Raw genomic sequence first — 115,343 nt, 5'->3', positions numbered from 1 at the left:
CGCAGATGCCGCAAATCCTTGCAAGAAACGAGCCGCTATGAACAATCCAATATTGGGTGCAAAGGCACAAAGGACTGAGGCGGCCAAATAAACGATCAGTGCAACGACTAACGGTTTCTTTCGTCCATGAACATCACTCATCGGACCCAGCACTAACTGCCCCAATCCGATTCCGACTAATGTCGCCGTTAAACTCACTTGTACCAAGGAAGGCGTTGTCCCGAAAGCATTAACGATTGTCGGAAATGACGGCAAATACATATCAATGGTTAAAGGGCCCATTGCTGCAAGCGTCCCTAAAAGCAATGCCAGCTTTAAGCGCTTAGCTCCTGTTAATGATTTCATACATATTTTCAACCTTTCTAAGCTTAAAGACAGCAATTTCGGTATCTATCTGTGTAAACATAAGTGTCTACTTTATCACCAAAGTGTTTAAAATAAAAGATTTAAGCTTCTCCAATACGTGCATTCAGTTTAAGGGAATCAAAAAAGCAACCACCTAGCCAAAGCTTAGGTAGTTGCTCTATTCATGTCTTCATGATTAATGCGGCAGGTACGCCAATTGATAAAAGAACAGAACCGCGAACACGTAGACAAGAGGATGGACCGCACGCCATTTCCCCGTAACGACCTTCAAGATTGGATACGAGATGAATCCTAACGCGATACCTGTTGCAATGCTTGAAGTGAGCGGCATGCTCAAGATGATTAAAAATGCAGGGAAAGCTTCATCAATTTCTTCCCATTTGATTTTGGCAATAGCTCCCATCATTAAGCTGCCGACAATGATTAAGGCAGGTGCTGTAATGGAAGACAGGCCTGAAACCGCACTAACGAGCGGTCCGAAAAACGCTGCTACGATAAATAGAATTGCGACAGTCACCGTCGTCAGCCCCGTTCGTCCTCCTGCTGCTACGCCTGCTGATGATTCAATATATGCACTTGTAGGAGTTGTACCAAACATGGAGCCAGCAGTAGCGGCAACAGAGTCTGCAAGTAGAGCTTGGCGCGCCCGCGGCATTTTATTGTCCTTCATTAACCCGGCCTGCTGTGCAACACCGATCATCGTTCCAGTCGTATCGAAGATCGTCACCATGAGGAACGAAAAGACAACAGGAAACAGCATGTGCTGCCATACATCCGCGAAAGCTGTTAACGGATTGGAGACGATGATCCCTTCTGGAAGCGATGGCATTTGAACGAAACCTTGGTCAAAGGATAGATGCCCTGTGAAAAAGGCGACGACTGCCGTAATGATCATACCGAAGAACAATGCTCCATGCACTCTCAACGCCATGAAAATAAGCGTAACAGTAAGACCAAACAAGGCAAACAGCACTTTCGGTGAATGAAGATCCCCTAATGCAACGAGATTCGAAGGATGGGATACGATCATCCCCGCCTGTCTCATCCCGATAAAAGCGATAAACAGGCCAATCCCCGCTGTAATGCCATGTTTCAAGTTATCAGGAATGGCTTCAATCAACACTTTACGGAAAGAAGTTAACGACAAAATAACAAAAATGAGACCAGCAACGAAAACAGCTGCGAACGCTGTTTCATAAGTTATACCATTTGTTCCAACGACCGAATAGGCGAAATACGCATTCATGCCCATTCCCGGTGCAATCGCAATCGGATAATTAGCTGCAAGCGCCATCCATAGGGTCCCGATCACAGTAGCAATTATCGTAGCCGTAAACACCTGATCGAATGGCACACCCGCATCTTTCAAAATGATTGGATTGACAATCACGATATAGACCATCGTAAAAAAGGTCGTAAACCCTGCAAGGACTTCTGTTCTTACAGTAGTATTGTTTTCTTGTAATTTAAACACTAAAAAACCCCTCCAAAACACGAACGATATTTTATCCCTTACATATATTATTCGTTTTTCAGGCGTTTTACAAGTGTTTTTTTTTGAGACGTTGAAGATGCTTATACGGAACTGTTGTTAAAGCAAACCAATTAAACCGAAAATCCACAACGGCCAGTTTAGCCTTTTCCAATGAAATATTAAAAAAATAATTCAATTGTCCAAGCTCTTCCTTCTAAACTGCATATTTTAAGGTATTAAGTTTAAGGAGGTGACTATCGTGGTTCAAATAATTGATTACCAAGCAGTACAACCCATTCGTAGGGTTAATCTTAATAGACCAATTACGATTCCTCGTTCACCATTAAGGGTTTCATTGGCAAATATTCGAATAAGGATACCTAGTGGAGCAACTAGAAATCGTGTAGAGTTAATTGCGACAGTAGGAGTGCATGGGGTTACAGGCACATCCCAAATTTTGTTCAGGATCTTCCGCGACGGAAGAGAAATCTTCAATACCCAAGTAGGAGTAGAATCTGATCCTGAATCAGAAGTAAACTATGTAGAAACATTCCAAGCAATAGATTTTAATGTTGGACAAGGTACCCATGTATATCAAGTAACCGCTCAAAATCTGACTAGTGGAACAGAAGCTGCTGTTGTTGGCCCCATTTCCTTTAGCGGCTTAGCAATTGCTCTATAATAATGGGTGAATCTTTGCTAAGGTGTGCTTGACCTAATAAATAGGAAAAGCACACCTTTCTTTTACGAACTTATGATTTTCTTTCAAACACCCACATTTTTGATACAACTCGATAACCTAATTTCAGATATAAATGATGCCCAATCTGACCAAGTAATACCCCTTTTTTATAAGACATGGTCCATATAATTAGGTTTACTCATACATTAAGACTGGAGGTGAAAAAAGAGTGAATCAAAATTCCATAGAGACTCCTATGAGTGAAGATGTATTAAATGATATGTTGAAAGCGATTGATGGGGAGTTCACTGCTATAGCATGCTATGAAGTATTGGCGAACCAGGCCCCAAACGACGAAATCAAAAGACGTATTCTTGAGATCAGAAATGACGAAATCAGACACTACGAAATGTTTTGGTATCTTTATATTTCTTTAACAGGAAAGCAACCTTCCCCTCAAATTACAAAAGAATGTCCTTCCGATTATCGAAGTGGTGTACTTGCCGCATTCACTGATGAGCAAGAAGCCGTCGACTTCTATCACCGTATCGCAAGGAACACCGATAATCCTGCCGTTAGGGACGCTTTTACACGCGCCTCAGCCGACGAACAAAATCATGCCGTTTGGTATTTACATTTTATAAATCAGTAACTTAGTAGTAAATAGCCGACGTTTATGTCGGCTCTTGCTACTACATTTTTTGTCCAAGTCTCCAATTACTCACTTACTAACATAATTCTTTCTTATATACAAAGCTTACTTTGTCATAATTCATTTTTTCTTCATAAAAGCGGTGAGCATCGGTTCTCTGTAATCCTGAGGACAGGGCGACACTTTCATAGCCATTCTCTTCAGCCCAACCATGTACATAAGAAAGAAGCTTCTCACCATATCCATTGGAACGCTTGTTATTATCAGTGACTAAATCACAAACCCAAACAAAACGCCCATAATAAAGAGTGATCATCGGTTTATACCCAGTTACCGCAACGATTTCTCCTTGATCATATAAGGCAAATAAACGATACATGTCCTTTTCCTTGGCCTCCGCCACCAGGTCAAGATACGCTTTTTCATCAAGATGAGTTCGTAGTTGCTTCATTACCGGAAAAGCTTCAAGAATTTCCTTTTTGGAATGGAGTTCTTTAATCGTTAATGTATCCATTGCAATCTCCCTTTTAATTTTTCAACAGTCTTAATGCACGTGGTTATTTGAAGCAAAAACAGCACCGAATCCACGTCCTATCTCATGCAGCAAGACACAGATCGGTGCAATTAAAATATAGAAGATAGTAACCAGTAACATGTATCTACCTCCTTCATAAGCAAAATCGTACTAACATCTAATTAACAATACTTATTTGGTTCTCTCAGCCAACTCCAAAATAATTCCCTCTGGACCACGAACGTAGCATAATTTATAACTTTCTTCATATTGCTGTATCTCACTAAAGATTTCCGTACCCTTCTTTTTCAATTTGGCAACAACATCTTCAATACCTTCAACAGAAAATGCAATATGTCGGATACCTAGTGTATTTGCAAAAGTTTGCTGAACACCTTTTTCATCTGGCGGAGAATAAAATTTGATGAGCTCTATCCATGTCTGACTGTCTGGCGTTCCCAATCCTACACACGCTACTTTCGCGTCAGTAAGCCCAGCTGTATATCCCATCAACTCTCCTTCCATTTCCCATTCCCCTTTCACCTGAAGTCCAAAATCGAGAAAAAACTCTTTAGCGGCAGAGAGATCATCTACGATTACACCGACATGATCTATTTTTTGGATTTTCAAATTTCATACCTCCTATGTGCCTGTTATTTTGCAAAATCCTGTATCGCGATAAAAAGCCCAATCAAAATCACGAAAATCAGCATACCTAAACTGATTACGCCTAGACCCATTCCCAACCAAGACCCGATCATTAAGGATGATAGAAGAACTGTTAGAAAGGCCAACAGGCATATTAGTAATGACCTATCATTAGTTTGTTTTAGACTTTTGGAAGTAATAAAAACTAATAAATTTATAACAACTCCTAAGCCGATTGGTATAAAAATATCCATCTCCATTACCCCTTACCCAAATGATTTTTAACTAACCTGTTCCTTTAGTTGAACAAAAAAAGGGCTGTCAAAGCAGCTCACTGATCTTCAAGTAAAGCACCCGTTTGTTTAATAAGAATTATAAAATTGTACTAAGTATAAGCACGTTTTTTTAAGCATTTGATGATAGTTTAATTAAAATAAAATGTACCAATGATTGTCTTGCCATCTTGTAAGTACAAAGGAGTAGATTTTCGAGATGAGATAGCAGCTAACTCACTTGGCGAAGATATACTTTTGATTTGATAAATATATCCTACAACTCCATTTTCACCTTCGGCCAACAATAAATCTGGTTCTTCACGCATTAAGTTTTCCATGTTAGGACCATATGTTTGTCCATTTTCATTTACTGGATAGCCATCTTTTAAAATACTTTCTCTGGATGGTATAACTAAATCTAAGGCATCCATCTCTAATTCACTGCTATTATTTCCTTCTGCCTTTGGTAATGTTTCTTGTTGTGAACAACCAACTAACAAAAGTAACGAAATTAATGCTAAGACAAATAAATTCTTTCTCATTTTCTCCCCCCTCGTATAATTAGAAAACTTTTTCTTTCACTAAACTGCCATTGTTAGTTCAAGAAGAACTGATCCCCCCAGCTGCTCACCGATCTTCAAGTAAAACACCCGTTAGTGAAAAAAGACTTACTTAACTTCAATTACAAAGACATAACTCGAACTTCCCTTTTCCCACCGTGCGGAAACACTATAAATATAAACACCTTTTTCTTTTGGTACTAATAATACATTGTCATTTAATGGGACATTTTCCACTTCATCGTTACTAAACCATATAGATGCGTCCAACGTATTTTCTAGTGGTCTACGTTTAAATTCAATATTTAATTTAGCTCCAGGTGATACAGCAACAGGTTTAAGTTCGTGATGATTAATAATATCTGGTGGGGAAATCATATCAACACATTGCTTGTTAATAAGCCCACCCCAACAATAAGAACCTTGTGCCACTTCTACTGTATTATTTTCAATAGTTATATTTGGTTTAGGTGGTTTAAGGTTAAATACAAAATAAACCCCAGCTACGACCACAACTACTGCTAATAAAGAAATTAAGATCTTTTTCATATACTCCCCCTCATTGTTTCTAAAGACAACCTATTCCACTAAACTGCTCCGTTAGTTGAAGAAGGTGACTAGATTTATACGGAAATCTCCCCAAGAATCCAACCTTTTAAAAACTCTTCCAACGATGATGCAATCACCCTTCGGCTTTCATCTTCATGGTTCCATACATAAATATCATCATTTTGAGCCCTTCCATTTTCAATTGAATACCCAAACAAATCACCATTACCTGCATCGGAGAAAAATAAAAAAGTATCTAATGACCTCATAGAGACATCCTGTTCGTGAATAGTAGCCCCAAAAAACAAATTTTCTTTGACCATCTGTTCTGTTGACCAAATAAAAGAACTTCCGTAGTTACCAAATACGCCATTTGTCTCTTTGTATAAATCAGCCAATTTTTTAGGTAGGTCAATATCTAAATCCCTTTTAATCAATAATATATCCGCTTCAGTTGCGGGTGCTTTAAACTGACACTCTTTTGAAATACTTATTAAATAATCTTTCCACATAATTGGTGCTTACCACCTTTTAAAAAGTAACTGTTTGTTTTCTTCAACTACACTGCCTCGTTAGTTGAAGAAGAACATTATTTCGCAATCTTTAATTTATATTAGCACAGATCTACCATCTTCCGTCTAATTTTCTCCTTTCAATTTCCAATTAACAAACGTATTAACAATGGGATTAATATAGGCACATAGATTTATGCGATGTTGCTAATTCCTCTGCCAAATGTGGTACCAGTTCGTCAATATTAAGCATCTAAATGTTAATGCAACAACTCAAATAGGGACACCAATTCATATGAGAATTGCGTCCCTGAACACTGTACTTTTTTATTATATTTTCCATCGATCGAACCCGTTACAGAAAATCCGAGCGTTGTTTGACGTGAATTTACTTAGTGCTCTCTTTGAATCCGCAATGTTTGTTTAGTTGTTGAGTTGATATATTTCTTTCGCGTTTCACGCTTATTACATTTATCTTATCCGGCGTATCGATTAGTGTTATTCGAAATAAGTCGTACGGGGGCGAATGTGCCTGTTCAAAGGTTACTACTTCTATTGTTAATTCGTGTTTTCGGTCTCCATCAATCCTTTTTATATCAATAATTCTTTCACACATAAATAACTTTTCAGTAACTTCTAAAATGATTGGATCGAACTTAACCAGCAAAGTTTCCTCCAATAGCTTCTCTCTTGTAAGTTCATCTTGTGAAAAGACTTTAGTTGTTATTAAAAACAATAATGTAGTACTTAATAATAAAATTGAAGGTCTTCTCATGGAATCACCGTCCGCTGTTTTCTTACGGAATAGCTTTCCCATTACTCACTAAACTATCCTGCTCGTTAGACCAGTCCCGATAACATATGTGAGGACTCACCTCCCCGATTCAACGTCTATCCTATGAGTTGTATTTCCACAAGCAACCATTACACCAACTGCTAAAGTAAACAGTACTAATAAACAACCAAGATGTTCTCTTTCTGAACAATCTGAGGACAGCACTCTAAAATTCTTGTATAATGAGTGCATCAATGAATAGGGGGAATTATCATGCAATTATTATTTTGGAGGCCATTTTCAACATCTCCGCCACCACCGTTTACTCCAGCATTGAAAATAAAATAAGAATCTACAAAGTATAAGTTACTTCGTAGGTTCGAAGGAGTAGACGATGACAACTAAAATTCAGTTCTTACTATCAATGATCATCTTCGGTACAATTGGTGTATTTGTAAGATACATTGATTTATCTTCGAGTGAAATCGCGTTAGTGCGCGGGCTCATTGGCAGCCTATTTTTAACGACAGTCATGTTGATCATGAAGAAGAAAATTTCATGGGCAATCGTTAAAGTAAATGCTGTAGTAATCGTACTGTCGAGTATTGCTTTAGGTGGAAATTGGATTTTCTTTTTTGAAGCAATCAAGCGCACAACCCTATCCAACGCTACATTGAGCTACTATTTCGCACCGGTTATTGTCCTGATGCTAGCACCACTTATACTCAAGGAAAAACTATCTGCTAAGAAGATCATCTGCATCGGTGTTGCCATGCTAGGAATGCTCTTCATTGTGGGGAACGGCCGTGTAAGTACATCTGGATTGGATGATTTAATCGGGATTGGTTTCGGATTACTGGCAGCTGTATTCTACGCTTCCTTAATGCTACTGAACAAATTCATCAAGAACATGGATGGGTTAGCTACTACCGTACTCCAACTCGGAACCGCGACAATCCTTCTACTGCCGTATGTTTTCTTCACGGAGGGCTTCGGAATTATGGACGTATCAAGTGCTTCCATTCCATTCATTTTAATCTTAGGAATTGGTCATACCGGGATTGGATTCTTGTTATTCTTCTCTGGTATGCAGAAGTTAAAAGGACAAAGCATCGCTGCATTAAGCTATGCAGATCCAATCACGTCATTAATAGTTTCGATTATGATCTTGCAAGAGCAAACGACATTTGTTCAATTACTTGGCGGTGCGTTGCTCTTAGGGTCAACATTTGTTAGTGAACATCAATCAAAGAAGTTTCCGGTAAGATTAAGAAAAGCCGCGTAACTGACTAAGGGGAAGGGGAAGGGGGGACAGCCTTTAACCCGATGTAGGATTGCTTTATCGGATTCACGATGATTTTTCAAAAGCCGATTCCCGACGAAATGGCGGAGTCATTGGTTGAATCCATTACTCGAAGACTGACCAACTTCTTTGCTATGAGTGAAATTGAATTGGACCTAAAAGTAGAGTTGGCATACTGATATAATGAGCGGGACCGTCCATCTTGGTTACTTGGAGAACAACCAAGTTATCAAATATTTTATTAGCAATTTAAAAACGCTCAGGTTGAGCGTTTTTTTAATTTACCAACCCTCTTCAACTAAACCAGCACCCGCTAGTTGAATAAGGAATAGTAGTTTAATGGTATTGAAACCAAACAAACCATCCTTTCTCCTTACTTTTAGCTAAAAATATCTGACCCTGTGCTAAATCAGCTCCAGGTGCTTTGGGGAAATCTAAACGTACAAGCCATGACTTTTCAGCAATTTCTTTGCCACAAAAGGCTCACCGATCTTCAAGTAAAGCACCCGTTAGTAAAAAATGTGCATTATAGTCGTTATTTTTCTTCTTTTGTACTTTTAGATTTGATTAGCGAATAAATATTTTTGACATGAAGTACAAGCAACCCTATCATAAGCAACCAAACAATATGTACTTTGTAACCAAGATCGACCAGCATATCTTCACGATATTTAAAGGTAAAGTAGCAAATAAATATAAATAATAGCAGGTCCCAGACTACGGTCACTATTTCTTTTAGTTCTTTTTTGTCATTCAGTAATCCAGTTAAGATAAGCCTCACGATTAGAAAGGCTGCGAGTGCACTTGGATAATTTGACATATCTACATGAAAACCACGAAAAGCATCCATTGATAACCTCCTTTATTTTGATGTCCGACTTTTTTGAAATCATTTAATAAAGTGCCGTCTAAGCAGCTCTGATCCTTGAGTAAAGCACCCGTTCGTTGAAGAAACAGCAATATCGCCTGAAGAAGATCTATACAATTATCGCGATAGTTAACTGAGAAGCAGGTTTCCATAATTGATGGAAAACAAGATAGAAAGGAAAATGCCAAATAGACAGCAAATAATACCCGTTACAGCTATTCTTTTTCCATTTTTTTTAAAATGATTTATTTGCCTTACCCCTATGACACCATAAATTAGACCAATAATGCCAAGTATGAAGCCTACTGCCATAAAAGAAGTAACAATTGAAAGAGCCCCAAAGATTATTGATATCGCGCCTTTGCTATTAGCTTTACTATGACTAGCGTTTGAAACTTCAAGTTTACTCATTTTTCCCGCCTCCTTTTTAACTAAATGGACCGATTGTGAACAAGATTAACAACACACTTAAACTAACCTGCTGCGTTAGTTGAAGAAGAAAAAGATCCGTCTAAGCAGCTCAACGTTCTTCAAATAAAGCCCCCGTTAATTGAAAATTCATTTATCTTTTTTTACCAATATACATTATGTGTTCAGCCATACTAAGTAGATCTTCATGTTCACATACCTGCTCTGCCAAATCTAACCAAGCATTTATAACATCTGGTTTCTGTTTGAGTAATTCTGGTTCACGAAGATATAAGAAACTTTCACTATTTAGCAAATGAAGTTTTTCAAGATTAAATTGTTCGAAAAACGGAAGTACATTTTTAGGAGATACATAAAAGTTATCTGAAAACCCTTTTCCCGCAAAGTCATTACCGTCCACAATTTTATTTAGCTCTAACTTTCTTTCACTGTTTAAGATGAATTCTGGGTTACAAATAAGATAATCCCAAACAAACGAATAAGAAGAAATAAATGCTACGAAAATCATTCCATTTGGCTTTAGTTTTTTTAGACATTCTCTTATAGTTTTAGCTCTATCTTCCTCGCTTTTTAGATGATACATTGGCCCCATACATAAAATGTAATCGAATTGACTGTCTCCAATAGTAGATAAATCACGTGCATCTACTTGAAATCCTTTAAGAGCAAGACCTTGTTCATTTGCCTTATTCAATGCAAATTCCACATTTTTTTCCGATAGATCAGCTAACGTTACATCGCAACCAAGTTCAGCAAGGTATAATGAATATTTTCCGGGCCCACCACCAAGATCCAACACTTTGTCTTCTGGCTTTATATAACGGTTCATATAGCGTTTGGTAAGTTCAAACTCTACTTTGTGGCGTTCAAGTCGTTCCCATTCATAATCTACTGTTTCATCATAAAACTTTCTCACAATTTCTATACTTCCCAAACTTACCCCCCCTCATTTTCTTTAATCTCTTGTTCGACTAACCTGCCTCGTTAGTTACAATATTTATTGCAGAATTAAAGGTGGGAGTCCACCTTCTGTTGTGAAATAAGCAAAAAGTGTAAATGCCAAAATAAGAATCGCAATAGCTATAACAATCCTTGATAAAACGGGTTTGAATTGTTGTTTTAACGATTTAATACCAATGAATAAACTTAATAAACTTATGCTAAAACAAACAATTGCAGCAAATATATTATTCATTCTTGGCAAAATAGCTCCCAAGAATAAGATAAAGAATAATATTTGTAGACTAATTCCAACCAGCAATTTATTTTGCACCTATACCATCCGCTCCATTCCCTCTACGCCTTTATTCAACTAATGCTTGTTGCATTAACCTGCCTCGTTAGTTCAATAAAAAGTAAAACAAAATTGTTGCCACAAAACTCGGAATTGCAATTAGAGCTGAACTAAAACTAACATTATTTCTTTGATTTCTATCTTTGACTGATTCAGTTGCTAAATTAGCCCTCATTCTATCTCCACTTACCAATACCCCCGAGGAAATGAGTGATATTACAATAAACAACAATCCAATTACACCTGTAATAGTAGTAACCATTTCAATATCCCATATCACAATAGACGCTAAGACACCCACCAGAGCTAGAAGAATTCCAAGTAATAAATATTTCATTTTATCTCTCCTAATTTTCAATACAACTGTGTATGAAAAAAGTTACAGTTATTAAACTAAACTGCTTCGTTAGTGAAAATACTCCATATGACTATACTTCTATTAAGTTGGCAATAATCCCTTTAATATTACTCTCTTAGGGGGAATGGAATTGTTATTGTCAAAAGCATGGTCTTTGTTTGAAGCTGATAAACGGATAGAGGGTTTTTCACCACAAACGTTGAAAGCCTATCAGTTACAGTCTACGCTATTAGTGGGTCATTTTAAGGATGTAGAGATGGACTTGCTGGATACGAATCAACTGAAGGAATATCTTGCCGTATCGGGTAAGCATTTAAAACCAGCCAGTCTTGCACATCGAATCCGCTTTCTTAAATCTTTTTTTCGTTGGTCTCATGAAGAAGGCTACCTAAGTAAGAATCCAACTTCCAAGATTAAAGAGCCCAAAGTCGGTAAGAGGATACCCAAGCATTTAACCGAACGAGAGATTGAACACCTTCGTGAATCCTGTCATACCCCAATAGAAAAAGCGATTTTTGAATTCATGTTTTCTACCGGTTGTCGAATTGGAGAAATAGTTGCGTTAGAAAAGAACAATATTAATTGGTCCAATCAATCCGCGATCGTTAGAGGAAAGGGGGATAAGGAAAGGGAAGTTTATTTCAATACACGTTGCGATATATGGCTAAAACGATATCTTGAAAGCCGGAATGACAATAATCCTGCCATCTTTGTGACAGCAAGGCAGCCACATAAAATGAGTGTCGCCCAAATGCGATACATCATCAAGCGAATTTCAAATCGTGCCGAAATCAACAAAGAGATTCATCCACACCAACTTAGACACAGCTATGCAACTCATTTATTGAATAATGGAGCTCCTATTGAAGTCATACAAAGTCTTTTGGGGCATGAGAAAAGTGAAACCACAAGGATCTACGCTCAATTAAGCGGAAGGCTAAGGAAAGAGTATTATCAGAAGTACTTTTAAATGTAAGGAGCCACGTCTTAACAGACATGGCTCTACTTGACTAAAGCACTCGTTAGCTCAAAACTCCTTGAACTTTAAAACAAAGTTCATTCTATCTTTATAATCTATTTAAAGCATTTGATATTTCCTCTATAATTTCCTTGTGAACGTAAAAATCCCAAATAATAAAGGTAGCAAGAAATAAAATAAATAATACAACATACAATTTTACGTTTTTTCTAGGTCTCAAAGGTTTAAAAAATAATACAAAAAAGACTGATATAAAAAGCGGGAGTATAAGGATAGTAAGCAGCCACATGTCATATGCTTTGTTAATTGCTATCATTACTTTTAATGCTGGAAGGACAGTGTCTTGCACACTATACATTTCTTTTTTTACAAAACCCTCTTCAATCGTTAACACCATCGATTTTTCATCCAAGTAGTAATTATAACCAGTCAAATTGAAGTTGATTTTCATGGTTAAAAGTAGAAGTATTATTACCAAAGAAAAATAAATTAAGAACGGTAAAACCCTTTTATCAATCTTAGAAATAGCTACCCCCCCTTAATATTTACTTAGATTTGAAATAAACAGGAATCCATTTCTGGTGCTTAGTTTCAGAGCTTGCCCTTTCAGATTTTGTTTTTGAAAATAGATATCCAGGCCAAGAAACCAAAGCCACTAATATAGAAAAAATGATCATAAGTAATTCCACTATTCTTGAACCTTCTTAAATTTTTCTCCAAATAGTATCTTCCTTTAAATATACTAATCCGATTTACTTCTATAAACTTCTTGTTCAAAAATTTAGATATATTAACTTATTCATCACAGTTGCAAAAAAACCTTCTTCTTCAACTAAACTGCTTCGTTAGTTCAATAAGGAAAAATGCTTTACTCCTTCTTGAAGTAAGCACCCGTTTGCAAAAAAAAAGTGCATTATAGTTGTTGCTTTTCTTCTTTTGTACTTTTAGATTTGATTAGCGAATAAATATCTTTGACATGAAGTACAAGCAACCCTATCATAAGCAACCCAAACAAAATGTACTTTGTAACCAAAATCGTCCAGCATATATTCACGATATTTAAACGTAAAGTAGCAATTAAATATAAATAATAGCAGGTCCCAGACTACGGTTACTATTTCTTTTAGTTCTTTTTTGTCATTCAGTAATCCAGTTAAGATTAGCCTCACTTATTAGAAAGACTGCGAGTGCACTTGAATAATTTGACATATCTACATGAAAACCACGAAAAGCATCCATTGAAAACCTCCTTTATTTTGATGTCCAACTTTTTTGAAATCATTTAATAAAGTGCCGTCTAATCAGCTCTGATCCTTGAGTAAAGCGCACGTTAGTTGAAGAAGGAAAAATCTTATACACTTCCCATTACTGAATAAATAAATAATAATGCCAAAGCAGTTCCCAGCACATATTTGGAAACCTGTTTAAGTCTAGCACTTTCATATGTCTTGGTTAACAAGTAAAAAAATCCGACTACCCAGATACCATCTAAAAAAAATTTAGAAATTATATTTCTAAACATATTGAAATAGAAAAATGAGTCCATTAATATTCCTCCCATACCTAATAATAATTTATCGCATTTAACTGAGCTACTTGTTGAAGTAAGCACTCGTTAGTTTAAGTACAATGTTTCACAAATTGATATCTATCCTAAGATTTCAATACAACAAAAACGCTCTAGAACCAAAGCTTTTTTAGTTACCTTTTAAATCCACCTTCTGAATGAATAATCTGACCTGTAATCCAATCTGCTTCATCGCTCACTAGAAATTTAATGGTTTTTGCAACATCTCTCGGTTTCCCGATTCTACCGAAAGGAAACATCGGTTCTAATTCTTTTTTTATCTCTTCTGTCATCCAACCTGTATCAGTTGGACCTGGATTTAATGCATTAACCGTTATTCCTAAAGGGGCTAGTTCAGCTGACAACGTAATCGTTAAAGCATCAACTGCTCCTTTTGTTGTTGCATATGCTAATTCGCCAGGCATGGGTCCTTGAAACTGACCTGAAGTAATATTGACTATTCTTCCACCTGATTTCTTATCAAACTTTTGAGCAAATCTACTACTTAGTAGTGTCGTTGCACGCACATTTACCATGTAATGTTTATCTAATTCTTCGGCAGTTAAATTAGAAAAATCGTTGTTAGTTGAGTATGCTGCGTTATTAATCAAGATATCAGGATTACCGAGTTGTTCAGAAACTCTATTTATAAGTTGTTCAGGTGCATCAAGTTGAGTTAAATCCAATTCCATACATGATGCCTTAATACCTTTTCTTATTAATTCTTCTTTTAATTTAACGGGTTCATCTAATTCAATGCTCCAAGGCATTTTTTTATCATATTCCGTCCAATAAGTAAAAAATATATGATAACCCGATTCAGCTAACTCCCTACAAATAGCAGCTCCAATCCCTTTCAGACGGCTTACACCCGTGATAATCGCAATTTTTCCTTTTAATTGGTCCATTATCATCCCTCCCATACTTAATATTATTTCACGACAATTAACACCAAATTACTTATTTAATAAACCAGCATCATTCCCAAAAATCACAAACCACAACTTTGAAGCAGACTAACTAGTAATGCTGGTAAAATGCATTATTGCCACCAAAATTATGTCGGTGTGGTAAATAATCCCCCATCATTATAAAACCACCAATAACTGTCCTCTTCATTCTTTCGCCCCCATCTCTCTTTATTTCCAAGCGTTTTAGTTTTCCCTTGTTCAACTAACCTCTTTAGATGAATAAGTGAAAGAAAAAATCTCTAGTCTGAAATAGGCTAGAGATTTTCTTTTTTTCTATTTCCAAATTTACTTTTCGCAAACTTCCCAACATTCCATGCTCCTCATGAAACTAAGCCAACCCCTAAAACACCAAGACTTTTTGCTTCTTTAGAAGTAAAAGTATATTGTAAGCCCTCTGCTAAATTCGGTGTAGTGTGCCCAGACTTTATTAAGTCATTTACCTTGTCGGGTGGCATCAAAACACCTTCGACAAATTGAAAACCTTTAGAAATAAGTTCTCGACTTTCTGCATCTGATATTAGTTTGCCGTTTTCTAACCAAGCCATATTTCCACCTCTTTTCGAGCAGTTATTTATTGATATCTAGTTTCGTGCTGTTTTAACAAGTCCGTTCCCTTTTTCACTTAATAATGCGCAAGCAATCCTTTTTTCATAGCAATTCGTTCACAATAAATGAAAAATAGAAGGCCTAATGTAAGATACACTATCGCGTTAAATCCGAGAATTAAATAGTCCGCTACTGTAAACTGACTTAATGTGTAACCGTGAATCATCACTTGGCGGACAAGATCTACACCTTTCACAAACGGAAGAAATGCGAAAAACGGTGCAACGTTTAAGGTTACAAACGTTAGAGCGGCCAATATAAATTGCAATATTTGTAAAAAGGCTCCTACTTGCTTGACGATAATGGAGATTCCCGCAATCATGAACCCTACACCAAACATGCTAATGAGCGTTAAGATAAGGATGGGCATAATGGAAATGACGTCTATATTTAACCATTGATTCGTTGTCGCCATTGATAAGTAGAGCAACCCGACAATAATTAAAAAATAGATTGCTGTTGTTGCGATGAGTCGTGTCGCCAAAATTCGCCAGACGCCCATTGGAGACATGTAAAGTTGTTCGAGTGTTCCGCGCATTGCTTCGTTCGTTATCGTCCACCCGACACTGTTCATCACCATCATCGCTAAAAACCAAAAAATATAGTTGACGATGGCATATTGGATGTTTGCCTCTTGCGTACTCGGGTCGCCAATCAACTGAATGCCCATAAACATTCCTAAAAAAATAAAGTAAAACGTAAAAACCATAGCAATTGTATTTGGCAAATAACGTTTCAACTCGATATATTCTTTCCGAACATTTGCCTTCAGGAGGTTAGCCCAATACATACTCTTTTTCCCCCTTCACGATTTTCATAAATATTTGTTCGAAATTTATCGTATCGCGGTCAATCGATTCGACCGAAGTTCCTCCCATTTTGAGCACGTCAAATAACTCGTAAATTTCATCGCTTTTCGTCAGTTGAACTTCGATGATATGCTGCATGGAATCTGTAATATAGTTATAGTCCGGGAATTTTTGTAGCAACAATTTTTGTTGATGCTCACTCAAAGCGTCCCCGAGTGTTATTGAATAGGCACGAACTTCAAAGAGCTTCATCAAATTCTCCACTTTATCATCCACAATGACTTTTCCGTCATTAATGATCACCGTTCGATCACATAATTCTTGAATGACGTTCATGTCGTGCGAGCTAATGATAATTGTTCGGTTGTATTCATCGACAATCGTTCTTAACAATTCGCGCACTTCATACCCTGTTTCCACGTCCAATCCAAGAGTTGGTTCATCCAATAAGATGACATCACTATCCGCAAGCATTGCGACGGCAATCGCAAGTTTTTGCTGCATTCCACGTGAAAGCCGATTGACGAGTTCATTTTCCTTCTCTTTTAAATGAAAGCTTGTTAACAAGACTTCGATTTGCTGAGCAACATCTTTTCGTGAAGCACCGCGGTTCCCAGCAAAATATTCAAGATTTTCCCTAACCGTCAATCGCCAGTACAGATTCCGATTCCCTTCCAACACTGCACTAATATGCCGCAATGCCCCGAGGCGTTTCTCGCGATTGTCCATACCGTTAATTGTAATTGTTCCAGCATCAGGAATGAGTAAACCGCAAATCATTTTAATTGTCGTCGTCTTCCCAGCACCGTTAGGCCCTAGTAACCCGACAATTTCGCCTTTATTCACTCTAAAAGAGATGTCATTAACCGCTTGAATGTATTCCTTCGACTTCCGCTTTTTATAGGATTTCATTAAATTTCTAGCCTCAATAATTGGTTCCATGACAAGCATCCTTTCTACTAAAAAATTCCTACTCTACTCAACTTCTACATGACTATATTATTTCCCTGCTTTTAAAGACTCATTCCACTAAATATTGTAATAATTATTTTTGAACAAGAAAATAGAGCCGTCTAAGCAGCTCCGATCTTCAAGTAAAGCACCTGTTAGTTTAATTACCCTTCCTTCTTGAATGACACAATAATTAAGATAATGCCAACTAGGAAAAATAGCCCTGTAAAAAGGTTTTCGTACAATGGTAATTTCTGCGGAATAGTATCCCACGTTCCAGTATTTATTTTTGCTGACCAATAAACATATGCAGTTAAGCGTTCAATCGTAAAAATTAGCCCACTAGTTAAAATGAATAACGACCCTAAAATTAAACTTGTTTTTTTATCCAAAAAATAACCCCCTATGTTTAATAAAGTGTTTTGATACGATTCAAAAAACTCCTGCGCCTTCTTCAACTAAACTGCCACGTTAGTTGGACAGGAAATTAGAACTGTCTAAGCTCAAAAATCTTCAAGTAAAGCAACCGTTAGCTTATTGAATGTTTATTTGCATAACACTCCAATAATACAGAAGGCTCGACTGAAAATAATTCCCTTACATCTTTTAGATGGTTAGTTGATACATAATTAGATACTACTTTTAATGCGAATGAATACCCCGCGAAAACAGGTATTCCTTTTTTCCTGCTCCCAAAACATAAAGATCCCTTTAGGGTATCGTCTGTTGATTTAAGATGATCCTTACATTCTTTCCAATACCTTGTCTCCAACTCAGTTGGAAGGTTATCCTTCCACCATCTCTTATCTGGATACAAAGAGAGAGCAAAATACTCTGCTGTTCCCTCCATTTTATACCACTGTTCTAATGTAAATGTAGAAAGGGATAAATGATAGATAGGGTTCTCTGAACTTGCGTGATGACATTCGTGGGCTAGTAGATATTGAAGAAAATCAATATCTGGTCGAGGAGGTATCGCGATAATTACGTTGCCTGGACCATTCGTAAAAGCGTTGGTCCAGAGGGATTGAGGCTGTTCTTGAAAATATGGTAACAGCAGGGCAGGTACTACTGTAATACGCATCTCCTTAAAGGGCAGATATTGGCTCACATTTTGAAAAGTTTTATGGACAATCCTTTCTATTTCGTCAGAATTCCATTCAATGCTTTTAATTTCAGTTTCGGATAGCTCCTTAAATTTGAATAACTGAAAACGTTGAACCAACTGTTCCCATTCGGTAATCCAAGTATTTTCGGAAACTAATTCACTAAACTCTTCCTTTAAATACTCTTCTAGCGAATTACGGTTTAATAAGAGTTTGGCCGGAGTTATTTGTTTAACATGGACCACATTTATCCCCCCTATTTTTACTCAATCTAAGTTATTGAGTACGACCTCATTATAAATTTACCAACTATTGATAATACGGTTCAACACGCGATATGTTTCAAAAATGATGAAATAATCTATCTTTATTTACAGCTGGCATTATTAACAATGATTCACATCACGTTAACACTGAATTAATAGAGTTGCTTTAGAATAATACATGATCGCTCACCAAATGGAGGTGCTATGCGAACAGAAGCGAGAATAGTAACTACATCTAAGAAAGAGGTAATTGTATGAAATTAAAATTAGCAGGTTTGATCGCCATTGTTTTTGCTGTATTTTTTAGTACGGGCCTCATTAATTCCTCGGTTCTCGGAAAGACAAATGAGAATAAAAAGCTGCAGTTCAACTCAGATGGCAAGTAAAAATTGTACAGTTTAACGATATTCAGGATGACGAGGATATCGATTCCCGAACGATAGAATTAATGAATACGGTACTTGATAAGGAGAAACCGGATTTAGCTATTTTAAATGGTGACATGTTGAATGCAGACATGGAAACAGCGGAAGAAGTGAGACAAGCCATTCATAACATTGCACAACCAATGGAAGAGAGAGGCATCCACTGGGCAGTTACGTTCGGCAACCACGATGAAGATCACACACCAAAGACCGGCATGACTGAAGAAGATATGCTGGAAGTTTACATGTCCTATAAGCACAATGTAAACAAACCGGGCCCTAAAGGTATTACTGGAACCGGAAACACAAACTTGGCCATTAATAACTCTAAAAATACAGAGCCGGCATTTAACATTTGGCTATTTGACAGCGGCAGATATGCGCCAGAAGAAATCGCAGGACAAGATTTTAAAGGATACCAAACATGGGATTGGCTCCGCCACGATCAAGTGCAGTGGTATTATGAAACTTCAAAGAAACTGGAGCAAACAACTGGACATAAAGTTCCTTCATTGGCATTCATGCATATTCCTCTCCCGGAATTTGAATATATGTGGTATGCAAGTCCATCTGAACGAACAGAAGAAAGCCATCTGAACGCTGTGGAAAAACATAGTATCACAGGTGAAAAGAATGAATGTGTATGTTCGGGTCCTTTTAACAGCGGAATGTTTGCTGCTATGTTAGAAAGAGGCGATGTGAAAGGCGTCTTTTCTGGTCATGACCATATTAATACATATGTTGGTGACTATTATGGGATCCAATTAGGCTACGCAGGAAACGCTGGATTTGGCACCTATGGCCTTGGCGGAGAGGAAGACAACAGGCTCCGTGGTGCACGGATATTTAACCTAGATGAAAATGAGAAAGATATACTCGTTGACACAAAAATGCTTTTTGCTAAGGATTATGGAATACAATAAGCTAACTCATCAAATGTTAACTAAACAATAATCTAAAAGCCACCCTTCAAAGTTGGGTGGCTTCAGTCAATTTATTCACTTGGCATATATCCGATTACTTCATTGGTGTTGGGGTCTACAATAATTGAAGGTGTTCCCGTAACAACATTGTCTATATCCTCAAAAGAGACGACCAACACTTCTTTCCCGTCATAATTTTCATCTAACAATACATATTTATCATCAGCAATTGTTTCCGCCACTCTAGCGTTTCGCCAATCATCCTCCGCTTGGCTATTCTACCCTTTTTCATTAATAAATTCCCAAGCTGCCGCTCTAACATTTCCATAATCATCTTTGTCATTTGTTTGTTCCACGACCTGCTTATTTGAACAACCAATGGCTAACAAAAGGAAAAATAATGTGGGGAGCAAATAAATATATTTCAATTTCATTATAGGTTAACCTTGCTTTCCAGTAAGAATGAACTCAAGTCTTTCAAGCTTTTCCGCAACTTCCGGGTGAATTTGATTCTCCCCTTTAATGATCAAATCACTTGTCTCAATTTCTTTGAACAAGTTATGAATCAATTTTAATTGGTTCATTTGCTCGGCTGACGGTCGATTAGTAATCATTCGGTTCAGCAAGTCACTTGCCTCATCTAAAGAAACACTCAACTCCGGATTCAACTCCCCAACCACCTCAAGCAATCCATTAGCCTTATTAATATCAACTAGTATCGGCTCAATGATCTTCCATCTCTCCTGAGAATCCTGAATAGTATCCTCACCAGCTTCTAAAACTCTTAAGGTCTTTGTTGTAAAAGCCATTTCCATTATCCTGTATGCATCCTCGAAAAAGGCATAGGACGCCGGCTCGTTATACTGATTATTTGTATTTTCTTTCTTGTAAAAGGTTTCTTTCTGATACCCATCTTCATTTTTGTCATATGTGAATTTCTGTACCGTTCTATCAGAGTGTTGCGCCTTAATTATCACAATCCCTGGTTTCTTATCAAATCTAGCCGTACTGAAATCTATTGATCCTAACTGAACATATTCATCAAAAAGCGGATAGGTTTTCTCTCCGTCTTTCACGATTAACAACCAGTTCTGCCCATCGTCCCAAGCAAAGAGTCCATTCTCCATTTTCCCTGCATTCACATACAATTCGATTACTTCATCTTCGCCATCCCCGTCCATGTCCAAGGCCGTTTGCTTATAAAGCGTTTGGGGGTACTTTTCTATATCTTTCGCTTGAATCATCGAATAATCATAGTTCACTTGTTGATTCATCGCTAGCTCGAGCGCTTCCCTTTCCTCTTCTACAGTAGTTAAAAGAGCTTCTTTTTCTAATGAAAGTTGCTCGATTTGCTTTATTAGTTCGTTAATCTCTTCGGTCTGATCTGCGTTTGAGTTCGATTTCTCCGTGCAACCGGCAAGTATACCTACTAAGCAGACGCTTCCTAGTAAAAGCTTCCTCATTCCCTATCCCCCTATATAATCATTTTCCAAAAACTATCGAGTTGAGCCTGAAAACTCGATCTGCTTACTATGTAACTTCTTCACCCACTCACTATTATTCCAAATATTCGGGTCGTCAATTGTTAGATTTTCTCCACGCACCATGAAATCATAACTATCTTTTCCACCCGCATACCAATCAACAATAACTAACTTGCCGTTTATATTACGTACAAGAAATTCAACGCCTTCACCATAACCGCCTGTAAATTTATGAATGTGCACAGGCAAGTGTAAATAGAGAAATCCTCCATCCGCATCATCCGTAAATTCCACTTCCCAAGCGTCGTCAATCGCAATATCTTTCACCTTACTATCAAGATGGCCATACAAATTATATTGGGATCGTACTCTCTCTTGTGTGTACTGTTTAAGGTTTTCGTTTTCGATATATGCATCTAAGTCAATATCTGAGCCGTTCCAGATTGCTCTATAATAGTCATAGTCATTCAGCACGCTCACACACAATTCATAAGCCGTTTCAGAATCCTGAACGGATAGTTCCCCTTCATTCTTAACTATATATTTTGGGGGATTTTGTACTACATCCTCTTTCGTGCTCGGCATAGTTTCTATAATACTTTTTTTACCTGTTAACAATTCAAATACAACTTCAGAAGATTTTTCAGACAATGATCCATAATTCGATTGTCCTTCAATTATAAGTTCTAACCTGTTACTATTTTGGTTTACCCAAACATTATGTTTGATTGAATTCCACGAGAAACGATAGTCTGGCGGCATTATATCCACTTTTACATTCTCTTGCCAGTCGGCATTTCCAAGTGCCTTAATAAGCGCCTCAACTTCAGTGGTATCAATGATCTCATTTACTGTTTCATAATTATCGTCATGGTTTCTTTGTTCAACAATTATGGTGTTACCATCCCACGAATTGCTATAAACTCGTTATTTCGTTGAATCATTTTTGATGTCTCCACTTTCTGCATCCGTACTACACCCAGCTAATACAAGTCCAGCTATCGTAATAAGAATAAACAATCTCTTCATAACATTGACTCACCTCATTTGAATAGACGCAATTAGTTGGAGAAAGTTACAAATCTTTCATATATAATCTTTAATAGTTTCTTCGTAAAAAGGCAATAAACCGCAGCCCATCATAAAATGGACTGCGGTTTATTCAAATCTTGGTTGTTTCATGTTTCCAGTATTGATCCCTCAAACTCGTTTTCAATATTTTACCGGATGGGTTCCGCGGGAGTTCCGTCAAGAAACTGACCGATTTCGGTTTTTTATAACCCGCCATTTTCCCTTCGCAAAATTCGATGACATCCTGCTCTGTCAACGTCTTTCCTTCACGCGGAACGACAATCGCTTCTACCGCTTCTCCCCATACAGGATGGGGAACTCCGATGACTGCGACATCCATTATATCCGGGTGTGTGTATAGCACTTCTTCGATATCACGTGGATAAATATTGACTCCTCCACTGATGAGCATGTCCTTTTTCCGATCAACAATATAATAGAAACCTTCTTCGTCTTGCATCGCCATATCCCCGACCGAGAAATACCCTTCATATGAGGAAGCTTTCGTATCGTCCGGATTTTTATAGTATTCATCGAGCAAATAAGGACCTTTAAAATAGAGTTCGCCGATTTCTCCTTGCTTCACACGCTGTTTATTTTCATCCAAAATAATGCAGTCAACTAATGGAAACGGAAGACCCACACTTCGTTCTTTGTTTTCAATATCTTTCGGTTTGATGTTTAGCGTAATAGCGGATTCCGTGGATCCATAAAATTCATGCAGCTCTACCCTGGGGAAGAATGCCAAAATATCCTCTTTCGATTTCGTTGCGAGCGGTGATCCTGCCGAAATGAGGACTCGTATGGAACTGAGGTCATATTTCATCCGTACGTCTTCTTTTACATTAGTAATGAAACTGTACATCGTCGGTGCGAGAAATGCATTTGTTATGCGGTTTTCCTCGATATCCGCAAGAACTTGCTCTGCATTGAATGTTTCATGGATGACAACTGTCCCGCCGACAATCAGCTGCATCACGAGGAAAATCCATGGCGCTGCATGATAGATCGGCCCGGCGCATAGATGGACATCCGATTCATCAATCTTGTATTCAATTGCAGCCGCCATCCCTGTCAACATCCTCGATCGTTGGGAGATGACAACCCCTTTCGGTTTCCCGGTCGTGCCGGATGTATATCCCATGTAGAACGTGTCCAACTCATTTACCTCTGCCACCGGTTCTTCTTCAGACCCTGACAATAGAAATGATTCATAATCTAACCTTTCCGCTTGAGAGGTACCTCCGACGACCAAAATGGTGTCAAGTTCTGCCACTGATTGGATGGAGTCCAACTCTTTTTCATATTCGGATGACAAAATGAGTCCTCGACTATCGGAATTTTGAAGGATATACTCAATCTCCCGACCGACCAGACGATAGTTCATCGGAACGATGACCACTCCTATTTTGGAAAGTCCAACAATTATATCAACATAAGCGGCATTGTTTTTCATCAATACAGCGACTTTATCCCCTTTTTCATAGCCACGTGCTTTGAAAGCATTCGCCAGACGATTCGCCCTTTCATTCAATTGCTTGTATGAGAATGTCTTCCCCTGGAAAATCACAGCTGTTTTGTCCTTTAACTTCGATGCGTTTTGCCTTATCATATTTCCCATTGTCAACATTGCAATCACTCCCTGTTTGATACGATCTATTCCATATTATCAAACTATTAAAGGGATTGGGAGAATTATAATAAGACAAGCGGTTGCCAAGCTACTTTAACTTAGCCGTCCAGTTCACCATGAAAATGCCGATAAATATACAAACGCCACCAACGATTACGTTCCATGCAATCATTTCATCCAGTAGTAACCAACCCGTGAGAACGCCGAAAAATGGGGCTAGAAACAAGAATGCACTTGTCTTGCCGGGGTCGCCTTTCTGTAAAAGGTAAAACCAGACGGCAAATTGTACAATGGAAGCCATGAATGCTAACCATAATAAAATGGCAATTGATATGGGGGTAATTTGAAACGAAGGGTCCTCCAATAGGAAACTGCCAACAAACAGGATCAGACCACCAAACAACATCTGATAAGCGGTTAACACCCATGTATTGATAGGAGCGCCCCACTTTTTGATCAGTAGCGTTCCGACAGCCCAGGAAATGGCCGATAGAAAGCCATAAAGTGTTCCAATTTGAACGTCCACCTGTGCCCCGAGTGTAATACATACGCCAACGAAACCCAAAATGACACCAATCCATTGCCACCGACTATACTTCATTTTCACGAAAAGCGTTCCAAATATAACAACTAAGAGTGGGTTCGTAAATGTTAAGATGGATGATTGGCCCGCAGTTATCGTGCGTAAACTGACGAAGATACATCCCATGACACCCGCCGTTTGAAAAGCTCCAATTAGCGCTATTTTCAGCCAATCCGAAACCTGTTTCGGATGAGCGAACTTTAAACACTGTACAATAATCGCCATAATGACTCCTGCTATGAGGAAACGCAGTGCAACCAACATAATCGGTGTAGCGTAAACCAATCCAATCTTCCCGATTGTAAAAGCAGACCCCATTAATGATGTTGTCAATACGACTAAAAAGCCCAATAGCCACTTGTTCATAATGGTATTCTCCTTCGAAAATACTTCCTATTATTGAAAATTTATAAGTTTCGTACAGTGAGTATAACATGTACAGGTAAGAAGTAGATGAGATTGTCTGTTATTTTATTACAAGGCGAGCCTCATTAAGGTCAATAGAATTGATAAAAACTGTATGGACGTTACAATATAAACATTGGCCTTAATAAGCTATTTGACATGATTCAGGAGGAAGAATAACAATGTCCTATTTATATTTAGCACTTTCTATATCGCTGGAGCTTATTGGCACTTCTCTGTTAAAAGCCTCTGAGGGATTTACAAAACTTTTCCCGACAATTGGTGTCATTATAGCTTTCATTAGCTGCTTTTTCTTTTTATCATTGTCCCTGAAGACAATTCCTTTAAATACTGCCTATGCCATTTGGTCAGGAATTGGAATTGTTGCTACGGTGATTATTTCAGTTAGTATTTGGAAAGAGAAAATCAACCTGGCTAGTATTGTAGGAATAACACTTATACTTGTCGGGGTAATAATCTTGAATTTATTCGGACCGGGGCACAACGAATCGAGTAGTGGCGATAAAACTACTGAATCTTCGGTAGGTATAAGTGATAGTACGAATAACTGAGAAACGAAAAATAAACCGCAACCCAAAATGGACTGCGGTTTATCATGCATTGCAATGAAAAATTAATGATTGTTCTTTTGCCTGTTGTGAAAAGCTATAGAAAAAGTGCTAATAAACAACACTTGAAAAGAGATCCCGATAATCAGTAGGACTGACGTAAAGGCTTCAATTGTACTGCCCGAAGTCGTCCACGATGAAGCACCAGCTGGCCTTGAAAACGATATCGCGATTTTATCCCCGTTAGCCCCCAATATTAAAAACAAAATACCTAACAATAAAAAACCAATGGGGAACCCAAATAATTTAACATATTTATTCTCCATATCTTTCCCACTCCTCTCAGTTATAGTTCGTTTTAATATTTTTCCTCTCTCTTTCTAACTCCGTACCCCACGAGAACACCGAACAATAGTATAATCAAAAAATCGCCATCATAATTTTTGGTAAAGAAACCGATGACTAACCAAGCGGACAGTATTCCAGCAATTAATATAAGCAATGTTTTAGACATTTATTTGCACTCCTTCTGTAGTGAGATATTAGAGTTTACAGCTACTGATAGTTCGCTATGTAGTTTCCTTCTTCAAATATTTCTTTCGGACTTTTGGAAGTCCATTCTTCTACCGTCATTTCTGGATGTAAACTCAAGTATGATCTAATCATTTTGTATCCTTCACTATATCCATAATAATTTGGGAGACCATTAGAGCTGCCTTGTATCATTTCATCAATAATCTCAGGGGTAGCAACACTGTCAAGGTATGGTTCAATCTTGCTCCAATGTTCTTTGTTAAACCTTTCGTCATTCACAAGATAACTACTATTTAAATTCGGGTACACTACTGTTTCAAACATCACGGCTTGTCCTTCCAATATTAAATAATCTAATCCTGTCAAATAAGCATTTTCGTTATAATGTTTTCCGACCCAAACACTATGATGATATTCATGCGCCATACCTGCTTTATACAAAAGATCAGGCTTGCTGTGAAAGACAATAATGTTCCCTGTTTCGACAATCGTCAACATTTCAGATGGGGTTCTTTTATTTTCAGGAAACACACATACTGTTGTTTTCTTATCTGATGGGAGGATGTCTGAGGATTTCACAAGCGATTCCTCAAATACCTCATTTAAATAATCTTTATTGATCAATCCAATTTGATTCTTCAAAGTATCAAGTTCACCTTCTCTCGGAACCCATTTAAGCAGAGTAGCAGAATCTGCAAAGTCCGAGTTCTCCAAGCATGCTTCATATACAGGTTGTACAACTTCTTGTTGATACAATTTATAGAGTGATTCATCTGGATTGTCTTCTACAGCTTCAAAATAATTTTCATATAACAAGTAGGAATGAAAGATAGTAAATTCTTGCCCTGTATTAGGGTTAGTAAACGAATAAGTAATCTCTTGCTGTTTATCTTCCAACTTAATATCTTCGTTGGGCTGCTCATTTTTCTCACAGGCCGATAAAGTAAAAATTATAAGTATACAAATGGAAGCTAAAACTTTATTTGCGATATTAATGATTTTCATCCCCCTCTACCAACAACAATAAATTAGAGCCAGACTGTCCATATTTCTCCTTGATCGCATCGATCAATTTCATGACGATGGGCCATTAAGAACTTTGTAATAGGAGGAGCGATTATTAGAAAGGACCGGTTCTCCCTGATTTCGTATTGGTCAACGAATAAATGCCGCTTCCTTTTTTGAAAGAGCATCCTCTAACCATTGAGGGTGCATTGTCAATAAATCTTCTGGTAAGTTGTCCTGTCCAAAAAACTTAATTTCAAGCGATTCATCTGAATTACACTTAAGTACCCCACCTGTAATCTCAGCAAGAAAACAGGTCGTTATAAAATGCACCGTCTTGCCATTTGGATAACTGAAAACTTGTGATTCAGGATCGGAATAAACACCGATCAGCTTTTTAATTCTTATATCTAAATTCGTCTCTTCTTTTACTTCTCTCATAGCTGCTTCAGACACTGTTTCACCAATCTCCACATGTCCTGAAGGGATTCCCCACAACCCTACATCAGCTCTTTTTTGTAAGAGAACTTGATTCTCTTGATTCAAAATAATGACAGCAACCCCAGCCTTTAAATCATCAATTTTCTTCAAATCTAAACTCCTTTCTACTAGAAAACGGCCCGTTATTTTTTTATTGAATAGTACAAAGTATCCCGCAATTAGTATAACACTTCTGCTTATTAAAAGACGGACGTAGTTAAGGCAACCTTCCACCCATTGGCATGGTAAATACAAGTTAGTCCGAACCCCGATTTTCCATGTATACTTTAGGAAAGGAGTTGTGATGTCGTCATGTGTTTGATTAATTTTCATTTCCAGGACCATCCAAATTACCGATTGATCGTGGCAGCAAACCGGGACGAGTTTTATGAGCGCCCGACTGCCCCGGCGCATTTTTGGGAGGATAAGCCTTATCTATTGGCTGGGAGGGATCTATTACAGCGCGGGACATGGCTCGGTGTCACGAAAAACGGTCGTTTTGCCGCACTGACTAATTACAGGGATGCTTCTGAACAAACGAAAGACGTCCGGTCCCGCGGTGAGATCGTGACCGGTTTCCTCGATTCTAATGTGACCGCCGCTGAATTTCTGAAATTATTGCAACAGAAGCGAGCCGAGTATGCCGGTTTTAACGTAATCGTCGGTACTGCAGACGAGTTGCTCTATTACTCGAATATCGAAAATGAGGTGAAGAAGGTTTCTCCGGGTACACACGGGTTGAGTAACCACTTTCTCGACACGCGGTGGCCGAAGGTGGTAAAAGGGAAAAAAGGTATCCGGAAGCTCGTCGAACAAAACCGTATCATCAAGCCAGAAGAACTATTCGATGTGTTACAGGATGCCGAACCGTTTCCGGACGAGCAACTCCCCAATACTGGAGTCGGCGAACAATGGGAACGGGTACTCTCTTCCCTATTCATTAAATCGGATCGGTACGGCACTCGCTCCGCGACAGTCCTGCTCATCGATCACGAGAATAACATTACCTTCGTGGAACGGACGTATCAGAACGGAGAATTTATTGAAGACCGTACATTCACGTTCCAGATGGAGTAGTAACATGTAGTTTTCATATTTTCTTATGAAGATTAGATTCCGGGGAATATATATGTGTAGCAAATTAAAATAAATGGTACAATCTTATGATGAGCAAAGGATTTTGCATGCAACAGGAGGATACAAAATGAGTAACGAAGATAATTTTTGGCTAGATCTACCGAAGCCGTTTTTTATATTAGCGCCAATGGAAGATGTGACAGACGTCGTGTTCCGTCACGTCATCAGTGAAGCAGCCCGACCTGACGTGTTTTTTACCGAGTTTACGAATACGGAAAGCTATTGCCATCCTAATGGTAGGGAAAGTGTCCGTGGCCGCCTGATGTTCACAGAGGATGAACAGCCGATTGTCGCTCATATTTGGGGCGATAAACCTGAGTTCTTTGAACAGATGAGCATCGATATGAAAAAGCTCGGTTTCCGTGGCATTGATTTAAATATGGGATGCCCGGTCCAAAACGTTGCAGCAAACGGGAAAGGCGCTGGACTAATACGGCGTCCGGAAGTTGCGGCAGAAATCATTCAAGCTGCTAAAGCCGGTGGATTGCCAGTCAGTGTCAAAACAAGACTAGGCTATGTTGAAATCGACGAATGGCGCGATTGGTTACGACATGTCTTGGAGCAAGATATTGCCAACCTATCCATTCACCTTCGCACAAGAAAAGAAATGAGTAAAGTAGCTGCTCACTGGGAACTCATTCCCGAAATCAAAAAACTGCGGGATGAAATTGCTCCAAATACGTTGCTGACGATTAACGGAGACATCCCTGACCGCGCTACAGGAATGAAACTAGTCGAACAATACGGCGTCGACGGCGTCATGATCGGCCGTGGCGTTTTCACCAATCCATTCGCTTTCGAAAAAGAACCTAGAGAACATAGCGTGAAAGAATATCTCGACCTATTGCTCTTGCAATTGGACCTGCATGATAAATACTCGAGTGAAGCCGACCCGCGTCCATTCAAACCGCTTCTCCGCTTTTTCAAGATTTATATTCGCGGATTTAGAGGCGCTGCTGAATTGAGAAACGATTTGATGAATACGAAATCGACGGATGAGGTGCGGCGTATGGTGAAGGAAGTTATGGAGAAGGAATTAGATTAAATCAAAAAGAGGCTGAAAAATGATATCATTTTTCAACCTCTTTTTTTCTTTAGCCAATTACATTTTTCGGAACTTCCAAGAAGATTGCATAGAAACCTCTTTACCTTCTTTACGTTCTTTCGCATATTCAGCTGTAGCTGTGAAAAGTACGTCAGAAGATGAATTCAATGCAGTTTCACAAGAATCTTGAATAACCCCGATGATAAAACCGACACCAACGACTTGCATGGCAATATCATTCGGAACTCCGAATAAACTGCACGCTAGCGGAATCAATAAAAGTGATCCGCCTGCAACACCTGATGCTCCTGCCGCGGAGACAGCCGCTACAACACAAAGCATAAGTGCAGTCATAAAGTCCACTTCAATCCCAAGCGTGTGAACTGTTGCAAGCGTAAGAACCGCAATTGTAACAGCCGCACCAGCCATATTGATTGTTGCACCTAGTGGGATTGAGACTGCATAAGTATCCTCATCTAAACCAAGTTTTTCTGCTAATTTCATATTTACTGGAATATTTGCAGCAGAACTACGTGTAAAGAATGCGGTGATTCCACTTTCTCTTAACACCATGAAAACAAGTGGATATGGATTTTTGCGCGTATAGACATATACAATTAACGGGTTCACGACAAATGCGATAAACAACATGCATCCAACTAAAATGAGAATTAGTCTACCGTAAACAAGTAAAGCAGAAAGGCCCGTCGATACAATCGAACTAAAAACTAGACCCATAATCCCAAACGGCGCCAAATTAATTACCCATTGCACCACTTTCGTGATGGCATCCGAAAAACTACCTAGCATATCTTTCGTGTTTTGTTTTGCATGTCGTAATGCAATCCCCAAGACAATTGCCCACATTAATATACCTAGATAATTGGCATTGATTAATGCATCAATCGGATTTGCAACAACGTTAAATAGTAATGTTTCAATAACCTCAATAATTCCTTCTGGAGGAGAAAGGTCTTCTGCTCCTGTTGTCAGTGTTAGCGTAACTGGGAACATAAAGCTTGCTACTACTGCGACAGCCCCAGCTAGCAATGTACCGATCGCATAAAGTCCAAGAATCGATTTCATGTTCGTTTTCGTACCACTCTTATGTGCGGCTATCGCATGCATCACTAAGAATAAAACTAATACAGGTGCAACCGCTTTCAATGCACCGACAAATAACGAACCTAGAATGGATACCCCACTAGCTGCATTGGGAGCGGTTAAAGCTAAAATCACACCGACAACAATCCCAATAACAATCCTCTTTACTAGGCTCACTTGATTCCATTTAGAAACTAAATTTTTCATTTCCCTTCCTCCGAAATCTTCTGAATTTATAAAACATACACAATCCCTTCTCCCCATCAGAGTAGAGTTGATGCTTTATTTTACACAATCTTTTTAGAATTGTATAGCACATTTTTAGAATTGGTGGGTATGGGTATTTTTTACAAAAACATAAAGAGCATGGTGTGAAAAGAAATCGAATTATGTTCATCAATCTCCAACGACTTTCTACAGAATATCTAGTTACAATTTTGAGAAATATAAAATAATGTGATAAAATTAATTGAATTTAATTCCAAAAGGAAGTGTGAACCTTACAAGAAGACCGTTAAAACCCGTTTACCCACTACCGAAAACTTATTTGTTTTGAAAATTAAACAGTTGAAGAGGTGCTTAGAGTTGATAACGGCGAATAAAGAGCAAACGATATTTGATCATGTTGGACGTAAAATAATTACAGATAGAGAGATTGACATAGTCGCTCGATTAGAGGAGCCATTGATCGTTGTTTTAGGAAATGTTTTAAGTGACGAAGAGTGCGATGAACTGATCAGATTATCCACGGATAAAATGAAACGTTCAAAGATCGGCACGACACGCGAAGAAAATGAGTTGCGAACAAGTAGTAGCATGTTTATTGAAGAAAGTGAAAACGATACTGTTGCCAGAGTCGAAAAACGGATCTCAACAATTATGAGTATCCCCATCGAACACGGAGAAGGCCTTCAGATACTCCGGTATACGCCCGGTCAACAGTATAAAGCGCATCATGATTTCTTTTCATCATCGAGCAAAGTAGTCAACAATAATAGAATTAGTACGCTTGTTATGTACTTGAATGATGTTGAAGAAGGTGGAGAAACCTTTTTCCCTCAACTGAACTTTTCAGTCTCACCTAAAAAAGGGATGGCAGTCTATTTCGAGTACTTCTATAACAACCAAGCTTTAAACGAGTTAACACTACATGGTGGAGCGCCTGTGATAAAAGGTGAAAAGTGGGTTGCTACGCAGTGGATGAGAAAACAAAAAATCAGACTATAACAAAAGAGGACCTCCCTAACATGAGGGAGGTCCTCTCTAATGTTGTTACTTCTCAATTGCCAGTTTTTAATGTTGCTACGCTTTTGCCTCTTACAGTCTCTTTTACCGGTTTAGTGATGAATGCAATTCCTAATGCAACGACAAGCAAGATTGCCGAAATCATATACGCTCCATCATAAGAACCTGTTTTATCGACAACGAATCCTGCAATGATCGGACCGATTAGTCCACTAATTCCCCATGCGGTGTACAATACACCATAGTTAGCACCAAAATTCTTCATTCCGTAGAAATCCGCCGCCGTTGATGGGAATAAAGCGAGTATGGATCCATAGCCAATTCCTGCGATTGCTGTTCCTATTGCAATGGTCAATGGTGTGCTGTAGGTTGCAAATAATGCCATATTCACACCTTGCAGTGCAAAAATAATCATCATTGTCGGTACTCGTCCAATTTTATCCGAAAGAATACCTGCTGCCGGTCTACCAACGGCATTGAAGAGTGCCAACAACCCAACTAAATAGAAGCCAGCTTCTAAGTTTGCCTGTAATTTTGCGATTGTAGCGATGTTACCAATGATCATCAGCCCTGCAGAAGAAGATAAAGCAAACATGAGCCATAGCAAATAGAATTCCTTAGTTTTAATCATCTCTTTCCACTTGAAATTATTAGTGGAAGGATTTTTAGAGGCGTTAGTTGTAGACACTTTACTCGGCTCTGGCGGTACATACCCTTCAGGAGGATTTGTAAGGAGTTGGGCTACCGGTGTAGCAACAACCAAAATAAAAATACCGAGCACGATGAAGGTTATTGAAACACCATATGTATCTAATAAGATTGATGTGATTGGTGCAATATAAATGGAGGCTAGTCCCATACCACTTACGACAATACCTGTTACCATCCCCTTTTTGGAAGGGTGGAACCATTTCAATGCCGGTGGCGTTACAGCCGAATAGGCAAAACCAATCCCCGCACCCGCTAAGATACCAAATGCTGCCGTAAGTAACAGAACATTAGAGGTGAAGCCCGCTAAAATGAGTCCAACACCCGTAAAAATAGCCCCTAATGTTACAACTTTACGAGGACCTATTTTATCTTGCAGTCCTCCGGCAAAAATCAAAGCGATTGCCCATGCTACTATTGCAACTGTATATGGCAACGAAGCATCACTCGTTGACCAATTCCAATCTTGAACTAGCACCTTCTGAATAACACTCCAAGAGTAAAGAACCCCAAGAGTCAAGTTGATACATAAGCCCGCCAAGAGTACCTTCCAACCGTTTTTAATCGTTGCTTTTTTCTTCATACTGATCTCCTCCCTATAGTCTCATTCACCCTTTGCAAACAGTTTTCATCATTTCCGAGTGCAGGTAAAACCCACAACGAGCCTAGTATAGACATACGAGGACCTGAATTGTCAAACTAAACCTAATATTTTCTGTCGAATTTAGTCAAATCATGTCGAACCTTGTCAGGAAAATAAATTAAAAATCCTCCGCACAAAAAATGTACGGAGGATTTTTAATTTTTCCACTATGCATAGTATCCTTTTTGACCCCTCCCCTCTATATAGAAGGCAAAGGGGGAATTATAAATGACACACTACTTGAAAGAATACGCACGATTCAACACGATCGAAGAAATGGACACTGCAGCGGAACAGCATTTGATGATCCACTGGGATGAGTTGACGAAATCGGACCGCCACGTGCTCGACGTCATCCGTCGTTACTCTGTAAAATATGGGGCTGCTCATTTGAAACATGGAACAATCGAAGAAGCGATTGGGAAATCCAACGTAACTGTAAGACGTGCAATCCGCAAACTCGTCAACTTAGGCATCATCGAGAAAGTACACTACATCCGACCGGTCATGAGCGGTCTTGGAGCCAACATATATATCATTTTGCCTTTCGATGACCAGGGGAAAATGAACGACCGTGACCACGACGAAAAACCGCATGAGGACAAGGAAAACGAACAACTTCCTGCAGACGAAGCTCTTCTTTCTAAATCTCTATTAAAATCTAAAGATCTTAACTACACGTCTCCTATGGAACCGTTAAAGTTATCCACAAGTCTATTCAGTCAGATGAAAGACTTGCTTGCCACGACAATCGGAGACTCCAAACTTGCCCGTGAATTTTACGGAATTCATAGGGCAATATCAGGACGTATGTTGAAGTATGAAATCTATAAAGACGACCGCCATGTATTCGAGGACCTTGCGTATCGCGCATTGATGATTACCGTAATGGCAACAAAGAAGAAAGTGATCCGTAATTTGCCGGGGTATTACAAAGGAGTTCTGGACAAGTTGGTCGATGAAACGTACTTCAAGGACATTTTCATGCTGTTTGATAAGCCGGTTGAAGGGTTTTCTTGTCCGTGAGTTTTTGCGAAAACTCGTTGATGAAGTTGCTTGCGCTTGTTTCTATGATAGTCTAGTGAAAAGACTATTAATTCTGAGGAACTTGCAAATTCAGGAGGTATCACCCATATGCCGAACAACACAATTTGCACTGTGCCCCCTCCTTCAAGGGCATCATACCCGGTACGCCCCGGTAATGCCCTTCTCCCGCTTATAGATGGAGAACCCGCATTTCGCCGAGTCTGTGAAGCAATCGAACAAGCAGAACATAGCATTTGGGCAACGATTACGTTCATGTGGGCTTCATGCCAAATGCCGGACGGAAGAGGCACCCCGCTCGACGTCCTCAACCGAGCCGCAGCTAGAGGGATCGATGTCCGCATCATTTTCTGGCGCCCCGACACGGAGACGGAATCACTGAAAACAAATGCATTCTGGGGGGCACCTGAGCACTTTGATAAGTTGAGAGAAGGCGATTCATCCGTCCGCATCCGTTGGGACCGGGCCCAGCCCGGCTATTGCCAGCACCAGAAAAGCTGGTTGATCGATGCCGGCATGGCAACGGAGACAGCTTTTTTAGGAGGGATCAATCTCAATCCCCATTCGGTCGTCTCACCCGGCCATCGGGGCAAAAGTCAAAACCATGATATATACATAGAACTTCAAGGGCCTTCTGTCGTCGATGTCCACCATAATTTCGTCCAACGCTGGAACGAAGCAAGCGAACGAAACTTGCCTGATGGGAAATGGGGGCAGGGCAGCGAATTTGATCTTCCCTTTCCTACAGAGTTACCCGAGAAAAAAGGCGACGCGTATGTACAAATTCAAAGGACAGTCCATAGCGGCAGATATGTTAATGGACCAGCTGCTCCACGGGCTGATGGCTACGACATTCGAGCTGGCGAACAATCGAATTTCGATCAATATTGCGCGGCCATTAAAGCTGCCCGCCAGTCCATCTACTTAGAGCACCAGCATATCGACGTTCCTGAAATTGTCTCCAATTTGCGTGAAGCTTTGCTGCGTGGTGTGGAAGTTGTAGCAGTTGTCCCAGCCGAAGGAACAATGACTGCAGAATTTGCCGCCCTTACGGCTTTCGACAACTTCACATTGGCTGGCATCGCCGGGTTGGGCGATGACGGCAAGAGGCACCCGGTGTGGATTCATTCGAAACTGATGCTTGTTGATAGCGAATGGGGCACAGTCGGTTCCTGCAATCTCCATCGCTATTCGCTTTTCGGCAACTGCGAAATGAACGCCGCCTTTTTGGATCACGAAATGGCTCAAGCATTACTGTCTGAGTTGCTCCTCGAGCATATTGATCACGATGTTTCCGGGTTAGATCATCTTGCTGCACTGGAACTTTTCGGAAGGACAGTCCGTGACAATCGTTTACTGCTAGAAAAAGGTGATGTGAACTGGAAAGGGATTGCATTTCAACTTCGGCCGGCGGTCTCAACGGAAACCGTACATAATAAACTTATTTATAGGGATAGCGTGTCATTTTTATAAAGTACAATATTCTTCCTTAATGTTGGAACCGTTTTTGTATAAAAAAGACAGGCATCCAATTCGCGGGTGCCTGTCTCACGACTAGTAAAATAATATACGTCATTGATTACTCCCAGCTATTACCTATTCGTATTTTGCCTCAAGATTTACTTTCACCTGTAAATATAATAAACGCACCAACAACAATGACAAACGTAAACGCCATTAAAGCAAGACCGAAAACTGACTGTTTTAAGAAGAAGCTAAAAATAACGATCGGGGTACCAATCATAGCGACGACTGATGTAAATTTCATATAACGGACGACGTTTGGAGAAACCATAGGTTCCTCTTCGTATTGCCAACGTCGTCCAAACAAAAAACTATCTTCAGGACAGTTATAGGTCCAAATAAAGAATGCATAAAGTGGAATCATAAAAATTACTGCTATAAAGATTTCGCCTATCATATATCCCCCACCCTTTATAAGTTCACTTAATAGGATTAAAAGACCTTCTCCAATTGAAAAGCTTATACTACTCATACGTTTTTGGAGGCTAAAGGTACCATCAAATTTGTTCAAGTAATGAATTTATCTGATTGATGGCGACCTCATCATTAACCTCTTCAAATGCTTTTATAGATTGCACAAAATAAAACATTGCTTTTTCATTTTCACGACTGGCCATAAAAATTTCTCCTAATCCTCGTAAAGAACACCCCAAACAAATCGGATCACCAGATTGTTTAGAGTATTGAAGGGACTGCATCATAAGCTTTTCAGCCTTTTCCAACATATTTTGTTTGAGCATTATGAGTCCCAGCTCATAATGGTTTGCTGCAAAACCTACTAAAAAAGCAGGTTTCCTTTCTCTTAATAAACTTAATTCTTCCTCAAACAAATCTTGAGCTTTGGTATAATTTTCGGCCATTCGTTCCACCATACCTAATTGGTGTATTGCGATGTGTTCACCCTGTGTATCTCTATTGAACTGAGCAATTTGCTTGAGTTCCAAATAGATATTTCGCGCCTCATTAAATTCTTTCTGGTGAGCTTTTACAAAGCCTAATCCATGTAGAACGGATATGTATTCCTCCGAAGTTCTCTCAACGATATTCAAACATTCATTATAAATTTCTTCAGCTTCGAAAAGCTTACCTATATTGAATAATTCAAATGCGCGAGTCAACTTGTCTTCGATTGTTTCCACCATTCCACCCCCCTTATAAACCATCTGAATATTTTCTGATTATTAGTAATACGGTTCGTTGCATAAAAAGTTTCAAAGAAAATTCAAGCAAATTGCCCATAATACATAAAACTGGCACAGATCCTTAGTCAGGAAATGTGCCAGATCATTGATAAGTGTACTTTTACTTCATTTTAAGAAATAAGCACACCTATTAATTCTTTATATTCTTCAACGTCATCGAATTGAGGTGGGAATGTGACTGGTACATCATCAAGATTTATCATCTTAATCGGGTTTCCATCATTTAATTTTTTTATCGTCATGTAAAATGAATTGTCTTTATTTAAGTCAATCGTAAACTCTTGATGATCACTTGTCATGAGGTATTTGCCAGTTTCAATCTCTTCAAAGGTTCCTCTGTCAACTTCCCTGTTGTCAATATATTCAACAAAAACGTTATCATTGTGGTGAATTGAGATTTGAATGTAATAACCATTCACATGCGTTTCGCTTTGATAGGAGCCTTTCAATTTAGGTTGGGTATTACATCCTGCCAGCACCAAAATAACCATCGATAGTAACATGGTAATAATTATATTCCTCACCCATATCCCCCTATTAGATATCTCTTATCCAAAATGGTTCAAACCGAACACTTAAATTATATATATGGTTATTAGTATGTTCATAGTTCTATTCTTCACTGGAACCATCCCGTAAACCAACCAAAACCTGTCATTGCTATAAGAGCAGTAATTAAAAGAAATAAAAAGCCACCAATCAAAATCAGTAGTGAATATAACCCATACTTTAGTGGTTTCGTTAACTTTCTTTCTAAAGCAAGGGCAATTAAGAATGAGCCTAGTGCGATACCAAACCCATCAAAGATGCTTAGACCGTTATCTGTAAGTACATATAGTCTAACACTGGAGAAATCAGATATGATTTGGATTAATAACAAGGTAATAAAAATGTAAAAAACCCCTGTAAACAATGTGATGAACGTATTTTTAATCGCTAATATTGTCATCGCAAATTACTCCTTATTTGGTTACTTACGTGAATACTGCTTGATGGATGTTTTAATTGCCACTGAGTTTCGTTATCTCCGCTCAATTTCTCTCCCCTAGGAGTTTTATTCCGTTGTTTGGCCCGATTGTTAAAAGATATTTTTTAACCAAGTCAATATATAAATGAACAAAAAGGGTTCAAACCAGACAAGGAAAAATAATATGACGAAAAAGGATACGCCAGAAACTACTTTCATTGCACCTCTTTCGTTTTTGGTGAAAGCGATAAAACTAAAAACCACTCCAAATAATAAAAGAAGAAATCCTATGAGGACAATAGGTTCGATTATGTCTAGCGAAATCCAATTCATCACAAGTGCCAGTGATCCAAATGCTATAAAGACAATCGACCAAATACTAAAAGGCTTTTTCAAGTTGGTACAACCTCCTTTTCCGTTGACTTAACGGTTAGAAATGCTTCCCTTTAGGCAATTCACTTATCATTTCTTATCATTTCTTCTCATTCTTTTTCCATTTCGAATAATTGTAGCCGATGTCTAGTAAGAGCAGGGAAAAGAAAAATACTCCAATGATTTTATACTCATTTGACGTTATATCACTAAACCGATACAAAGCGATATATATCAGGGATACAATTGGAACTGCCCAAACGGTACGTATGAATCTCCTTCTATAAGTTAATCGATAATAATTTAGTACAAACCCTTTATCCTTTTTTTCTTTATCCTTATATATAATCGACATAATCGTACTAACAACCAAAACCGCTATCATTGGCGGAATAATATACGGTAAAATATTCAATATACTCCCCCCTAGTAATAAAGCGCCAGTTTGCTGGATTATGATTCAAAATTTCCCATCGTGAATTTTCCGATTATTAGTAATACGTTTCATTTCGTGAAAAGTTCCAACTTCCTATTCAAGTAACCAGACAAATTAAAAACGGGCACAGATTCTTACAGGAATTGTGCCCGATAATAAATAAAATATAGTGTTCCATCTATTTCGTTTTCGTAATCATTTTATGAAACCGTTAATCTCAAAACTTTTCGTCCTAAAAAGATTTAGTGCGCCGCAGCTGGTTCTTGCTGAACTAATTTCAACTTAACTTCCTTATGATGCAATATATCTTTAAAAAAAGTGGCCTTGAATTCTTTTTCTGTCTCTTTATTTAATACTAAAAGACCTACTTCAAGTGTATTGGTTTCTTCGTTTATTCCTATTGACGTCACCATTAGATCGCCTTGTCTAAACATACTATTTGGATTGTCCAATTCTTTACTTAACTCTTCCTTGGCAATAATTGCATCTACATACTCTGTTGCCGCCTTTTCATTACAAGCTATTAATAAAGCTATAAAAAGTAAATTTATCAATACCATTTTTAGTCTATTTGATTTCATGTTTAACCCTCTCTTAAAAAGCCACTGATTTCTAACGGCCCATACATATCAAAAAACTTTTAAAAGCAGAATTACAATCACTTGGAACGCAATAGCAGCGACGTTCAGATACGCTAGAAACAAATAAGAAACTTGTTACTATACTTATATTTGGTTCACAATCTCAGAAATTGATTGAATGACAATGTCAGGTCTATCAATATGTATATAATGTGTTGAACCGTTGACGAATAGTATTTTATTATCGTTTGAAAGGTTACCCTGTCTAGTAATGAGTTCTTCCCATTTTTCTTCAAAGACCCTTAATTCTTCTTCTGGTAGCCCATCTTGCATCTCCAATCTAATGCTAAACTCTTTATCTCTTCCTAAAACAATTAGTGGTACATTCAGAGTCGTTTCTATGGACTTAATCATCTCGGCATCTTTTTTCCAATTGCTTATTTCAGAATACATCGCTTTGTATAGAGAAGGCCTTACTAGGAAATCTAATAATCTTTGTTGAACCTTTTCAGGAATTAATTCTAACTTTTCTGGAATACTAGGGTTTATCATTCTCTTTAACTGCTCTTGTTCCATCAAGGAATAGGATTTACATTTCTCTAACCAGACTTTATCTGTATCATAATTATTCAATACAGGTAAACTTAACTCATCTAACTCACGTAAATCCTCCGAAGTGGAATCCACCAACACTAATCCTGCAACCTTTTGAGGATGACTTTTAACAAAATGTTGTGCACACAAACCCCCGTATGAATGACCAACTAAAATAATAGGCTCCGTTATTTCAAGAACTAGCAATAGATCAATTAATTCCTCAACGACAGCTTCCGTGTTACGAGGTTCGTTCCGAATTTCGCTATTACCGAGTCCAGGTCTGTGAAACATAACTACTCTATTTGTTTCAGCTAAGGTCTCTGTAATGTTGTACCATTCATCAAAGGAACAGCCCATCCCTGATAGTATGATAATCGTTTTTCCTTTGTTGCCTTTGCTGAGAACTTCCATTTTCTTTTGTTTTACCTTTATTATTGAAATAATGTTTATTCCCCCTAAAATATCCCTCTTCAACTTTTCTACCCGATTAGCTTAGTAGATACATTGACGATTATTGCCCATATATATCTTCCGGATCATAAGCCTGTGTCCAACGAAATGGTTGTATTTCCGTTAAATGGACGCCTTAGCTGTTACTTGAAAACATTTATCTTAAATTCCTTCAATATCTCTAAAAATTAAATCTGAAGAAATTGGCTTCATTCCAATTTCTCTCGACCAGATAGACAATTGGCCTATATGGTGAATTTCATGAGTAACAATATGATAGAGCACCTTGTCGTAAGTCCATTGCTTATTCTCACCACTTTTCGAAGTAAAGGTAAATAATCTTCTTTCATCGCTTTTCTCAAACTTTTTAATAAAACTCTCACTTACTTTTTTCGTTTGTCTAGAATACTCTTTAATTTCATCCAAACTTGTTATTGTCTTCATGTTTTTTTGGATAACTGGTGTTTCTTGTAGTTGATTAATCCATATTTGTTCACAATCGATTACATGAAATAAGTTATAAAGTATGCTTCCCATTCCACCAATCCGTATCTTAGTAAGTTCTTCTATAGGGAGACTTTCACACCATTCAACCCATTCGTCTCTAACTTGCCAATTGTATTTAAACAATTTATATAACATGACAAATCCATCCCCTTTGGCCTGTACAGCATTATTTTATTCGATTATCGTGCACGTATGTATAGAAATTCTTAAATGCTTTTAGTTGTAGATTTGTTTATGCCACCGCTCTAAAATTTCCACTAGACTCTCCCGTAATTTCAAGCAGTCATTTTTGTACAGCAGTCTGAAATAATATGCTCGTAAGAAGTTGATTACATTGGATTTCTTCCAAAAGAAATTTAAACTATATCCTTCTTTTTCATATAGTTCATTTAGTTCATCAGAAATAGTGGATAACCAATCTTCAATTTCATTATCACTTATGCCTTTCTCCTGAAGTGCTTCCACTACGAAAACGAGTCTTTCCTCTTCTTCATCAACATACGGTACTTCTTTCGTGCTAATTTTGAATAAACATAGTTTGATTGTTTCAAGACATTCAGAAGAGAACGTAATTGTAAAATTCGGGTGACTTATGGCAACTGTTAATAAGTCTGCTCCATGAGCAATACTATGAGCCCATCCTTTCCCAACTACATAGCCACGTATATCTTCTTCAAGATTTAAGTATTCAATACTCTTTTCAAATAATTGTTTCAGAGTATCATCTGACAGGAATCGCTTTTCTTTATCTTTCTTTAAGATCAGGGCAATAACTAAAGCGGAAAAAGAACGGCTAAAAACTGAGTCATCTTCATGTTGGTCAATATTCAGGAATAAGTTTCTTAAACAAACATCAAGGATATAATTCATTTGCTTTATTGTTAAATAGTCTTCGATAATTAGTTTTCCAAATGAATTATAAATTAGTGTATCCCTCAGTTCCAAGTCGATTGACCCTATATTCTCCAGCATTCTTTCAATAAGAACATCTAAATTGCCATGTTGTAACGTTTTATCTAAATTTTTCAGTTCTGTTTTTAGTGTCATACTCTCACCATCTTCTGTTTTAATCTTATTCAATTTAGCTTCGGGTATATCGATCAGTTCATATTAGTATTCCAGGTTTGCTGCATTATGGTGCAAATGGGATTTGCCCAGTGAACAATAAAAGTATCATGATTATCCAAAAGAGAAAGAAGGATGAAGATAGTAGTAATGAAATAATCGGTATGGTGTTTTTCTCCGTTCTTTTCACCAAGCCAACAATTGATAATAAAATACCCGCAGCTGTGAGGAAAAGCGTTATCGTATCGCCAACCAAGTATCCAACATTTGCAATTTTTGTAGGTTCCACGAAAACGATAAAGAAACAAACAACTCCTATAAGCAGTGAAATGTAGCTACCGTAGCTGTGTTTTTTGGGCATATTCATTTCTTTTGTCAAAAAATATCCCCTCCGTATTTTTCCGATTATTAGTAATACGGTTCATGACGCAAAAAGTTCCAATGAATCATTCAAGCAAACGACCCAAATTAAAACAGGCACAGATCCTTATTCAGGAAATGTGCCGAGATAACTCTATCGGTAGTTTCGAATGTTGTTTCAAAGGCCGCTGTTTTAGAATGTAGCTTGCTAATATATTTTATCCGGCCAAGCTTTTCTATGCTTTGATTAAAAAGCTGAGCTGAGTAATTCCTGTATTAGAATTATTAATTCAAAACGAAGGTCTAAGTCCGCAGAAAAAACGAGACACCCTCGAACTGAATATGTCTCGTTCTTTCATTCAATTTGATACAATTGGTTATTTTATCAGTTCCGTGCACAGTATTTTTGTGAGAAATTCTTATTTGCGACAGAAAGTTTTATCCTATAAGTGCCTACCAACAAGTAAGCATTATAATTCATTTACTCTTTCTCTTAAATTTAATTCTTTACCTTCGTTACCGTAATACCATAAAGTAACTTCCTCTAAAGCTTTTGCCTTCGCTACTTTTTGGGTGCATTCTTCTTCCTCAATATAATACTCATAAGCCTCTCTAACTAAATCTAATACTTCATCAAGTTCCATCGAAAGTAAATCATCTAAAGGGTCATGACCATTAAACATTGCCACTTTCATCAACTCCAAGTTAAAATTACTTAGGACATTTAATTGTTTTTCTTTTATTAAATCACGTGTTTTATTATATGTAGCATTCATATATATCCCTCCGTTTATTAAATAAAATTTTTGTTGCTATAGTCAGTACAGTACCATACATTAGCATTTAAATTCTCCATCTCATCTATGTAGTAACGACTTAGGAGGGTTGCTATTTTCCTTTCGCAACTAAGACAAGGCCCTAAAGTTGTATAAATAAACAGCTCACCTTCAACTTCAGTTTTCCCCACCTTTTCCAAAAATGTTTCAATAAGTTTAGACTCCGAGTCATTATTTCTGTTGTAAATTGGATTCCCTTCAAAATCTTCGTTTATATGTTCATTATATGTTAGGGTATTATTTTTTTCGTTCACTGAACCGGAAGGAATTTCGGGATTATCACTCGGGATACAATAATATAAGCTAAACAACTCATTAAATTCCTCGGTCAACTTTGATTTACAGTTGATAGCACTATGTGCCCATAAAATAAACTCTAATTCTTGCCCTGCAGCTTTTCCTTTAAACGACATGTACGCCAAATTGTTTCCTAAGAGGATTCTTCGTCTGACTCTAAGTGGCAACTTCTTTCCAACTTGCTTTTCAATTGCTGTTACTAAATTGTAATGTGTCTTTCTTACTTCTACAGCAAATTCATCACTGTAATCAATTTCGAGTAGATTTAGACTCCCCACTATTCCATTCCCCTTTTCTTATACTTTACTCTCTCATTTTATTTAAACACACTTTTCAGATATTTAAAATGAATCTTTTACAAAACCCGGCACAGATCCTTACTGGAAATATGCGCGATCAATAAACCTATAAACCTTTCCTAAACTCCCCTATCTACAATGGTTAGCCGTAAATGTGCAATGTTTACCATTGCATTATGAATGATATCGCACTATAATTTATACATTAATTAAATACTCCCATTCACCGATGGGATAGAGGTTGCTGCTTATAAGAGTAGGACGGACGAGATTCTCTGAGATTGTTGACTCCGTTTGAAAGGATAAGTTGCCGAAGTGTGGATAGATCATTGGATATCCAGGCTGGTGATGTTTTCGAATAGGAACATCATTGTCACGTTTTTCAACGTGGAGAACTATCTTCGGAAGGATTAACGCATTTATCCAACAGCCGTCGATTTTCTTCGATGGTTGTTTTTTATTTTGGGTTATACTAGTTAGATTGGACCTTCCGTCACAAAAAGGAGTGGACAACATGGAGAACAATGTAACATCTACGAGTACTCCGCAATTGAAGAGGACATTGAAAGCTCGCCATTTGATGATGATCTCCCTTGGAGGTTCGATTGGAACCGGGATTTTCTTAGCAAGCGGCGGGGCAATCCATACTGCAGGGCCGGGAGGGGCATTGGCGGCGTATGTCGCCGTCGGGATCATGGTTTACTTCCTGATGACGAGCCTTGCTGAAATGGCGGCTTATATGCCTGTGGCGGGATCATTTAAAGAATATGCCACCCGATTCGTCGATCCGGCATTCGGGTTTGCGATTGGCTGGAATTATTGGTACAACTGGGCGATTACGATTGCCGCGGAACTGGCGGCGGTGGTATTGATCATGAAATTCTGGTTTCCCGAGAGCCCTTCATTCTTATGGAGCGGACTTGCGCTTCTGATCATGTTCGGCTTCAACTATTTGTCCGTCAAAGGTTTTGGCGAAGCCGAATTCTGGTTTTCACTCATTAAAGTTGTGACGGTCATCATCTTCATCATTACCGGGTTTATGATGATCTTTGGCATCATGGGCGGCGAAGCGATCGGCTTTACGAACTTCACGATTGGCGATGCACCGTTCAACGGAGGGTTCTTTGCCATCCTAGGTATTTTCATGGCAGCAGGCTTTTCATTCCAAGGTACAGAATTGCTTGGAGTCGCTGCCGGTGAGAGTGAAAATCCGGAAAAGACGATTCCGAAAGCGGTGAACTCCGTATTTTGGCGCATCCTCCTTTTCTACGTCTTTGCGATTTTCGTCATCGGGATGATTATTCCGTATACGGATGCACGATTATTGAGTGAGTCGGTTTCTGTCAGTCCATTCACACTCGTTTTCGAACGGGCTGGATTCGCTTTTGCCGCTTCTGTCATGAACGCCATCATTTTGACCGCCGTCTTATCTGCGGGTAACTCGGGCATGTATGCGTCCACGCGTATGCTTTGGGATTTGGCGCGCAGTGGGAATGCACCGAAGTTCTTAGGGAAATTGGATAAGAGAGGCGTGCCGGTCAATGCGTTGATCGCCACGACATTAGTAGGCTCCCTTGCCTTCCTCTCCACTTTCTTCGGGGACGGTACGGTGTACGTCTGGTTGTTGAACGCATCGGGGATGGCTGGATTTGTTACGTGGCTTGGGATTGCCATCAGTCACTACCGTTTCAGAAGGGCCTATATTGCGCAAGGCGGTAATCTGTCGGATCTTCCTTATCGCGCAAAATGGTTCCCGTTCGGTCCATTGTTGGCCCTGGTCCTATGTATCTTCATCATTGCCGGCCAAAACTTCCAAGCCTTTACGGGCGGAGAAATCGATTGGAACGGCGCACTCGTTTCCTATATCGGTCTCCCCCTCTTCTTGATCGTTTGGCTAATTTATAAAGTGAAGTACAAAACAAAGTTGATTCCATTGAAGGACTGTGACTTTGAAAGTAAATGATATGAAATACAGCCGGATGTGAGAGGTCTCCCCTCTTCATTCGGCTGTTTTTTAATGCAAAAAATAAGCACGCCCTCTCCGATCAGAGAGAACATGCTTATTCTGTTGCGATATGTCATTCGTTTGATTGTACACCTGCATCTTTAGTGTAGTTATACTGAGAAGGATCGACAGGTGTATACCCGTTTGGCGTATAAAATCTTAATAAGTCGCCATTCACGACTTTATCGGAAAGCTCCAATTTATAATCCACTTCTTTTTTCAAAGCATTGGCACGCTCCATTTGACGCTCGTCAAGTGGTAGGCCTGTTTGATTATCATAAAACTTTTCGTTAATTGAATCGATCGTCGGGCTGATAAAATCGCCATTACGAAACGGGACAACCTCATTATGCTCTTTCGAGAATAAATCGGAACCGAATTGAACAAAGTTTTTCGTATCAATTCCAAGCAAATGCAGCAACGTCGGAAGAAGGTCTGTTTGGCCACCATACGTGTGGTTGATGCCGCCTTTCATTCCAGGAACATGTATGAATAAAGGGACGCGCTGCAAGTTCGCACTTTCATAAGGGGTAATTTCTTTTCCTAAGACTCTTGCCATCGCTCTTCTATGATTCTCGGAAATACCATAATGGTCGCCATACAGAACAATGACCGAGTTATCATATAAGCCCATTTCCTTTAAACGAGTGAAGACTTTTTCAATCGCTTCGTCTGTATACCGCGCAGTTTGGAAATAATCGTCCACACTAGCGTCCCCAGTCTGGGCTTTATCGATTGTCACTAAGTCTTGATTCATAGCATACGGATAGTGGTTTCCTACCGTAATGAATTTCGAATAGAAAGGTTGCGGCAGTGAACTCAACAGACTTTCAGATTGGTCATAGAACGGTTTATCCAACAATCCGTATTCGGCCATGTCGATTGGGGAACTTGTATCATAATAACTCGCATCGAAGAAATGGTCGAATCCAAATGCTTTGTAGACGGTATTCCGATTCCAGAAGCTGCCGTTATTACCGTGGAAGACAGCGGATGTATACCCATAATCCTTTAAGATACTTGGGGCGGCTTGGTACGTATTTTGTGCTTTCGTAATAAAAGCAGATCCTTGCGGCAGTCCAAATAGGGAGTTCTCCAACATGAATTCCGCATCGGACGTTTTGCCTTGGCCCGTTTGGTGGAAGAAGTTATCGAAATACGCTGTATTCTCATCTTTTGTTAATGAATTTAAAAACGGTGTAACTTCTTCTCCGTTCAATTTATAGTTGATCAGGAAGTTTTGGAATGATTCTAAATGCAAATAGATGACGTTCATTCCTTTGGCTACCCCAAAATAGGTCGGATTCGGTTCGGCGTAAGCAGATTGTGTATAGTTGATCACTTCTGTAAGATCACTGCTATCCGCCAACGCTCTTTGCGATGACGCTGCCGCCGTTTCCACCGAGTCATAAATCGTGTAATTATACAGCCCTAGATATTTCACAATATAGTTTCGATCAAAGCCGCGAGTTAACAGTTGCGGCCGACTCGCTTCAGCGAGTCCTAGATTGATAATGGAAATGACTAATGCGACAGCAATAATGGCGGTCGCTTTTTTAGATCCTACCCGATTTGTCTCTTTTTGTACCTTACGTGAAAATCGAAGATACATCATGACGAATACATCCACAAAGAACAAAATATCATAAGGTTTTAGCAAGGACAGAACACTGCCGCCCAAATCCCCGAAATTCTGCGTTTGCATAAGGGTAGGAATTGTAATGAAATCACTGAAAAACCGGTAATAGACGACATTCGCATATAAAAGAATCGACATGAGCGTATACATGACGACGAGCACTGTATATTTTTTCTTTCCTTTAAACAACAAAGAAATTCCTAGAAATAGCAATGCTGAACCAAGCGGATTTAGGAGTAAAAGGAATTGTTGAAGAGGTCCTTCTACCCCTAATTCAAATTGTGTGGTTTGAGTGATATATGTTTTCATCCATAACATCAATACAGCTACTGCATATATTCCTAAAAAGTTGTGTAAAAGAAAAGCTTTGACATTCCATTGTTTTCTCATGTAAACACCAACCTTTTAATTTTTTTATCTCACTTCTGATCTATGGAAAATATTGTTTTAAATTAACTTTTTTCTACAGCTAAAATATAATACTCCTCTTTAGCTTTTGCGTCAAGTTGATAAGATTTCCAAGATGAATTGAACCTACATCAAAAGCTCCAATACGTAAGCGTCTATGCGTGTAGATTGACTACTTACGGCTCGCGCTGTAAGTTTGAGTGCCAGCTTCCGATTAAATTCAAATTTTTTTGAGCCTGGAATTTTTATAAAAAAACTGAAAGGCCACGGTAAATCGTGTCCTTTCAGCTTTATTTAAAATGCAATTATTGAGTGTGCTTAATTTGTTATTGGAATTAATACCTTTTTGTTATTGAGTAAAAATTGTGTGGTAAAAGGGTCATCTCCAATTTGTCTTGCGTATCCAATGTATTTTAAGTTAAATGTAAAAACGCTCAGAAATGAGCGTTTTCAGAAAAGCATCTTACTACTCTTACTGAACTAAAGCACCCGTTAGTGAAAGTAGAAGTTTTCAGCAAAAAAAGCCCATCCATTAGGTGCACTTAATTGTCGTTATAATTCACTCGACCGATTTAGAGATTTTTCCACTGAATGTAGCTGTCCAACCATTTCCAGAAGCCATAGCTTCCGCTTGCAACAATCTTAGAGACCCTATGTACGGTTCTCCTTCAATATCCTCTTCGTAATCGTATTTTTCTTTTGTTTCTTTTATTTTCTCGAACTCTTGATAGTACACTACAACCGTTCTATCTTTATTGTTTGGGTCATCTTGGCTATGATCTGGAAAAAGAACGACCTTACCATTCTTGTATACTAAATGAAAATAATTGTCAGCTAAAGTGTCTGTAACAGAAATTACGTCTCCACTTTGGTAAATCGACTCTGAAAGGGGTGTAGTTGAGCTGTCTGTGTAAGACAACCTTTTTTCTGAAGCAAAAGCGTTCGAAAAAGCAGCAAAAACAAACCCTGCTGCAATCACTGATATAGAAATCCCCTTTTTCATTTGCATCACCTCTCTTCTTTGTAGTTAACCTATTCAACAAAAAGGACAAAACTCCTTTAATGGATTGTCATAAAAACCCTTTTTGTTCATTCAACTAATCTGCTCCGTTAGTTGAATAAGAAATGAGCCCTCAAGCAGTTCAACGAACTTAAAGTAAAGCACCCGTTAGTTAAATAAACGACAATTGCGCCTGTTTCGGAATTTAGGAAAATTCATTAACCCTATATAAGTGCATGGTACTTCAAGATTTTTCCTTCGGATTCCACGAGTAAAATAGGACCTTTCTTTTCGATAGGTGAAAAAATCTTTGCACCAACAGGTAGCTTATTTGACATTTCATTTTCAAAGTTTGTATCTGTATCATTTCTTTTTTTGATTTCCCCTACTTGCGCACCCTTTGTTAAAGTTAATTCCTCGACCCAGTCAATTCCATTAACGTAAATTAAACCCTCGAATTGAAATATATCAGCTTCAGGGTCTGATGTTAGAACTTCTTCGGCACTAGGATTTCCAGGACTATGAACTTCTAACTTACCTGTACCTGATGAACTAGAACCTGATGAACTGGAACATCCATAAGCAGTTAACATTATCAAAAAAACCAAACTTAAAAATAACCTTGGTACTCTCACGTTATCCCTCCTCGTACCATTAGACTGACTAAGGTAAAATAAGTTACTTATTTGTTCTATACACTTTTCAACTAAACTGCCCCGTTAGTTCAATAAGAAAAAAGCTTTACTCCTTCTTGAAGTAAAGCCCCCATTAAACGCACTTTATTTTAAATACATCAACTTTTTCGTATTTATCATGAGAAACAGTTTCAAGATAAGTCCATCCCCTATTTCTATAATAGTCTGATGCATCTTCTGTTCTTAAATAAAGTTCTTTAAATCCTAATTCTTTGACTACCTCTATGGTTTTGGCTACTAACTTTTGCCCTACTCCTCTACTACGATACTCAGGTTTCGTGTATAGAGATGCAAGCCAAGGTTTATACATACCCCTTGTCTTTAAATCATTTTCAAATATTGATACAGTTCCTAAGCATTCACCATTCTCTAAAGCAATGAGAGTTATCGGGAATTCATTATCCTTTGTATTTGAAAAATGTTTAACAACATCTTCAAATTTCATATCACTTCCCGTTTTTATTACAAATTCTTTAAAGATCATTTCAGAGGCTTCTACTATTTTATCAGTATGGTTTGATAAAAAATCGATTTTCATCCTAGTCACCCTTTGTCATTGCAATGTACCGATGAAATTTTCTTAACGTTCTAGAACACCTGTTAGTTTAACAAAGTTACTTACTGTCATTATGCAGTTCAAATGATTCTTCAAAGTCATCCCATTTTACATTTACTTTTATAACTTCATCTACACGTATTTTTGCCCCGCCTTTTGAACTTCCTGAAGACGAAAATGTTCGAGTGGATGGGGGGTCTGTGTACTCCTCAGTAGTTTTCCCATGACCTCTATTAGTTTCATAAGAGTATTCAAGTTTTTTTAAAGAAGACAACTCTTCTATAGAACCTTTATATTTTAAAACAAATTGATAACTATCTTCATTCGAATATGTTCTTTGCCCGTTTTTTTCTCCCCATTTTTCCGTTCCTTTATAGGAGTATTCAGCTTCCCAATGCTCACTTTCTCCACTAAATTTATAATCGTTGTACGTAGTCTCTGAACAAGCTATTAAAAGCGTTATTGCAATCAAGAAAGTAGTTATTTTCTTCACTTAACTCCCTCCCTCGAAAAAACGCATTTTAATAATAACTTATTCAACACAGTCGCAAAATAACCCTCTGTCACTTCTTGTCCCTCGCGAAGTGTTTCTAACAGGTCAATTAGCTTTCCTGTTTCGGAGTCCTAATCCCCCGTCGGTTCATCCCCACTATAGCGCTAGGGGGCCTTACCTAGCGCCAGGTGGATTTGATTTCTTCCTAAAACTATTGCCACTCCGAATTTTCCTCTTCTCTTACTGAGAAAGTACCGTTTTCCTCTTTCGCGTATACCTCAAATAATAATACAAATAACATAACCCGATAAAACCGAACCCTAAAGCAAGTGACACCCGCTGCGTCGGATCGAATGCGGCGAAGACGAATAACGATGCGCAAATAACGATACAAAGGATCGGGACGAATGGAAACAGGCGGACCCGGAATTTCAAATCTTCCGGCTTTCCTCCGTCTTTCACATACTGGTTCCGGAAACGATATTGAGAGATCGCGATGGCCATCCACGTAATCGTCCCCCCGATTCCACTGACCGATAGAAGGACGACAAAGAGTGTGGTCTCCGCAATGACACTTGTCAGCAAGGATAGAAGCGCAAATCCAAGAGTCACAAGCAGCGCATTCATCGGAACGCCCCGTTTGCTCAGCTTCCCGAACATCGGATGCGCCATCCCGTCGTTGGCCAATGAGTAAAGAATCCGCGTACAAGCGAATAGTCCGGTATTCCCGACGGATAGGATGGCCGTCAAGATGACGAAGTTCATAATATCGGCGGCGTATGGAATCCCGACGATATCAAAAACAGTTACGAACGGGCTTTCCAGCACACTCGCTTCTTTCCATGGGACGATTGCCGACAGGACAAAAATCGCTAATACGTAGAACACCAGGACACGCACAACGATGTTGCGGATGGCCTTCGGGATGTTCTTCTCCGGTTCCTCCGTTTCCCCCGCTGCCACACCCATGATTTCAGAGCCTTGGAATGCGTAAATGACAGTCATCATAACGATGAAGACCCCAGTCAGCCCTGTAGGGAAAACACCATCTCCGGTAATATTCGATAGATAAGGAGTCGGCGTCCCATCCATCGTAATCAAACCGAACATCGCACAAAAGCCGATACCGATGAACAGAATGACCGCTAAAACTTTTATGCCTGCGAACCAATATTCCGTTTCGGCGAAGCTTTTCGTGCTAAGCGAATTGATGGCGAACAGGAGAACGACGAATATTGCACACCAGATCCATATGGGGACATCGGGAAACCATCTGCCCATCAACAAGCCCGCCGCGATAAATTCAAGACCGACGTAAAGTGCCCAACTCAACCAATACACCCAACCGATGACAAATCCTGATGCAGGTCCGATAAACTTCGTCGCATGCGCCTGAAAAGAACCGGAAACCGGCATGATGACGGATAATTCCCCTAGACATACCATGGCCAAATACATGAGGAGCCCACCTACTAGATAGGCTAAAATTGTACCGATCGGCCCGGCCTCCCCAATGGCATACCCCGAACCGATAAACAGGCCGGTTCCAATGACGCCCCCAAGCGATAGCATGAATAAGTGTCTGCTCTTCATCTCCCGCCTAAGCTTTTGCGGACTCTCTTGCATCGTCTTCATCTCCATTCACCATCCTCCTCATTGACTTTGATTATTAATGAAAGCGGTTACAAAACTTCGGACTCAACTTTCTTCAATGGCAAAAATGGTGCTAGTCTTTGTTGCATGAGAAGATGGAAATGGTGGACACAGTTCTCGGTCAAAGAAAATCTGCCTTGTTTGTACACACCCGTTTCAATCCCCTTTTGGACAACTTCACAGATTTCCTTGTCTTCCCGGCGTACGTCTTGATCGACGGCCATCAGCTCTTCTTCCTCTTCCGTGATCGTATCGTTCATGAAAAAAGTCGTATAGACGTATTTCGTAGTTTTATGATCAATCGGAATCGACTGGTGAATGGATACGTTAGGTGGGCCCGGGTCGAACGAAAACCACATATTCGGATAAAGCCAGTAGTATCTCCCGCCCTGTCCCATTTCGAAATCAGCGTCTTGCCCTTTGAGAGGAGTCGCTTGATACACGTAATTGTCGTGTAGGCTCGATTCATATTGCTTCATATCCACTTTGGAAACGAGTGATTTATGGACACCTGGACAATGATCGCATTCCAAATAATTATCGATACCGATTTTCCAATTCGAATGACAGATCGTTTCTTTCACCCGCGTCTTCTTGAATTGATCCAAATTGTCTTTTTTCACATGTTCAAACAATCCGCCGAACGTCTTTGCCATTGATTCTGCATCCGGATCGAGATTCACAAAGATGAACGACTCAAAAATCTCCAATCTGACATCGTGCAAGCAAAAAGCAGATTCATCAAAGTTCTCGACACCTTGCATATTCGGAGCGCGGTTAAGCGACCCATCCAGCCGGTAAGACCAAGCATGGTACGGACAAGTGATGATACGCTTATTCCCTTCCCCTTCGACCAGCTTTGCGGCCCGGTGACTGCAGACATTATAAAAAGCGCGAATCTCCCCATCGTTGCCCAATGTCACAAAAATCGGCTTGCCTACAATTTCAGTTGTAATATAATCGCCCGTTTTTTTGAATTCGCTAACATGTCCGACGTACTGCCAGGTTTTCGCAAAGATTTCTTTTAATTCAAAGTCCAACACTTCCGGGTCCGTATACAGCCAAGATGGCAATGTATGTGCTTCACTCAATTTTTCGCTAACGCTTACTTCATTTTTCATTGATGAACCCTCCATTTCATGTAATGAACGAAATCCAATCTACTTTCCTACTAGTGTATGAACGATATTGCGTTTACAGAATCGATTCTATAGACTTGTCCCCCCACTCGTTAAAGAGATTGCGTTTGAAAGTTGCTATTATTCTTTCAATTAATATTATAGTATCACAAAGTTTACCATTTGGCTTATAATTTTTGATGTTTTATCTATTGGCGTTGATCCAGTAACAGGAGAAGAGATGACATGATGACAAGACAAGCTGACATGGCTTTAAAACAAAGAAAGAAGCTCAGGATGTACGAGAGGTATTAAGAGTACAAGTGAGCAATGGAACGTATAAAGGATAATATGGTTCTTTTTCTGTTATTGCTTCCACTCTGAGTTCCAACTAAAAAACGGTTCCAATCATCTTGTCCTGATGAATGGAACCGTTATTAAATTGCTTTTACGCACAATGCTTAATCACCATTGAGCCGCTTATTTATGACATTTTCATTTTACAGCTAAATAGGTTCTCATCCATAATGTTTTATTGATCTACGCCTTTCTATATCGTGTATCACTTATTTCCTCAACCGTTCAAGGAACAAATCGCTTGCCGACCGATTCATCTTGTTTTTAAGATAAATAACGTAAGTCTTGAAACTAGGCAACTTCGAAGAAAACTTGTGATCCAGCTCTTGCAGTCCCCCATCTTCAAGATGCGGAGCAACGAATGATTTCGGTACGAATCCAAAATAATCCCCGTTTTTTAAGTAATTCACTACGAGGGCTGTTTGATTGATCTTGAAAGCGGGAATAAAATAGGGGCCTACGATTTCATTAAACCACGTCATAAAAGGCTTACCCCAATCGATGAATAGAAAATCCCCGCCTCTTAATGAATTCAAATTAATCATCTCGAAGTCCTTTCTCCCCGCTAATACAAAATGATCTTCCTGTAACAGTTCATAATCAACCATTGGATGGCGCGGCCTCGAATAGACAATACCTATGTCAATCGTTCCATCAATGACTTTTTGTATTGTATTTTCATTTGTATGAGCCATTAAATCCAAAGCAATCTCGGGATGACTCGACTTGAAATTTAATATTTCGGTATGGAACTTGTAATTCCATATCGATGAAGGTCCCCCAATCACTAACTTATCCGTAAATCGATCTTCCAGCAGAATCGTTTCCATACTTATCTGGACTAATTCATTCATACGTTCGGCATAGGGTACAAACAACTCTCCCGCCCTTGTCAAAGTCACTTGTTTATTATTTCGCAGCAACAACTGTTTTCCGATCTGTTGTTCCAGCGTTCGTATTCTTGCTGTAATCGTCGACTGGGCAATATGAAGAATTTCCGCCACTTTCGTAAAATTACGCGTTTCATTAATAACTAAAAAAGCCCTGATCTGCTCTATATCCATTAATGATCCTCCGATCTGACAATCAATCTTTTCGATTGTAAACATTCAATAAATCAATTTTACAGATTCATAGTAGTCGTTTACGATAGAAATTGCCAGAACATTTAGCGTTAATTCATAAATTTATGATAATAGGAGGATCACTATGGGTTCAAGAATCATGCATGTAATCATTGCACATAAAATAGCTGAGAAACTGTCGATAGAAGATAAGGTTCCATTTCTGATTGGTGGTGTAGCTCCTGACGCCGTTTCAACCAAGGATACTTCCCACTTCTTTGCGGGAGACTTGAAAGACTATTCAAGATACGTTGATTATATGGCTTTCTTGGAGAAATACCAAGATGAAGCTAAAAATCTTTATGTATTGGGCTACTTTACACATTTAATAGCGGATGACATTTGGCTTAAGGGCTTTTACCTTCCATGGCTTAAGAACAGAATGGAGGCTGATCATGAATTTTTCAAACGCTATCATAATGACTTTCAGCTACTTAACGGAAAATTGTTAGAGTACTATGGGCTTAAGGATGAATTGAAAAATAGTCTGTCGCAAATTACAATCGCGCCAGATTTAGAAGAAGTAGACTCGAAGAAAGTAATGGAATTCCTGCCTTCTGTCATTGGGGATATGGAGTATGATAAAGACTACGTTTTAAACGAGAAACTTCTTGTGTTTACCTTTGATCAAATCGTCGGGTATATAGAGACGTCCGTTGATAAAGGTGTTGTAGAAATGAAGAAGTTGCGATCAATAGTACATTAACTAATGATTGTTTATTAAAATACCTGTGTGCAAGGATTATTGACAATTCATCATATGTGATAAAAATAAAAAAGTTGGAGCATTAGGCAAATCCAATCTGACCTAATCTCCAACTTTTTAACTTTTATATATTCCTAATATCCTCAATCAGTTTTTCAACATGTTCCTTTTTTGTAGCCCAGCTCGTACAAAATCTCACAACACTATGTGTATCATCGACTTTCTCCCAATAAGAAAAAGAATACTTCTTGCTAAACTCACTCAACACATCATTCTGTAAAATGGGAAACTGTTGATTCGTCTTGGAATCATATCTTAATGAAAAGCCTTTTTCAACAAACGCCTCTCGAATCATCATCGCCAAGTCCACAGCATGCTTGGAAATCTCATAGTACAAGCCATCTTCAAACAAGGTTTCAAACTGGATCCCTAATAATCTCCCCTTGGCGAGCAACCCACCTTTTTGTTTAATCATATACCGAAAGTCTTTTTTAAGATCATCATTTGTGATTACAACCGCTTCACCAAACAATGCTCCTATTTTCGTTCCGCCGATATAGAACACATCACAAAGTCTTGCAATATCACTTAGAGATAGATCGTTGTCTTTTGAAGCGAGACCATAGCCTAATCGAGCTCCATCCATAAATAATGGCAAACGACATTCTCGGCAAACTTTGCTTAATTCCTCTAATTCGGATTTACTGTAAGTCGTCCCATTCTCGGAAGGGTGAGAAATGTAAACCAAACCTGGCTGAACCATATGCTCATGAGTAGCATCATTCCAATGGGCATCAAATAATTCTTTTACTTGTTTTGCATTGATTTTTCCATCATCACTCGGCAAAGTAAGCACTTTATGTCCAGTGGCTTCAATTGCTCCCGTTTCATGTCCTGCGATATGACCCGTAATTGCAGAAACGGCTCCTTGATGCGGACGCAATATGGAAGAAATAATCGTAGTATTTGCTTGTGTTCCGCCAACTAAGAAGTGTACATCTGCATCCTCTACATCACACGCGTTTCTAATATAACCCCTGGCCCTTTCACAATATTCATCCATACCATAGCCAGGCGTCTGTTCTTCATTGGTTTCCAGTAGTCGATTCAGAATTTGTATATGAGCACCTTCTGCATAATCACTTTCAAAACGTATCATTTCTAATCCATCCACCCTTGCAGTAATTTTAAACCTATTTTGAGTATATCTTGTCCTGAAAATAAAATTAAGTATATCTTTGCCATAGAGACAAAGATATACTTAAAGTCACGCTTATACGTGTTGTATTTTCTATGGAGACGGCGGGAGTTACTGATCTAAAAACCTATTAGTGCAGGGTACCAGGTTCTGAAACAATACAACATTCAACGCCGATCACTGTTTACTTCTTCAGAAAATAACGTTAATCCTTCTTGAATTAAACCACCCGTTACTTTAAGTGCATCCTTTCACAAAGTTAGAACAGCATAGAGTTATTCTAGTTTACTAGATAATTCAAGCAATATCTCCGGCCAAAAATCTACTTTTCCAGTTGTCTTTCCAGTACGAACTATTACAACGTTATTTTTAGGACTAACATAGATAACTTGACCATATTTGCCATGTGCAAAAAAATCATAATCTCCATCTTCACGTTCGTATCCTAACCACATATATTTGTAATATCCTTGGTCGCGATTGAAAAAGTCCCAGTCGGTATAACTGTAGTAGGAGTCATTAATATTCCCTTTCTTTTTTGTGGAATCAATTACCCATTGGCTTGATATAATCTGTTCTCCGTTCCAGTTACCTTTATTCAAATACAATTTTCCAAACCTAGCAAAATCGATAGCCCTGGCGTTTATCCCACTTTCCATTTTCTCAAACCCATGTTTTCTGCTATCAATACTCCATGACGCTGAATAGCCCATTCCAACTGGTATCCATAATGTTTCTTGTAAATATTCAGAAATTGTTTTTTGAGTTGAACTTTCTAAAATTATTCCTAACAAAAGAGGATGATAATTATTGTATAGAAACTTTTCGCCTGGCCTATCGACTAATTTGGTTTCCTCTAAAGCCAGACGTCTTAGATTAGGGGAATAATATGTTTTAGCATCATCGCCAAACAATAAGCGTCCTTCAATATAACTAATACCAGAGGACATCTCTAAAAGGTGTTCAATACTAATCTCTTCGAAACCTTTATTAATCAATTCAGGTATATAATTAGTAATGGGCTCTTCAATACTCTCAATATAGCCATCCTCTATTGCTTTACCAATGAGAAATGATACAAATGACTTTGCTACAGAAAAAGACGTATTTATACACTCCCTACAAGAGTCGTTAAAGTATTTTTCGTATATTATTTTGTCATTTTTAATGATAATAAATGATGTTGTATCAGTCTCAGTAAAGAACTGTTTAGCATCGCCAATCGAATACCTTTTTTGCTTATAGTCATAGTTAATATCCATCAACAATTCATCGATATTACTTTCTTTCAAGTCATATTCGAACGTATGGCTGTCATTCGCCTTCTCAATCTGCCTAAATGCAAACTTTTGATGATCGTAAAAATCAGACTCCCCCCAGAAAGCCGCCCTACCTACATAGGTGAATGATTTATAATCAGGCATTATTAACATATAAGAAAAAAACACAAGAACTAATACTACAATTAAGATACCAATCTTTCTTTGCATAAGTTTCTCCTTAATTTCAGACTTCTAATTTATCATTCTATAGTTTATCTAACGATTTAACTTGAAGAAACGGCAGTCTTTACTATCACACCCAAAAGTTGAAGAACATTCATCAATATCAACACTCTGCAAAAGATTTACTATAGGCATCTAAAACCAAATTTATATTACGTTGCAGTCGCATGCTTATCCATTTTCATTAAGATTAGCATAAAATCCGCTTTATGTCCTCTGAATTTACAGATAATTTATAATGTACTCTTAAGGTTTTGAAACAAATCAACATTCAATGTGAAACTGAAGGCAAGTTATTAGAACATGTGTATTGGCTGTATGTTTATCATAAACTGTCCGTATACTAAAAAAGACTGAGTGCGTCGACACTCAGTTAGTGCAGCTGACATTCGTATGAAGTGCGGTTGGCCTGTAATACGAGAGTTTTTCAGAAGAGTAACTTCTCTGCTTCCTTGTCGGTGAGCGGAGGGTGGTTACTTTTTTTCTGGAAGATCCATATGAAAAAGGAAAGTAAATAGTAAACCTAAATTTGAATAACAGGAACATGGAGGTATGAAATTTGAGGATCAAAAAAATAGATCATGTGGGTATAATCGTAAATGATCTCTCTGGAGCCAAAGAGTTTTTTCTCGATTTTGGAACAACACATCATCATTGATCATTTTTTTCTCAAGAAATCTTTTTCCTCAATGAATACATACGTTTGCACGATTTGTGCCTTCATATAAGAAAGATTGGGCTTAAGTTGTTGTTCTGCAATCAGATAATGTTTAGATGTGCCCGCCGTAACAAACAAGCTAACGACTTTATCCAGAAAAGCATTCACTGGCTGGAAAGTTCATGCTTCTTTTCAATACTGTTTTCCATAATAATTATGGAGACGGTGGGAGTCGAACCCACGTCCAAAGGCTCTGCTACTTCAGCGTCTACGCGTGTAGATTCACTACTTGCGATTTGCACGCACGTTTCCATCAATCAAGGCGTCTTGAGCGCTATCCTGATCATCTCTGTCAACGGCCTCAGTAGGCGACCGTTACCGTATCCCACTAATAGGTGAGCCTAACAATTCCACATGGGCGATTGAACTGCTAGGCAGATTCATCAGCTTACGCTGCGAATGCTAGGTTGTTGTTTGTTTTGCCAGTTATTATTAACTGCCGTTTCTGACGGAGTCGAGCCTTCGACGAAATAGTGATTACTCTTAGCTAAACTCCCTTAATTTACTCTCAAACAAAATATTGAACACATCATTTTCAATAAACTTGTCAAGTAATCTAATATTTTTAAATATCTCAACAGATTCAAGATATTTTTCTTTCAGCTTGGAGTTTTCTATAATTTTTTTATCCTTTTCACTTAACTTTTCACAAATATCGGAAAAGTTTTTTTTCGATCACTTGCTTAAGTTCATCGTTTGTTAATTGAGTGAATTTAATTTTAGTATCAATTCTTGAAAATATTGGAAACCCTACTACTCCGGCAACATGCTTTTCATCAATAAAATTTGATGTTAGAATAAAAATACAATTCGAAACATCAACTTTATAATTGATATCTTCGAATTCTCCCTCGTCAAACATTTGATAAAATACATTATATAAGGCTGGTGTAGCCTTATCGAATTCATCCACTAAAATAATATTAGTCTCCCTAGCAAGAAGATCTCTTGCTAACGAAGGTTTTCCATGTTCATCCCCGAAGATATATTTATACGCTTCATCAGTTTGCATCATAGAAAATTGAATACGTGTTAACTTTCCATGATAAAACTCACTAATATTTTTTGCTAGTGCCGTTTTACCAACTCCAGATGGACCATAGTAAAGAAGTACAAGAGGTCTCTTCTCCCTCAATACCATTGATTTATACAAGCCAACACAAGTCTGCTTTTTAGCATCATCTTGCCCTATAACCTCTCCCGCATTCAAAATCCCATATAGCTTTACGATTTCCTCTGCTGAAGCCTCATAATAATTAGATGATTTATCTTCAATAACATCTTCAAATTCAACCCGAAGTGAATACTCTACTCTTTTGGGGGCATTTTGAATATAAAGATTCTCAATATCATGTCCTAATATAATAATATTAGGAAAATTAGTGATAACATGACTCGTTACTGAAGAAAAGTCATCAGCATAAATAACCACGTTCTCAATCTTTTCCTTATTATATTGTCCTACCTCTTTTGTAGCGGCCCAATCATTGGCACGTATCTTTTCATTGTATTGTCTTACTAGTTCCATAAAAGGTGTATATTCTTTAACCATCTCATTAGAGAGTAAATCATTAAAGTCTTTCTTTGACCCTTTAAAAAGAACAATTTTCTCCATTTATTTCACCCCTGCTAGGATAACATCAAACACAGGTATAACTTTATCGGAAATTTCTAGTTTTGGCTCCTCACCATGAAACCCATTGAACTCAATTTCATTCTTTTGCGCATTAAGCTCAAATTCAGTTTCGAATTTTAAATCTGCAAGCTTCGTTTCCCCAACATGGATTGAGTAAAGTGTTAGGTTCATTCTCCTTAAATCTTGTATACGATAGTTATTTTTAAACGAATCAATATTAAAGCGAAATACTCTAGTAATATCTGCTTTTTCACCAATTAATTCATAATAACCTTTGGTGCCTCTAATTCCTTCATTCATTTTTGAAACAGTCATTGTTATATTAGAGACGTCATCAATTCGTTGATGACCATCCATCATTTGAGTAATCGGTGCTATCATAGCGTAATATGTCATTGACTCTTTATCTACTGATAATTTAAACCCATCTACAATATCCAATAATGGCTTTCTTTTTCTAAATTCAACACTGTCCAAAAAATCGTAAAGTAGGGTATTTTCTATGATTGTTTTGGCGATTCTTTCCCCATGAAATCCTCCAGATGCTCCCAAGCTTGCTTGAACATTACCGGTTAGTCCTGTCGCTTTTTCAACAAGTAATTTAAGAGCGCTTTGTTTTCCTGCCTCAGCAGAAGCTTTAGCATCAGCATTTGCCCCCCCACTGACTTCATTAACGAGTTCAATTGTTCTTTTAAATACCTTTTCTCTCAATTTGAAGCAAGTCCACTGCAGAGGTCTCGTCAAAGTAGACTATTTTCTTTAGATTCTCACTCAATATCTATACACTCCCTTACCAGTTGGATTGGTATAATCTTTTCTTCGTATGTCTCCTTAAAACACATGCCCACACAAAGTGGATCCTACAGACATTCAAACAGGTCGTGACACTTTTAGTTTGTCTACTTATTGAAGGGGAAACACTATGCCAACCACCAATTCGCTACATGTAGCTACATCCTTTATTCTATCATTCAAGAGCAGAAATGCGAACGTAATTTCCCAATATGATTCAAACAAAAAGAAGCACAAATCCCCCATATAGAGAATTTGTGCTTCTTATCTTTACTGTTTTCCACAATAACTATGGAGACGGCGGGAGTCGAACCCCGCCTTTCGAGAAAGACTATAATACCAATGATTATAAGGGTTTATAGTTGCTATTGCAAATGTTTGACTACGCTTTTGACTACGTTTGAATTAAATTCGTTGCGGGGGCAAAGAATGTAAGGATTAATAATACCTCTCTTTTTCAAACAAATTATACTCGGCAAATGCCAAAATTACTTATCAATTGAGAGGAGTAAGAGAATGATGTTATATAGTAGCAAAACAACTTCCAAAGAATTAATAATTTAGATGATCAAAGATCAACAACACCAAATTAAACGGCTTTTATACCAGTGAGTGGTTGAAGTAGGTACAAATGTAATTATCAAATTCTGGGAGGACGACTTTTTTTATGGAGGTCTTCCTCCTAGATTAATAAGTGCAAAGGTGTGAAACACAGTATGCAGACTTCTTATTGTGTGCGAGTACAAATTTCATAATTCAATTGTTAACCGTCAATACCTTCCTTTGATACATCTCTTGTTTTGTAGTTGAATAAGCCATTTCATAAAAATTAAATTCTTGAACACCAAGCTCTTGACATTTCCTAGAAACCAATTCGATTATCTTGTTCTTTTCGTCTATAGGCGTTCTCAAACCGAATATTATAGCTTCCAAATCTTCGAATTCATACTCTAACAGTCTATCTTGCGGATTAGTAAAGCTATCCAAAACACTACTCAAAATGATTCTATATTCACGTTCACTTGACCATTCTGGTAGTTTCTTAAGAAATGCTTTTTCAAATGATTCCCAATGATTCTTTCTCCATTCTTCCATTTCTTCTTCCATATCTTCTTTGATATGCCCTGCACACTCACTAAGTTCACCAGCTTCATTCATATACCATTGATTAAGTAAAGGATTAATAGGAATCCTTCCGATATTCCTAAAGAAATCAAGTTCCTCAAAATCTGTCGAGTAAGAGATTTTTTGGAGTGGGTATTTTCTGTAACCATATGTCTTGCCACTTGAGGAATAACCAATAATAGACTTTAAATTCAGCACAGGGTTTTGTTCGTCTGCAACTTTGTACTTTAAACATACTCCTCTATGATTATCACCATAGGAACCCCAAATTGATGAGTTGTTACAGCTATCCATAAAACACGCAATATACGCTTCCGGATATGTTAGCTTCTTAATTGCATCTAAATAAAGCTGTGGAAATTCAATAAAAATATTTCGCATTTTAACACTATCTTTTAACTGGTATAGGTGCTGGTGATCCATTTCTCTCATATATTCACTTATTACCTGCATAAGAATTTTGTAATTTTCTTCTCCATTAAGATCGGTCTTTAACTCATCCCAAACGCCAGTAAACCCTTTTGAAAAATCTTCAGTGTCTCTTCTTTTTCTCCCTTTCTCGGAAGAGTCAGGGACTAGCCCGTGCTTTATGTCAATCTCTAAAATTGCATCCAAAGCATAGTTAGACAGTAATTTAAGGTGTACAAACATTTCTTCTTCATATATTTTATTTGGATTAACGATAATAAATTGGAGATAATTCTCCACAAAATTATTGGAAAAGAAAACGTCATAAATCTCTTGAATTCTTTTTTTATAAGATTCAGTCGGCAAACTGTCGAAACTTTTAAATACCGGTATATCCTCTTTTTTAAGCTGTTCATCTTCATCGGTTAATCTTGCAAGAAGTATCATATGTTCTAAACATAAAAGGTAATGTTTCAGTAAATTCCTCCATACAATTTCGTCTCCTTGCCAATAATAGAGACGCATACCTTCCATTGGATCATTTAGTTGTTCAGGGTGAGCAAAATATATTTGCTGTTTCTCCAACTCTTGAAAATCCCCAATTAGATTTGAAACAGTTCGAAACCTGTACATTATCTTCACTCACTTTTCCCTTAAAGTATAGATCATATTTTAACTCTGCAGAAACAGCAATCTAAAAAGCTAGTTCTTCACCTTTTTATTTTTTCTTTTTCTTTTTCTATCTCGTTCTTTTTGTCGTTTACTTGCTCTGTTTTCTCTTAATTTTGTAACGTGTTGATCCCACTCTACACTACTCGTCTTTCTTAATTCCGATGGATTATTTCTAGTAGGAAGAAAACTATTTGTTTGATCAGCCATACTTAAACCTGCTGAGGTATCAATTATGTAATAATGATGATAGTTATAAGCATGTGTGGATCTCTTAATTGTAGTATTTTCAAAATCACTTTTTAGCAACGCATAAGGATATAAATGCTCTATTAATCTTTCCATTGTTTGTTTTTCAGTCGGAGTAATCTCTTCTTCCCAAAGTAAAACTAGAAACATCCCCGACCCAAATCTCAATACACATGATAATAGTAACTTTTTGAATTCCATATTTTCCTTTTCTTTATTTACTCGGAATTCGTTCTCCAGAGGATTTACGAGTTCTATGAGGCTACCCTTTACAAATATCGGATTAAAAAATACTCCTAATTTCATATTATCAAAAAAGAACTCTGGCAAAGGAGTCATATCGACAGAAAGACCACCAAAAACAGAAATAGGCATTGCAGATGTTTCCGTTCTACCAAGTATGTAATCAAGGTTAGATTCAAACGACGTCGTTTGAATTTCTGATTTTTTCGTCCTGGCAATATTAAACATAATTTTTAACAGCCATCTAGAAAGCAACGAATAATTGTATGGTAAAACTAGTTTATCTTCAGCCTCATATGTATTTACAAAATAATCTCGGACCATTCCTGAACCATATGAATCAAGTTCAGATAGAATTACGTTATTACAATTATCGCAAACATCATTGATAACTATATTTTCACTTTTAAAGTATTTTATTTCTTTGTCGTACCTTATATTAAAGTCACATTCTGGAAACATATCAAGAAGCGCCTGAGGAATAATATGTTCCCCTGTCATTCGTCCATCTTTTTGGCAATAGCTACAAATCATAATTTTTCCCCCTCTATATATTTACAACAGTAATCCATTCCTTTACTCAACTATTCTGCCCCATTATTCATCAATCAATATCTAGTAGGGAGAGTTGAGATATTTATAAACTCATCTATACAATGACGAATCTTATTGTTTATCTCCAAAATCAAATTCAAGTTAATGAAATCCTCATTCTCCACAAAATAATCATAAAAAGTTTTTACATCATCATAATGTATAGTATTTCGAAGTTCAGCTACCTTCTCAAAGCTGTTTAGCATATAGACTTCTAGTGCTTTTGATAATTCCCCTTGCCCATTATTATTTAGCTCTTCAAATTGAGAAGTAGAAAACTTTTTCAAATTCATCAAGGAATCAACAATACTATCCATACGAATCGTAATAAAGCGATTCAGAAAGTAATCATCTATAAAATCTCGGTCAATTATTCTTGAATTATAACTCCTACTAATCCAACTTACCCCAAAAGATTCTTGTAAAATTAAAAGCAGTCTATATTTAAATACATTTTCTACGTTATTCCTATCGAATAAAATAGTATGGTTAATATCTTTATATATTAGCTTAAATGCTTCCAATTCCTTTATTCCTGATTCACTTGAGTTATATTTTTGAAGCATAGGAATGGATCTTTCCAATCCCTCAATAAATCCTTGTAATTGTGAACCGACTTCCATAGACAAGTAATATATACCAGGCTTATCATCTTTTTTATGCTCTTTTAAACTCTTTAACCTTCTCAGTAAATGTCCTACATATAAAGTACTTCCTATAGTTTGTCCCTTTTCATCTAGATAAAATCCAATATTATCAGCAGCCACACCAAAATCATCAATTTGCTGTTTCAAGATTTCCTCATAAATCTTTTGATTACCACCCTTTTCAAATAATTTTATTTTATTTCTAAATTCTTTTATAGCAAAGGGTATCCCTTCAGTCGTACCAAGTATATCCTTATGCACTTGGTAAATAATTAAACAACTATCTCTCATCAAAGTATAAGAAATAACTGCGTTAAAGACTTCACTATCCTTCACCCTGAAAAAAAAACGCTTTAGAGAAACCAAATCAAGATACACAGTTACAAATTTAGAAGTCTTTTTGCTGATAATAATCCCCCATTCCTTCTGATATGACATTCCACTTTATGCTGCTCATCATTGAAACCAAAAAACCGCTCATAATCTATGTTATGGGCGACCGCTCTCTTTCAAAAGATATAATCAGTAAAACACGGTAGTCTTGGTCATCTAAGAGAATTATGTTTAGGTCTATTGTAACGCGAAATTATTTAATCTTCAATCAAACTAGAAAAACCTATATAAGAATTAATAAAAAAGGAGCACAACCATAACGAGCTCCTTTCGCACCAGGGGGGGTGTTTGTTGCAGTCTGTTGCATTACTAGCCTGAATCTGCATCACGCACCACATTATTTCGGTAAAAGAGAAAGCGAAGCTAAGTATTTTTATTTATCTATCCAATCTTTGATTTTTGATAGCGGATTATTTGATTATCTCCTTTCCTCCACCCTCTATTTTGCGTAGCAAAATAGGTTAACAGGTAGATAATATTCTTTGTATATAATTGTATTTAATAGTAGCCAATTTATAGCTGTTACTAGTCTATAAATTAGACTCTTTAATCAAAAAAAAGCCCTGATAGTCTATTTACTAGATCATCAAGGCTATATTATATCCCTTTGTTTCCGGATAGAGTCTCACGTCAGCGATTCATAGATCTTATCGATTTCAACCGTTACCATGTTGTAAACTTCAGAAATTTCGACAGCGTACTTGCATTTCGATTGTTCATAAAACAGTTCATTTATCAATTCAGTAATAGCAATGATTGACTTTGCGTGATATTTCTCTTCTTTTATGAACAGCATAGTGGCATTAATGAAAACTTTTTTTCCACGTAAATAATCAGCACCCGGATTATCGATTAATGCTACCGACCAATTATTAAGCTTTCTTGCACGATAATGATGAATCCATTCACTTAAAATTACATAGGGGTTTTCTGAAGCGTCATTTATTACATAGATGTTTCGTCTATCAAAATCAACTGCCTTCCTAATACACCCTTTTTTCTCCAAAGAGCTTATTGCTTTTTTTACTGTACTTAATCCAAGCGTCGTATTAACACTTATATGCGACTCAGTTACTTTACAATAGCCATCTGAATGGATTTTAGTAGTGCTAGCCCATGAAATTAATTCATAAAGCACTTCCTTCTCTGTAGGAGATAGGAAATGGCATCTTCTCAAAACCTCAGGAACCATAGTAAATGTTCCACTGTGTTCATTTGGAAAGAAAATCTCCTCGCCCTGTTCTCGGTATCCTAACTGTTCTATAGGCTTAAATGGTCTATTGATTAAATCGTCTAAGAATCTCTTCATAATTATCCCCTTTTATCGATTTGATGTGTCATAATGCTAGACATTTTCTATATACGTAACACGGGTGTCTATAGTTAAATAAAATCTGCAACACTTTTCCTGAAATTCTTCCCGTAGGTAACATGTAGCCCCCACAAAAAGACGATTCAACACCTGAAATGCTAGGCACCGGGGGGGTTACTTATAAAATCTCAAATGAATGGTATTTTTTTAATCGTTCACCCAAGAATTAGAGACTTGACATATGCCCGTTGATACTGTGCAGACAGACAGCTATTTATGGCTAGTCAATGATCCGAAACTTTCAACGAATAGAATATGAGCTATTATCAACTATGTATATATTGTCATCTAGCCCTGTATTGCTCCCTCATAAAACGAATAAGCAACAGCTAACTTTTTGTTTATTAGCAGACCCGCCATGTTTTTAGCACAATTTTTTAGAGCTTCTCTTTAACTCTTTCATTCCATGCTCGTATAAAGCACCGAAAGCACATAATGTGGCGGGGACTCTAAATGTGAAGGAGCTACTATAAATGAATGACCAAGCAATGATGATAGATATAGAAGATGTAGTAATGAAAGCTGTTCAGAAGGCATTATCAGGTGTTCAGTTTCAAATGACGGAGAGTGGATGGTTGTCCTTGAAAGAGGGTGCCAAGTACGCTGGTGTCTCCTATAACACGTTTGTAAAGTTCCGAGAGATGGGATTGCAAGTGTGTGAAATTGAGGGTATCAAGCGGGTATCACGCAAAGAGATTGATCGTTTTTTACAAGATCATAGTTTCTGATGTAATTTGATGAGGATTTGCCACTAGAATCGGTTATAATATCACTAGAGGTAAATCCTCTCTTTAATCATTTGCCCCCGCAACTGATTCAGGAGGAATTATCATGGCAAAGAAAAAAGTCTCACCCATAAAGAGTTATAAGCTGAAAAACGGTGATTTACGATATGAGTTCCCGGCTTATTTAGGTGTTGATCCGCTAACTGGAAAGCAAAAACGCACAATGAAGCGGGGCTTTAAAACACGTAAAGAAGCGGAATTAGCGTTGGCTCGTTTAAAATTACATGTTGCTAACGGTACGTACCAACAAGAACGTGCTGAAACTTATCAGGAAGTCTCTGACCTTTGGGTTAGGCAATATGAAAAGACCGTTGAGGAGAGTACGTTTGTAAAAACAACGGGTATCTTCAAAAATCATATATTACCAGTAATGGGTGACTACAAGATTGAAAAGATACATGTTGATGTATGTCAAAAGCATGTAGATGAGTGGGCGGACAAGCTTAAGAAGTTTCGTATGGTAAAAGCGTATGCTGCAAAGGTATTAGACTTTGCGATTAAGCGTGGCTATATACAAACAAATCCGTTTGCACATGTAGATACGCCCGCCAACGTTTCTAAGAAGTCTATTGTGGCGGACGAAGAGGAAGCAGAGAACTTCTATACTCGTGAGCAGCTTATTGAGTTCCTATCATGCTTAGAGCAAGAAAGTAATTACAAAGCATATGCCCTATTCCGTTTACTAGCCTTCAGCGGTATGCGTAAAGGTGAAGCATTGGCGCTTACATGGAATGATCTTAATTTCACTACAAATGAAATGCGTATCAACAAGGCACTTTCACGTGGCAAAGATAATCAGCTATATGTAAAATCCACTAAAACTGGCGTTTCCCGCACAATCAAAATGGACGACAAAACAATGGCTGTGCTAAAAGAGTGGAAGAAAAAGCAGAAGCAGGATTATTTAAAGCTTGGCTTCAATACGCTACAACCAAAGCAACTTGTATTTAGCAACGAACGTAATGAGTTTCTTCAGCCTACTAAAACTCGTAAATGGATTGTACACGTGCAGAAAAAATACAACATCGGGACAATTACGACACACGGTTTACGTCATACCCATTGTTCTTTGTTGTTTGAGGCAGGGGCCACTTTAAAGGAAGTACAAGATCGTCTAGGACATAGTGATGTACAGACAACGATGAACATCTACACACACGTTACAAAGAAAGCGAAAGAAGAAGCAATACTGAAGTTTGCTAACTACATTGAAATGTAAATGGATGACTACGCTTTGACTACGTTTTTGACTACGTTCCATTGATACTAAATGAAATTAGATGAAACAGTTCAAAAGAAAAAACCCTTGATAATCAAGGGTTTTGACACTGTTTGAAACTCCATGAAATTAAACTATGGAGACGGCGGGAGTCGAACCCGCGTCCAAAGGCTCCAATACTTCAGCGTCTACGCGTGTAGATTGACTACTTGCGATTCGCACTGCATTATGCCGTCAATCAAGGCGTCTTGAGCGCTATCCTGATAATCTCTTGCAACGGCCTCAGGAGGCGACCGTTACCGTATCCCACTAATAAGTGAGCCTAACAATGACTGCTAGGCAGTTTCATCGGCTTATTAAGTTGCGAATGCTAAGTTGTTGTTTGTTTTGCCAGTTATTATTAACTGTCGTTTCTGACGGAGACGATCCCTTGTAACTGTTAACCAAAATGGACACACTATTCAAAAGAATATTCACGCTTCACCACAATCGGAGAAATGGAAACAGCGGCAGAACTTCATGTTATGATGGGAAATAAATACACTAAGGCCCGACTAGCTCCTATCGGCTTGTCGAGCCATTTTCTCACGCAAAATTTCCGATTGTCCCCTAAGAACCGTACCCTGTTGCCATCGGTGGTTTAAGCATTTATATTCAGAAACTGTTCGACTTCGGATTGTATAGGAATTGGATTCACAGCACCAATTCCTTGTGTTGATAATGCAGCAGCAGCGTTAGCGTATAACGCCGCTTTATCAGGTGTATCACCCTTTAAAAGCCTAGTAATAAATGCTCCATCAAAAGTGTCTCCAGCACCTGTGGCATCAATGGATTTCACCCTGAAGGCCGGAATATGCTTGCGCATATCACTAGTAGCCACAATGGAGCCCTCCTTACCCATTTTTAGAACCACCATTTTTATTTTGTAATCTAAATAAAAATCTATTATTTGGTTAGGATCGGTCAAGCCTGTCAGATGTGTTACATCATCTAAGCTCGGCAAAAAGATATCCACGTTTGAAAGAGTACTATGAATAATTGCCTTCGCACGTTCCAATGACCATAGTTTTAATCTTAAATTCGGATCATAAGTTACTGTAACGCAATGCTTCTTAGCTAATTGAATTGCTTTGAACACAGCATCACATGATTCAGTACTTATAGCCTGTGTTATTCCGGAAATATGCAGATATGATAATCCCATAAAGGATTCTTCTTTTATATCATTTTCAGATAAGTAGCTTGCAGCAGATCCTTTTCGGTGATACGTAAATTCATGACCATTATCACCGTAGCTAATAAAATATAAACCGGTGTGATGTTCCGGGTCAATTTTTACTAATTTTGTGTTTACCTTTTCTTTATTCCAAAGCATAATAAATTTTGAGCCAAACGTATCATTTCCTACTGCTGATTGATAGCCAACAGAGGCACCTAGTCTGCTGGCCGCAATGATGAAATTGGAGGTGTCCCCGCCAAAACCTGAGGTATATTTTCCATCGGCTGATTCACTAAACTCAATTAGTGGCTCACCAATTGCTAAAATATCCAAATTTAAGCCCCTTTTAAATTCGATTATATTTTTCAATACCTTTTCGTAATGACTTTTCACTTAATATAAGCATAGTCTGTTCTACTTCACGTTCTTCAATTTCCAAAGCAACTTTAAGGACATCCAATACTGACTTCGAAGGAACTACAACTATGCCATCTTGGTCACCAACAATTAAATCACCCGGATGAACAGTAATTCCTCCACATTCTACCGGGACATTTAATGCTTCTGTTTTATACCTACCAACAGTTGTTACAGGAGCAACACTTCTCGAAAAAACTGGAAAGTTAAAATCACGTTTAATTTCAGTCACATCCCTAACAGCGGCATCGAGAACCGCCCCCTCCAAGTCTCTTGCGACTGAGCCCGCAGTCATTAATCCGCCCCAGCAAGCAACATTTTTAGAACTACCTTCAAGACCAATAACGATGACACTTCCAGCAGGTGATGAATCAATCGCGTCTAGTGCATGTTCTGGTGGCAACTTTTCATCTGTAGCAACTTCCGAAACAGTAACAGCGGGTCCAACGATTCTACAATCATTAATACGTGGCTTTATTTCAAAATCCATAAACCCTTGTTTGCCAACAACTTGGTCAATCGCATCAGAAATTGATGCTGTAGAGATCCTTTTGAATTGGGCGATAATTTCCTTCGTATAGATCATGTTTTAATAACCCTCCCGAAAATAATTTTCAACTTTTTGTTTAAACAATGTCGCCTTTTGTCTAAATCCTGAAATATTATTAGAACTTATTAAATTCAAATCTACCAAATCTGAACCAACCCCAATAATGTCTGCACCTGCTGCGAAATAACTCGTAATATTATCCGAATTAACTCCTCCGGTTGGCAGCAATAATATATGTGGAAAAACTGCCTTTAACGATTGAATATACGAAGCACCTCCCATTGACGATGCCGGGAAAACCTTTACAACACTACTTCCACTCTTCCAAGATTCGAGAACCTCTGATGGGGTGAGTCCGCTCATTATACAAATTATTTCTTCGCTTACACATAATTCAGCTAATCCATTTACATAACAGGGTGACACTATATATTCTGCGCCAGCTTCTATACATTTTTTGGCTTCATCGATTGTTGTCACTGTTCCAGCTCCAATTAAGAGTCCCCTGTCATCCGACCAGAACTGGATTAAACGCAGAGCATCTGGTGTGGTAAGTGTTATTTCTACCGTTTTAAATCCAATCTCTTTTAACTCTAGTATTGCTAGATGTGCGTCTTCAAATCTATCCGCCCTAATTACTGGGATGATATGCTCTTCTTTGAGTTTGTTTAACCTCTGTTGGACTCGAGACACTCTATCGTTTCACCTCCATTAATACATTTACGCAATGAATAGGGGCACTACCGGAAAATACTCTTCTGACTTCCTCTGCAGCTTTTTTCTGCAATTCCTGTAAGGACTCTTCTGAATACCATCCCATGTGGTTGGTCACTACAACATTAGATAATCTAAATAGGGAAGTATTTACGTCCGGAGGTTCCTTTTCAAACACATCAAGTCCCGCACCGAATATTTCTTTTTTATTAAGAAGATCATATAATATATCTTCATCAATCAATCCGCCACGTGAGGTATTAATCAAAATACAGTTCTCCTTCAGCAGGGCAAGTGTTTCTTTATTCAATATATGGAAACTCTCTTTAGTTAATGGCATATGCAATGAAATAATATCTGATTGCCGACATAATTCATGTAAATCGCAAAGCTCTATATCATGGGGCTTATCCTTGATATACGGGTCATATACCAATACTTTCGAAAATCCAAAAGCACGTGCCTTTTCGATAAAACGGCGTCCAATTCTGCCATATCCGAGAACACCTAATGTTTTGTTTTGAAATGAATAGATTTTCTCACTAAACCCTGTATCCCAGTTTCCTTGCCTCACATTATTATCTCGTGATATAATTCTCCGCGATACGGTTAAGAGTAGCGCTAGCGCATGATTTGAAACTTCCTCTGTTCCATAGTCTGGTACATTCACTACATAGATATCTTTTTGCCTGGCAGCTTCAAGATCTATGTTGTCTACTCCTACACCGTATCTAACAATAACTTGACATTGCTCCATTTCATTGATCATAGACTTTGTAATTGGATATTCCCTTACCATTACTGCCGAAGCTGTCTTCAAATGGTGGAGAATACTCTCTATTGAATTTGTTCCATTTAGTACTATGAGTCTATAATCTAGGCCTTTAAATATCTGTTTTTCTTGTTCGAAATCAGGATATTTAGTATCAAGTTGAATGATCATTTTTGTTTGGCTCACTCTTTTATCACCTTCTAGTTTCCTGATTGTAACGATTCAATTTCATTTAAAATACCGTCTACCCATTTATTATCAGCTTCCTTACGTAGCCATTCTGCAACGGCTGGTTGGGTTACCTGCCTGAATTTTTCTATTTCATTTTCGCTAATCGTTGTAACCGTCATACCTTTCCCTGCTAAAATTGCCCCTGCATTCATATCCTGACTGGAAGTCATACCACGGTGAATCCATTTCACTAAATCTACACCTTCTTGAATGACTTTTTGTTGCTCTTTCGTCAATGAATCATGGAATTTATCACTTACTAGATAAGCATGATAGCTGAAAATATGAGAATCCAAGGTCACATATTTTTGACTTTCATATAAGCTGGCTGCCAAAATATTAGTCACTCCATTTTCTTGTCCATCCACTACCCCTTGTTGGAGTGCAGACGGAAGTTCCGGCCATGAAATTACGGATGGGCTTGCTCCAGTTGCTTTCATCATATTTTCAAATAACGGCCCAGGTTGAACCCTCATTTTCAACCCTCTCATATCCTCTATAGATTTAATTTCCTTTTTGTTATTGGTAAAATGCCGCACACCATTATCTGCCATCCCCAACAGTCGGATACCAGTAGCTTGTCTCATTTCTTCCCCAAGATCCTTTGTAAATTCACTATCATAAACTGTCCATGCCTCACCTTGGTTGTTAAATAAATAAGGTAGATTGTATACGCCCATTGGAGCAAATACAGAACTGATTGGACCATCATGAATGATTGTCATTTGGACTGTATTCATCTTGAGGTTTTCTAAAATTGTTTTTTCATCACCCAGCTGACTGGCAGGGTATATTTGTACATCAATTGCTCCATTTGTATGCTTTTCAACATAGGACTCAAACGCCAGGGCCGCAGCATGCTTCGGCTGATCTGCATTACCAGGTTGGAAATGAGCTAATTTTAATACAGTAGCATTTTTCTTAACAGACGAGTCTGCATCAGTTTTTTCCTTCTGTGTGCAACCTACCAAAGAAAAAGATAAAATTGTTGCCGCAACTCCTATTAGCCACTTTTTCTTGTTTACTTTCATAACCATTCCCCCAATTTCATTTTATTTAGACCAGCTTAAACTTACGGTTTATTCACCTCCTTAATATTTAAAAAAGTTAGGTATAAATGTACTAATTTCAGGTACTAAAATAATTAGCACTACTACAATGAGCTCCACCAAAAATAGTGGAAGGATTGCCAGACTTAACTTTTCAAGTTTAAGACGCCCAATAGAACTAATTACAAACAATAGCGGAGCCACAGGGGGCGTTAACATTCCGAGCCCCACACTTAAAATGATGACCATCGCAACCTGTATTGGATCGTTTCCAAGTTGGCTGGCAACCGGACTCAAGATAGGTACTAAAATGATTAGGGCTGGAATGGTATCAACAAACATTCCAGTGACTAATGCAAATAGTGCGACCAAGAATAATATTAAAATAGGATTATCTGTTAACTCTAAAAGCCACTCGGCGATCATTTGAGGTACTTGAGTATAAGTAAGTATCCAGGAAAATGCGGCCCCCATGGCAATAATTAAAAGAATCGAAGAGGTTACTATGGAACTTTGAATAAATATTTTAGGTATATCTTTTATTCTCAAAGCCTTTGTTACAAACAAACCAACTAGTATGGCATAGCCCACCGCTACCGCAGCTGCCTCCGTAGGAGTGAAAATACCACTTAAAATTCCCCCTAATAAGATGATTGGCATCAACAGTGCTGGTGTGGCTTCTAATAGGCTCTTCAATAACTCTTTTAAATTCCTTTTTTTTGTTTCAACTTGATAATCATTCTTTATAGAAATGTAATGATTATAAATCATTAATAACAGTGCAATTAAGAGACCTGGAATAATTCCAGCCAGAAACAATCCCATCACAGATGTATTGCCTGAAGTCAAGGCATAAATGATCATAAGAATACTTGGAGGAATAATCATTCCGATAACAGAAGTTGCAGCACTTAATGCACCCGAGTAGTATTTATCGTAACCCGCTTGACGCATCATTCTCATGACAACAGCACTAGGACCAGCTGCATCGGCAAGTGCTGAACCACTAATACCTGCAAAGAATACACTAATTAATACATTTACATGTCCTAGTCCACCTTTAATATTACCGATTAAATCATTTGACAACTTTATTAATAGATCTGTTAATTTTCCCCCGCTCATTAAATCAGCTGCTAATATAAAAAACGGAATAGTGAGTAGAGGAAAAGAATCGATTCCGCTAAAAACCCGTTGAGGGAGAACTTCCCAAGGAATATTACCGTCACTAATTATTGCTGCCAACGTAGCGAGTCCCATTACAATGGCAACGGGCAGACCAATTATTAATCCAATGATAAATGTAATAAGTAGGACCCCTACCAAATTAATCCCTCTTTTCTTGTTCTGGAAAGTCTTCAATGGAACTGGGCTTTATAATATCCTTAAACATTAGTAACAAATGCATAATAAACACAACTGCACCGACAGGTATTAAGAGATAGACAATCCCCATATTCCATCTTAATACCAGACTCTTTTGTCCCATAGTTCCAAGTGAATACATGAACCCCAGATAAGCGAGAAGACCCATAAATCCAATTATGATTAAAGCATTTATCGTACGTAAAAGCTTATTCAGTTTTTCATTTTTTATTAAATCTATGACAAGTTCAATACTAACGTGGCGGTGTTCCCTAAGAGCAAGCCCCGCTCCAATTAAACAGATGCCAATCATTAAAATTCTCGATAACTCCTCCATCCAGGAAAAAGAATAACTAAAAATATATCGGGTAATTACATTAACAAACACAATAATAAACATTAAACCCATCATAATTCCAATTAACATACTATTAATCTTTTGAAACAAGCTATCTAGTTTTTGTATCACTTAAATCACCACTTTCCACACTTTGTTTTTTACCTGATAATACTTTTTTCATAGTCTTTAATCTTTCGGATACTTGTTCTCCCTTTTGCAAAGATACACCCACTACAAGAATGTCTATTATCATTAAGTGAGTAAGTCGTGAAACCATTGGAGTGAAAATGTTAGTATCCTCATCTAATTCAGCATTAATAACTAAGGAACACGCGTCTCCAAGCGGGGTATTCTTAGAGGTAATCCCTATAACTGTTGCACCAAATCCCCTTGCTATTTCAATATTTTCAATCAATTCCTTTGATTTTCCTGTATTAGAAATAGCAATGATTACTCCTTCATTTCCTAAAAGACTACCTGACATACATTGCATATGTGGATCAGAGTAAACGCTACAAGGGATTCCTAATCTAAAAAATTTGTTATGGGCATCTAATGCAACCGCACCAGAGGCACCAAAACCCCAGAATTCAATTTTTGAGGCATTACTTAAAGTTTGTACCGCATGTTCGATTAATGCCGGATCAAGATTTTTAATTAGCTCGGAAATTGATTTTAATGAGTACTGTCCAATTGTTCTTATATAACTATTTGCATCATCCCCAACCTTGATGCCTTTATGGACATAATATTTATCACTGGCCAGCTCTCTTGTTAAATAAAACTTGAATTCTTTAAAACCATCAAAATCGAGCCGTCTACAAAACCGAATAACTGTCGGTTCACTCACATCTATTAAGAAAGCTACTTTCCCTATACTCATTTTCACAATTTCATGTGGCTGTTCAATTATGTAAGTAGCTATCTTTTTTTCTGACGGACTAAAGGATTCCAAACGTTCCCTGATTTCAGATAATATCACAGATAAATTCACCTCTTGTAGTTTTACTACTAGATTAATATGACTTTGTGCGTTTTCATATTACTACATCTTTATCTTTTTTAAGAAATAAGCACGGGAAACTGTAAAGTCCACATTTGACAAATCCTTTTTTTAAAACCCCCAATAGGTTCTAATGAATAGAAAAAAGAAGCACAAATCCTCCTTAAAGAGGATTTGTGCTTCTTATGTTTGCTATTTTCCATAAAAACTATGGAGACGGTGGGAGTCGAACCCACGTCCAAAGGCTCTGCTACTTCAGCGTCTACGCCTGTAGATTGACTACTTGCGATTAGCGCTGCATTATGCCGTCAATCAAGGCGTCTTGAGCGCTATCCTGATAATCTCTTGCAACGGCCTCAGGAGGCGACCGTTACCGTATCCCACTAATAAGTGAGCCTAACAATGCCACATGGGCGATGGAACTGCTAGGCAGATTCATCAGCTTATTAAGCTGCGAATGCTAAGTTGTTGTTTGTTTTGCCAGTTATTATTAACTGTCGTTTCTGACGGAGACGATCCCTCCGACGCGCAGCTCAAGCCCAGACCACCCCTGTCGAATCCGTAACGTCCCCCAAATGAGAGGTATTTCACGGTGCCACTTTCTGAAACCATTCGAAATTCTTAAATTTAAGTACCAGGCACTCGCTTATTTCTGAATCGCCTTACAAGCGATTCATCGCTATTTTCACCTAGACAACGTATAATAAATAAGACAGAGAAGAATTCATTTTTCCTCTAGTTTAAAAAAGAGGTGCTATTACTTGAAACAGTTTGAAACAGCATTACCTGAGCAATATGAAACTTTAAAAAAACAGGCCAATTATACGTCTAGCTGGCGAGATCGTTTAGACGCAGTCGAAATGCTATCGGCTTATCAACATGACAAAGTCATTGACTTATTAAAAAATCGTATGAAGCATGATACTGTCTACAAGGTGCAATTAGCAGCCTATGAAGCACTTGTGGCGTTTGGTGAAGACGTAGAGAAGCCATCACCTGCACGTTTTGATATCATTAAAGACACGGACAAAATTTTCCTACGGGTGAAAAAGAGCTTGCCGAAGGACCATACAGTGGCAGACTTTGCGGATAAGCTAAAACGTATGCGTTTAGATGTCTTTGATGCGTATGAAGGTGACAAAGGTGAACAATTTATGAACTGGTTAGAGGAACGTTGGGCTAAACTGTAATCAGTTGTTTCAAGGAAAGTCATTCTCTTCGCATGCGGAGGGGATGGCTTTTTCTTATCAGTGATTCTTGAACAGTCTCAAATGTCTGCACAAAAAAGAAGCACAAATCCTCATAAGAGAATTTGTGCTTCTTATCTGTACTGTTTTCCATAATAATTATGGAGACGGTGGGAGTCGAACCCGCGTCCAGAGGCTCTGCTACTTCAGCGTCTACGCGTGTTGATTGACAACTTGCGATTCACGCGCACGTTTCCGTCAATCAAGGCGTCTTGAGCGTATCCTTATAATCTCTTGCAACGGCCTCAGGAGGCGACCGTTACCGTATCCCACTAATAATAGGTGAGCCTAACAATGCCACATGGGCGATGGAACTGCTAGGCAGATTCATCAGCTGACGCTGCGAATGCTAAGTGGTTTGTTTTGCCAGTTATTATTAACTGCCGTTTCTAATTAGAGCCACGTTTAATTCTTTTAGAATAAATAACCCACTTCAGTTCAAAATAACAATGGTGATAATAAATAGTCTCTATGATGGAATAAAAAAAGGAGATGAATGGATGCAGGGTCGAATATTCAAGTGGTTGTTGGTGACGGGGTTTTTATTTTGTTTGCTTATAATAGAATTCTTGACTGTTTATGCGAATGACGAACCTTTGGGAAATCTATCGCAGGACTGGTCGAAAGCAGTCATACAAGATGATCAGGAAGAAGATTTGCCTGATCTTGACGGAGGAGCTGAAAATTCAGGTCGGGAACTTCAGCAGCCTGTTGACCTAAGAATTTTACAACAGCGGTATCCAGATATATTTTTCTTACGAGGTCCTACGGATCAAAAACGAGTTGCTTTAACTTTTGATGATGGTCCTGATCCACGTTTTACAAATGATGTATTAGATGTATTAAAACAGTACAATGTACCAGCAACATTCTTCGTGTTAGGTTCAAGAGCCGTTGCAAATCCGGATCTTGTTAAACGATATCAAAACGAGGGTCATGTAATCGGAAACCATACGTATGGCCATCCTAACCTGGTCGAAGAATCCGACCTCGAAACGCTAGAGCGGGAAGTAACCAGAACGGAAGATGCCCTTAACGAAATTATTGGTTATCGGACAAAATTATTTAGACCACCATATGGCTTCTTATACAATGAATTAGTCGAAAAGCTTGGTGAAATGAACTACTTCGTAATTGCCTGGTCGGTTGATTCCTTGGATTGGCAAGAAGACCCGCCGGAAGTTATTGCTTCGAATGTATTAGACAACATTCATCCTGGCGCGATTATTCTCATGCACGATGGGGCAGAATCGGGTGGAGATCGAACGAATACAATTGAATCGCTTCACCAAATTATCCCGGCACTGCAAGAGCAAGGGTACGAGTTTGTCACAGTTCCTGAATTATTTAATATTCCATACAAGAAATAGAAGGTCTCTCTTCTATTTCTTTTTAATTCCCAATCCCAATATCGATTACATTTGAACAAGAGAACTTAAAACAAGAAAAAACATAGGGAGATTTTAATCTTCCTATGTTTTCATTCATATTATTCATCTGTTTGTTTTTGCTTTTTTTTCAAATACTCCGCACGTATTTTTTCCAGGAGTTGCTTTTTATCAAATTTGGCCGGCTTGTTTTTTTCATGATACTTTGTCACAGCCGATTTACCTTTGTTATCCAATTGATATTTCCCCATTTTGTTCACCTACATTTCTTTTCTCGTCTATAAAGAGAACCTATTCAATAAATAAAATGCACCTTATTTAATGAAGTATACCTTTTACCTATTAGGAACTTTCATTCTAATGTGCTTAGTACTTTTAGATGATCGATCAAAGCTTTTATTGATAATCATTTTATCCATCTTATAACGTAAAAATAGGGATATTGCCCAAGAGTCCAGCTCCCGTTCAATACCCCTATCTTTTAAATCATTGTTACGACTATTTTTACCAGTCCATTTAACTATGGAGACGGCGGGAGTCGAACCCGCGTCCAAAGGCTCTGCTACTTCAGCGTCTACGCGTGTAGATTGACTACTTGCGATTCGCACTGCATTATGCCGTCAATCAAGGCGTCTTGAGCGCTATCCTGATAGTCTCTTGCAACGGCCTCAGGAGGCGACCGTTACCGTATCCCACTAATAAGTGAGCCTAACAATGCCACATGGGCGATGGAACTGCTAGGCAGATTCATCAGCTTATTAAGCTGCGAATGCTAAGTTGTTGTTTGTTTTGCCAGTTATTATTAACTGTCGTTTCTGACGGAGACGATCCCTCCGACGCGCAGCTCAAGCCCAGACCACCCCTGTCGAATCCGTAACGTCCCCGTTATGAAAGGTTGTTACACCTTTAAAGGGATGTCAGGAATGCCTGTTGAAAGGCTTCTGAACTATATCACTACTAGTATCATACTACATTTTGACGTAAAAATCAATACTGCTGTTTCGCTTTGAAGGCACGCTCCACTTCGCGTTTCGCTTCCTTCTTCTTTAGATCCTCACGTTTATCGTAGAGTTTCTTCCCTTTACCGATGCCAATCAATACTTTCGCGAAACCGTCTTTTAAGTACATTTTCAGCGGAACGATTGCGAAGCCTTCCTGCTTTGTCTGCCCAAGCAGCGTTGCTATTTGTTTCTTATGGAGTAGCAGCTTGCGCGAACGCAATGGATCGTGGTTGAATTGATTTCCCTGTTCGTACGGACTGATATGCATGTTAGAAATCCATGCTTCATTGTTCCGGATCAGGACGAACGCATCGCGCAATTGCACTTTGCCGTTACGGATCGATTTGATTTCCGTTCCTTGCAGCACAATCCCTGCTTCAATCGTTTCTTCAATCGCAAAGTCATGGTTCGCTTTTTTATTGATGGCCAGTACTTTCCCTTGACCTTTAGCCATAATGGTATCCCCCCACAATTAAAAATGCCGCGGCACTCGCCTCAACGAATGCCGCCACTTTTATTTTCTCTTTCTCGGAGCCTGTTTCTTCTTCTTTTTCGCTACACCTTCGTAGAACTTCTTCTTCTGGCTCGGTGCGCTTTTTTTCTTGTCACCTTTAGGCTTATCGGAATCTCCCCGCCGCCCGCCGCCACTTGATGGCTTTTTCGCATGGATGACTTTTGGCGTCTCTTTCCGTTTCCGGTGGAATGACTGCTTCATCCCTGCAATTTCAAAGTCGATTGCCGATTCCTCAGGCTTGACGGAAACGACGCGGATCGTCACTTCATCGCCGATCCGGAACTGTTTGCCGGTATGCTCGCCGATCATCATCATTTGACGGTCGTCGAAACGGTAATAGTCATCCGTCATATAGCTGACATGGACGAGCCCTTCCACGGTGTTTTCCAGTTCTACGAACATGCCGAAGTTTGTCACCGACGAAATGACGCCGTCGAACTCTTCGCCAATCTTATCGAGCATGTACTGAGCCTTCTTCAATGCGTCCGTATCGCGTTCCGCATCAACCGCCCGTCGTTCACGCTCGGACGTGTGCTGCGCGATTTCAGACATGTTTGCGTTCCAATGTGCAACCGTCTCCGAAGATACATCCTTATTAATCAAATACGTACGGATCAGCCTATGGACGATGAGGTCCGGATAACGTCTGATCGGCGACGTGAAATGCGTATAGAAATCGGCTGACAATCCGAAGTGGCCTAGACTCTCTTCGAAATACTTCGCCTGCTGCATCGAACGGAGGAGCATTGTCGAAATGACCGTCTCTTCCGGCATGCCTTCGATTGACTCGACAATTTCCTGCAAGGCCCGAGGATGCACTTTATTCCCCGTCCCTTTCACGACAATACCGAAGTTTGTCAGAAACTCGAAGAAACGTTGGAGCTTTTCCGCTTTCGGGTCTTCGTGGATCCGATAAAGGAACGGCACTTGTAGCCAGTGGAAGTGCTCGGCAACCGTTTCGTTCGCAGCCAACATGAACTCCTCGATGAGGCGTTCCGCCGCTGTACGTTCCCTTATGACAATATCAGTCGGCCATCCTTGTTCGTCGACAATCACTTTCGATTCCTTGAAATCGAAGTCAATGGCGCCGCGGTCAATCCGTTTCTGTCTCAAGATGGATGCGAGTTCAGCCATATCATTCAGCATCGGAACGATATGCTCGTACTTTTTCATGAGCTCTTCATCTTTTTCCTCGATGATCTTATAGACGTCCGTATACGTCATTCGTTCCTTTGATTGTATTACGCTTTCAAAAATTTCATGATCGATAACTTTCCCGCTGCCATCGATTGTCATCTCACATGACATCGTCAGGCGATCCACGTGAGGATTCAAGGAACAAATACCGTTCGATAGCTTATGCGGAAGCATCGGGATGACCCTGTCCGTTAAATAGACGCTCGTCGCACGATCATACGCTTCGTCGTCGAGCGGCGTGTTCTCCTGCACATAATAACTGACATCCGCGATATGGACGGATAACGTATATGTCCCATTATCGTTCTTGACGAGCGAAATGGCATCATCCAAGTCCTTTGCATCGGCCCCGTCTATCGTTATGACAAGATCCTTTCGTAAGTCGCGGCGTTTGAACAGATCCTTCTCCTGCACTTCATCCGGTGTTTTATTCGCCTGATCCATCACTTCTTGTGGGAACTCGACTACAATGCCGTGCTTATGGATGATTGATAAGATGTCGACCCCAGGATCGTTCTTATGTCCAAGGATTTGCACGACCATGCCGGTTGCCGACTTCAGCTCGCTCGGCCATTCCGTAATTTCCACGACGACTTTATGTCCATCTACAGCGTCGAGCGAATTCCCTTTTCCGATGAAAATATCCATCGGAAGCTTCTTATCATCCGGGATGACAAAACCGAAGCCTCGGTTATCCTGGTACGTTCCGACAACCTTCGTCGTTTTACGTTCAGCGATTCGAATGATCGCTCCTTCGCGCCGGTCGCCGTAATCACCTTTCGAAACTCGTACGAGTACGATATCCCCGTTCATCGCACCGTTCACTTCAGGCGGCGGAATGAATATATCGTCCATTCCATCCGTTTCCGGTGTGACGAAACCGAACCCTTTCGCATGTCCGATGAATTTACCTCTTACTAGGTTCATGCGCTCCGGGACGCCGTAACGGTTTGTACGGGAACGGACAATATCACCTTTTTGTTCGAGCTGCACGAGCATTTTGACTAGCTCCTTGAATTCCGCAGCCCCTTCAATACCTAATGACTCCTGGATTTCCTGAACCGTCAATGGTTTATACGATTCCTCTTTCATGAAAGACAACAGTCTTGTTTTTAACTCTTCGTCAATAAAATCCAATTACCATCCCTCCATTCATAACTATCGTCAACTAATTCCATTTTCACACGTTCCAGTCAAGTGATTCAAGAAATTGAAATACATCTTCATGAAGCTGTTCTTTTTCCGGATCGAGCGTAATGACATGACCGGATTTTTCGAACCACTCGATATGCTTCTGTTTGGACGCAGCATTGTCATAAATGATATTTGCAGAATCCGGATCAATTACGTCGTCATTCCTTGATTGGATAACGAGGAGTGGAGCATCGATTTCCGGAAGCTGCTCTTTCACATCGTCGACAAGCGGCTTTAAGTCGGCGAGCGACGGCATCGTTTTACCGCGGAGCACATCGACTTCTTCTTCGATTTCAGCTGCCGTTTTTCCTTCATATCTTTTATAATCCGAAGCATACTTCAATACGCCTTCATATAATTTATCCGGTGTTTTCATTATCATCGGCGAGCACATTGTTACAATACCCTTCACTGGCATTTTAACCCCTAATTTCAATGAAAATACGCCGCCTAAAGATAATCCTCCGACTGCGATTTCTTCGTATCCGGCTTCCTTTAACTGATTGTATCCTTCAACGACGTCTTCCCACCATTCGTCCGGACCTGTTTCGATCAGTTGTTCCGGCGGGACGCCATGTCCTTTGTAGTGCGGCGCTAGTGATGTATAGCCTTTCTTCTCTAAAAATCGGCCGAGCATCCTGACGTCAGCGGATGTTCCGGTGAAGCCGTGCAATAGCAACACGGCCCGTTTGCCACTTTCAAAAAAGAATGGCTTCGGTTGTGCAATTCTCATTCCCCAACACCCTTTCAATACTAAGAAAGTATGATTTCCGCTACAGGCGGACGCTTTCCGCGGGCACGGCTTCAGCCAATCGAACAGCGCAGGGTTCGATTTGTCTAATTTCTGCGTTTTGTGCAGAAATTAGACAGCACGTGCTCCCAACGCTTCGCTTTTGGTCGCAAAAGCCGTCCTTCGTTACGGCTTTCGCTCAGTCCAGGGTCTTCAGCTCGCGCTATTCCCGCCGGAGTCGCCGCCTTTCGCTCCCATCCTATCATTACATCAATTAATGTAGAATTAAATAAAAATACCCTTATGTATACTATCATTCCCTTTTCATAGAGGAAAAAAACGCCCGACCATACGGGTGGCCAGGCGTTTGTCAGTTATGCGATTATATAATTCCGATTAAATCTTCACGATGGCAATCGCCAAAATGAAAAATAAAATTGAAAGTACAATTGTCACTCTTTGAAGCACCAAGTCTAATCCTCGCGCTTTCTGTTTCCCAAAAAGTTGTTCGGCACCACCGGAGATGGCTCCAGACAGACCTGCACTTTTTCCGGATTGCAATAATACAACGACAATCAACGCCAATGATACGATTAATAGCAACGTCATTAACAAAGCATGCACTTTGTTCCACCTCCTGCGTAGAGCATCTCAACATTTATATTCTATCAAACATTTTTCACTGTTACAACAAATTTCGAGTTAAAAGCAATCAGCCGGCAAAAGCCGGCTGATTCATTGGATCATTTTTTCAGGTTATAGAACGTTTTCGTTCCAAGGTAAACTGCTGTTTCATCCAATTGGTCCTCAATGCGGAGCAATTGGTTGTATTTTGCGACGCGGTCTGTACGTGATGGTGCACCTGTCTTAATTTGACCCGCATTTGTCGCCACAGCGATGTCTGCAATTGTCGTATCCTCGGATTCACCTGAACGGTGGGAGATGACTGCAGTGTAGCCTGCGCGTTTCGCCATTTCGATTGCATCGAATGTTTCAGTCAATGTGCCGATTTGGTTCACTTTGATGAGGATCGAGTTGCCGACGCCTTCATTGATGCCGCGCTCCAATTTTTCAGTGTTCGTAACGAAAAGATCGTCACCGACCAATTGAACTTTTGAGCCAAGACGCTCTGTCAACAGCTTATGTCCAGCCCAGTCGTTTTCATCAAGGCCGTCTTCGATCGAAACGATCGGATATTTTGAGCAAAGCTCTTCATACCAAGCAACCATTTCCTCGGACGTCTTCGTAATTCCTTCTCCCGCTAAACGGTAATGGTTCGCTTTGCTGTCGTAGAACTCGGAAGCAGCGACATCCATTGCGAGCAGTACTTCTTCGCCTGGTTTGTAACCTGCTTTTTCGATTGCTTCCATAATTGTCGATAGCGCTTCTTCGTTGGATGCTAAGTTCGGTGCGAAACCGCCTTCATCACCAACAGAAGTGTTTAGGCCTTTCGATTTCAAGACGTCTCTCAGGCTATGGAAAATTTCAGTTCCCATGCGGAGACCGTGACGGAATGATTCCGCGCCTACCGGCATGACCATGAATTCCTGGATATCGACGTTGTTATCCGCATGCTCTCCGCCGTTCAATATGTTCATCATCGGAACAGGCAGTTGCTTCGCGTTTACGCCGCCAAGGTATTGGTAAAGCGGAAGGTCCAAGTAATCCGCTGCAGCGTGTGCTACTGCCATGGAAACGCCTAGGATCGCGTTTGCGCCAAGTTTGCCTTTATTCTTTGTGCCATCCAGTTCAAGCAGCGCATTGTCAACGACAACTTGATCTAACACTGAGTAATTGTCCACGATTTCATCCGCAATGATTTCATTGACATGATCAACCGCTTTTAAAACACCTTTTCCAAGATAACGGGATGCGTCTCCGTCGCGCAGTTCGACTGCCTCGTATTCACCTGTGGAAGCGCCTGAAGGAACGATGGCGCGGCCGAACGCTCCGCTTTCTGTAAACACTTCAACTTCAACAGTCGGGTTACCGCGTGAATCAAGAACTTCTCTTGCTTGGATATGAGTAATGATTGGCATTTCAATCTCTCCCTTTATTAGAATAATGGTGTTCCGGACATTTCTTCCGGCTGTTCGACTTCCAATAATTTTAGCATTGTCGGGGCAAGGTCCGATAGTATACCGCCTTCCCGCAACTCGATATCAGGTTTTGTGATGATGACCGGCACAGGGTTTGTCGTATGTGCGGTCATCGGCTTACCTTCCATCGTCACGACTTCGTCTGAATTCCCGTGGTCCGCAGTGACGATTGCCGTCCCGCCTTTTAGCATGAGGGCGTCAATGATTCTTCCGAGGCATGCATCGACCGTTTCGATCGCTTTGATCGTCGGTTCAAGCATCCCACTATGTCCGACCATGTCAGGGTTCGCAAAATTAAGGATAATGGCGTCCTGCGTTTCAGCCTCTATCTCTTTCAGCAACGCCTCCGTCACTTCAACGGCACTCATTTCCGGCTTCAAATCATATGTTGCGACTTTCGGACTTGCGATCAGAATCCGTTTCTCGCCTTCGAACTCATCTTCCTTGCCGCCACTCATGAAAAACGTCACATGTGGGTATTTCTCTGTTTCGGCAATCCGCAGCTGCCGGAGGCCGTTTTTCGAAAGCACTTCGCCAAGCGTGTTCTCCAAGTTTTCATTTCCGAAAACAACGTCTGCCCGAACTTCGTCGCTATAATGCGTAAATGATACGAACTTCAAGTTGTCAAACGTTTCCGGTCCGGTATGGAAGCCGTCGAACGCGGGATCCGTAAATGCCTTCGACAATTGAATGGCGCGATCGGGACGGAAATTGAAGAACACGACTGCGTCTCCATCTTTCACTGTCGCGACCGGCTTGCCTTCCTCCTCTATGATGAACGGTTCCACGAACTCATCATGGATACCTTCGTCATACGAGGAGAGGATGCCTTGTGCAGCATTTTTGAATGTCGCACCCGTACCGTCGACAATCGCCCGGTATGCGCGCTCCACCCGGTCCCATCTTTTATCCCGGTCCATCGCGTAGAAACGCCCGGAAACCGTGGCGATTTTACCGACTTCAAGTCCTTCCATCACCTTTTCGGTCTGCTCGACATAACCCGGAGCGGTCTGTGGACCGACGTCCCTTCCGTCAAGGAATGCATGAATAAATACTTTCTTAATTCCATGCATTTTGGCGAGGCGTAGGAGGGCGAATAAATGCTCGTAATGGCTATGTACACCGCCATCTGATAAAAGCCCCATCAGATGGAGTGAAGAATCTTGCTGCTTTACGTGTTCAATCGCTCCAAGCAACGCCGGGTTCGTCATGAAGTCCCCATCCTTAATGGACTTATTGATACGGGTCAAGCTTTGATAGACGATCCGGCCTGCACCGATGTTCAAATGGCCGACTTCCGAGTTCCCCATCTGCCCTTCTGGAAGGCCGACAGCTTCACCGCAAGCGGTTAACGTCGAGTGCGGGTATTCGTTCCAGAGGATATCGAAATTCGGTGTGCTCGCTTGTGCGACTGCATTGCCGAACCGTTCCTCACGCAAGCCGAAGCCATCCAAGATGATCAATGCGACTGGCGCTTTAGTCATTAGCCGCCACTCCGATCATTTCAAGGAATGAATCCGGTTCAAGGCTAGCTCCTCCGACAAGGGCGCCATCGATATGCTCCATCGAAAGCAACTCGCCAATATTGCCAGGTTTCACGCTGCCGCCATACTGGATGCGAAGAGCCGAAGCTGTCTCGTCATCATAGAGCTTGCCGATTTCAGCACGGATTTCCCCGCATACTTCATTCGCATCTTGAGCAGTCGCAGTTTTGCCTGTTCCAATTGCCCAGATCGGCTCGTAAGCGATAATCGCAACTTTAGCCTGCTCTGCGTTGACTCCTTCAAACGCTTTTTGCACTTGGACTGCAACCGTCTCGACTGTCTTCCCTGCTTCCCGCTCTTCTAGGCTTTCTCCGACACAGACGATCGGCGTCAGTCCTTTCGAGAACGCTGCCAACACTTTACGATTCACCGCTTCGTCTGTTTCATTGAAATATTGACGACGTTCAGAATGGCCGAGGATGACGTATGGCACATTCAAGTCCGCTAACATTTTCGGACTTACTTCCCCTGTGAATGCGCCTTCGTCGACGTCATGCATCGTTTGAGCTCCGATCCTAAGTGGAGTGCCTTCCGTCAATTTCACAAGCTCAGACAAATAAAGAGAGGGTGGACAAATGACCGCGTCGATCTTGTCCGTTTCCGGCAAGCGGTCTTTCACTTCTGTAACAAAGTTTTTTGCTTCGTCCATCGTTTTATACATTTTCCAGTTACCTGCAATGATTCGTTTTCGCATTTTTCTTCCTCCGTCACTTATCATTCAGCGCCGTTACGCCTGGCAATTCTTTTCCTTCCATGAACTCCAAGGATGCACCGCCGCCTGTTGACACATGATCCATTTTATCAGCAACGTCGAACTTTTCGACAGCCGCGGCAGAATCCCCACCGCCGATAACTGTGTATGCTTCCGTTTCAGCCATCGCAAGTGCTACTTTCTTCGTACCTTCTGCAAACGGTTCCATTTCGAAAACACCCATCGGCCCATTCCAAATGATAAGCTTGGAATTTCGGATGACATCCGCATACATTTCAGCCGTTTCCGGTCCGATATCGAGTCCCATCCAGCCTTCCGGGATTTTATCGATTTTAACCGTTTTCACGTTTGCATTTTCAGAAAACGCATCCGCCACTACCGCATCGACCGGCAAATGGAGTTTGACGTTTTTCTCTTTCGCTTTTTGAATGAATGATTGAGCAAGCTCAATTTTATCTTCTTCGACGAGGGAGTTGCCTGTTTCATACCCTTCCGCTCTCGTGAACGTATAGGAAAGGCCGCCTCCGATCAATAAATGATCCACATTGTCCAACAGATTGTCGATGACGCCAATCTTATCTTTCACTTTCGCGCCGCCGATAATGGCTGTAAACGGACGCTCCGGATTGGACAACGCCTTCCCGAGTACTTCTAGTTCCTTTTCAAGTAAAAATCCGCTTACTGCTGGTATGTATTGGGCAATTCCTGCAGTGGAAGCGTGTGCACGATGAGCTGCACCGAATGCATCATTGACGAAGACATCTGCAAGTTCCGCGAACTTTTTCGCTAGTTCCGGATCATTCTTTTCCTCCCCGGCGTGGAATCTGACGTTTTCCAGAAGAATGATGTCGCCTGCCTTCATGTCGGCAACCGCTCGTTCCACTTCTTCTCCAACGGAAGTATCAAGCTTCTTCACGTTTTTCCCGAGGAGCTCCGCTAATCTTTCCCCGGCCGCTGTGAGTCTCATGTCCTCGTTCACTTCACCTTTCGGCCTCCCGAGATGACTTGCGAGAATCACTTTCGCCCCTTTTTCCGCCATGAATTCAATCGTAGGAATGGCAGCACGGATTCTTGTATCATCCGCTACTTCACCGTTTTCCATCGGTACATTGAAATCGACACGGCAAAATACACGCTTTCCGTCCAGTTCAATATCTTTGATCGTTTGTTTGGCTATCACGTAAACCGCACCCTTCCAAGAAAGTTAAGCGCCAGAAACGGCGAGGAATATTAAAAAGAGGAACGGGTCTTCCGTTCCTCCTACCCAATTATCTATTATAATGGGTCGCCATAAGAATGGCTATGTTTTACACCAAAAGCGCAGGGCGCCTGCTTAGGGGCGACGGGCATAAGGCGAAGATGCGGCGTGGCGCTTTTTGCCACAGAGTAGCTTTGACTTATGACCCCGAGCTCCTGGCGCCCGGAGTCTAGACGATAACAAAAGCGTAGGGCGCCTGCTTAGATGCCTTTTTTATTCATGTAAAGAGCCAAATCGATGCAGCGGGCAGAATAGCCTGTTTCATTGTCATACCAAGCGATGACTTTCACCATATTGTCACCCAGTACCATCGTCGATAGGCCGTCGACAGTCGAGGATGCAGTATTTCCGTTGTAATCCGTTGACACGAGTGGAATTTCATTATAGTAGAGAATCCCTTTTAATTCGTTTTCAGAAGCCTTTCTCAAAGCGGCATTCACATCTTCCACTGTCACTTCCGTTGACAGCTCTGCGACGAAATCGACGAGTGATACGTTCGGCGTAGGAACGCGTACTGCCATACCATCGAGCTTCCCTTTCAATTCTGGGATTACTTTCGTCACTGCGGAAGCAGCGCCTGTCGTTGTAGGAATCATCGACTCAGCCGCTGCACGGGCACGTCGATAGTCGGAATGCGGCAAATCCAAAATCCGTTGGTCATTCGTGTATGAATGGACTGTCGTCATCATGCCCTTGTTAATACCAAATTGATCCTGTAATACTTTGACGACAGGCGCAAGGCAGTTTGTCGTACAAGATGCATTGGAAACGACTTTGTCATTTGCAGGATCATACGATTCTTCATTCACACCCATGACGAGCGTTTTCATATCCCCTTTAGCCGGTGCCGACAAGATCACTCTCTTCGCTCCTGCTTCGATATGCTTCATGAGCGCTTTTTCGTCTCTGAAGACACCAGTCGATTCGATGACGACATCGATATCCAATTCGCCCCAAGGCAATTGTACAGGATCTTTTTCAGCGTACACTTTAATCTTCTTGCCATCGACAACGAGATGGTCTTCCTCCGAACCGACTTCAGCGTCAAAAATTCCGTGCACCGAGTCGTATTTCAGAAGATGAGCAAGCATTTGTGCATCCGTCAAATCATTGACTGCAACGATCTCGATGTCATCATGCTTTTGCGCTTCCCTGAAGACCACCCTACCAATACGTCCAAATCCGTTAATCGCCATTTTAATTGTCATTTCCGTTACCTCCTATAATTCAATTCAAGTATTTACATAATTACCGAAGTTAATCTTCCATTTCCGCAAGCATCGCATGCGCAGCACCTTCATCCGTGACAAGAATCGTTTGGCGCGGGGCGCTTTCCATATAAGACATAATTGCATCCGCCTTGCTTTTCCCGCCTGCAACAGCGATGATGAGCGGCACTTTCTTCAACTGCTCTGTCTGGATGCCGACTGTCCTGATCCGATGGACGACGTTTCCTTTTGCGTCAAAATAATAGCCGAATGCTTCACCTTTCGCGCCTTGCTCCCGCAGATGAACACATTCCTCCTCAGGCGTATTCCGTAAGTCCGCCATATGATGCGCATTTCCGATTCCATGAAGAACGCAATCCGTCTTCTCGTAAAGCTCCATCATGCGGATAGCGGTCGGCTCCCGCTTGAAGATTTGATGTGCTTCTACACTTAGCGACTCGGGGTAATAAAACGTGCTGTACGTCCCTCCGCTAGCTTCTGCGAATGAGGCGGCAATGACATTCGCCTGCAATCCGATATCATCCCCGACCCCGCCTCTCGCCGCAATGAAGTGCAAATGGTCGGCATCTTCGATGGAATGGATGTGCTGCGGTATGGCCGCGACCGTGCTTCCGCCTGTGACGGCAATGATCTTACCGTCCCCTATCCGGCACATGAATTCTGCGGCAGCTTCTTTTCCCATCAGACTTTTGACTGCCGGATTTTCATCACAGTCTCCCGGGACGATTTTTACGTATTGAATTCCTAATAAGGAACCCAATTTCCTTGCGACTAACCCTTGCCCGGTCCACTCATCGATAGTCGGTCCGAGCGAGTCGAGGACTGCTGCACCTTCATTCGTAATGGTCGCGCCTTCCTTCGCAACGCGGATAAGCCCTTCCGCACGCATTGTTTCCAACAAGTTCCGACATTCCCGTTCCGATATATCCGCCATCTGGCCGAGCGGTCTTCTTCCGATTGGACCCGCGACTTCGATGAATTTCAAAACTTTGTACCGCTGATGTAATAACTCCATCATTTCTGGCACAAGCTTTCGTTGCGCCTCTATAATTTTCGGGATCATTGGTAAACCCCTCTTTCACGATAGGACGAATTCGACCCACCTGTTAATTATTTGTCCCACCTACTACAAAAAAATATAAATCTTATTATTAGTATATACCTCACCGTCAATAAGTTCAAACTTCTTGATATTTATTTTTAGAATAAATCGATTAAATCCACGTAACCGATGGAACCATATAAGAGCACTTCGCCATCCTTCTCTAAGACAGGAATCATCATCATATATTTCTCATGGCTTTCATCGTCCGTTTCAATGTCAATTGTCGACCACGTCAACGGAAAATCCTCCTGTACGAGCTTCATCATCGATTCCGCCTCGTCACATAAATGACAGCCTTTTTTTGTGTAAAATTGAACATGCATGTAGAACACCTCAAGATCGTATTTTCATTCAGTATAAATGAAAAACGGCGTTTCGCAAAAGAATTGCGAAACACCGCTTTTAAGTTTCCTCCGACTCTTGTGCCGTCTAGACTCCGGGCGCTAGCTGCTCGGGTCATAAGTCAGCTCTGCTGCACGGCAAAGGACGCCGTTTCGCAGATCTGCCTTATGCCTGTCACAGCTAAAGCTGTCACGAAGAACAGCTTTTGCGAGTAAAAGCTAAGCGTTATGAGCAGAAATAGCGAGCGCCCTACGCTTTTGAGTTCACCAACTTCGACCTGCGCCGCCTCCGCCACCGGAACCGCCGCCACCGGAGAAGCCTCCTCCTCCACCGCCGCCGAAGCCGCCACCACCGAAACCGCCTCCGCCAAAGCCACCAGGGAAGAAGATCATCCCGCCTCGGCCTCTTCTTCTTCCGCCCGGACCGCCGCCACCTCCGCGGCCACCGCCCATGAAACGGAAGAGCAGAAAGATAATAATGAAAATGATAATTGGGGAAGGGATGCCGATGCCTGATCCGCCGCCTTGGCCAGCGAGCGTGTTCACTTCGGCAACTTCACCATTCCACCCGTATTCTGCAGCTATTTCGTTATAAAACGATTTATATCCTTCCATAATTGCCAAATCCGGTTGTCCGTTTCTTAAATATGGTATAGACACTTCATCCATGATTCTGCCAATTTTTCCGTCGGGCAATGCGCCTTCCAGTCCATATCCAGTAGACAAATAGAAATGCCTTTTACCACTAGAATTCGGGGTCGTCGTCACGACTAGCAATGCTCCGTTGTTTTCGCTCTTTTTGCCAAGCTTGTATTCCCTTAGCGCCTTTACGGCGAATGTATCAACCGCTTCATCCCCAATACTCGGCAATATGAGTACAGCAAGCTCAGCACTTGTCGCACCATTCAAGTTTCCACCTAACCGGTTCAGCTCAGCTTTCTGTTCTGCGGATAAAATACCTGAATGATCTTGAATATAGTAATCCATCTCATTCCACGGTGGGACGTCAGCTGCCAACGCCATCGCCGGCATGATCATAAAGCTAAGACATACAGCAATCATGCAACGGAAAGCGGTGCGGATCACTTACTGCCATCTCCGAAATCGAATTCGACTTTTGGTGCTTCGTTTGCAGCTGCATTCGCTTTGAAATATTCCTTCTGTTCGAACCCGAATATCGAAGCGACGAGTCTACCTGGAAAACGCTTCGTCTGCCTATTGTAGTCGGCGACGACATTGTTATAATCCATCCTTGCTACGCCGATCCTGTTTTCCGTTCCGGCAAGTTCATCCATCAATTGCGCGAAGTTCTGATTGGCTTTCAAATCAGGATAATTCTCCACAACGACGAGCAATCGTCCAAGCGCGTTCGATAGCTCCGTATCCGCAGCCGCCTGTTCTTCAGGTCCTCTCGCTCCAGCAAGTTTCGCGCGGGCATCGGATATTGAAGCAATCACTTCCTTCTCGTGACTCGCATATCCTTTGACTGTGCTCACCAAGTTCGGAATCAAATCAAGCCTGCGCTGCAACTGATTTTCGACTTGTGCATATGATTGATCAACATTCTCTTCCAAGTTGACAAATTTGTTATAGCTTGGCACTAGCATAACGCCAAGTACTACAAGGATTACAACAATGATTGCTATTGGTCCTAATATCCTTTTCATTTTTTCACACTCCAATCGATATATTGTGCAATACCCAACCGGCATCGCTTACGAAACACTTGAGTTGATATACTATTTATCGTATGTCATGCGAAAAGGTTTCAAACCCCATGAAAATAAATCCTGGTTGTGCTTTTAGGTGATTGTTCTGAGCTCGGGGGACGTCGCTTTGAGCGCGAAGACGCCTGCTTTGAGCGCGGGAGACGTCGTTTTGAGCGCGGAGGCCGTCGCTTTGAGCGCAGAGGCCGTCGCTTTGAGCGCAGAGGCCGTCGCTTTGAGCGCAGAGGCCGTCGCTTTGAGCGCGGAGACGCCTGCTTTGAGCGTGGGAGACGTCGTTTTGAGCGCGGGGGCAGTTGCTTTGAGCGCGGAGGACGTCGCTTTGAGCGCGGAGACGCCTGCTTTGAGCGCGGGAGACGTCGTTTTAAGCGCGGGGGACGTCGCTTTGAGCGCGGAGACGCCTGCTTTGAGCGAGCGAGACGTTGTTTTGAGCGCGGGAGACGTCGCTTTGAGCGCAGGGGCCGTCGATTTGAGCGCGGGAGACGTCGTTTTGAGCGCGGAGGACGTCGCTTTGAGCGCGGAAACGCCTGCTTTGAGCACGGGGACCGTCGCTTTGAGCGCAGGGACGCCTGCTTTGAGCGCGGGGGCCGTTGCTTTGAGCGCGGAGACGCTTACTTTGGACGCACGGGCGATTGCTTTGGACGCGTGTCACTTGCTTGACTAATCCCTTGACGAATTACACGCAAAAAAAGCCGACTCTACGAATAGAGTCGGCTTTAGTGAGCTTATTATTTCTTTATGTCTTTCATGTCGCTGCGTGTGATGATATGGTCAATCAAACCATATTCCTTAGCACGTTCAGCCGTCATGAAGTTATCACGGTCTGTGTCTTTCGCGATTACGTCAATAGGCTGCCCTGTGCGCTCGGAAAGGATCGTGTTTAATTTTTCACGTAGGAAGAGAATGCGTTTCGCTGCGATTTCAATTTCAGTCGCCTGACCTTGAGCTCCTCCAAGCGGTTGGTGAATCATCACTTCTGCGTTAGGAAGGGCATAACGTTTGCCTTCTGTACCTGCTGTCAAAAGGAAAGCTCCCATTGAAGCGGCCATTCCGATACAAATCGTTTGGATATCTGGCTTGACGAATTGCATCGTATCGTAAATCGCCATACCCGCTGTAATGCTTCCACCCGGGCTATTAATGTAGATGGAAATGTCTTTCTCTGGATCTTCCGCTTCAAGGAATAGCAATTGGGCAACAATGGAGTTTGCCACATTGTCGTCGATTCCGCTTCCTAGCATGATGATCCGGTCTTTCAATAAACGGGAGTAGATATCATAAGCGCGTTCTCCCCGGTTTGTTTGCTCAATGACTGTAGGTATTAGATTCATGTTATTTCCTCCTCTTGAATGGTCAGGATTTTCGTTCTGCTGAAACCGTTTGTTTCAACTGTACATCTATCATACATATTATGGTCAATAAAGGTCAAATATAATGCTTTTAAAATAGGTATTGCAATTATACCACTTTCTTTGTATAATGAATCTTGTCTGTTACTAATAACAGTTGCCCTCGTGGTGCAATGGATAGCACGTAAGATTCCGGTTCTTAAAATGTGGGTTCGACTCCTGCCGAGGGCGTCATAGAGTTTTTAAAGAAGCCTGTAAACATGTTTTTCATGTTTACGGCTTTTTTTATTTTTCAGCCGTTTCCTATATGCATAGTGAAACGGCTGTTATTTATTATTAGTTTTCTTTCTCAACAAGTTCTGTAAGGGTTTCGATTGCTTGGTCTTCGTCGACGCCTTCCGCAATCAATGTCACTTCCGCACCTCTAGCAATTGCCAAGCTCATTACGCCCATGATACTCTTCGCGTTCACTTGACGTTCATTCCTCTTTATAAAGACATCTGCCGTGAATCTATTTGCTTCTTGCACGAATAGTGCAGCTTGTCGTGCTTGTAACCCGGTCTTCATTTTCACTTCAACCGTTCTTTCCGCCATACTCCTTCGACTCCTTTCTTTCCGATTCGTTCTATCATCGGCTTACAATTCCTCCGCTACGGAGATTTTCTGCGATTTCTTCGATCTTCCGAAGACGATGATTCACTCCGGATTTACTTACTGTACCGCCGCTCACCATTTCACCAAGCTCTTTCAAGGTGACGTCCTGGTGTTCAATGCGTAGTTGCGCAATCTCCTGCAATCGGTCAGGCAATTGATCCAGTCCGATTGTGCTCTGGATGAATTTGATATTTTCAACTTGTCTCTGTGCCGCTCCTATCGTCTTATTCAAATTGGCAGTTTCACAATTGACAAGACGATTGACGCTGTTTCGCATATCCCTCAGAATGCGGACGTCTTCGAATTTCATTAAGGAGACGTGCGCTCCGATCAATCCTAGGAAATCCGAAATCTTTTCCGCCTCTTTCAAATAGGCAATATAGCCTTTTTTACGTTCAATCGATTTCGCGTTCAATTGGTATTTATTCATTAAATCCACTAATGCTTCACTATGCTCTTTGTAAAAAGAGAAAATCTCCAAGTGATAGGAGGAAGTTTCGGGATTGTTGACAGAGCCGCCTGCAAGAAATGCTCCACGCAAATACGATTTCTGGCAGCATTTCTTTTTCACTAATTGCTCTACAATCTCGTTTTTAAATTGAAAGGTACCCGTCAGTATATACAAGTCCTCCAATAATTGCTTCGCTCCATCGCGAATTCGGCATATGTAGACGTTGTTCTTCTTCAGACGCATTTTCTTACGGACGAGCAACTCGACTTTATAAGGATATAGCTTCTTAATATTTGAATAAAGTCTCCTAGCGATTGCCGCATTTTCTGTTTGCACGTCCAAGCTTAATTGTTTATTCGAAAATGATAGGGCACCGTTCATTCTGATGAAGGCGGCGATTTCCGCTTTCACACAGCATTGTTTGGAATCGATTTGTGTCAGTTCCTTTTTTACTTCAGATGCAAAAGACATGATTTTCCCCCTCTCTCTCGGCGATATCAGGTCTCCTCGTTAACGATCGTACCTTCCATATAACCCATGATCCATGATGCGACTTTGCCGGCGTCATGGATAATTCTTCCGTCCAAAACCGTCGAAAAGTCCCCTAATACGATAGTAGGGACGAGCAGTTGCAAAGCATCTATGTCATTTTCTACAGGGAGCTGCGCCACGGACGGCTCTTCCCCGTGTAATAACGTTTGGAAATCCGTCTTATTCAACAGCACCGTGTCAATGAATTGACTGCCGGCATGATCATATAACGCCTTCACATGCTCAGACGCAGTGTACTGGTACGTTTCACCTTCCTGCGTCGTCAAGTTATTGATATAAACCTTCTTCGCTTGAGACGCAAGGACGGCATCACGGATATCTCTCACAAGTATCGTCGGCAGAATGCTCGTATATAAGCTTCCAGGCCCAAAAATGATCAAATCTGCCTCCTTGATGGCCTCCACCGTTTCAGGCAAAGGTTCGACCTCTTGCGGAGACATATAGACTTTCCGAATTTTGCGCCCATACACCGGGATTTTAGACTCACCGGTTACAATTGTGCCATCATCTAGCTCCGCATGCAAGGTGATCTTTTGGTTTGCAGCTGGCAACACTTTTCCCTTAATATTCAAAACACGGCCCATCTTTTCTACCGCGCGTGCAAAATCTCCTGTTATGTCCGTCAATGCGGCAAGCATGAGGTTTCCGAGCGAGTGCCCTTTCAAATCGTCCGAATTGGAAAACCTGTATTGAAACATTTTTTCAATCAATGGCTCGACATCTGAAAGCGCTGCCATCACTTGACGGATATCGCCTGGTGGCGGGATATTGTATTGATCCAATAGCCTTCCTGAACTGCCGCCGTCGTCCGCAACTGTGACGATCGCGGTTAGATCGACTGGATAGGCCTTCAATCCCCGAAGCAACGTGGACAATCCGGTCCCGCCTCCAAAGACGACAATTTTTTTCATTTTCCCGGATTGCAACATAGTGTCAACCCTTTCTCTTCTCTACATCTCGATGTGTAATCAATGTCTTGTATTCCTCTTTAAAACGATTTCCGAAGTACTCTGCAAGCGACACGGATCGATGTTGTCCGCCTGTGCATCCAAACGCGACGACCACTTGGGATTTGCCTTCGTTCTTATATTGAGGAATGATGAATTTGAACAGGTCCGTCAACTTTTCAATTAACACTTGTGTATCATTCCATTTTAACACATATTCGTATACTTCTTTCTGTAAACCGGTAAGCGGTCTCAGATCTTCGATGTAATAGGGGTTAGGCAAGAAACGCACGTCGAACACGACGTCCGCATCGATCGGCATGCCATGCTTAAAACCGAAAGAAATGAAATTGAGGGTGAATGCAGTGTCTCCGGTCGAGGAGAATTCCGACATGATTTTTTCTCTCAATTCCCTCGGTTTCAATTCTGAGGTGTTGTAGATGGAGCGTGCCCGGCCTCTCAATTCGGATAAGAGGGTTCGTTCTTTGCGGATGCCTGTTAGCGGCAGCCCGCCTTCCGCAAGTGGATGCGACCTTCTCGTTTCTTTGTACCGTCTGACAAGCGTCTCGTCATCCGCATCCAAGAAGAGAAGCTTCGTTGATACTCCGTCCATTTGGAGCAAGTTATCCAACGCGCCGATCAACGCGTCGAACAGGTCGCCGCCTCTCGTATCCATGACTGCGGCGATCCGTCTCATCTTGTTTTCGGATTTCATCATCAAATCCAGAAAAGTGACGAGCAGCTCTGGAGGCAAATTATCGATACAATAGAACCCCAGGTCTTCGAAACTTTGCATTGCAACTGTTTTCCCTGCACCTGACATGCCCGTGATGATGACTAATTCGACATCGCTGTTCGGTAATTCATTCTCCATTAATTCTGGTCACCTTCCATTGATTTTTGTATGCGTTCATCTAACAGTTCAAACTCTTCTGTATAATAAAATGTACCATATTGCACGCCTATTTGGGAGGCTGCAAATAATAAATTCGTTCGATCGCCTTCCGCCATCGGAAGGGTCTTCAAGCTTTCGACAGGATGCCATTCAAGCAGGCCTTCCCTGTTTGATTCATAAGGCGTTCCAATGAGATCTTTCGCAACGAACGTGTATAGCATCCATTCGTTCAGCAATTCCTTTGTATCCTTATCGACGATCATCATCGTGTAGATGCCTTTTACGTGCGGATTGACGGGTGTCGCACCGGTTTCTTCTGTAAATTCACGGATGGCGGCGTCGTAAATCGATTCGCCCGGATCCATCTTGCCACCGGGTGCCACATACCAATTCCGTCTCGGTTTTTTCAATAAAAGAACTTGGTTGTCTTTGAGTACGAGTAAATTCGCGATTCTTTGCATGACCATTTCCTCACTTCTCTCTATACGCATGTAACCATTATACAATGTTTTGAAAGCAAACGACAAAAAAAGAAGACCACCTGCCGTTTGAAGGGCAGATCGTCTTTAAAATGTTGCTATATTAAAAAGGGGGGTCAATTGATATTCTTATCATAACCTTTTTGTATTGCAGGACGGTTACAGTAAGATTAAAGATAGATTAATCTTATTACAGCCCAGGATTTCCGCTACAGGCGGACGCTTTCCCACAGGAGTCGCCGCCTTACATTAAATAAAAAAGAGATCCCATACAGGATCCCTTTCCATAATCAAACTTCAGCAGCCATTTTTTCTGCGAGTTCTTCGATGTATTTTTGGCATGCTTGTGCTGCGATGCTGCCGTCCCCTGTTGCTGTGACGACTTGGCGGAGTGTTTTTTGGCGAACGTCGCCGGCTGCATAGATGCCAGGCACTTTTGTTTCCATCTCTTCGTTCGTGACGATATAGCCGTGTTCATCCAAGATGCCTAGGCTTTTGAAAGGAGCCGTTAACGGATCCATGCCGATATAGACGAACATGCCTTGCGTATCCATTACCGTCTCAGTGCCGTCCACTGTAGAGACGAGTGTCACTGAGCCGATTTTGCCGTCTTTTTCGTTCACTTGCTTGACCGTCGAATTCCAGATGAAGTCGATCTTCTCGTTTGCAAACGCACGGTCTTGAAGGATTTTTTGTGCGCGAAGTTCGTCGCGTCGGTGAATGATCGTCACTTTGTTTGCAAAGCGCGTCAAATATCCACCTTCTTCGACTGCGGAGTCTCCGCCACCGATGACCACGATTTCTCTTCCTTTAAAGAATGCTCCGTCACAAACTGCGCAATAGCTGACGCCGCGGCCTGTCAATTCCTTCTCACCCGGTACGCCCATTTTTCGATACTCGGCGCCGGTCGTAATGATGATGGCTCTCGCTTTATATTCTTTATTGCCTGCTTTAATCGTTTTGAAATTTCCTTCATCTATAACTTCAGTTACGTCGCCGTAGGCATATTCCGCACCGAAAGCTTTCGCATGCTCAAACATTTTTGTCGAAAGATCAGGACCGAGGATCGTTTCGAATCCAGGGTAGTTCTCAATCTCTTCCGTGTTTGCCATTTGTCCGCCCGGGATGCCGCGCTCCAGCATAAGAGTCGATAAACTTCCTCTAGATGTGTAGACTGCAGCGGTCATTCCAGCTGGACCAGCGCCAATGATAATGACGTCGTATATTTTCTCGGTAGTCATACATTTTCCTCCTTCAATACATATACCACTGTCCAAATCGTATAAGATTCCAAGGAGGCATTCAATATATATGCTTACATGTATTGACAAGATTTACGCATTGAATTGCGGCAAAAATTCCATCAAGTCGCTGACGTATTTCGTCAACGTCGGCACTGAAATGCCATAGATGCGGGCAATAGCGGTTTTTGTAACCCCTTTATAACGGGATGATTGGAACATATAATCTGCAGCTGCCGCCAAAGCCGAAGGATTCCTGAAATGGTAGGAGCGGCTGAGGCCGACTTCGCAAAGTGTGAACCACATTTGAAAAAGATGCGTCCCTTGCCGTTCCAACGGTTTATATTTTTCGTATAACAATTCAGTCGTTTCCAACGCGCGCATGAATGAATGATCAAATTCATTTTCTATCGTGAATTCATAATTGAGGCTATGCGCTAGAAACAATTGCTCGATGACACTCAGCTTTTCGAGATTGATATACGAAGGGTGTGAGACGATCTCCTGTTTATGCGCTGATTTCCCTAACAGATAAAACCCTAATAATCTTTCACTTCTATATTTATTCGTAATTTTGCTTAATAAAAAATCCCGATCTTGTTCATAGGACTCGGGCTTCGTCGTAGAGTGCACGTCTTTCCACGGCTCAAAACCCGCTTTTGACGGATCCAGTTCTACAAGCTTTTCATACGATTCTTTCGCCACTTGTTCATGACCGGAGAAGTAGGCAGAATGCGCGAGCCAGAAATAATATCCGGCATCCCCTTCAAAGCCCCGTTTTTGTAAGCTTCTGAGCCAACCGTACGCTTCTTTATGCTTGCCGACCAACGCGAAGGTCGCCCCTAACTTATAACGGTGTATGAATTGATACGGCTTTATTTTCATGAGGAGCTCGAGCATCGAGTCCAATTCCTCTTTATCTTTCTCGTAATAATAAAAGACGGCGAGATTGCATAATGCATGTAGGTTCCCTTTGTTTTTATCCAGCACGTCAAACAGCAATTCTTTCGCTTGTTCGATCTTGCCGATATAAAAGTAAGCGAGCGCCAAATTGTTATAGGCAGCCCAAAAATCAGGATAATCGACGATGATCGACTCCAAAATTTCAATCGCTTCTTCAAACGAGCCCGCTTCCATTAACCTTCTTGCTTTCTCTTGAAGGAAATACACTTCTCCGTCTGGCATTTCCTCATCTGTAAAAAAGGCTTCCTCCTGCTCAGCGAAATCGATGATCTCCATCGAATCATCAGCTAAAGGTCCGTCCGGCGCCAATGCTATATACTTTTCCGCATAAATCTTCGCATCACGAAGAAGGCCCAAATGAGCATGGACTTCGGCCAAATAAAAGATGATGTCTTCCTCTTCCGGATCAAGGCCATGCGCTGCCGCTAAAATTTCATAAGCTTCCTCAAACATGCCTTCTTCCATGACGAGAATGCCGTATTGCATAAGGATGAGTGGATCATTAGGGCTCAATTCAACGGCCCTTTGCAAGTATCTATGGGCATCATCGAAGCGTTCGCGCTGCATTGCTTTAACGCCTTTCTGATAGTAAAATTCACCGTCCGGGATAAAAGAAATGACTTTCTTATCTATGTTCTTATACTTTTTGTCCAATCAGATTCCTCCGAAAAAATTAGAAGGAACGCTCACACGTCCCTCCCAATAAACTTGCTTAATTATACCATACCTTCTGTTTCCGTCATCCTATTTCTTGTCAACGTCCAATTCTTGGGCAGTCCTTCGACGCTCCTCCATCTGCTCGGCAGTGTAAATGATGCGCACAGGATTGCCCCCGGCCATTGCGCCTGCAGGGATGTCGCGGTTGACAAGCGACGCGGCAGATACGATTGCATTGTCCCCGATTTCCACTCCGGGAAGAATCGTCGTATTTGCACCGATCATCACCCGATCACCGATGACCACGTCGCCGATCCGATATTCCTCAATTAAATATTCATGGGCGAGAATCGTCGTATTGAACCCGATAATCGAATTGCTACCTACCGTAATCCGCTCAGGAAACATCGTATCCGGCATGACCATCAATGCGAATGATGTCTTTTCCCCTATCTTCATTCCTAAAAATGTTCGATAGATGAAGTTCTTCATCGGAATGAAAGGCGTATACCTTCCGATTTGGATGAAGATAAAGTTCTTTGCCACTTTAAAAAACGAAACCGTTTTATATATTTGCCAAAGGGAGTTCGCATTTCCTTCAGCAGGATAACGCTCTGTCCGTCTCAAGCTTCCACGCCTGCTGTTATCGACAGCAAGTCTGAAATATGTTGCAAGACAAAATCAGGCTCCTGCTCCCGGATAAATTTCTCGCCTTTTGCTGACCAAGCTACTCCAGCCGTGCGAACTCCGGCGTTTTTCCCTCCGAGAATATCATGTATATTATCGCCGATCATCAACGTTTCCTGCGGAGTCGAGTTCAATCGCTCCATTGCGAGAAGCAACGGCTCCGGATGAGGCTTCGGATGTTTGACATCGTCCAATCCGACGATCGTATCGAACACGTTCCCCGCCGGCATTAACTTCAAGCCTTTCATGATCGTATCATTCCGTTTCGTCGATACGATGGCCATCTTGAAGCCAGCATTTTTCAATTGCACTAACGTGTCGCTCACTCCATCAAACTCGGAAGCGAATGCGTCATGATTTGCCAGATTCCATGTGCGATATTCATTGATCAGTTCTTCCGATTTTGCAGGATCGATGCTATCGAAAGTTTCTTTCAAAGTCGGTCCTAGAAATGGAAGGATATCTTCCCTTTCAAACCTTCCCGGGTAATGTGCGTTCAAAACCGTTTGGAACGTTTGAATGATAAGTTCATTCGTGTCGAGCAACGTTCCATCGAAGTCAAATAGCAAAGTTGTAATTTTATCCATCCAGAACTGTAACCTCCTTCTCCCTCTTCCGTTCTGCCTGTTTCCATAAATATGCGACCGCAATCGTCAATACGAATGCCGTGACGAGGCGGATGATGAGCAACGGCAGGATTGGAATACCTAAAGGCATGAAAATGAGCGTATCTTCCACAACTGCGTGACATGCAACGAGAAAAATGAACGCAAGCGTTGCATCCTTTTTGCTGACGCCATCTTCCTGCACCGCTTGGATCATGACTCCTGCGCCATAGGCAAGGCCGATGACGAGGCCGGCAACCAATGTTAACGACGCGTTCGGCTGTACGCCGATCACCTTCGTAAAAGGCGCCAGTTTATCCGAAAACTTCTGCAAGTAGTTGCGGTCTTTCAAAAATTGTACGATGATCATGAGCGGAATGACGATAAGCGCGAGTTGCAAGACGCCGAACGACGCTTTCTGCAAGCCGAGCAATCCAATTGCCAACCAGCCTTCCGGAGCAGCTGCCACTTCAGGCGCTATGCCGTACTGGGCAATTTCACCGCCGCCATTCCAAAACAAATTGATGATGATGCCGGAGAACGCCGCCAAACCGAATCTGACGACTAACACAATCCACAATTTAACTCCGACCTTCAAAGCGACTCCCGTCTCGATGAACATATTATGTGCAAAGCTGAGCATAACAGCCAAAATGAAAACTTCCTTCACCGTCAGCTCGAGCGAAAGGATTCCTGCAATCCCTGCGTATAAATTCAATGCATTGCCGAGCACTAACGGAATTGCGGCTTCCCCGCTTAGTCCGAATAATCCCATGAAGGGCGAAATCAATTTGACGAGCCAAGGCAATACAGGTGTATGTTGCAAAATGACGAGAAGGACGGTGATTGGGAAAATGATCTTCCCTAACGTCCACGTCGTCTTCAATCCAGCTTTCAACCCATTTCGAAGCGTCTGCATTTCCCCATCCCTCTTCTATTTATCTTGATATTCCACTTTGACTTTCTTAACGAACCTTCTCCAGATGAACATTGTAACCGAAAATAGGATGGCGATGATGGATACGATTTGTGCAGCGCGAAGATCGCCGCCGTACAAACTGTCCGTCCTCATCCCTTCGATAAAAAATCTTCCGATTGAATACCACGTCAAATAGAAGAAGAACATTTCGCCCCGCTTCAATCGGACTTTTCGTAACAACAGAATGATAATAAGGCCCACGACGTTCCATAACGATTCATAAAGGAATGTCGGATGATAGGTTACGCCGTTAATTGTCATTTGGTTCATGATCCAATCAGGAATCCAAGTGGTTTCTAGAAACTTTTGCGAAACAGGACCGCCATGCGCTTCCTGATTGATGAAATTTCCCCAACGGCCAATGATTTGACCGATCAATATACCAGGAACGGCGATGTCCACCACTTTCCAGAAGGAGATGCCGCGTCGTTTCGTATAAAAATATGTCGTTAAAAAGGCACCAATTAATGCACCGTGGATGGCGATGCCGCCTTCCCATATTTTGATCACATCGATCGGGTTATCTTTATAGGATTCCCACGAAAAGATTACGTAGTAGATTCTTGCACTTATGATGGATATCGGCACTGCCCAAATAAGCAGATCCGTTAAGAAATCCGGATGCATTCCCCGCTTCACCATCTCTTTTTGAACGACGATGAATGCAAGAATGATGCCGGTCGTAATTAAAATTCCATACCATCGTATATCTATTGGCCCTATGCTAAAGGCCGTCGGGTCAATCGCTAATAAATCGAACATTCGTTTACTCTATCCCCTCTACATCAGATTTCCATGCATCTTGGCTAATTGCCAAATCCAGCTTTTTTGAAAACGCCTCTGCTGCATTGATGCCTAATCGTTTCATCCGATAATCCATGGCAGCCACTTCAACAATGACCGATAGATTCCGCCCCGGCCGTACAGGGACAGTAAGTTTCGTCAGATCGGAATCCATGATTTTCACTTTTTCTTCATCGATGCCTAAACGGTCATACACTTTATTTGGATCCCATGCTTCCAAATCAACGACAAGCAAGATTCGTTTATCATCTTTCACGGCGCTCGCACCGAACAGCGTCATCATATCGATAATGCCAACGCCCCGGATTTCAAGCATATGGCGCAGAATTTTCGGAGCATTTCCGATCAAGACGTTTTTCGCCACTTGCCGAATTTCAACAGCGTCATCCGCAATGAGTCGATGACCGCGTTTAACAAGTTCTAAAGCCGTTTCGCTCTTTCCTACACCGCTCTTCCCTGTTATCAATACACCGATTCCATATACATCGACAAGCACACCATGAACTGTCGTCATCGGGGCCAGCTGACCTTCCAGGAAGTTCGTCAACATACCAGAAAACCGCGTCGTCGGATGTTCGGTCTGCAGCACCGGGATTCCCCGCTCCTCCGCATTCCGCTTAAGTTCTATGGGGCATTCGATATTATGTGCAAGGATGAAAGCGGGAGTTTCTGTCGTACAGAGACGGTCCATCCGATCCTGGCGTTCCGCCTCATCCAATTTGTTGAAAAAGGAAAGCTCTGTTTTTCCGAGCAATTGAACACGATTTGCCGTATAAAAATCGAAATAGCCGGCCATTTCCAAACCTGGCCGGGAGATGTCGCTCGTGAGGATACTACGTTCAATACCTTCTCCACCTGCAACAATTTCAAGTCCAAAACGATTTTGAACGTCTTCCACTGTAACAACCGACATTTATTCGCCGCCTTTCTATGTTGAACACGCATCCGACCACTTCGCAAAGCGGAAGGATCCATGCTTCGTCAAGTCAACCCTACCCCCTATTTTACCATGAACGCATTCAATTGAAATGATTTCGTACGAATTTGTCCACTAATGATGCGAAACAGACTATATAGATAGCGAGGAGGGGATGAGATGGCAACGATCATACTTGACGCAGGGCACGGACCGAATACTGCGGGCAAAAGGTCGCCTGATGGCAAACTAGTGGAGTTCCGTTTCAACTCGGAGGTGGCGGAACTGCTACGGCACTATTTGCTGCTGGAAGGGGTCGACGTCTTTTATTCGCATGAAAACAGCCGGGACGTGCCTCTATCCGAAAGGGCTTCGATCGCAAACAGGTTGGATGCGGATGCGTTCGTGTCCATCCATGCAAATGCTTTCGGCAACGGTTGGAATGAGGCGCAAGGCATCGAAACGTATATGTACCCGCAAGTAAGCAAACGGACTGCTGCATTGGCTAACCTGATACATAGCTCAATGATATCCGCTTGCGGACGGAAAGACCGAGGGGTGAAAACCGCAAACTTCGCAGTGTTGAGGGAGACGAAGATGCCTGCCGTGCTAGTGGAATGCGGCTTCATGACGAATCGCGAAGAAGCGAGCCTCTTGCTATCGAGAGCATACCGCGTTCAATGCGCACGGGCGATTGGCTTCGGCATTTTGAGTTGGCTGTATCATGAGAAAATCGTGTAGACTGCTTGCTTTGAGCGCGGGGTGGCTTGCTTTGGACGCGGAACCACTCGCTTTGAGCGCGGGGCCACTCTCTTTGAGCGCGGGACCACCCACTTTGAGCGCGGGGGCAGTCTCTTTGAGCGCGGGACCACTCTCTTTGAGCGCGAGTCATCTTTATTACAAAAAGACTGCTACAGAAAGTCAGTTTTCACCGACTTTCTTGGCAGTCTTATTTAATTACATATATTCACAAGTTTAACTTACAGTAAACGTCAGCATAATCGGTTATTTCTTAGGGAATAATATTTTTCACAGATTGTTTCAAATAGGAGGGGGAAATACATGAAGAAATACGGTTCTATATTATTGTTAGGGTTGTTTTGTTTTTCACCAATTATCGTAAACGCCCATGTGAAATGGTTTACAGAAATGGAACCCGTAAAGGTTTCTATTGAACAGATCCTTTCAACAGAATTTATAATGTTGTCCTTATTAATCGCTCTTTTCTTAGCGTTATTATCTCAATTCATACCACAGTTAATGAAGATTCCCGGTGTCGCTAAAATTGATATGAAATTAGATGGATATCGGAAATATTCTCGTTATATTTTACAGTACGGTACAGCTTCCGCATTTATTTTACAAGTAGTTAATCGAACTATGTTTGCACCTGAATTCACTATCCACAATAGTTGGGAAACGGTTGTTATGTGGGCGATTATCATTTTGCTTCTTATTCCGCATCATGTAGCAACGAAAATAGCTTCCGTATTAATGCTTGGTTTATTTCTTTATATTTGGAGTTATTCTGGTTGGTTTCATATGTTGGATTATGGGTTTTACCTTGCTATTATCGGTGTTTTATTGGTGGGAAGAACAAAATTGGAGACGGCAGGGTTTCCATTCCTATACCTTGGTACAGGTTTAAGTTTATGTTGGGTTGCAGTAGAAAAATGGGTTTACCCTGGTATGACGATCGATATTATTCAACGCCATGGTGTCCCTACTTTTGGCTTTTCCCCAGAACTATTTATTGTGCTCTCAGCATTTATTGAATTTGTTGTTGGTTACCTATTAGTCGTCGGCATTCTCAACCGTTTATTAGCTGTCGTCGTAACCGTTTTATTTATCCTAACAACGACGATATTTGGCTATACCGAAGTAGTAGGACATGGGATGATTCATATTGTTTTATTAATATTTATTATTGAAGGAATATCCTTTTACCATCCGCCAGTTAAAATGCATAAGAACCGATTGGACCAAATGATTTTTGTTTTCCTTAATTTTTTATTTGTGCTCAGTACATTTTTATTGATCTATTACCGATTTGCATAAAATAGAACAAAAAAGACTGCCGGAGAAAATCAGCTTTCACTGACTCTCTTGGCAGTCTTTTTTCATTAAACATGTTTTACGTTATAACAAACAATCACAGATCCTGTTTTTGCTTCTCCATACACATGGAGCGGCGTATCATTGCCTTCTACATCCTTGTTGAAAATGATTGTACGGTGAAGGAACTGTTCTTGTTCTGTCGTTCTGCTGACATCATTCAGTTGCAGATCCAAACGTCCCATATTCGTGGAGATTTCTCCACGTAGAGGCGCATCGGATGGAATATACATCTCAACGGAACCACTCACCGTTTTGGCATCGATCTTTTGTGCCGAAGCGTCTGTTGTTGTAACAACTACGTGGCCATTCAACGATTTCGCCTCGACATCCTTCAATTTACCTGACACGTAGACACGTCCGTTGATCGTTTCAGCTTCGAGCGTTTCACCTGTACTTTCATTCAAGCGAATTGATCCGTTGCCTGCTTCGAGCTCAGCCTCTTTGAAGTCGATCCGCTCGATGTCGACTTTTCCGTTCGCCGTTTTCGAGTAGAGCCGGTCAACCGTAATATCCTGCAAGTTGAAACTCCCATTCAACAGTCTTGCGGAAACCTTGCGATATTCCTGATTTGGAATGAAAAGGTCGACATTGACTTGACTTAATTTCGAATCACTTAAGTAGCGCAGTCTTCCTTCGTCTTTCAGGAAGATCAATTTATCGAGAAATTCCTTTTTCGCATCTTCTTCCGATCTTCCATTAAAGGATTTGACGGTGAATTCCGCACGGATTTCCGAGTTTTCGGTTCCGTGGATCGAAACGCTTCCATGATCGACGTCAACGAGGATTTCATCCAAATCATCTGCCGGCTTCACAATGGTATGATGGAATGTGGAACCGCCACCGAACGGCGTGTCGAAATCGAAGCCTTTCATTCGTTCCACGGTTGATTGCATGAACTGCATGAAACGATCTCCAACGGTTACGAAATCTTTCCGAATATCTTCAATGAATTCATCCATCGATGGATCTTTGCCTTTCGACCTTTTAGAGTACTCGTTTGCACCATCTTGCTGCGGTTCTTCAACGCCTACCTTTTCCTCTGTCCAGGTTGTTCCACTGTCAGTCGTAGTCTGCTTTTTCTCCATTGCTTCCAATAGGGTTAAGGCTTCATCCATTGAAATTGTGCCGTTTTCCAACATTGTCAAGATACGTTTGCGTTCATTCTGCATCTTTCCGCCTCCTAGGTATGCTCGAGATTTTCAATTCGCATAGCTTTGTTAGACAACACTGTTGATTTGCGCTACAGGCGGACGCTTTCCGCGGGCGGTCCGTGAGCCTCCTCGTCGCAAGCTCCTGCGGGGTCTCACCTGGACACGCTTTTCCCACAGGAGTCGCCGCCTTCCGCTTCAATCAACGGAACTCCTTAAATCAACTACGAAGTTTAACAGAGCTTTTTCATTAGAGCCCCCACCAAATTCAGAACATAGCGGAGACTCCCTTAACACTTACTATATATACGAATCATCTGTCGGAAGGTTTCATTCTTTTCCAGCTGCAGTTTCAATCCGTTCTTTCATTCTTAGACGGTCGCGTTCCAAGATCGGCTTCAAATAGCGGCCCGTGTATGAGACTTCACTCTCAGCGACCTTCTCAGGAGTTCCTGTAGCAATGATTTGCCCGCCTTTGTCCCCGCCTTCAGGTCCGAGATCGATAATATGGTCGACGGTTTTGATGACGTCCAAATTATGCTCGATGACAAGGACTGTATTTCCGGAATCGACGAGCCGTTGCAAGACGTGAAGTAGCTTTTCAATATCATGGACATGAAGACCCGTCGTCGGTTCGTCCAAAATATAAAATGATTTTCCGTTCGAACGCCGATGCAATTCCGAAGCGAGCTTCACCCTTTGCGCTTCACCGCCCGATAACGTCGTGGCGGGTTGTCCAAGTTGAACGTAACCGAGACCGACATCGACGATAGTTTGCAGTTTTCTATGGATTTTAGGTATATTTTCAAAGAAAACGAGCGCATCTTCGACGGTCATGGAAAGGACATCCGCAATATTTTTCCCTTTGTACGTCACTTCCAACGTTTCGCGGTTATATCTTTTTCCGTGACACACTTCACAAGGGACATACACGTCAGGAAGGAAATGCATTTCGATTTTAATGATTCCGTCTCCGCGACAAGCTTCACAGCGGCCGCCTTTTACGTTGAAACTGAATCGTCCTTTTTTGTAGCCTCTCACCTTCGCCTCGTTCGTCATGGCGAAGACGTCTCGAACGTCATCAAAGACCCCTGTATATGTCGCCGGGTTCGATCGTGGCGTCCGTCCGATAGGAGATTGGTCGATTTCAATGACCTTTTCCAATTCTTCAAGACCCGTGACGGACGTGAATTGCCCAGGTTTCTGCTTCGACCGGTTCAGCTTTTGAGCAAGCACTTTGTAAAGAACTTCATTGACGAGCGTACTCTTTCCGGAGCCTGAAACGCCTGTCACCGCTATGAACTGCCCCAATGGGAAGTCTGCATCAACATTTTTCAAATTGTTCTCAGACGCGCCTTTGATCGATACGATTCGGCCATCGGGCTGACGCCTTTCAATCGGCAATGGGATGAACTTCTTGCCGCTCAAATATTGGCCGGTTAATGATTTAGGATCATTCATCACTTCTTCCGGTGTGCCGGCAGAAACGATTTGTCCTCCCGCAGCACCTGCTCCCGGGCCGATGTCGATCAAATAATCCGCGGCGATCATCGTATCTTCGTCATGCTCTACGACAATGAGCGTATTCCCAATATCTCGCATGCTTTGCAGCGTGCCGATGAGTCGGTCATTGTCGCGTTGATGAAGACCGATCGATGGCTCATCCAATATATAAAGGACGCCAGTCAACCTTGATCCGATCTGCGTCGCAAGCCGGATACGCTGCGCTTCACCGCCGGACAATGTGCCAGCCGCCCTCGATAACGTCAAATAATCCAGCCCGACATTAATGAGGAATCCTATTCTCTCGGCGATTTCCCGCAAGATAAGCCTTGCGATTTGCATATCCTTTTCGGATAGGACGAGATTGTTGAAAAACCGGTCCGCTTCCGTAATGGAAAGCGAGGTCACTTCTCCGATATGCGTGCCGTTCACTTTCACTGCGAGGGTTTCCTCTTTCAATCGATATCCGTGACATGCCGGACAGGCACGGCTCGCCATATATTTCTCCATTTGTTCCCGTATATAATCGGAGGATGTCTCCTTGAAACGACGCTCCACATTTGCGAGGACGCCTTCAAAATAGATGTTGTTCACACGTGTATTCCCGAATTCATTCGTGTATTGGAAGCGGATCTTTTGTTCCTTTGAACCATAGAGGATGATATTAAGGTCCTCATCTGACAAGTCGCTCACCGGCACGTCCATCGGTATTTTGAAATGCTTGCAAATCGTCTTCAATAGCTCCGGATAGTATTGGGAGCTCGTCGGAATCCAAGGTGCAATGGCGTCGTCATTTAAAGAAAGAGACTTGTCCGGGATGACTAGATCAGGGTCGACCTCAAGCTTCGTACCGAGACCATCACAATCAGGGCAAGCCCCGAACGGACTGTTGAATGAAAACATGCGCGGCTCCAGTTCCCCGATGGAAAATCCGCATATCGGACATGCGTGATGTTCGCTGAACAGCAATTCTTCTACATCGATTACATCGACCAATACATTCCCTTCAGCCAACCGTAGCGCGGACTCGAGCGAATCGCTTAAACGCGCTTCAATCCCCTCTTTCACGACGATCCGGTCAATGACGACTTCAATCGTATGTTTCTTATTTTTATTCAGTTCAATATTGTCATCGAGATCGATTACTTCTCCATTGACGCGAATCCGGACATAACCTTGCTTTTTGATGTCCTCGATCAGCTTCGCATGCGTCCCTTTCCTGCCGGATATGACAGGCGCAAGGATTTGAAGCCGGGAACGTTCCGGAAGCTGCATGATCCGGTCGACCATCTGCTCGATCGTTTGGGAGGAGATTTCAACCCCATGGTTCGGACAGATCGGCTTGCCGACCCGTGCGAATAGCAACCGTAAGTAATCATAGATTTCAGTGACCGTTCCAACTGTAGAACGTGGATTTCGGCTCGTCGTCTTCTGATCGATGGAGATTGCAGGAGACAGCCCTTCAATCACATCCACATCCGGCTTGTCCATCTGGCCTAAAAATTGCCTCGCGTAAGCGGAGAGCGATTCGACATACCGCCTTTGCCCTTCCGCATAAATCGTATCGAATGCGAGGGACGATTTCCCCGAGCCTGACAAACCGGTCATGACGACAAGTTTGTCACGCGGAATACGGACATTAATATCTTTCAGATTATGCACCCTTGCCCCTTGAATGACTATTTCCGTGTTTTTCATCGCATTTTCACCCTTCAGCCTTCAATTCTAATATCGTATCGCGCAATTCGGCAGCCCTTTCGAAGTCAAGCGCTTTTGCCGCCTCTTTCATTTCCTTCTCCAGAGTCGCAAGCAATTTCACTTTATCGTCCTTCGACAACTTCTTGCCTTTCGTCACTTTTTCCAGTGCAGATATATCCTCTTCGGCAACTTGAGTCGCCCTGATGACATCACGAACTTCTTTTTTGATCGTCGTCGGAGTAATTCCATGCTTCTCATTGTATGCAATTTGGATTTCGCGGCGTCTCGCTGTTTCGTCGATTGCCTTTTTCATTGAATCCGTGTAGCGGTCTGCATACATGATGACCCTTCCTTCAGAGTTACGCGCCGCCCTTCCGATCGTTTGGATGAGGGCACGTTCGGAACGGAGGAACCCTTCCTTATCCGCATCAAGAATCGCGACAAGCGACACTTCAGGAATATCGAGCCCTTCCCTCAACAAGTTGATGCCGATTAGACAATCGTACTTGCCCAAACGTAGTTCACGAATAATTTCAATCCGCTCTAGCGTTTTGACATCCGAATGCAAATATTGGACTTTAATACCGATATCTTTCAAATAGTCGGTAAGGTCTTCGGACATCTTTTTCGTCAATGTGGTAATCAATACCCTTTCGTTGCGCTTTGTACGCTCATTGATTTCATCAATTAAATCATCGATTTGTCCTTCGATCGGCCGTACCTCGATAATCGGGTCAAGCAAGCCCGTTGGACGGATGATCTGCTGAACCATCTCAGGCGTATGCTCGATTTCGTAAGGTCCGGGTGTTGCAGATACATAGATTGCTTTATTGACATACCGCTGAAATTCGTCGAACATGAGTGGCCTGTTGTCCAAGGCGGAAGGCAGACGGAAGCCATGATCGACCAATACTTGTTTCCGCGCCTGGTCGCCGTTATACATGCCGCGGATTTGCGGCAAGGTGACATGGCTTTCATCGACAACGATAAGAAAGTCATCCGGGAAATAGTCAAGCAGCGTATAAGGGGTCGCCCCTGGTGGCCGTAACGTTAAATGCCTCGAATAGTTTTCAATTCCGGAGCAGAAGCCCATTTCCCGCATCATTTCCAAATCATAACGTGTCCGTTGCTCGAGCCGTTGCGCTTCCAGAAGCTTATCTTCCTTCCGCAAGACTGCAAGACGCTCTTCCAATTCGGTTTCGATATTGGCAATCGCCTTCACCATTTTCTCTTCGCCTGTGACGAAGTGGGATGCAGGGAAGATGGCGACGTGTTCGCGCTCCCCTAAAATTTCTCCCGTAAGTGAATCCACTTCACGGATGCGGTCGATTTCATCTCCAAAAAATTCGATGCGGATGCAATGTTCGTCTTGCGAGGCCGGGAAGATTTCTACGACGTCCCCTCTAACCCGAAATGTCCCCCGCGTGAAGTTGATGTCGTTTCGTGAATATTGGATATCGACGAATCGACGCAGCAGCTCATTCCTGCCGATTTCCATACCTGTCCGAAGCGAGACGACGTGCTTCCCGTATTCCTCAGGCGAACCGAGGCCGTAAATGCAAGATACGGATGCGACGATCAGTACGTCATTCCTCTCGAATAAAGCTGACGTTGCGGAGTGACGCAACTTGTCAATCTCGTCGTTGATCGTCGCGTCCTTTTCTATATAAGTGTCCGTATGCGGGACATATGCTTCTGGTTGGTAGTAATCATAGAAGCTGACGAAATATTCGACAGCGTTGTTCGGAAAAAACTCTTTGAACTCGCTATACAATTGGCCAGCGAGTGTTTTATTATGTGCAATGACTAGTGTCGGTTTATTAACTTCTTTTACAACGTTTGAAACGGTGAACGTTTTCCCTGTTCCGGTTGCACCTAAAAGCGTCTGATGCTTTTTGCCTTCTTTGATGCCTTCTACGAGCTTCGAAATGGCGGCAGGTTGGTCGCCTAGCGGAACATAGGGAGCTTTTAAATCGAATTTCTGGACCATCTAAGCCCCTCCCCAAATGAATTACCTTTATTTTAACATAGACAAGTGCAAGACCAAAGAAATAAGGGAACACTTGTTTTAAATCCTATTCTTCGTGAAACTAGACCGTTGATTTACGCTACAGTCAATCGAACCACGAAGAGTTCGATTTGCCGTATTTCTGCGTTCTTTGCAGAAATTAAGGCAGCATGTCATATCCTGCTCCCTTAGGGTCGCAGAAAACATTGCTCGCAAAAGCCGTTCTTCGTGACGGCAGTGCTAAGATGTGCTCGCAACGCTACGCTTTTGCTCGCAAAAGCCGTTCTTCGTGACGGCTTTCGCAGGAGTCGCCGACTTTCACTTCAATCAACTGAGCCATCTCCCTGTCCAGCAACCTAAATAAAATACAAAAAACAAAAAGCGGGTCTGCTCT

General features: G+C 40.8%; 122 protein-coding genes, 1 tRNA gene, 5 other RNA genes, 1 pseudogene and 1 riboswitch (1 of these 130 only partly in view). Of the genes and pseudogenes, 24 read left to right on the top strand and 105 right to left on the bottom strand.

What is annotated here, in order from left to right:
• Nucleotides 1–345: the beginning of a Bcr/CflA family multidrug efflux MFS transporter gene (locus AB1K89_RS06290; RefSeq protein WP_413053917.1), read on the bottom strand. The gene continues 855 nt to the left of window position 1, outside the view; only the first 345 of its 1,200 coding nucleotides appear in the window; it begins with the start codon at nucleotides 343–345; the stop codon falls past the left edge of the window.
• A gap of 196 nt (nucleotides 346–541) precedes the next feature.
• Nucleotides 542–1,840 (bottom strand): NCS2 family permease, encoded by a 1,299-nt coding sequence (locus tag AB1K89_RS06285; protein WP_413053916.1) that lies wholly within the window; start codon nucleotides 1,838–1,840, stop codon nucleotides 542–544.
• 259 nt (nucleotides 1,841–2,099) lie between these two features.
• Between AB1K89_RS06285 and AB1K89_RS06280 the strand changes: the two genes are divergently transcribed.
• Together AB1K89_RS06280 and AB1K89_RS06275 are read left to right on the top strand one after the other, a co-directional pair.
• On the top strand, nucleotides 2,100–2,522 hold the full coding sequence (locus AB1K89_RS06280; protein ID WP_413053915.1) for an exosporium protein C: 423 nt from the start codon (nucleotides 2,100–2,102) through the stop codon (nucleotides 2,520–2,522).
• A 229-nt stretch (nucleotides 2,523–2,751) separates the two neighbouring features.
• Nucleotides 2,752–3,174, top strand: a complete 423-nt coding sequence (locus tag AB1K89_RS06275) for a ferritin-like domain-containing protein (RefSeq protein WP_413053914.1) — start codon at nucleotides 2,752–2,754, stop codon at nucleotides 3,172–3,174.
• A gap of 76 nt (nucleotides 3,175–3,250) precedes the next feature.
• Here the strand turns inward: AB1K89_RS06275 and AB1K89_RS06270 are convergent, their stop codons facing one another.
• The 7 genes from AB1K89_RS06270 to AB1K89_RS06245 form a co-directional block, all read right to left on the bottom strand.
• Nucleotides 3,251–3,688 (bottom strand): GNAT family N-acetyltransferase, encoded by a 438-nt coding sequence (locus AB1K89_RS06270; RefSeq protein WP_413053913.1) that lies wholly within the window; start codon nucleotides 3,686–3,688, stop codon nucleotides 3,251–3,253.
• Between the two features lie 192 nt (nucleotides 3,689–3,880).
• The gene (locus AB1K89_RS06265; protein WP_413053912.1) at nucleotides 3,881–4,318 is read right to left on the bottom strand and encodes a VOC family protein; all 438 of its coding nucleotides are present in this window, start codon (nucleotides 4,316–4,318) and stop codon (nucleotides 3,881–3,883) included.
• Between the two features lie 23 nt (nucleotides 4,319–4,341).
• Complete coding sequence (locus tag AB1K89_RS18285; protein ID WP_489686562.1) at nucleotides 4,342–4,590, bottom strand: YesK family protein; 249 nt, start codon at nucleotides 4,588–4,590, stop codon at nucleotides 4,342–4,344.
• Between the two features lie 170 nt (nucleotides 4,591–4,760).
• Nucleotides 4,761–5,153, bottom strand: a complete 393-nt coding sequence (locus tag AB1K89_RS06260; RefSeq protein WP_413053911.1) for a metal ABC transporter substrate-binding protein — start codon at nucleotides 5,151–5,153, stop codon at nucleotides 4,761–4,763.
• Nucleotides 5,154–5,279: 126 nt separating this feature from the next.
• The gene (locus AB1K89_RS06255; RefSeq protein WP_413053910.1) at nucleotides 5,280–5,720 is read right to left on the bottom strand and encodes a hypothetical protein; all 441 of its coding nucleotides are present in this window, start codon (nucleotides 5,718–5,720) and stop codon (nucleotides 5,280–5,282) included.
• A gap of 74 nt (nucleotides 5,721–5,794) precedes the next feature.
• Nucleotides 5,795–6,232 (bottom strand): SMI1/KNR4 family protein, encoded by a 438-nt coding sequence (locus tag AB1K89_RS06250; protein WP_413053909.1) that lies wholly within the window; start codon nucleotides 6,230–6,232, stop codon nucleotides 5,795–5,797.
• Between the two features lie 388 nt (nucleotides 6,233–6,620).
• Nucleotides 6,621–7,049, bottom strand: coding sequence for a DUF3888 domain-containing protein (locus AB1K89_RS06245; protein WP_413053908.1), 429 nt, complete (start codon nucleotides 7,047–7,049; stop codon nucleotides 6,621–6,623).
• A 352-nt stretch (nucleotides 7,050–7,401) separates the two neighbouring features.
• Between AB1K89_RS06245 and AB1K89_RS06240 the strand changes: the two genes are divergently transcribed.
• Entirely contained in the window at nucleotides 7,402–8,292 is an 891-nt protein-coding gene (locus AB1K89_RS06240; RefSeq protein WP_413053907.1) for a DMT family transporter, read from the top strand.
• A gap of 553 nt (nucleotides 8,293–8,845) precedes the next feature.
• Here the strand turns inward: AB1K89_RS06240 and AB1K89_RS06235 are convergent.
• The 5 genes from AB1K89_RS06235 to AB1K89_RS06215 all read right to left on the bottom strand — a co-directional run bounded on the left by AB1K89_RS06235 (nucleotide 8,846) and on the right by AB1K89_RS06215 (nucleotide 11,238).
• On the bottom strand, nucleotides 8,846–9,160 hold the full coding sequence (locus AB1K89_RS06235; protein WP_413053906.1) for a hypothetical protein: 315 nt from the start codon (nucleotides 9,158–9,160) through the stop codon (nucleotides 8,846–8,848).
• Nucleotides 9,161–9,307: 147 nt separating this feature from the next.
• Nucleotides 9,308–9,589, bottom strand: a complete 282-nt coding sequence (locus tag AB1K89_RS06230) for a DUF4190 domain-containing protein (RefSeq protein ID WP_413053905.1) — start codon at nucleotides 9,587–9,589, stop codon at nucleotides 9,308–9,310.
• A gap of 151 nt (nucleotides 9,590–9,740) precedes the next feature.
• The gene (locus AB1K89_RS06225; RefSeq protein ID WP_413053904.1) at nucleotides 9,741–10,541 is read right to left on the bottom strand and encodes a methyltransferase domain-containing protein; all 801 of its coding nucleotides are present in this window, start codon (nucleotides 10,539–10,541) and stop codon (nucleotides 9,741–9,743) included.
• A gap of 63 nt (nucleotides 10,542–10,604) precedes the next feature.
• Complete coding sequence (locus AB1K89_RS06220; protein ID WP_413053903.1) at nucleotides 10,605–10,880, bottom strand: hypothetical protein; 276 nt, start codon at nucleotides 10,878–10,880, stop codon at nucleotides 10,605–10,607.
• 67 nt (nucleotides 10,881–10,947) lie between these two features.
• On the bottom strand, nucleotides 10,948–11,238 hold the full coding sequence (locus AB1K89_RS06215; protein WP_413053902.1) for a DUF5316 domain-containing protein: 291 nt from the start codon (nucleotides 11,236–11,238) through the stop codon (nucleotides 10,948–10,950).
• A 151-nt stretch (nucleotides 11,239–11,389) separates the two neighbouring features.
• On the opposite strand from AB1K89_RS06215, the gene xerA reads away from it, so the two are divergent.
• Nucleotides 11,390–12,229: a site-specific tyrosine recombinase/integron integrase gene (xerA, locus tag AB1K89_RS06210; RefSeq protein ID WP_413053901.1), complete on the top strand. Its 840-nt coding sequence runs from the start codon at nucleotides 11,390–11,392 to the stop codon at nucleotides 12,227–12,229.
• A 97-nt stretch (nucleotides 12,230–12,326) separates the two neighbouring features.
• Here the strand turns inward: xerA and AB1K89_RS06205 are convergent, their stop codons facing one another.
• The 7 genes from AB1K89_RS06205 to AB1K89_RS06175 form a co-directional block, all read right to left on the bottom strand.
• Complete coding sequence (locus AB1K89_RS06205) at nucleotides 12,327–12,635, bottom strand: hypothetical protein (RefSeq protein ID WP_413053900.1); 309 nt, start codon at nucleotides 12,633–12,635, stop codon at nucleotides 12,327–12,329.
• Between the two features lie 1,304 nt (nucleotides 12,636–13,939).
• On the bottom strand, nucleotides 13,940–14,713 hold the full coding sequence (locus AB1K89_RS06200; protein ID WP_413053899.1) for an SDR family oxidoreductase: 774 nt from the start codon (nucleotides 14,711–14,713) through the stop codon (nucleotides 13,940–13,942).
• Nucleotides 14,714–15,096: 383 nt separating this feature from the next.
• Nucleotides 15,097–15,321, bottom strand: a complete 225-nt coding sequence (locus AB1K89_RS06195; RefSeq protein ID WP_413053898.1) for a hypothetical protein — start codon at nucleotides 15,319–15,321, stop codon at nucleotides 15,097–15,099.
• A 77-nt stretch (nucleotides 15,322–15,398) separates the two neighbouring features.
• On the bottom strand, nucleotides 15,399–16,172 hold the full coding sequence (locus tag AB1K89_RS06190; protein ID WP_413053897.1) for an ABC transporter permease: 774 nt from the start codon (nucleotides 16,170–16,172) through the stop codon (nucleotides 15,399–15,401).
• Complete coding sequence (locus AB1K89_RS06185) at nucleotides 16,159–17,133, bottom strand: ABC transporter ATP-binding protein (protein WP_413053896.1); 975 nt, start codon at nucleotides 17,131–17,133, stop codon at nucleotides 16,159–16,161. The genes AB1K89_RS06190 and AB1K89_RS06185 overlap by 14 nt, the downstream gene beginning before the upstream one ends.
• A gap of 173 nt (nucleotides 17,134–17,306) precedes the next feature.
• Nucleotides 17,307–17,534: a hypothetical protein gene (locus AB1K89_RS06180; RefSeq protein WP_413053895.1), complete on the bottom strand. Its 228-nt coding sequence runs from the start codon at nucleotides 17,532–17,534 to the stop codon at nucleotides 17,307–17,309.
• A 137-nt stretch (nucleotides 17,535–17,671) separates the two neighbouring features.
• A complete protein-coding gene (locus AB1K89_RS06175) occupies nucleotides 17,672–18,493 on the bottom strand; it encodes a DUF2268 domain-containing putative Zn-dependent protease (RefSeq protein ID WP_413053894.1) in 822 nt (273 codons plus the stop codon).
• A 275-nt stretch (nucleotides 18,494–18,768) separates the two neighbouring features.
• Between AB1K89_RS06175 and AB1K89_RS06170 the strand changes: the two genes are divergently transcribed.
• Complete coding sequence (locus AB1K89_RS06170) at nucleotides 18,769–18,900, top strand: hypothetical protein (RefSeq protein ID WP_413053893.1); 132 nt, start codon at nucleotides 18,769–18,771, stop codon at nucleotides 18,898–18,900.
• A 2-nt stretch (nucleotides 18,901–18,902) separates the two neighbouring features.
• Nucleotides 18,903–19,862, top strand: a complete 960-nt coding sequence (locus AB1K89_RS06165; RefSeq protein WP_413054023.1) for a metallophosphoesterase family protein — start codon at nucleotides 18,903–18,905, stop codon at nucleotides 19,860–19,862.
• A 71-nt stretch (nucleotides 19,863–19,933) separates the two neighbouring features.
• On the opposite strand, the gene AB1K89_RS06160 is transcribed toward AB1K89_RS06165, so the two are convergent.
• The 6 genes from AB1K89_RS06160 to AB1K89_RS06135 all read right to left on the bottom strand — a co-directional run bounded on the left by AB1K89_RS06160 (nucleotide 19,934) and on the right by AB1K89_RS06135 (nucleotide 24,999).
• A complete protein-coding gene (locus tag AB1K89_RS06160; RefSeq protein WP_413053892.1) occupies nucleotides 19,934–20,104 on the bottom strand; it encodes a hypothetical protein in 171 nt (56 codons plus the stop codon).
• A gap of 36 nt (nucleotides 20,105–20,140) precedes the next feature.
• A complete protein-coding gene (locus tag AB1K89_RS06155) occupies nucleotides 20,141–20,296 on the bottom strand; it encodes a hypothetical protein (RefSeq protein WP_413053891.1) in 156 nt (51 codons plus the stop codon).
• A 6-nt stretch (nucleotides 20,297–20,302) separates the two neighbouring features.
• Nucleotides 20,303–21,325, bottom strand: coding sequence for a hypothetical protein (locus AB1K89_RS06150; protein WP_413053890.1), 1,023 nt, complete (start codon nucleotides 21,323–21,325; stop codon nucleotides 20,303–20,305).
• Nucleotides 21,326–21,358: 33 nt separating this feature from the next.
• On the bottom strand, nucleotides 21,359–22,108 hold the full coding sequence (locus tag AB1K89_RS06145; RefSeq protein WP_413054022.1) for a hypothetical protein: 750 nt from the start codon (nucleotides 22,106–22,108) through the stop codon (nucleotides 21,359–21,361).
• A 400-nt stretch (nucleotides 22,109–22,508) separates the two neighbouring features.
• A complete protein-coding gene (locus AB1K89_RS06140) occupies nucleotides 22,509–24,047 on the bottom strand; it encodes a class I adenylate-forming enzyme family protein (protein WP_413053889.1) in 1,539 nt (512 codons plus the stop codon).
• 91 nt (nucleotides 24,048–24,138) lie between these two features.
• Nucleotides 24,139–24,999, bottom strand: a complete 861-nt coding sequence (locus tag AB1K89_RS06135) for a DMT family transporter (RefSeq protein ID WP_413053888.1) — start codon at nucleotides 24,997–24,999, stop codon at nucleotides 24,139–24,141.
• 221 nt (nucleotides 25,000–25,220) lie between these two features.
• Between AB1K89_RS06135 and AB1K89_RS06130 the strand changes: the two genes are divergently transcribed.
• Nucleotides 25,221–25,610 carry a DMT family transporter gene (locus AB1K89_RS06130; RefSeq protein WP_413053887.1) on the top strand — a complete coding sequence of 130 codons (390 nt, stop codon included), beginning with the start codon at nucleotides 25,221–25,223 and terminating at the stop codon, nucleotides 25,608–25,610.
• 62 nt (nucleotides 25,611–25,672) lie between these two features.
• Here AB1K89_RS06130 and AB1K89_RS06125 read toward each other — a convergent pair whose 3' ends face one another.
• The 4 genes from AB1K89_RS06125 to AB1K89_RS06110 all read right to left on the bottom strand — a co-directional run bounded on the left by AB1K89_RS06125 (nucleotide 25,673) and on the right by AB1K89_RS06110 (nucleotide 27,737).
• Nucleotides 25,673–25,933 (bottom strand): hypothetical protein, encoded by a 261-nt coding sequence (locus AB1K89_RS06125; protein WP_413053886.1) that lies wholly within the window; start codon nucleotides 25,931–25,933, stop codon nucleotides 25,673–25,675.
• Nucleotides 25,934–25,965: 32 nt separating this feature from the next.
• The gene (locus AB1K89_RS06120; protein ID WP_413053885.1) at nucleotides 25,966–26,121 is read right to left on the bottom strand and encodes a hypothetical protein; all 156 of its coding nucleotides are present in this window, start codon (nucleotides 26,119–26,121) and stop codon (nucleotides 25,966–25,968) included.
• 41 nt (nucleotides 26,122–26,162) lie between these two features.
• Complete coding sequence (locus AB1K89_RS06115; RefSeq protein ID WP_413053884.1) at nucleotides 26,163–27,146, bottom strand: DUF2268 domain-containing putative Zn-dependent protease; 984 nt, start codon at nucleotides 27,144–27,146, stop codon at nucleotides 26,163–26,165.
• Between the two features lie 150 nt (nucleotides 27,147–27,296).
• Nucleotides 27,297–27,737, bottom strand: coding sequence for an NUDIX domain-containing protein (locus AB1K89_RS06110; RefSeq protein WP_413053883.1), 441 nt, complete (start codon nucleotides 27,735–27,737; stop codon nucleotides 27,297–27,299).
• 201 nt (nucleotides 27,738–27,938) lie between these two features.
• On the opposite strand from AB1K89_RS06110, the gene AB1K89_RS06105 reads away from it, so the two are divergent.
• Both AB1K89_RS06105 and AB1K89_RS06100 read left to right on the top strand, forming a co-directional pair.
• Nucleotides 27,939–28,703, top strand: a complete 765-nt coding sequence (locus AB1K89_RS06105; protein ID WP_413053882.1) for an NRDE family protein — start codon at nucleotides 27,939–27,941, stop codon at nucleotides 28,701–28,703.
• 127 nt (nucleotides 28,704–28,830) lie between these two features.
• Nucleotides 28,831–29,808 (top strand): tRNA dihydrouridine synthase, encoded by a 978-nt coding sequence (locus tag AB1K89_RS06100; RefSeq protein WP_413053881.1) that lies wholly within the window; start codon nucleotides 28,831–28,833, stop codon nucleotides 29,806–29,808.
• A 57-nt stretch (nucleotides 29,809–29,865) separates the two neighbouring features.
• Here the strand turns inward: AB1K89_RS06100 and sstT are convergent, their stop codons facing one another.
• Nucleotides 29,866–31,119 carry a serine/threonine transporter SstT gene (gene sstT, locus AB1K89_RS06095; RefSeq protein WP_413053880.1) on the bottom strand — a complete coding sequence of 418 codons (1,254 nt, stop codon included), beginning with the start codon at nucleotides 31,117–31,119 and terminating at the stop codon, nucleotides 29,866–29,868.
• 378 nt (nucleotides 31,120–31,497) lie between these two features.
• Between sstT and AB1K89_RS06090 the strand changes: the two genes are divergently transcribed.
• Entirely contained in the window at nucleotides 31,498–32,139 is a 642-nt protein-coding gene (locus AB1K89_RS06090) for a 2OG-Fe(II) oxygenase (protein ID WP_413053879.1), read from the top strand.
• Between the two features lie 52 nt (nucleotides 32,140–32,191).
• Here the strand turns inward: AB1K89_RS06090 and AB1K89_RS06085 are convergent, their stop codons facing one another.
• Nucleotides 32,192–33,448, bottom strand: a complete 1,257-nt coding sequence (locus AB1K89_RS06085) for an L-lactate MFS transporter (RefSeq protein WP_413053878.1) — start codon at nucleotides 33,446–33,448, stop codon at nucleotides 32,192–32,194.
• A 288-nt stretch (nucleotides 33,449–33,736) separates the two neighbouring features.
• On the opposite strand from AB1K89_RS06085, the gene AB1K89_RS06080 reads away from it, so the two are divergent.
• Both AB1K89_RS06080 and AB1K89_RS06075 read left to right on the top strand, forming a co-directional pair.
• Nucleotides 33,737–34,534, top strand: a complete 798-nt coding sequence (locus tag AB1K89_RS06080; RefSeq protein ID WP_413053877.1) for a hypothetical protein — start codon at nucleotides 33,737–33,739, stop codon at nucleotides 34,532–34,534.
• 108 nt (nucleotides 34,535–34,642) lie between these two features.
• Nucleotides 34,643–36,025, top strand: coding sequence for a phospholipase D-like domain-containing protein (locus AB1K89_RS06075; RefSeq protein WP_413053876.1), 1,383 nt, complete (start codon nucleotides 34,643–34,645; stop codon nucleotides 36,023–36,025).
• A gap of 139 nt (nucleotides 36,026–36,164) precedes the next feature.
• On the opposite strand, the gene AB1K89_RS06070 is transcribed toward AB1K89_RS06075, so the two are convergent.
• The 4 genes from AB1K89_RS06070 to AB1K89_RS06055 all read right to left on the bottom strand — a co-directional run bounded on the left by AB1K89_RS06070 (nucleotide 36,165) and on the right by AB1K89_RS06055 (nucleotide 38,227).
• Nucleotides 36,165–36,473, bottom strand: coding sequence for a hypothetical protein (locus AB1K89_RS06070; RefSeq protein WP_413053875.1), 309 nt, complete (start codon nucleotides 36,471–36,473; stop codon nucleotides 36,165–36,167).
• Nucleotides 36,474–36,573: 100 nt separating this feature from the next.
• Entirely contained in the window at nucleotides 36,574–37,215 is a 642-nt protein-coding gene (locus AB1K89_RS06065; RefSeq protein WP_413053874.1) for a tetratricopeptide repeat protein, read from the bottom strand.
• Nucleotides 37,216–37,388: 173 nt separating this feature from the next.
• A complete protein-coding gene (locus tag AB1K89_RS06060) occupies nucleotides 37,389–37,802 on the bottom strand; it encodes a hypothetical protein (protein WP_413053873.1) in 414 nt (137 codons plus the stop codon).
• Between the two features lie 95 nt (nucleotides 37,803–37,897).
• Nucleotides 37,898–38,227, bottom strand: coding sequence for a hypothetical protein (locus tag AB1K89_RS06055; RefSeq protein WP_413053872.1), 330 nt, complete (start codon nucleotides 38,225–38,227; stop codon nucleotides 37,898–37,900).
• Nucleotides 38,228–38,429: 202 nt separating this feature from the next.
• Between AB1K89_RS06055 and AB1K89_RS06050 the strand changes: the two genes are divergently transcribed.
• On the top strand, nucleotides 38,430–38,672 hold the full coding sequence (locus tag AB1K89_RS06050) for a hypothetical protein (protein WP_413053871.1): 243 nt from the start codon (nucleotides 38,430–38,432) through the stop codon (nucleotides 38,670–38,672).
• Between the two features lie 45 nt (nucleotides 38,673–38,717).
• Here the strand turns inward: AB1K89_RS06050 and AB1K89_RS06045 are convergent, their stop codons facing one another.
• From AB1K89_RS06045 to AB1K89_RS06010, 8 genes are all read right to left on the bottom strand, one after another.
• Nucleotides 38,718–39,032: a hypothetical protein gene (locus tag AB1K89_RS06045; RefSeq protein WP_413053870.1), complete on the bottom strand. Its 315-nt coding sequence runs from the start codon at nucleotides 39,030–39,032 to the stop codon at nucleotides 38,718–38,720.
• Between the two features lie 263 nt (nucleotides 39,033–39,295).
• Nucleotides 39,296–39,634, bottom strand: coding sequence for a hypothetical protein (locus AB1K89_RS06040; RefSeq protein WP_413053869.1), 339 nt, complete (start codon nucleotides 39,632–39,634; stop codon nucleotides 39,296–39,298).
• A gap of 144 nt (nucleotides 39,635–39,778) precedes the next feature.
• Nucleotides 39,779–40,705, bottom strand: coding sequence for an alpha/beta hydrolase (locus tag AB1K89_RS06035; protein WP_413053868.1), 927 nt, complete (start codon nucleotides 40,703–40,705; stop codon nucleotides 39,779–39,781).
• A gap of 138 nt (nucleotides 40,706–40,843) precedes the next feature.
• Nucleotides 40,844–41,323, bottom strand: coding sequence for a DinB family protein (locus tag AB1K89_RS06030; protein ID WP_413053867.1), 480 nt, complete (start codon nucleotides 41,321–41,323; stop codon nucleotides 40,844–40,846).
• 81 nt (nucleotides 41,324–41,404) lie between these two features.
• Entirely contained in the window at nucleotides 41,405–42,235 is an 831-nt protein-coding gene (locus tag AB1K89_RS06025; protein ID WP_413053866.1) for a DUF2785 domain-containing protein, read from the bottom strand.
• An 85-nt stretch (nucleotides 42,236–42,320) separates the two neighbouring features.
• On the bottom strand, nucleotides 42,321–42,620 hold the full coding sequence (locus AB1K89_RS06020; RefSeq protein ID WP_413054021.1) for a hypothetical protein: 300 nt from the start codon (nucleotides 42,618–42,620) through the stop codon (nucleotides 42,321–42,323).
• Nucleotides 42,621–43,083: 463 nt separating this feature from the next.
• Nucleotides 43,084–43,389: a hypothetical protein gene (locus tag AB1K89_RS06015; RefSeq protein WP_413053865.1), complete on the bottom strand. Its 306-nt coding sequence runs from the start codon at nucleotides 43,387–43,389 to the stop codon at nucleotides 43,084–43,086.
• A 17-nt stretch (nucleotides 43,390–43,406) separates the two neighbouring features.
• Complete coding sequence (locus AB1K89_RS06010; protein WP_413053864.1) at nucleotides 43,407–44,024, bottom strand: deaminase domain-containing protein; 618 nt, start codon at nucleotides 44,022–44,024, stop codon at nucleotides 43,407–43,409.
• 248 nt (nucleotides 44,025–44,272) lie between these two features.
• Nucleotides 44,273–44,451, top strand: a riboswitch (Lysine riboswitch).
• 108 nt (nucleotides 44,452–44,559) lie between these two features.
• Here AB1K89_RS06010 and AB1K89_RS06005 point away from each other — a divergent pair.
• Nucleotides 44,560–46,008 carry an amino acid permease gene (locus AB1K89_RS06005; RefSeq protein WP_413053863.1) on the top strand — a complete coding sequence of 483 codons (1,449 nt, stop codon included), beginning with the start codon at nucleotides 44,560–44,562 and terminating at the stop codon, nucleotides 46,006–46,008.
• Between the two features lie 115 nt (nucleotides 46,009–46,123).
• Here AB1K89_RS06005 and ltaS read toward each other — a convergent pair whose 3' ends face one another.
• From ltaS to AB1K89_RS05965, 8 genes are all read right to left on the bottom strand, one after another.
• Complete coding sequence (gene ltaS, locus AB1K89_RS06000; protein ID WP_413053862.1) at nucleotides 46,124–48,079, bottom strand: lipoteichoic acid synthase; 1,956 nt, start codon at nucleotides 48,077–48,079, stop codon at nucleotides 46,124–46,126.
• A gap of 577 nt (nucleotides 48,080–48,656) precedes the next feature.
• Nucleotides 48,657–49,100, bottom strand: a complete 444-nt coding sequence (locus tag AB1K89_RS05995) for an SH3 domain-containing protein (protein WP_413053861.1) — start codon at nucleotides 49,098–49,100, stop codon at nucleotides 48,657–48,659.
• A 221-nt stretch (nucleotides 49,101–49,321) separates the two neighbouring features.
• Nucleotides 49,322–49,732 carry a hypothetical protein gene (locus tag AB1K89_RS05990; RefSeq protein ID WP_413053860.1) on the bottom strand — a complete coding sequence of 137 codons (411 nt, stop codon included), beginning with the start codon at nucleotides 49,730–49,732 and terminating at the stop codon, nucleotides 49,322–49,324.
• Between the two features lie 133 nt (nucleotides 49,733–49,865).
• Nucleotides 49,866–50,330: a GNAT family N-acetyltransferase gene (locus AB1K89_RS05985; RefSeq protein WP_413053859.1), complete on the bottom strand. Its 465-nt coding sequence runs from the start codon at nucleotides 50,328–50,330 to the stop codon at nucleotides 49,866–49,868.
• A 76-nt stretch (nucleotides 50,331–50,406) separates the two neighbouring features.
• Complete coding sequence (locus AB1K89_RS05980) at nucleotides 50,407–50,841, bottom strand: hypothetical protein (RefSeq protein WP_413053858.1); 435 nt, start codon at nucleotides 50,839–50,841, stop codon at nucleotides 50,407–50,409.
• Between the two features lie 240 nt (nucleotides 50,842–51,081).
• Nucleotides 51,082–52,476, bottom strand: coding sequence for an amino acid permease (locus AB1K89_RS05975; protein ID WP_413054020.1), 1,395 nt, complete (start codon nucleotides 52,474–52,476; stop codon nucleotides 51,082–51,084).
• Between the two features lie 47 nt (nucleotides 52,477–52,523).
• A complete protein-coding gene (locus AB1K89_RS05970; protein ID WP_413053857.1) occupies nucleotides 52,524–53,615 on the bottom strand; it encodes an aromatic ring-hydroxylating oxygenase subunit alpha in 1,092 nt (363 codons plus the stop codon).
• A 563-nt stretch (nucleotides 53,616–54,178) separates the two neighbouring features.
• Complete coding sequence (locus tag AB1K89_RS05965; protein WP_413053856.1) at nucleotides 54,179–55,033, bottom strand: LysR family transcriptional regulator; 855 nt, start codon at nucleotides 55,031–55,033, stop codon at nucleotides 54,179–54,181.
• A gap of 145 nt (nucleotides 55,034–55,178) precedes the next feature.
• Here AB1K89_RS05965 and AB1K89_RS05960 point away from each other — a divergent pair, with 145 nt between their 5' ends.
• Nucleotides 55,179–55,799 carry a hydrolase gene (locus AB1K89_RS05960; RefSeq protein WP_413053855.1) on the top strand — a complete coding sequence of 207 codons (621 nt, stop codon included), beginning with the start codon at nucleotides 55,179–55,181 and terminating at the stop codon, nucleotides 55,797–55,799.
• Nucleotides 55,800–55,923: 124 nt separating this feature from the next.
• Here AB1K89_RS05960 and AB1K89_RS05955 read toward each other — a convergent pair whose 3' ends face one another.
• The 10 genes and pseudogenes from AB1K89_RS05955 to AB1K89_RS05910 all read right to left on the bottom strand — a co-directional run bounded on the left by AB1K89_RS05955 (nucleotide 55,924) and on the right by AB1K89_RS05910 (nucleotide 67,285).
• Nucleotides 55,924–56,958 (bottom strand): threonine aldolase family protein, encoded by a 1,035-nt coding sequence (locus AB1K89_RS05955; RefSeq protein WP_413053854.1) that lies wholly within the window; start codon nucleotides 56,956–56,958, stop codon nucleotides 55,924–55,926.
• Between the two features lie 314 nt (nucleotides 56,959–57,272).
• On the bottom strand, nucleotides 57,273–58,487 hold the full coding sequence (locus tag AB1K89_RS05950; protein ID WP_413053853.1) for a serine hydrolase domain-containing protein: 1,215 nt from the start codon (nucleotides 58,485–58,487) through the stop codon (nucleotides 57,273–57,275).
• A gap of 650 nt (nucleotides 58,488–59,137) precedes the next feature.
• A pseudogene (locus AB1K89_RS05945) lies at nucleotides 59,138–59,331 on the bottom strand (NADPH-dependent FMN reductase); the annotation flags it as partial.
• A 43-nt stretch (nucleotides 59,332–59,374) separates the two neighbouring features.
• Nucleotides 59,375–59,717: a transfer-messenger RNA gene (gene ssrA / locus AB1K89_RS05940) on the bottom strand.
• Nucleotides 59,718–59,866: 149 nt separating this feature from the next.
• On the bottom strand, nucleotides 59,867–60,835 hold the full coding sequence (locus tag AB1K89_RS05935; RefSeq protein WP_413053852.1) for an AAA family ATPase: 969 nt from the start codon (nucleotides 60,833–60,835) through the stop codon (nucleotides 59,867–59,869).
• On the bottom strand, nucleotides 60,836–61,567 hold the full coding sequence (locus tag AB1K89_RS05930; RefSeq protein WP_413053851.1) for a DUF6414 family protein: 732 nt from the start codon (nucleotides 61,565–61,567) through the stop codon (nucleotides 60,836–60,838).
• 837 nt (nucleotides 61,568–62,404) lie between these two features.
• On the bottom strand, nucleotides 62,405–63,766 hold the full coding sequence (locus AB1K89_RS05925; RefSeq protein WP_413053850.1) for a hypothetical protein: 1,362 nt from the start codon (nucleotides 63,764–63,766) through the stop codon (nucleotides 62,405–62,407).
• 117 nt (nucleotides 63,767–63,883) lie between these two features.
• Nucleotides 63,884–64,876 carry a hypothetical protein gene (locus AB1K89_RS05920; RefSeq protein ID WP_413053849.1) on the bottom strand — a complete coding sequence of 331 codons (993 nt, stop codon included), beginning with the start codon at nucleotides 64,874–64,876 and terminating at the stop codon, nucleotides 63,884–63,886.
• 74 nt (nucleotides 64,877–64,950) lie between these two features.
• A complete protein-coding gene (locus AB1K89_RS05915; protein ID WP_413053848.1) occupies nucleotides 64,951–66,021 on the bottom strand; it encodes a hypothetical protein in 1,071 nt (356 codons plus the stop codon).
• A 580-nt stretch (nucleotides 66,022–66,601) separates the two neighbouring features.
• On the bottom strand, nucleotides 66,602–67,285 hold the full coding sequence (locus AB1K89_RS05910) for a hypothetical protein (RefSeq protein ID WP_413053847.1): 684 nt from the start codon (nucleotides 67,283–67,285) through the stop codon (nucleotides 66,602–66,604).
• 536 nt (nucleotides 67,286–67,821) lie between these two features.
• On the opposite strand from AB1K89_RS05910, the gene AB1K89_RS05905 reads away from it, so the two are divergent.
• Nucleotides 67,822–68,076, top strand: a complete 255-nt coding sequence (locus AB1K89_RS05905; RefSeq protein WP_413053846.1) for a helix-turn-helix domain-containing protein — start codon at nucleotides 67,822–67,824, stop codon at nucleotides 68,074–68,076.
• A 103-nt stretch (nucleotides 68,077–68,179) separates the two neighbouring features.
• Entirely contained in the window at nucleotides 68,180–69,352 is a 1,173-nt protein-coding gene (locus tag AB1K89_RS05900) for a site-specific integrase (RefSeq protein WP_413053845.1), read from the top strand.
• A gap of 134 nt (nucleotides 69,353–69,486) precedes the next feature.
• Here the strand turns inward: AB1K89_RS05900 and ssrA (AB1K89_RS05895) are convergent.
• The 10 genes from ssrA (AB1K89_RS05895) to ssrA (AB1K89_RS05850) all read right to left on the bottom strand — a co-directional run bounded on the left by ssrA (AB1K89_RS05895) (nucleotide 69,487) and on the right by ssrA (AB1K89_RS05850) (nucleotide 77,584).
• Nucleotides 69,487–69,837, bottom strand: a transfer-messenger RNA (tmRNA) gene (ssrA, locus tag AB1K89_RS05895).
• 155 nt (nucleotides 69,838–69,992) lie between these two features.
• Nucleotides 69,993–70,904, bottom strand: a complete 912-nt coding sequence (locus tag AB1K89_RS05890; protein WP_413053844.1) for a sugar kinase — start codon at nucleotides 70,902–70,904, stop codon at nucleotides 69,993–69,995.
• Between the two features lie 13 nt (nucleotides 70,905–70,917).
• Nucleotides 70,918–71,574, bottom strand: a complete 657-nt coding sequence (locus AB1K89_RS05885; protein ID WP_413053843.1) for an RraA family protein — start codon at nucleotides 71,572–71,574, stop codon at nucleotides 70,918–70,920.
• 3 nt (nucleotides 71,575–71,577) lie between these two features.
• Entirely contained in the window at nucleotides 71,578–72,231 is a 654-nt protein-coding gene (locus AB1K89_RS05880) for a bifunctional 4-hydroxy-2-oxoglutarate aldolase/2-dehydro-3-deoxy-phosphogluconate aldolase (RefSeq protein WP_413053842.1), read from the bottom strand.
• Nucleotide 72,232: 1 nt separating this feature from the next.
• Entirely contained in the window at nucleotides 72,233–73,210 is a 978-nt protein-coding gene (locus AB1K89_RS05875; RefSeq protein ID WP_413053841.1) for a C-terminal binding protein, read from the bottom strand.
• 14 nt (nucleotides 73,211–73,224) lie between these two features.
• Complete coding sequence (locus AB1K89_RS05870; protein WP_413053840.1) at nucleotides 73,225–74,286, bottom strand: DctP family TRAP transporter solute-binding subunit; 1,062 nt, start codon at nucleotides 74,284–74,286, stop codon at nucleotides 73,225–73,227.
• A gap of 60 nt (nucleotides 74,287–74,346) precedes the next feature.
• Nucleotides 74,347–75,630 (bottom strand): TRAP transporter large permease, encoded by a 1,284-nt coding sequence (locus AB1K89_RS05865; RefSeq protein ID WP_413053839.1) that lies wholly within the window; start codon nucleotides 75,628–75,630, stop codon nucleotides 74,347–74,349.
• 1 nt (nucleotide 75,631) lies between these two features.
• Nucleotides 75,632–76,138 carry a TRAP transporter small permease gene (locus AB1K89_RS05860; RefSeq protein WP_413053838.1) on the bottom strand — a complete coding sequence of 169 codons (507 nt, stop codon included), beginning with the start codon at nucleotides 76,136–76,138 and terminating at the stop codon, nucleotides 75,632–75,634.
• A complete protein-coding gene (locus AB1K89_RS05855; RefSeq protein WP_413053837.1) occupies nucleotides 76,119–76,991 on the bottom strand; it encodes an SIS domain-containing protein in 873 nt (290 codons plus the stop codon). Before AB1K89_RS05855 ends, AB1K89_RS05860 begins: the two co-directional genes overlap by 20 nt.
• Before the next feature lie 229 nt (nucleotides 76,992–77,220).
• Nucleotides 77,221–77,584: a transfer-messenger RNA gene (gene ssrA / locus AB1K89_RS05850) on the bottom strand.
• Between the two features lie 189 nt (nucleotides 77,585–77,773).
• Here ssrA (AB1K89_RS05850) and AB1K89_RS05845 point away from each other — a divergent pair.
• Nucleotides 77,774–78,202 carry a HEAT repeat domain-containing protein gene (locus AB1K89_RS05845; protein WP_413053836.1) on the top strand — a complete coding sequence of 143 codons (429 nt, stop codon included), beginning with the start codon at nucleotides 77,774–77,776 and terminating at the stop codon, nucleotides 78,200–78,202.
• 156 nt (nucleotides 78,203–78,358) lie between these two features.
• Here AB1K89_RS05845 and ssrA (AB1K89_RS18280) read toward each other — a convergent pair.
• Nucleotides 78,359–78,691: a transfer-messenger RNA gene (gene ssrA, locus AB1K89_RS18280) on the bottom strand.
• A 68-nt stretch (nucleotides 78,692–78,759) separates the two neighbouring features.
• Here ssrA (AB1K89_RS18280) and AB1K89_RS05840 point away from each other — a divergent pair.
• Entirely contained in the window at nucleotides 78,760–79,629 is an 870-nt protein-coding gene (locus AB1K89_RS05840) for a polysaccharide deacetylase family protein (RefSeq protein WP_413053835.1), read from the top strand.
• A gap of 119 nt (nucleotides 79,630–79,748) precedes the next feature.
• Here AB1K89_RS05840 and AB1K89_RS05835 read toward each other — a convergent pair whose 3' ends face one another.
• The 15 genes from AB1K89_RS05835 to AB1K89_RS05765 all read right to left on the bottom strand — a co-directional run bounded on the left by AB1K89_RS05835 (nucleotide 79,749) and on the right by AB1K89_RS05765 (nucleotide 94,238).
• A complete protein-coding gene (locus tag AB1K89_RS05835; protein WP_413054027.1) occupies nucleotides 79,749–79,883 on the bottom strand; it encodes a hypothetical protein in 135 nt (44 codons plus the stop codon).
• A gap of 284 nt (nucleotides 79,884–80,167) precedes the next feature.
• Nucleotides 80,168–80,531: a transfer-messenger RNA gene (ssrA, locus tag AB1K89_RS05830) on the bottom strand.
• A 103-nt stretch (nucleotides 80,532–80,634) separates the two neighbouring features.
• Nucleotides 80,635–81,102 carry an SsrA-binding protein SmpB gene (gene smpB / locus AB1K89_RS05825; RefSeq protein ID WP_251701301.1) on the bottom strand — a complete coding sequence of 156 codons (468 nt, stop codon included), beginning with the start codon at nucleotides 81,100–81,102 and terminating at the stop codon, nucleotides 80,635–80,637.
• A gap of 60 nt (nucleotides 81,103–81,162) precedes the next feature.
• Nucleotides 81,163–83,451, bottom strand: coding sequence for a ribonuclease R (gene rnr / locus AB1K89_RS05820; protein WP_413054019.1), 2,289 nt, complete (start codon nucleotides 83,449–83,451; stop codon nucleotides 81,163–81,165).
• An 88-nt stretch (nucleotides 83,452–83,539) separates the two neighbouring features.
• Nucleotides 83,540–84,286 (bottom strand): alpha/beta hydrolase, encoded by a 747-nt coding sequence (locus tag AB1K89_RS05815; protein WP_413053834.1) that lies wholly within the window; start codon nucleotides 84,284–84,286, stop codon nucleotides 83,540–83,542.
• Between the two features lie 393 nt (nucleotides 84,287–84,679).
• Nucleotides 84,680–84,907 (bottom strand): preprotein translocase subunit SecG, encoded by a 228-nt coding sequence (secG, locus tag AB1K89_RS05810; protein WP_251696892.1) that lies wholly within the window; start codon nucleotides 84,905–84,907, stop codon nucleotides 84,680–84,682.
• 119 nt (nucleotides 84,908–85,026) lie between these two features.
• Nucleotides 85,027–86,322 carry a phosphopyruvate hydratase gene (gene eno, locus AB1K89_RS05805; protein WP_413053833.1) on the bottom strand — a complete coding sequence of 432 codons (1,296 nt, stop codon included), beginning with the start codon at nucleotides 86,320–86,322 and terminating at the stop codon, nucleotides 85,027–85,029.
• Between the two features lie 17 nt (nucleotides 86,323–86,339).
• A complete protein-coding gene (gene gpmI / locus AB1K89_RS05800; RefSeq protein ID WP_413053832.1) occupies nucleotides 86,340–87,866 on the bottom strand; it encodes a 2,3-bisphosphoglycerate-independent phosphoglycerate mutase in 1,527 nt (508 codons plus the stop codon).
• The gene (gene tpiA / locus AB1K89_RS05795; protein ID WP_413053831.1) at nucleotides 87,859–88,620 is read right to left on the bottom strand and encodes a triose-phosphate isomerase; all 762 of its coding nucleotides are present in this window, start codon (nucleotides 88,618–88,620) and stop codon (nucleotides 87,859–87,861) included. The genes gpmI and tpiA overlap by 8 nt, the downstream gene beginning before the upstream one ends.
• 13 nt (nucleotides 88,621–88,633) lie before the next feature.
• Nucleotides 88,634–89,815, bottom strand: coding sequence for a phosphoglycerate kinase (locus AB1K89_RS05790; protein ID WP_413054018.1), 1,182 nt, complete (start codon nucleotides 89,813–89,815; stop codon nucleotides 88,634–88,636).
• Between the two features lie 281 nt (nucleotides 89,816–90,096).
• Nucleotides 90,097–91,104: a type I glyceraldehyde-3-phosphate dehydrogenase gene (gap, locus tag AB1K89_RS05785; protein WP_413053830.1), complete on the bottom strand. Its 1,008-nt coding sequence runs from the start codon at nucleotides 91,102–91,104 to the stop codon at nucleotides 90,097–90,099.
• Between the two features lie 49 nt (nucleotides 91,105–91,153).
• On the bottom strand, nucleotides 91,154–92,188 hold the full coding sequence (locus AB1K89_RS05780; protein ID WP_413053829.1) for a sugar-binding transcriptional regulator: 1,035 nt from the start codon (nucleotides 92,186–92,188) through the stop codon (nucleotides 91,154–91,156).
• 137 nt (nucleotides 92,189–92,325) lie between these two features.
• Nucleotides 92,326–92,553, bottom strand: coding sequence for a glutaredoxin family protein (locus AB1K89_RS05775; protein ID WP_413053828.1), 228 nt, complete (start codon nucleotides 92,551–92,553; stop codon nucleotides 92,326–92,328).
• Nucleotides 92,554–92,835: 282 nt separating this feature from the next.
• A complete protein-coding gene (locus AB1K89_RS05770) occupies nucleotides 92,836–93,657 on the bottom strand; it encodes a TPM domain-containing protein (protein ID WP_413053827.1) in 822 nt (273 codons plus the stop codon).
• A complete protein-coding gene (locus tag AB1K89_RS05765) occupies nucleotides 93,654–94,238 on the bottom strand; it encodes a LemA family protein (RefSeq protein ID WP_413053826.1) in 585 nt (194 codons plus the stop codon). The genes AB1K89_RS05770 and AB1K89_RS05765 overlap by 4 nt, the downstream gene beginning before the upstream one ends.
• 169 nt (nucleotides 94,239–94,407) lie before the next feature.
• Between AB1K89_RS05765 and AB1K89_RS05760 the strand changes: the two genes are divergently transcribed.
• Complete coding sequence (locus tag AB1K89_RS05760) at nucleotides 94,408–94,959, top strand: hypothetical protein (protein WP_413053825.1); 552 nt, start codon at nucleotides 94,408–94,410, stop codon at nucleotides 94,957–94,959.
• Between the two features lie 64 nt (nucleotides 94,960–95,023).
• Here the strand turns inward: AB1K89_RS05760 and clpP are convergent, their stop codons facing one another.
• The gene (gene clpP, locus AB1K89_RS05755) at nucleotides 95,024–95,626 is read right to left on the bottom strand and encodes an ATP-dependent Clp endopeptidase proteolytic subunit ClpP (RefSeq protein WP_413053824.1); all 603 of its coding nucleotides are present in this window, start codon (nucleotides 95,624–95,626) and stop codon (nucleotides 95,024–95,026) included.
• 177 nt (nucleotides 95,627–95,803) lie between these two features.
• On the opposite strand from clpP, the gene AB1K89_RS05750 reads away from it, so the two are divergent.
• Nucleotides 95,804–95,875, top strand: a tRNA-Arg gene (locus AB1K89_RS05750).
• A 105-nt stretch (nucleotides 95,876–95,980) separates the two neighbouring features.
• Here AB1K89_RS05750 and AB1K89_RS05745 read toward each other — a convergent pair.
• The 12 genes from AB1K89_RS05745 to hprK form a co-directional block, all read right to left on the bottom strand.
• Entirely contained in the window at nucleotides 95,981–96,238 is a 258-nt protein-coding gene (locus AB1K89_RS05745) for an HPr family phosphocarrier protein (protein WP_413053823.1), read from the bottom strand.
• Between the two features lie 34 nt (nucleotides 96,239–96,272).
• Nucleotides 96,273–97,220, bottom strand: coding sequence for a DNA-binding protein WhiA (gene whiA, locus AB1K89_RS05740; RefSeq protein WP_413053822.1), 948 nt, complete (start codon nucleotides 97,218–97,220; stop codon nucleotides 96,273–96,275).
• A gap of 26 nt (nucleotides 97,221–97,246) precedes the next feature.
• The gene (locus AB1K89_RS05735; RefSeq protein WP_413053821.1) at nucleotides 97,247–98,230 is read right to left on the bottom strand and encodes a gluconeogenesis factor YvcK family protein; all 984 of its coding nucleotides are present in this window, start codon (nucleotides 98,228–98,230) and stop codon (nucleotides 97,247–97,249) included.
• Nucleotides 98,231–98,234: 4 nt separating this feature from the next.
• The gene (gene rapZ / locus AB1K89_RS05730) at nucleotides 98,235–99,122 is read right to left on the bottom strand and encodes an RNase adapter RapZ (protein WP_252504073.1); all 888 of its coding nucleotides are present in this window, start codon (nucleotides 99,120–99,122) and stop codon (nucleotides 98,235–98,237) included.
• The gene (locus tag AB1K89_RS05725; RefSeq protein ID WP_413053820.1) at nucleotides 99,122–99,604 is read right to left on the bottom strand and encodes an NUDIX domain-containing protein; all 483 of its coding nucleotides are present in this window, start codon (nucleotides 99,602–99,604) and stop codon (nucleotides 99,122–99,124) included. Before AB1K89_RS05725 ends, rapZ begins: the two co-directional genes overlap by 1 nt.
• A 308-nt stretch (nucleotides 99,605–99,912) precedes the next feature.
• A complete protein-coding gene (gene trxB / locus AB1K89_RS05720) occupies nucleotides 99,913–100,863 on the bottom strand; it encodes a thioredoxin-disulfide reductase (protein ID WP_413053819.1) in 951 nt (316 codons plus the stop codon).
• A gap of 93 nt (nucleotides 100,864–100,956) precedes the next feature.
• A complete protein-coding gene (locus AB1K89_RS05715) occupies nucleotides 100,957–102,480 on the bottom strand; it encodes a tetratricopeptide repeat protein (RefSeq protein ID WP_413053818.1) in 1,524 nt (507 codons plus the stop codon).
• Between the two features lie 90 nt (nucleotides 102,481–102,570).
• Complete coding sequence (locus AB1K89_RS05710; protein WP_413053817.1) at nucleotides 102,571–103,110, bottom strand: acyltransferase; 540 nt, start codon at nucleotides 103,108–103,110, stop codon at nucleotides 102,571–102,573.
• The gene (ppaX, locus tag AB1K89_RS05705; RefSeq protein ID WP_413053816.1) at nucleotides 103,107–103,757 is read right to left on the bottom strand and encodes a pyrophosphatase PpaX; all 651 of its coding nucleotides are present in this window, start codon (nucleotides 103,755–103,757) and stop codon (nucleotides 103,107–103,109) included. Before ppaX ends, AB1K89_RS05710 begins: the two co-directional genes overlap by 4 nt.
• Nucleotides 103,750–104,694, bottom strand: coding sequence for a nucleoside recognition domain-containing protein (locus tag AB1K89_RS05700; protein WP_413053815.1), 945 nt, complete (start codon nucleotides 104,692–104,694; stop codon nucleotides 103,750–103,752). The genes ppaX and AB1K89_RS05700 overlap by 8 nt, the downstream gene beginning before the upstream one ends.
• A 15-nt stretch (nucleotides 104,695–104,709) precedes the next feature.
• Nucleotides 104,710–105,516, bottom strand: coding sequence for a prolipoprotein diacylglyceryl transferase (gene lgt / locus AB1K89_RS05695; protein ID WP_413053814.1), 807 nt, complete (start codon nucleotides 105,514–105,516; stop codon nucleotides 104,710–104,712).
• Nucleotides 105,517–105,520: 4 nt separating this feature from the next.
• Nucleotides 105,521–106,471: an HPr(Ser) kinase/phosphatase gene (hprK, locus tag AB1K89_RS05690; RefSeq protein ID WP_413053813.1), complete on the bottom strand. Its 951-nt coding sequence runs from the start codon at nucleotides 106,469–106,471 to the stop codon at nucleotides 105,521–105,523.
• Nucleotides 106,472–106,654: 183 nt separating this feature from the next.
• On the opposite strand from hprK, the gene AB1K89_RS05685 reads away from it, so the two are divergent.
• From AB1K89_RS05685 to AB1K89_RS05675, 3 genes are all read left to right on the top strand, one after another.
• Nucleotides 106,655–107,215 (top strand): N-acetylmuramoyl-L-alanine amidase family protein, encoded by a 561-nt coding sequence (locus AB1K89_RS05685; protein WP_413053812.1) that lies wholly within the window; start codon nucleotides 106,655–106,657, stop codon nucleotides 107,213–107,215.
• The gene (locus AB1K89_RS05680) at nucleotides 107,199–107,453 is read left to right on the top strand and encodes a hypothetical protein (RefSeq protein WP_413053811.1); all 255 of its coding nucleotides are present in this window, start codon (nucleotides 107,199–107,201) and stop codon (nucleotides 107,451–107,453) included. The genes AB1K89_RS05685 and AB1K89_RS05680 overlap by 17 nt, the downstream gene beginning before the upstream one ends.
• Nucleotides 107,454–107,536: 83 nt before the next feature.
• Nucleotides 107,537–108,532: a DoxX family membrane protein gene (locus tag AB1K89_RS05675; protein ID WP_413053810.1), complete on the top strand. Its 996-nt coding sequence runs from the start codon at nucleotides 107,537–107,539 to the stop codon at nucleotides 108,530–108,532.
• A gap of 65 nt (nucleotides 108,533–108,597) precedes the next feature.
• Here the strand turns inward: AB1K89_RS05675 and AB1K89_RS05670 are convergent, their stop codons facing one another.
• From AB1K89_RS05670 to uvrB, 3 genes are all read right to left on the bottom strand, one after another.
• A complete protein-coding gene (locus AB1K89_RS05670) occupies nucleotides 108,598–109,761 on the bottom strand; it encodes a DUF4097 family beta strand repeat-containing protein (protein ID WP_413053809.1) in 1,164 nt (387 codons plus the stop codon).
• Between the two features lie 309 nt (nucleotides 109,762–110,070).
• Nucleotides 110,071–112,941 carry an excinuclease ABC subunit UvrA gene (gene uvrA / locus AB1K89_RS05665; RefSeq protein WP_413053808.1) on the bottom strand — a complete coding sequence of 957 codons (2,871 nt, stop codon included), beginning with the start codon at nucleotides 112,939–112,941 and terminating at the stop codon, nucleotides 110,071–110,073.
• 7 nt (nucleotides 112,942–112,948) lie between these two features.
• The gene (gene uvrB / locus AB1K89_RS05660) at nucleotides 112,949–114,931 is read right to left on the bottom strand and encodes an excinuclease ABC subunit UvrB (RefSeq protein ID WP_413053807.1); all 1,983 of its coding nucleotides are present in this window, start codon (nucleotides 114,929–114,931) and stop codon (nucleotides 112,949–112,951) included.
• Nucleotides 114,932–115,343 lie beyond the last annotated feature (412 nt).

The sequence above is a fragment of the Sporosarcina pasadenensis genome (assembly GCF_047228845.1).
Taxonomy (GTDB): Bacteria; Bacillota; Bacilli; order Bacillales_A; family Planococcaceae; genus Sporosarcina.
The sequence above is the reverse complement of the archived record's forward strand: the minus strand, read 5'-3'. Positions and strand labels throughout refer to the sequence as shown.

Coding starts and splice junctions, on each gene's coding strand:
- AB1K89_RS05780 (WP_413053829.1), bottom strand. CDS start 92,188: ATGATCCCGAAAATTATAGAGGCGCAACGAAAGCTTGTGCCAGAAATG.
- AB1K89_RS06145 (WP_413054022.1), bottom strand. CDS start 22,108: ATGCCGCCAGACTATCGTTTCTCGTGGAATTCAATCAAACATAATGTT.
- AB1K89_RS06205 (WP_413053900.1), bottom strand. CDS start 12,635: ATGGTGTTAACGATTGAAGAGGGTTTTGTAAAAAAAGAAATGTATAGT.
- sstT (WP_413053880.1), bottom strand. CDS start 31,119: ATGAAAAATTTAGTTTCTAAATGGAATCAAGTGAGCCTAGTAAAGAGG.
- AB1K89_RS06195 (WP_413053898.1), bottom strand. CDS start 15,321: ATGGCTTGGTTAGAAAACGGCAAACTAATATCAGATGCAGAAAGTCGA.
- AB1K89_RS05915 (WP_413053848.1), bottom strand. CDS start 66,021: ATGTCATATCAGAAGGAATGGGGGATTATTATCAGCAAAAAGACTTCT.
- AB1K89_RS05885 (WP_413053843.1), bottom strand. CDS start 71,574: ATGATCTATACGAAGGAAATTATCGCCCAATTCAAAAGGATCTCTACA.
- AB1K89_RS05910 (WP_413053847.1), bottom strand. CDS start 67,285: ATGAAGAGATTCTTAGACGATTTAATCAATAGACCATTTAAGCCTATA.
- uvrB (WP_413053807.1), bottom strand. CDS start 114,931: ATGGTCCAGAAATTCGATTTAAAAGCTCCCTATGTTCCGCTAGGCGAC.
- AB1K89_RS06260 (WP_413053911.1), bottom strand. CDS start 5,153: ATGAGAAAGAATTTATTTGTCTTAGCATTAATTTCGTTACTTTTGTTA.
- AB1K89_RS05815 (WP_413053834.1), bottom strand. CDS start 84,286: ATGAGAATTGCACAACCGAAGCCATTCTTTTTTGAAAGTGGCAAACGG.
- AB1K89_RS06005 (WP_413053863.1), top strand. CDS start 44,560: ATGGAGAACAATGTAACATCTACGAGTACTCCGCAATTGAAGAGGACA.
- gap (WP_413053830.1), bottom strand. CDS start 91,104: ATGACAATTAAAATGGCGATTAACGGATTTGGACGTATTGGTAGGGTG.
- AB1K89_RS06170 (WP_413053893.1), top strand. CDS start 18,769: ATGAAATTAAAATTAGCAGGTTTGATCGCCATTGTTTTTGCTGTATTT.
- AB1K89_RS05965 (WP_413053856.1), bottom strand. CDS start 55,033: ATGGATATAGAGCAGATCAGGGCTTTTTTAGTTATTAATGAAACGCGT.
- AB1K89_RS05995 (WP_413053861.1), bottom strand. CDS start 49,100: ATGAAAAAGGGGATTTCTATATCAGTGATTGCAGCAGGGTTTGTTTTT.
- AB1K89_RS05920 (WP_413053849.1), bottom strand. CDS start 64,876: ATGATTTGTAGCTATTGCCAAAAAGATGGACGAATGACAGGGGAACAT.
- AB1K89_RS05970 (WP_413053857.1), bottom strand. CDS start 53,615: ATGAAAAATGAAGTAAGCGTTAGCGAAAAATTGAGTGAAGCACATACA.
- AB1K89_RS05985 (WP_413053859.1), bottom strand. CDS start 50,330: ATGAAAATCGATTTTTTATCAAACCATACTGATAAAATAGTAGAAGCC.
- AB1K89_RS06215 (WP_413053902.1), bottom strand. CDS start 11,238: ATGAAATATTTATTACTTGGAATTCTTCTAGCTCTGGTGGGTGTCTTA.
- clpP (WP_413053824.1), bottom strand. CDS start 95,626: ATGAATCTAATACCTACAGTCATTGAGCAAACAAACCGGGGAGAACGC.
- AB1K89_RS05735 (WP_413053821.1), bottom strand. CDS start 98,230: ATGTTGCAATCCGGGAAAATGAAAAAAATTGTCGTCTTTGGAGGCGGG.
- tpiA (WP_413053831.1), bottom strand. CDS start 88,620: ATGCGAAAACGAATCATTGCAGGTAACTGGAAAATGTATAAAACGATG.
- AB1K89_RS06270 (WP_413053913.1), bottom strand. CDS start 3,688: ATGGATACATTAACGATTAAAGAACTCCATTCCAAAAAGGAAATTCTT.
- hprK (WP_413053813.1), bottom strand. CDS start 106,471: ATGTCGGTTGTTACAGTGGAAGACGTTCAAAATCGTTTTGGACTTGAA.
- AB1K89_RS06070 (WP_413053875.1), bottom strand. CDS start 36,473: ATGATAGGCGAAATCTTTATAGCAGTAATTTTTATGATTCCACTTTAT.
- AB1K89_RS05700 (WP_413053815.1), bottom strand. CDS start 104,694: ATGCAGACGCTTCGAAATGGGTTGAAAGCTGGATTGAAGACGACGTGG.
- AB1K89_RS06230 (WP_413053905.1), bottom strand. CDS start 9,589: ATGAGTAAACTTGAAGTTTCAAACGCTAGTCATAGTAAAGCTAATAGC.
- AB1K89_RS06085 (WP_413053878.1), bottom strand. CDS start 33,448: ATGAAGAAAAAAGCAACGATTAAAAACGGTTGGAAGGTACTCTTGGCG.
- AB1K89_RS06030 (WP_413053867.1), bottom strand. CDS start 41,323: ATGTTATATAAATTGTTTAAATACAATTGGCAAGTTAGAGACGAATGG.
- AB1K89_RS06240 (WP_413053907.1), top strand. CDS start 7,402: ATGACAACTAAAATTCAGTTCTTACTATCAATGATCATCTTCGGTACA.
- AB1K89_RS18285 (WP_489686562.1), bottom strand. CDS start 4,590: ATGGATATTTTTATACCAATCGGCTTAGGAGTTGTTATAAATTTATTA.
- AB1K89_RS06040 (WP_413053869.1), bottom strand. CDS start 39,634: ATGAAATCAAATAGACTAAAAATGGTATTGATAAATTTACTTTTTATA.
- lgt (WP_413053814.1), bottom strand. CDS start 105,516: ATGTTCGATTTATTAGCGATTGACCCGACGGCCTTTAGCATAGGGCCA.
- AB1K89_RS06235 (WP_413053906.1), bottom strand. CDS start 9,160: ATGGATGCTTTTCGTGGTTTTCATGTAGATATGTCAAATTATCCAAGT.
- AB1K89_RS05685 (WP_413053812.1), top strand. CDS start 106,655: ATGGCAACGATCATACTTGACGCAGGGCACGGACCGAATACTGCGGGC.
- whiA (WP_413053822.1), bottom strand. CDS start 97,220: ATGTCTTTTGCATCTGAAGTAAAAAAGGAACTGACACAAATCGATTCC.
- AB1K89_RS05955 (WP_413053854.1), bottom strand. CDS start 56,958: ATGATACGTTTTGAAAGTGATTATGCAGAAGGTGCTCATATACAAATT.
- AB1K89_RS06255 (WP_413053910.1), bottom strand. CDS start 5,720: ATGAAAAAGATCTTAATTTCTTTATTAGCAGTAGTTGTGGTCGTAGCT.
- AB1K89_RS06080 (WP_413053877.1), top strand. CDS start 33,737: ATGACACACTACTTGAAAGAATACGCACGATTCAACACGATCGAAGAA.
- AB1K89_RS06155 (WP_413053891.1), bottom strand. CDS start 20,296: ATGAAATTGAAATATATTTATTTGCTCCCCACATTATTTTTCCTTTTG.
- AB1K89_RS05725 (WP_413053820.1), bottom strand. CDS start 99,604: ATGCAAAGAATCGCGAATTTACTCGTACTCAAAGACAACCAAGTTCTT.
- AB1K89_RS06200 (WP_413053899.1), bottom strand. CDS start 14,713: ATGGACCAATTAAAAGGAAAAATTGCGATTATCACGGGTGTAAGCCGT.
- AB1K89_RS05675 (WP_413053810.1), top strand. CDS start 107,537: ATGAAGAAATACGGTTCTATATTATTGTTAGGGTTGTTTTGTTTTTCA.
- AB1K89_RS05775 (WP_413053828.1), bottom strand. CDS start 92,553: ATGCATGTTCAATTTTACACAAAAAAAGGCTGTCATTTATGTGACGAG.
- AB1K89_RS06250 (WP_413053909.1), bottom strand. CDS start 6,232: ATGTGGAAAGATTATTTAATAAGTATTTCAAAAGAGTGTCAGTTTAAA.
- AB1K89_RS06050 (WP_413053871.1), top strand. CDS start 38,430: ATGACGAAAAAGGATACGCCAGAAACTACTTTCATTGCACCTCTTTCG.
- AB1K89_RS05935 (WP_413053852.1), bottom strand. CDS start 60,835: ATGGAGAAAATTGTTCTTTTTAAAGGGTCAAAGAAAGACTTTAATGAT.
- AB1K89_RS06140 (WP_413053889.1), bottom strand. CDS start 24,047: ATGTTGACAATGGGAAATATGATAAGGCAAAACGCATCGAAGTTAAAG.
- AB1K89_RS05960 (WP_413053855.1), top strand. CDS start 55,179: ATGGGTTCAAGAATCATGCATGTAATCATTGCACATAAAATAGCTGAG.
- AB1K89_RS06100 (WP_413053881.1), top strand. CDS start 28,831: ATGAGTAACGAAGATAATTTTTGGCTAGATCTACCGAAGCCGTTTTTT.
- AB1K89_RS06025 (WP_413053866.1), bottom strand. CDS start 42,235: ATGACACTAAAAACAGAACTGAAAAATTTAGATAAAACGTTACAACAT.
- AB1K89_RS06055 (WP_413053872.1), bottom strand. CDS start 38,227: ATGACAATATTAGCGATTAAAAATACGTTCATCACATTGTTTACAGGG.
- AB1K89_RS05900 (WP_413053845.1), top strand. CDS start 68,180: ATGGCAAAGAAAAAAGTCTCACCCATAAAGAGTTATAAGCTGAAAAAC.
- AB1K89_RS05745 (WP_413053823.1), bottom strand. CDS start 96,238: ATGGCGGAAAGAACGGTTGAAGTGAAAATGAAGACCGGGTTACAAGCA.
- rnr (WP_413054019.1), bottom strand. CDS start 83,451: ATGAAAGAGGAATCGTATAAACCATTGACGGTTCAGGAAATCCAGGAG.
- AB1K89_RS06130 (WP_413053887.1), top strand. CDS start 25,221: ATGTCCTATTTATATTTAGCACTTTCTATATCGCTGGAGCTTATTGGC.
- AB1K89_RS06075 (WP_413053876.1), top strand. CDS start 34,643: ATGCCGAACAACACAATTTGCACTGTGCCCCCTCCTTCAAGGGCATCA.
- AB1K89_RS06245 (WP_413053908.1), bottom strand. CDS start 7,049: ATGGGAAAGCTATTCCGTAAGAAAACAGCGGACGGTGATTCCATGAGA.
- AB1K89_RS05905 (WP_413053846.1), top strand. CDS start 67,822: ATGAATGACCAAGCAATGATGATAGATATAGAAGATGTAGTAATGAAA.
- ppaX (WP_413053816.1), bottom strand. CDS start 103,757: ATGGATAAAATTACAACTTTGCTATTTGACTTCGATGGAACGTTGCTC.
- AB1K89_RS06120 (WP_413053885.1), bottom strand. CDS start 26,121: ATGTCTAAAACATTGCTTATATTAATTGCTGGAATACTGTCCGCTTGG.
- AB1K89_RS06105 (WP_413053882.1), top strand. CDS start 27,939: ATGTGTTTGATTAATTTTCATTTCCAGGACCATCCAAATTACCGATTG.
- uvrA (WP_413053808.1), bottom strand. CDS start 112,941: ATGAAAAACACGGAAATAGTCATTCAAGGGGCAAGGGTGCATAATCTG.
- AB1K89_RS05840 (WP_413053835.1), top strand. CDS start 78,760: ATGCAGGGTCGAATATTCAAGTGGTTGTTGGTGACGGGGTTTTTATTT.
- AB1K89_RS06115 (WP_413053884.1), bottom strand. CDS start 27,146: ATGAAAATCATTAATATCGCAAATAAAGTTTTAGCTTCCATTTGTATA.
- AB1K89_RS06185 (WP_413053896.1), bottom strand. CDS start 17,133: ATGGAACCAATTATTGAGGCTAGAAATTTAATGAAATCCTATAAAAAG.
- smpB (WP_251701301.1), bottom strand. CDS start 81,102: ATGGCTAAAGGTCAAGGGAAAGTACTGGCCATCAATAAAAAAGCGAAC.
- AB1K89_RS06015 (WP_413053865.1), bottom strand. CDS start 43,389: ATGAATGCTACATATAATAAAACACGTGATTTAATAAAAGAAAAACAA.
- AB1K89_RS06190 (WP_413053897.1), bottom strand. CDS start 16,172: ATGTATTGGGCTAACCTCCTGAAGGCAAATGTTCGGAAAGAATATATC.
- AB1K89_RS06150 (WP_413053890.1), bottom strand. CDS start 21,325: ATGAGGAAGCTTTTACTAGGAAGCGTCTGCTTAGTAGGTATACTTGCC.
- AB1K89_RS06135 (WP_413053888.1), bottom strand. CDS start 24,999: ATGAACAAGTGGCTATTGGGCTTTTTAGTCGTATTGACAACATCATTA.
- rapZ (WP_252504073.1), bottom strand. CDS start 99,122: ATGGAGAATGAATTACCGAACAGCGATGTCGAATTAGTCATCATCACG.
- AB1K89_RS06125 (WP_413053886.1), bottom strand. CDS start 25,933: ATGGAGAATAAATATGTTAAATTATTTGGGTTCCCCATTGGTTTTTTA.
- AB1K89_RS05975 (WP_413054020.1), bottom strand. CDS start 52,476: ATGAAGACGATGCAAGAGAGTCCGCAAAAGCTTAGGCGGGAGATGAAG.
- eno (WP_413053833.1), bottom strand. CDS start 86,322: ATGCCAATCATTACTCATATCCAAGCAAGAGAAGTTCTTGATTCACGC.
- AB1K89_RS05870 (WP_413053840.1), bottom strand. CDS start 74,286: ATGAAAGTAAACAAGAAAAAGTGGCTAATAGGAGTTGCGGCAACAATT.
- gpmI (WP_413053832.1), bottom strand. CDS start 87,866: ATGACTAAAGCGCCAGTCGCATTGATCATCTTGGATGGCTTCGGCTTG.
- AB1K89_RS05680 (WP_413053811.1), top strand. CDS start 107,199: ATGAGAAAATCGTGTAGACTGCTTGCTTTGAGCGCGGGGTGGCTTGCT.
- AB1K89_RS05765 (WP_413053826.1), bottom strand. CDS start 94,238: ATGAAAAGGATATTAGGACCAATAGCAATCATTGTTGTAATCCTTGTA.
- trxB (WP_413053819.1), bottom strand. CDS start 100,863: ATGACTACCGAGAAAATATACGACGTCATTATCATTGGCGCTGGTCCA.
- AB1K89_RS06020 (WP_413054021.1), bottom strand. CDS start 42,620: ATGAATATGCCCAAAAAACACAGCTACGGTAGCTACATTTCACTGCTT.
- ltaS (WP_413053862.1), bottom strand. CDS start 48,079: ATGAGAAAACAATGGAATGTCAAAGCTTTTCTTTTACACAACTTTTTA.
- AB1K89_RS05670 (WP_413053809.1), bottom strand. CDS start 109,761: ATGCAGAATGAACGCAAACGTATCTTGACAATGTTGGAAAACGGCACA.
- AB1K89_RS05950 (WP_413053853.1), bottom strand. CDS start 58,487: ATGCAAAGAAAGATTGGTATCTTAATTGTAGTATTAGTTCTTGTGTTT.